The organism is Vibrio campbellii CAIM 519 = NBRC 15631 = ATCC 25920, from assembly GCF_002163755.1.
Lineage (GTDB): Bacteria > Pseudomonadota > Gammaproteobacteria > Enterobacterales > Vibrionaceae > Vibrio > Vibrio campbellii.
In genome coordinates this window covers 2881882-2997224 of sequence record NZ_CP015863.1, presented here as the reverse complement: position 1 = coordinate 2997224, position 115343 = coordinate 2881882, and the positions used below count along the sequence as shown (strand labels likewise).

The 115343-nt window shown below is 46.3% G+C and carries 93 protein-coding genes, 3 tRNA genes, 6 rRNA genes and 1 riboswitch (2 of these 103 only partly in view); of the genes, 75 read left to right on the top strand and 27 right to left on the bottom strand.

Translation table 11 applies throughout. The features are described from left to right. Positions 1–472 carry the beginning of a dihydrolipoyl dehydrogenase gene (locus A8140_RS14385; protein WP_005532721.1) on the bottom strand. The gene continues 1001 nt to the left of window position 1, outside the view, so 472 of the gene's 1473 nt are visible here — the first part of the coding sequence; the start codon lies at positions 470–472; its stop codon lies beyond the left edge, outside the window. Between the two features lie 227 nt (positions 473–699). Beyond that, on the bottom strand, positions 700–1428 hold the full coding sequence (locus A8140_RS14380; protein WP_005532719.1) for a redoxin family protein: 729 nt from the start codon (positions 1426–1428) through the stop codon (positions 700–702). Between the two features lie 174 nt (positions 1429–1602). On the opposite strand from A8140_RS14380, the gene oxyR reads away from it, so the two are divergent. Beyond that, on the top strand, positions 1603–2511 hold the full coding sequence (gene oxyR, locus A8140_RS14375; protein ID WP_005432705.1) for a DNA-binding transcriptional regulator OxyR: 909 nt from the start codon (positions 1603–1605) through the stop codon (positions 2509–2511). Positions 2512–2589: 78 nt separating this feature from the next. Here oxyR and A8140_RS14370 read toward each other — a convergent pair whose 3' ends face one another. After that, positions 2590–5157, bottom strand: a complete 2568-nt coding sequence (locus A8140_RS14370) for a penicillin-binding protein 1A (RefSeq protein ID WP_005532716.1) — start codon at positions 5155–5157, stop codon at positions 2590–2592. Between the two features lie 178 nt (positions 5158–5335). Here A8140_RS14370 and pilM point away from each other — a divergent pair, with 178 nt between their 5' ends. The 14 genes from pilM to rplI all read left to right on the top strand — a co-directional run bounded on the left by pilM (position 5336) and on the right by rplI (position 16539). Beyond that, on the top strand, positions 5336–6352 hold the full coding sequence (gene pilM / locus A8140_RS14365) for a type IV pilus assembly protein PilM (RefSeq protein WP_005532714.1): 1017 nt from the start codon (positions 5336–5338) through the stop codon (positions 6350–6352). Then, positions 6336–6911 carry a PilN domain-containing protein gene (locus tag A8140_RS14360; RefSeq protein ID WP_005532712.1) on the top strand — a complete coding sequence of 192 codons (576 nt, stop codon included), beginning with the start codon at positions 6336–6338 and terminating at the stop codon, positions 6909–6911. The genes pilM and A8140_RS14360 overlap by 17 nt, the downstream gene beginning before the upstream one ends. Further along, the gene (locus A8140_RS14355) at positions 6904–7497 is read left to right on the top strand and encodes a type IV pilus inner membrane component PilO (protein ID WP_005532711.1); all 594 of its coding nucleotides are present in this window, start codon (positions 6904–6906) and stop codon (positions 7495–7497) included. Before A8140_RS14360 ends, A8140_RS14355 begins: the two co-directional genes overlap by 8 nt. Beyond that, positions 7487–8002, top strand: a complete 516-nt coding sequence (locus A8140_RS14350) for a pilus assembly protein PilP (RefSeq protein ID WP_005532708.1) — start codon at positions 7487–7489, stop codon at positions 8000–8002. The genes A8140_RS14355 and A8140_RS14350 overlap by 11 nt, the downstream gene beginning before the upstream one ends. Positions 8003–8036: 34 nt before the next feature. Beyond that, positions 8037–9785: a type IV pilus secretin PilQ gene (locus A8140_RS14345; protein WP_038863028.1), complete on the top strand. Its 1749-nt coding sequence runs from the start codon at positions 8037–8039 to the stop codon at positions 9783–9785. A gap of 188 nt (positions 9786–9973) precedes the next feature. Next, positions 9974–10492 carry a shikimate kinase AroK gene (gene aroK / locus A8140_RS14340; RefSeq protein WP_010443904.1) on the top strand — a complete coding sequence of 173 codons (519 nt, stop codon included), beginning with the start codon at positions 9974–9976 and terminating at the stop codon, positions 10490–10492. 31 nt (positions 10493–10523) lie between these two features. Continuing rightward, positions 10524–11624 carry a 3-dehydroquinate synthase gene (aroB, locus tag A8140_RS14335; RefSeq protein WP_005532705.1) on the top strand — a complete coding sequence of 367 codons (1101 nt, stop codon included), beginning with the start codon at positions 10524–10526 and terminating at the stop codon, positions 11622–11624. 53 nt (positions 11625–11677) lie between these two features. Further along, on the top strand, positions 11678–13171 hold the full coding sequence (locus A8140_RS14330; protein WP_005532703.1) for an SPOR domain-containing protein: 1494 nt from the start codon (positions 11678–11680) through the stop codon (positions 13169–13171). A 69-nt stretch (positions 13172–13240) separates the two neighbouring features. Continuing rightward, a complete protein-coding gene (locus A8140_RS14325) occupies positions 13241–14080 on the top strand; it encodes a Dam family site-specific DNA-(adenine-N6)-methyltransferase (RefSeq protein ID WP_005532700.1) in 840 nt (279 codons plus the stop codon). Between the two features lie 102 nt (positions 14081–14182). After that, complete coding sequence (rpe, locus tag A8140_RS14320) at positions 14183–14854, top strand: ribulose-phosphate 3-epimerase (protein ID WP_005532698.1); 672 nt, start codon at positions 14183–14185, stop codon at positions 14852–14854. Positions 14855–15109: 255 nt separating this feature from the next. Further along, positions 15110–15499, top strand: coding sequence for a 30S ribosomal protein S6 (gene rpsF, locus A8140_RS14315; protein WP_005438446.1), 390 nt, complete (start codon positions 15110–15112; stop codon positions 15497–15499). Positions 15500–15507: 8 nt separating this feature from the next. After that, on the top strand, positions 15508–15810 hold the full coding sequence (priB, locus tag A8140_RS14310) for a primosomal replication protein N (RefSeq protein ID WP_005532696.1): 303 nt from the start codon (positions 15508–15510) through the stop codon (positions 15808–15810). A 16-nt stretch (positions 15811–15826) separates the two neighbouring features. Next, a complete protein-coding gene (gene rpsR, locus A8140_RS14305) occupies positions 15827–16054 on the top strand; it encodes a 30S ribosomal protein S18 (protein ID WP_000090472.1) in 228 nt (75 codons plus the stop codon). A 32-nt stretch (positions 16055–16086) separates the two neighbouring features. Continuing rightward, positions 16087–16539, top strand: a complete 453-nt coding sequence (rplI, locus tag A8140_RS14300) for a 50S ribosomal protein L9 (RefSeq protein WP_005451518.1) — start codon at positions 16087–16089, stop codon at positions 16537–16539. Between the two features lie 85 nt (positions 16540–16624). Here the strand turns inward: rplI and A8140_RS14295 are convergent, their stop codons facing one another. Then, the gene (locus A8140_RS14295; protein WP_005532693.1) at positions 16625–17389 is read right to left on the bottom strand and encodes a DUF481 domain-containing protein; all 765 of its coding nucleotides are present in this window, start codon (positions 17387–17389) and stop codon (positions 16625–16627) included. Between the two features lie 320 nt (positions 17390–17709). Here A8140_RS14295 and A8140_RS14290 point away from each other — a divergent pair, with 320 nt between their 5' ends. From A8140_RS14290 to A8140_RS14280, 3 genes are read left to right on the top strand one after another with little or no spacing between them, the layout of a single operon-like run. After that, on the top strand, positions 17710–19110 hold the full coding sequence (locus A8140_RS14290; RefSeq protein ID WP_005532691.1) for a replicative DNA helicase: 1401 nt from the start codon (positions 17710–17712) through the stop codon (positions 19108–19110). A 13-nt stretch (positions 19111–19123) separates the two neighbouring features. Beyond that, complete coding sequence (alr, locus tag A8140_RS14285; RefSeq protein ID WP_005532689.1) at positions 19124–20200, top strand: alanine racemase; 1077 nt, start codon at positions 19124–19126, stop codon at positions 20198–20200. Between the two features lie 3 nt (positions 20201–20203). Further along, positions 20204–21400, top strand: coding sequence for a BamA/TamA family outer membrane protein (locus A8140_RS14280; protein WP_005532686.1), 1197 nt, complete (start codon positions 20204–20206; stop codon positions 21398–21400). A gap of 45 nt (positions 21401–21445) precedes the next feature. On the opposite strand, the gene A8140_RS14275 is transcribed toward A8140_RS14280, so the two are convergent. Continuing rightward, on the bottom strand, positions 21446–21865 hold the full coding sequence (locus A8140_RS14275) for a secondary thiamine-phosphate synthase enzyme YjbQ (RefSeq protein WP_005438458.1): 420 nt from the start codon (positions 21863–21865) through the stop codon (positions 21446–21448). 306 nt (positions 21866–22171) lie between these two features. On the opposite strand from A8140_RS14275, the gene pgi reads away from it, so the two are divergent. Then, complete coding sequence (pgi, locus tag A8140_RS14270; protein WP_038863033.1) at positions 22172–23824, top strand: glucose-6-phosphate isomerase; 1653 nt, start codon at positions 22172–22174, stop codon at positions 23822–23824. A gap of 101 nt (positions 23825–23925) precedes the next feature. Here pgi and A8140_RS14265 read toward each other — a convergent pair whose 3' ends face one another. Together A8140_RS14265 and zur are read right to left on the bottom strand one after the other, a co-directional pair. Then, positions 23926–24387, bottom strand: coding sequence for a chemotaxis protein CheX (locus A8140_RS14265; RefSeq protein WP_005381269.1), 462 nt, complete (start codon positions 24385–24387; stop codon positions 23926–23928). Between the two features lie 18 nt (positions 24388–24405). Beyond that, the gene (gene zur, locus A8140_RS14260; RefSeq protein WP_005536446.1) at positions 24406–24861 is read right to left on the bottom strand and encodes a zinc uptake transcriptional repressor Zur; all 456 of its coding nucleotides are present in this window, start codon (positions 24859–24861) and stop codon (positions 24406–24408) included. A 285-nt stretch (positions 24862–25146) separates the two neighbouring features. Here zur and dusA point away from each other — a divergent pair, with 285 nt between their 5' ends. The 16 genes from dusA (at position 25147) to A8140_RS14170 (ending at position 43339) form a co-directional block, all read left to right on the top strand. Next, positions 25147–26127: a tRNA dihydrouridine(20/20a) synthase DusA gene (dusA, locus tag A8140_RS14255; RefSeq protein ID WP_005536445.1), complete on the top strand. Its 981-nt coding sequence runs from the start codon at positions 25147–25149 to the stop codon at positions 26125–26127. Positions 26128–26291: 164 nt separating this feature from the next. Then, positions 26292–26507 carry an envelope stress response protein PspG gene (gene pspG / locus A8140_RS14250; RefSeq protein WP_005451528.1) on the top strand — a complete coding sequence of 72 codons (216 nt, stop codon included), beginning with the start codon at positions 26292–26294 and terminating at the stop codon, positions 26505–26507. A gap of 100 nt (positions 26508–26607) precedes the next feature. Further along, positions 26608–27273, top strand: a complete 666-nt coding sequence (locus tag A8140_RS14245) for a TIGR04219 family outer membrane beta-barrel protein (protein WP_005536440.1) — start codon at positions 26608–26610, stop codon at positions 27271–27273. A 149-nt stretch (positions 27274–27422) separates the two neighbouring features. Continuing rightward, the gene (locus tag A8140_RS14240) at positions 27423–27653 is read left to right on the top strand and encodes a hypothetical protein (RefSeq protein WP_005536439.1); all 231 of its coding nucleotides are present in this window, start codon (positions 27423–27425) and stop codon (positions 27651–27653) included. 117 nt (positions 27654–27770) lie between these two features. Next, positions 27771–29645: an assimilatory sulfite reductase (NADPH) flavoprotein subunit gene (locus A8140_RS14235; RefSeq protein ID WP_005536437.1), complete on the top strand. Its 1875-nt coding sequence runs from the start codon at positions 27771–27773 to the stop codon at positions 29643–29645. Further along, on the top strand, positions 29645–31381 hold the full coding sequence (gene cysI, locus A8140_RS14230; protein ID WP_005536433.1) for an assimilatory sulfite reductase (NADPH) hemoprotein subunit: 1737 nt from the start codon (positions 29645–29647) through the stop codon (positions 31379–31381). The genes A8140_RS14235 and cysI overlap by 1 nt, the downstream gene beginning before the upstream one ends. Then, the gene (locus A8140_RS14225; RefSeq protein ID WP_005536432.1) at positions 31374–32153 is read left to right on the top strand and encodes a phosphoadenylyl-sulfate reductase; all 780 of its coding nucleotides are present in this window, start codon (positions 31374–31376) and stop codon (positions 32151–32153) included. Before cysI ends, A8140_RS14225 begins: the two co-directional genes overlap by 8 nt. Before the next feature lie 611 nt (positions 32154–32764). Next, positions 32765–34317 (top strand): 16S ribosomal RNA (locus A8140_RS14210). A 273-nt stretch (positions 34318–34590) separates the two neighbouring features. Then, positions 34591–37480: ribosomal RNA gene (locus A8140_RS14205) — 23S ribosomal RNA — on the top strand. Between the two features lie 94 nt (positions 37481–37574). Beyond that, positions 37575–37691 (top strand): 5S ribosomal RNA (rrf, locus tag A8140_RS14200). A 316-nt stretch (positions 37692–38007) separates the two neighbouring features. Then, positions 38008–39560, top strand: a 16S ribosomal RNA gene (locus A8140_RS14195). Positions 39561–39625: 65 nt separating this feature from the next. Continuing rightward, a tRNA-Ile gene (locus tag A8140_RS14190) sits at positions 39626–39702 on the top strand. A 43-nt stretch (positions 39703–39745) separates the two neighbouring features. Continuing rightward, a tRNA-Ala gene (locus tag A8140_RS14185) sits at positions 39746–39821 on the top strand. A 279-nt stretch (positions 39822–40100) separates the two neighbouring features. Further along, positions 40101–42989, top strand: a 23S ribosomal RNA gene (locus A8140_RS14180). Between the two features lie 125 nt (positions 42990–43114). Continuing rightward, positions 43115–43231: ribosomal RNA gene (gene rrf, locus A8140_RS14175) — 5S ribosomal RNA — on the top strand. Together the 16S, 23S and 5S rRNA genes with 3 tRNA genes alongside form the textbook arrangement of a ribosomal RNA operon. A gap of 31 nt (positions 43232–43262) precedes the next feature. Next, positions 43263–43339 (top strand) — tRNA-Asp (locus A8140_RS14170). Positions 43340–44199: 860 nt separating this feature from the next. Here the strand turns inward: A8140_RS14170 and A8140_RS14165 are convergent. Next, complete coding sequence (locus A8140_RS14165; RefSeq protein ID WP_005535934.1) at positions 44200–45525, bottom strand: cation:proton antiporter; 1326 nt, start codon at positions 45523–45525, stop codon at positions 44200–44202. Between the two features lie 189 nt (positions 45526–45714). Between A8140_RS14165 and metH the strand changes: the two genes are divergently transcribed. Then, positions 45715–49395 carry a methionine synthase gene (metH, locus tag A8140_RS14160; protein WP_005535932.1) on the top strand — a complete coding sequence of 1227 codons (3681 nt, stop codon included), beginning with the start codon at positions 45715–45717 and terminating at the stop codon, positions 49393–49395. Between the two features lie 67 nt (positions 49396–49462). Here the strand turns inward: metH and lysC are convergent, their stop codons facing one another. After that, positions 49463–50815 carry a lysine-sensitive aspartokinase 3 gene (lysC, locus tag A8140_RS14155; protein ID WP_005535930.1) on the bottom strand — a complete coding sequence of 451 codons (1353 nt, stop codon included), beginning with the start codon at positions 50813–50815 and terminating at the stop codon, positions 49463–49465. Positions 50816–50939: 124 nt separating this feature from the next. Further along, positions 50940–51118: riboswitch (Lysine riboswitch) on the bottom strand. Positions 51119–51341: 223 nt separating this feature from the next. Here lysC and A8140_RS14145 point away from each other — a divergent pair. Continuing rightward, positions 51342–52463, top strand: coding sequence for a pyridoxal-phosphate-dependent aminotransferase family protein (locus tag A8140_RS14145; protein ID WP_005535927.1), 1122 nt, complete (start codon positions 51342–51344; stop codon positions 52461–52463). A gap of 56 nt (positions 52464–52519) precedes the next feature. Here A8140_RS14145 and A8140_RS14140 read toward each other — a convergent pair whose 3' ends face one another. The 4 genes from A8140_RS14140 to A8140_RS14125 form a co-directional block, all read right to left on the bottom strand. Next, positions 52520–54304: a PglL family O-oligosaccharyltransferase gene (locus tag A8140_RS14140; RefSeq protein ID WP_005535925.1), complete on the bottom strand. Its 1785-nt coding sequence runs from the start codon at positions 54302–54304 to the stop codon at positions 52520–52522. Between the two features lie 67 nt (positions 54305–54371). Continuing rightward, a complete protein-coding gene (gene uvrA / locus A8140_RS14135; protein ID WP_038862597.1) occupies positions 54372–57194 on the bottom strand; it encodes an excinuclease ABC subunit UvrA in 2823 nt (940 codons plus the stop codon). Between the two features lie 138 nt (positions 57195–57332). Continuing rightward, positions 57333–58205, bottom strand: coding sequence for a UTP--glucose-1-phosphate uridylyltransferase GalU (gene galU / locus A8140_RS14130; RefSeq protein WP_005432802.1), 873 nt, complete (start codon positions 58203–58205; stop codon positions 57333–57335). A 163-nt stretch (positions 58206–58368) separates the two neighbouring features. Continuing rightward, a complete protein-coding gene (locus A8140_RS14125; protein WP_005533788.1) occupies positions 58369–59013 on the bottom strand; it encodes a LuxR C-terminal-related transcriptional regulator in 645 nt (214 codons plus the stop codon). A 293-nt stretch (positions 59014–59306) separates the two neighbouring features. Here A8140_RS14125 and A8140_RS14120 point away from each other — a divergent pair, with 293 nt between their 5' ends. The 26 genes from A8140_RS14120 to tldD all read left to right on the top strand — a co-directional run bounded on the left by A8140_RS14120 (position 59307) and on the right by tldD (position 90470). Beyond that, on the top strand, positions 59307–59840 hold the full coding sequence (locus A8140_RS14120) for a single-stranded DNA-binding protein (protein WP_005533786.1): 534 nt from the start codon (positions 59307–59309) through the stop codon (positions 59838–59840). A gap of 247 nt (positions 59841–60087) precedes the next feature. Further along, on the top strand, positions 60088–62097 hold the full coding sequence (gene csrD / locus A8140_RS14115; RefSeq protein ID WP_005533785.1) for an RNase E specificity factor CsrD: 2010 nt from the start codon (positions 60088–60090) through the stop codon (positions 62095–62097). 11 nt (positions 62098–62108) lie between these two features. Further along, positions 62109–63557, top strand: coding sequence for a hypothetical protein (locus A8140_RS14110; RefSeq protein WP_005533783.1), 1449 nt, complete (start codon positions 62109–62111; stop codon positions 63555–63557). Next, positions 63554–64204 carry a type II secretion system protein GspM gene (gene gspM / locus A8140_RS14105; RefSeq protein WP_005533782.1) on the top strand — a complete coding sequence of 217 codons (651 nt, stop codon included), beginning with the start codon at positions 63554–63556 and terminating at the stop codon, positions 64202–64204. Before A8140_RS14110 ends, gspM begins: the two co-directional genes overlap by 4 nt. Beyond that, on the top strand, positions 64197–64526 hold the full coding sequence (locus tag A8140_RS14100; protein ID WP_005533781.1) for a hypothetical protein: 330 nt from the start codon (positions 64197–64199) through the stop codon (positions 64524–64526). The genes gspM and A8140_RS14100 overlap by 8 nt, the downstream gene beginning before the upstream one ends. A 20-nt stretch (positions 64527–64546) precedes the next feature. Then, positions 64547–66181 (top strand): pilus (MSHA type) biogenesis protein MshL, encoded by a 1635-nt coding sequence (gene mshL / locus A8140_RS14095; RefSeq protein ID WP_005533780.1) that lies wholly within the window; start codon positions 64547–64549, stop codon positions 66179–66181. A gap of 42 nt (positions 66182–66223) precedes the next feature. After that, on the top strand, positions 66224–67069 hold the full coding sequence (locus A8140_RS14090; protein WP_005533779.1) for an ExeA family protein: 846 nt from the start codon (positions 66224–66226) through the stop codon (positions 67067–67069). Continuing rightward, the gene (locus tag A8140_RS14085; RefSeq protein WP_033000368.1) at positions 67054–68151 is read left to right on the top strand and encodes a tetratricopeptide repeat protein; all 1098 of its coding nucleotides are present in this window, start codon (positions 67054–67056) and stop codon (positions 68149–68151) included. Before A8140_RS14090 ends, A8140_RS14085 begins: the two co-directional genes overlap by 16 nt. Next, positions 68148–69872: a GspE/PulE family protein gene (locus tag A8140_RS14080; protein WP_005533777.1), complete on the top strand. Its 1725-nt coding sequence runs from the start codon at positions 68148–68150 to the stop codon at positions 69870–69872. Before A8140_RS14085 ends, A8140_RS14080 begins: the two co-directional genes overlap by 4 nt. An 8-nt stretch (positions 69873–69880) precedes the next feature. After that, positions 69881–71104 carry a type II secretion system F family protein gene (locus tag A8140_RS14075; protein ID WP_005533776.1) on the top strand — a complete coding sequence of 408 codons (1224 nt, stop codon included), beginning with the start codon at positions 69881–69883 and terminating at the stop codon, positions 71102–71104. Between the two features lie 4 nt (positions 71105–71108). Continuing rightward, on the top strand, positions 71109–71570 hold the full coding sequence (locus A8140_RS14070; protein ID WP_005533773.1) for a hypothetical protein: 462 nt from the start codon (positions 71109–71111) through the stop codon (positions 71568–71570). Positions 71571–71859: 289 nt separating this feature from the next. Beyond that, entirely contained in the window at positions 71860–72318 is a 459-nt protein-coding gene (locus A8140_RS14065; protein WP_005533770.1) for a prepilin-type N-terminal cleavage/methylation domain-containing protein, read from the top strand. Positions 72319–72390: 72 nt separating this feature from the next. Next, on the top strand, positions 72391–72621 hold the full coding sequence (locus A8140_RS14060) for a type II secretion system protein (protein WP_005533767.1): 231 nt from the start codon (positions 72391–72393) through the stop codon (positions 72619–72621). A gap of 118 nt (positions 72622–72739) precedes the next feature. After that, positions 72740–73288 (top strand): type II secretion system protein, encoded by a 549-nt coding sequence (locus tag A8140_RS14055; RefSeq protein WP_005533765.1) that lies wholly within the window; start codon positions 72740–72742, stop codon positions 73286–73288. Then, positions 73285–73884 (top strand): type IV pilus modification PilV family protein, encoded by a 600-nt coding sequence (locus tag A8140_RS14050; RefSeq protein WP_005533764.1) that lies wholly within the window; start codon positions 73285–73287, stop codon positions 73882–73884. The genes A8140_RS14055 and A8140_RS14050 overlap by 4 nt, the downstream gene beginning before the upstream one ends. Then, positions 73884–74597, top strand: a complete 714-nt coding sequence (locus A8140_RS14045; protein WP_005533763.1) for a PilW family protein — start codon at positions 73884–73886, stop codon at positions 74595–74597. The genes A8140_RS14050 and A8140_RS14045 overlap by 1 nt, the downstream gene beginning before the upstream one ends. After that, entirely contained in the window at positions 74587–75030 is a 444-nt protein-coding gene (locus A8140_RS14040; protein WP_005533762.1) for a hypothetical protein, read from the top strand. The genes A8140_RS14045 and A8140_RS14040 overlap by 11 nt, the downstream gene beginning before the upstream one ends. Before the next feature lie 8 nt (positions 75031–75038). After that, a complete protein-coding gene (locus A8140_RS14035) occupies positions 75039–79487 on the top strand; it encodes a DUF6701 domain-containing protein (protein WP_005533761.1) in 4449 nt (1482 codons plus the stop codon). Positions 79488–79639: 152 nt separating this feature from the next. Further along, positions 79640–80683, top strand: a complete 1044-nt coding sequence (locus tag A8140_RS14030; RefSeq protein ID WP_005381144.1) for a rod shape-determining protein — start codon at positions 79640–79642, stop codon at positions 80681–80683. Positions 80684–80831: 148 nt separating this feature from the next. After that, the gene (gene mreC / locus A8140_RS14025; RefSeq protein ID WP_005432808.1) at positions 80832–81722 is read left to right on the top strand and encodes a rod shape-determining protein MreC; all 891 of its coding nucleotides are present in this window, start codon (positions 80832–80834) and stop codon (positions 81720–81722) included. Continuing rightward, positions 81712–82200, top strand: a complete 489-nt coding sequence (gene mreD, locus A8140_RS14020; protein WP_005432825.1) for a rod shape-determining protein MreD — start codon at positions 81712–81714, stop codon at positions 82198–82200. The genes mreC and mreD overlap by 11 nt, the downstream gene beginning before the upstream one ends. A gap of 4 nt (positions 82201–82204) precedes the next feature. Beyond that, complete coding sequence (locus A8140_RS14015; RefSeq protein ID WP_005432810.1) at positions 82205–82774, top strand: Maf family protein; 570 nt, start codon at positions 82205–82207, stop codon at positions 82772–82774. Positions 82775–82792: 18 nt separating this feature from the next. Beyond that, positions 82793–84262: a ribonuclease G gene (gene rng, locus A8140_RS14010; protein ID WP_005533760.1), complete on the top strand. Its 1470-nt coding sequence runs from the start codon at positions 82793–82795 to the stop codon at positions 84260–84262. Positions 84263–84273: 11 nt separating this feature from the next. Further along, positions 84274–88152 carry a YhdP family protein gene (locus A8140_RS14005; RefSeq protein WP_038862595.1) on the top strand — a complete coding sequence of 1293 codons (3879 nt, stop codon included), beginning with the start codon at positions 84274–84276 and terminating at the stop codon, positions 88150–88152. Positions 88153–88191: 39 nt separating this feature from the next. Then, complete coding sequence (locus tag A8140_RS14000; protein WP_005536800.1) at positions 88192–89013, top strand: carbon-nitrogen hydrolase family protein; 822 nt, start codon at positions 88192–88194, stop codon at positions 89011–89013. A gap of 11 nt (positions 89014–89024) precedes the next feature. Next, on the top strand, positions 89025–90470 hold the full coding sequence (gene tldD, locus A8140_RS13995) for a metalloprotease TldD (protein ID WP_005536803.1): 1446 nt from the start codon (positions 89025–89027) through the stop codon (positions 90468–90470). Positions 90471–90540: 70 nt separating this feature from the next. Here the strand turns inward: tldD and A8140_RS13990 are convergent, their stop codons facing one another. Continuing rightward, positions 90541–91917 carry a PhoH family protein gene (locus A8140_RS13990; RefSeq protein ID WP_005536807.1) on the bottom strand — a complete coding sequence of 459 codons (1377 nt, stop codon included), beginning with the start codon at positions 91915–91917 and terminating at the stop codon, positions 90541–90543. Positions 91918–92454: 537 nt separating this feature from the next. Here A8140_RS13990 and rapA point away from each other — a divergent pair. Next, on the top strand, positions 92455–95364 hold the full coding sequence (rapA, locus tag A8140_RS13985; RefSeq protein ID WP_038862592.1) for an RNA polymerase-associated protein RapA: 2910 nt from the start codon (positions 92455–92457) through the stop codon (positions 95362–95364). Between the two features lie 98 nt (positions 95365–95462). Here the strand turns inward: rapA and A8140_RS13980 are convergent, their stop codons facing one another. Next, positions 95463–96728, bottom strand: a complete 1266-nt coding sequence (locus A8140_RS13980; RefSeq protein ID WP_005536984.1) for an NRAMP family divalent metal transporter — start codon at positions 96726–96728, stop codon at positions 95463–95465. Positions 96729–96966: 238 nt separating this feature from the next. On the opposite strand from A8140_RS13980, the gene rluA reads away from it, so the two are divergent. Both rluA and A8140_RS13970 read left to right on the top strand, forming a co-directional pair. Beyond that, positions 96967–97719: a bifunctional tRNA pseudouridine(32) synthase/23S rRNA pseudouridine(746) synthase RluA gene (gene rluA / locus A8140_RS13975; RefSeq protein ID WP_038862589.1), complete on the top strand. Its 753-nt coding sequence runs from the start codon at positions 96967–96969 to the stop codon at positions 97717–97719. A gap of 32 nt (positions 97720–97751) precedes the next feature. Continuing rightward, positions 97752–98714 (top strand): D-2-hydroxyacid dehydrogenase, encoded by a 963-nt coding sequence (locus A8140_RS13970; protein WP_005535435.1) that lies wholly within the window; start codon positions 97752–97754, stop codon positions 98712–98714. A gap of 65 nt (positions 98715–98779) precedes the next feature. Here the strand turns inward: A8140_RS13970 and yjgA are convergent, their stop codons facing one another. Next, complete coding sequence (gene yjgA, locus A8140_RS13965; RefSeq protein WP_005535432.1) at positions 98780–99304, bottom strand: ribosome biogenesis factor YjgA; 525 nt, start codon at positions 99302–99304, stop codon at positions 98780–98782. Between the two features lie 110 nt (positions 99305–99414). On the opposite strand from yjgA, the gene pmbA reads away from it, so the two are divergent. Then, positions 99415–100758 carry a metalloprotease PmbA gene (gene pmbA, locus A8140_RS13960; RefSeq protein WP_005535430.1) on the top strand — a complete coding sequence of 448 codons (1344 nt, stop codon included), beginning with the start codon at positions 99415–99417 and terminating at the stop codon, positions 100756–100758. An 83-nt stretch (positions 100759–100841) separates the two neighbouring features. Here pmbA and mgtE read toward each other — a convergent pair whose 3' ends face one another. From mgtE to A8140_RS13905, 11 genes are all read right to left on the bottom strand, one after another. After that, the gene (gene mgtE / locus A8140_RS13955) at positions 100842–102197 is read right to left on the bottom strand and encodes a magnesium transporter (protein WP_005535428.1); all 1356 of its coding nucleotides are present in this window, start codon (positions 102195–102197) and stop codon (positions 100842–100844) included. A gap of 166 nt (positions 102198–102363) precedes the next feature. After that, complete coding sequence (locus tag A8140_RS13950; RefSeq protein ID WP_005432843.1) at positions 102364–102639, bottom strand: HPr family phosphocarrier protein; 276 nt, start codon at positions 102637–102639, stop codon at positions 102364–102366. Positions 102640–102641: 2 nt separating this feature from the next. Further along, complete coding sequence (gene rapZ / locus A8140_RS13945) at positions 102642–103505, bottom strand: RNase adapter RapZ (RefSeq protein ID WP_005432858.1); 864 nt, start codon at positions 103503–103505, stop codon at positions 102642–102644. Between the two features lie 14 nt (positions 103506–103519). Continuing rightward, entirely contained in the window at positions 103520–103966 is a 447-nt protein-coding gene (gene ptsN, locus A8140_RS13940; RefSeq protein WP_005535425.1) for a PTS IIA-like nitrogen regulatory protein PtsN, read from the bottom strand. 2 nt (positions 103967–103968) lie between these two features. Continuing rightward, entirely contained in the window at positions 103969–104256 is a 288-nt protein-coding gene (gene hpf / locus A8140_RS13935) for a ribosome hibernation promoting factor (protein ID WP_005432838.1), read from the bottom strand. Between the two features lie 23 nt (positions 104257–104279). Further along, the gene (locus A8140_RS13930; protein WP_005535422.1) at positions 104280–105755 is read right to left on the bottom strand and encodes an RNA polymerase factor sigma-54; all 1476 of its coding nucleotides are present in this window, start codon (positions 105753–105755) and stop codon (positions 104280–104282) included. Between the two features lie 50 nt (positions 105756–105805). Next, positions 105806–106531, bottom strand: a complete 726-nt coding sequence (gene lptB / locus A8140_RS13925; protein ID WP_005535420.1) for an LPS export ABC transporter ATP-binding protein — start codon at positions 106529–106531, stop codon at positions 105806–105808. A 1-nt stretch (position 106532) separates the two neighbouring features. Further along, positions 106533–107027: a lipopolysaccharide transport periplasmic protein LptA gene (lptA, locus tag A8140_RS13920; RefSeq protein WP_005535418.1), complete on the bottom strand. Its 495-nt coding sequence runs from the start codon at positions 107025–107027 to the stop codon at positions 106533–106535. Next, on the bottom strand, positions 107008–107571 hold the full coding sequence (gene lptC, locus A8140_RS13915; RefSeq protein WP_005535416.1) for an LPS export ABC transporter periplasmic protein LptC: 564 nt from the start codon (positions 107569–107571) through the stop codon (positions 107008–107010). Before lptC ends, lptA begins: the two co-directional genes overlap by 20 nt. A 90-nt stretch (positions 107572–107661) precedes the next feature. Beyond that, entirely contained in the window at positions 107662–108633 is a 972-nt protein-coding gene (gene kdsD, locus A8140_RS13910; protein ID WP_005535415.1) for an arabinose-5-phosphate isomerase KdsD, read from the bottom strand. A gap of 35 nt (positions 108634–108668) precedes the next feature. Next, positions 108669–109634, bottom strand: coding sequence for a calcium/sodium antiporter (locus tag A8140_RS13905; RefSeq protein WP_005535413.1), 966 nt, complete (start codon positions 109632–109634; stop codon positions 108669–108671). Between the two features lie 400 nt (positions 109635–110034). Here A8140_RS13905 and mlaF point away from each other — a divergent pair, with 400 nt between their 5' ends. The 8 genes from mlaF to A8140_RS13865 all read left to right on the top strand — a co-directional run. Further along, positions 110035–110838, top strand: coding sequence for a phospholipid ABC transporter ATP-binding protein MlaF (mlaF, locus tag A8140_RS13900; protein WP_005535411.1), 804 nt, complete (start codon positions 110035–110037; stop codon positions 110836–110838). Then, complete coding sequence (gene mlaE / locus A8140_RS13895; RefSeq protein WP_005535409.1) at positions 110828–111619, top strand: lipid asymmetry maintenance ABC transporter permease subunit MlaE; 792 nt, start codon at positions 110828–110830, stop codon at positions 111617–111619. The genes mlaF and mlaE overlap by 11 nt, the downstream gene beginning before the upstream one ends. A gap of 2 nt (positions 111620–111621) precedes the next feature. Beyond that, a complete protein-coding gene (gene mlaD, locus A8140_RS13890; RefSeq protein WP_005432853.1) occupies positions 111622–112119 on the top strand; it encodes an outer membrane lipid asymmetry maintenance protein MlaD in 498 nt (165 codons plus the stop codon). Between the two features lie 3 nt (positions 112120–112122). Then, positions 112123–112761: a phospholipid-binding protein MlaC gene (gene mlaC / locus A8140_RS13885; protein ID WP_005535407.1), complete on the top strand. Its 639-nt coding sequence runs from the start codon at positions 112123–112125 to the stop codon at positions 112759–112761. After that, complete coding sequence (locus A8140_RS13880) at positions 112761–113081, top strand: STAS domain-containing protein (RefSeq protein ID WP_005535405.1); 321 nt, start codon at positions 112761–112763, stop codon at positions 113079–113081. Before mlaC ends, A8140_RS13880 begins: the two co-directional genes overlap by 1 nt. Before the next feature lie 3 nt (positions 113082–113084). Continuing rightward, positions 113085–113339, top strand: a complete 255-nt coding sequence (gene ibaG, locus A8140_RS13875; protein WP_005432865.1) for a BolA family iron metabolism protein IbaG — start codon at positions 113085–113087, stop codon at positions 113337–113339. 9 nt (positions 113340–113348) lie between these two features. Beyond that, positions 113349–114614, top strand: a complete 1266-nt coding sequence (murA, locus tag A8140_RS13870) for a UDP-N-acetylglucosamine 1-carboxyvinyltransferase (protein ID WP_005432829.1) — start codon at positions 113349–113351, stop codon at positions 114612–114614. Positions 114615–114761: 147 nt separating this feature from the next. After that, on the top strand, positions 114762–115343 hold the 5' portion of the coding sequence (locus A8140_RS13865; protein WP_005535403.1) for a 1-acylglycerol-3-phosphate O-acyltransferase. Its footprint extends 144 nt past the window's final position; 582 of the gene's 726 nt are visible here — the first part of the coding sequence; it begins with the start codon at positions 114762–114764; the stop codon falls past the right edge of the window.

Genomic DNA, 115343 nt, shown 5'->3' with positions numbered 1-115343 from the left:
GGTCGCCGAGTTCATTCCATACAGCAGGGTATGCTGGACGCGAGCCTGTTGCGATCACAATACGCTTAGCTGTGATTTGAGTGTGGTCATCAACGATTAACGTGTTGTCTGTGGCAAACTTAGCATAACCCGACACTTTATCTTCAGCAGGGATCTCATCGACGCCTTCCAACACAAAGCCAACAAAGCGGTCACGTTCACGCTTTACTCGATCCATGACTTCACGGCCGTTAATGTAAATCTCGCCTTGTGGATGTACACCAAAGCCCGGTGCTTTCTCGATCTGGTGTACGCTTTCTGCTGCGGCGATTAATAGCTTCGATGGCATGCATCCGACACGAGCACATGTTGTGCCGTAAGGACCACCTTCAATCATCACAACACTGTCGGTGTGTGCTTTTGCTGCGCGGTAGGCGCCAAGACCTGCAGTACCACCACCAATAATTGCTACGTCGACATTTAACCGTTTCATAATGGATTCTCGTTTTTCCCAAACGCAGTTGAAGTGACTAAGTTTGGATGAGTGAATTTGAGTTCATTAATCTTGATAACCGGTTGAACGGTGAAGACAACCAGTTATCAAGACTAAGCATAGGAAGTAATTGAGAGGGATGGTCTCCCGGGCGAGGGATGCTCCGGGAGACCTAGGGCTGAATTCTGGACAGCGAGATTGCCAACCCAAGCCCATTAGGCAAACTATTAACCTAGGTAAGCTTCTAGCTCTTCGCTACCGCCGATGTGTTTACCACCGATGAAGACTTGAGGAACCGTTGTGCGACCAGATATTGCACGTAGACTTACTGTTGTTGCGTCTTTACCCAGAATCACTTCTTCATATTGAAGACCGTGGTCAATCAGATTTTGTTTCGCCCTCATGCAGAAAGGACAACCTGGTTTAGTGAACACCGTGATAGATTCTTGAGTTTTGTACTCAGGTGCTACGTAGTTCATCATTGTGTCTGCGTCAGAAACTTTGAACGGGTCGCCTGGCTCGTTTGGTTCGATGAACATTTTCTCAACCACGCCGTTTTTCACTAGCATGCTGTAACGCCATGAACGCTTGCCGAAGCCGATGTCGTTTTTGTCCACTAGCATACCCATGCCGTCTGTGAACTCACCGTTACCATCTGGAATGAAAGTGATGTTTTCTGCTTCTTGGTCAGCTTTCCATGCGTTCATTACAAACGTATCGTTCACTGACACACATAGAATTTCATCCACGCCGTGTTCTTTAAATACTGAGAACAACTCGTTGTAACGAGGTAGGTGGCTCGACGAACACGTCGGAGTAAACGCACCTGGCAAGCTGAATACGATAACCGTTCTGTCTTTAAACAGCTCATCCGTGGTTACGTTCACCCATGCGTCACCTTTACGAGTCGGAAAAGTAACTTGTGGTACAGCTTGACCTTCTTTTGATGCAAACATGATGATTTCCTTTTTAAATTTATGAAATAATTCGTTTTCGAGCTTAGCGTTATTTGTCGCTCAGTTTCGTTTTGTTGAGCTCATTATTGAAAAAAAACTTTGATAGTTCTAATCGTTTAATGCTATGGTTTTGATAGATTATTTCTATCGCTAAACAAGAAGCGAATCGTACGTATGAATATCCGAGATTTTGAGTACTTGGTGGCGCTTGCGGAGCACAAGCATTTTCGAAAAGCAGCGGAAGCCTGTTTTGTTAGCCAACCAACTTTGAGTGGCCAGATTCGTAAACTAGAAGATGAACTGGGCACGGCATTACTAGAAAGAAGCAGCCGTCGAGTGCTGTTTACCGATTCTGGTTTGCAGTTGGTGGAGCAAGCAAAACGCATCTTAAGTGAAGTAAAAACCTTCAAAGATATGGCGAGTGGCCAAAGTGGTGCCATGACGGGACCAATGCATATTGGCTTTATCCCGACCGTTGGGCCTTACTTGCTACCTAAGATCGTTCCTCGATTAAAAGAAGAGTTTCCTGAATTGGAACTGTTTCTGCATGAGGCTCAAACCCACCAATTGGTTCGTCAGTTAGAAGAGGGCAAACTAGATTGCCTAGTATTGGCCTCTGTTGACGAGACAGCGCCTTTCAAAGAGATTGAAGTCTACAATGAGCCGTTGAGCGTTGCTGTACCTTGTGACCATGAATGGGCAGGCTTAGATCATATCGACATGCTGGATCTTAATGGTCGAACCGTATTGGCGTTAGGTGATGGCCATTGTTTGCGTGACCAAGCTCTGGGGTTCTGCTTTGCTGCTGGAGCCAAAGACGACGAGCGTTTCAAAGCGACCAGTCTAGAGACGCTGCGTAACATGGTAGCTGCTGGCGCTGGTATTACGTTGCTTCCAGAGTTATCTGTGCCGCATGAGAAGAAAAAAGATGGCGTATGTTACGTTCCAGCTGTGAACCCTACGCCTTCTCGCAGTATTGTTTTGGTTTACCGTCCAGGTTCACCACTGCGTGCTCGCTTCGAAGCGCTGGCTTCGACAATTAAAAGTATTCTGGAAGCGAAACAAAACTCTATTGCAGCTTAAGTCTCTGCTTAAATCAGATAATCCAGATAAACAAAAAGGGAGCTTAATGGCTCCCTTTTTCATATCGTTAGTTCGGTACTAGAACAGCTCTTCTGAGCCACCGCCACCAGAGTAGATACTGTCTTCTAGACTGTTACCGACGTACTCAGTTGGCTCTGTACCTTTCTCGAAGTATTCGAACATCGATGAGCCATCGACTTTGTGCGTCAATAGGCCGCTATCACGGTCGATACGTACACGAACGATATCATCTGGAATATTCTTGCTCTGCTGTGGTTTACCTTCTAAAGCAGCATGCATGAAGTCAATCCAAGCTGGCTCAGCCGTCTTAGCACCTGATTCTGCACCAGAGATCTGGCCTTTACCAAGGTTACTGTTCACGGTTGTGCGGCCAAGCGTACGAGAGTGGTCATCGAAACCAACCCATGCGATCGCCACAATGCCAGGGCCGTAACCATTATACCAAGTATCTTTTGAGTCGTTGGTTGTACCGGTTTTACCGCCGATATCGCGACGTTCAAGTTTCTGTGCACGCCAGCCAGTACCGTTCCAACCTGTGCCATCACGCCAGCTACCGCCACCCCAGATGTTGCTGTACATCATTTCACGCATTAGGAACGCGTTTTGCGCTGAGATAACTTGTTTCGCGTATTGCGGAGTATCGTTTTCTAGAGCGTTGTCTGGAGCGATGTTTTCCGGCGTTACGTCTTGTTCACCAAACTCTGCAGCAAACTTATCTTCAGCTGGAACGTGCTGTTCCATTTGAGGGCAATCGTGCTGACAGATCACTTTCGGGTTTGCTTTAAACAGCACTTCACCGAATGAGTCTTCTACATGGTCAATGTAGAAAGGTTCTACATAGTAACCGCCATTGGCAAATACAGAGTAACCCTGTGCCACTTTCATTGGCGTTAAGCTACCTGCACCAAGCGCGATGGTCTCTGAACGTGGCACTTCGTCAATATCAAAGCCAAAACGCGTTAGATATTCACGAGTCTCGTCCAAACCAACTTCACGAAGAGTACGCACTGCCATTACGTTTTTAGACTGTGCTAGACCGATACGCAGACGAGTAGGGCCCACGTATGTTGGTGGTGAGTTCTTTGGACGCCATGCAGAACCAGAACCTGCATCCCATTTGTTGATTGGCGCATCGTTCACTAGAGAAGCAAGAGTGAGACCTTTGTTTATTGCCGCTGAGTAGATGAAAGGTTTGATACTTGAACCTACTTGGCGCACTGACATAGTCGCACGGTTAAACTTGCTGTGAACAAAGTTAAAGCCACCAACCAGAGAAAGCACAGCACCGTTTTCCGGATTCATTGCCACAAATGCCGTGTTTGCACTTGGTACTTGGCTTAGCTTCCAGCTGTTGATGGTGTTGCCGTCTTTATCGGTTGTGCTGATTTCACGAACCCAAATTTGTTGGCCTGATTCCAAAATCTGTTTAGCTGACTTTGGTACGGCGCCTTGGCGTTCATCCGTCAGGTACTTACGAGCCCAGTTCATACCAGTCCAAGCGATGGTTTGTTCATCGTTGTTCTTGACCCAAACTTGCGCTGTTTTGTCATCGACTTTAGTCACGACCGCTGGGTAAAGTTGTCCGTAAGTCGGTTGCTTCTTCAGATGTTTTTCAATCTGCTCTGTATCCCAAGCGGTTTCACCTTGTTTCCACAATACTTTCTCAGCACCGCGGTAGCCATGACGCTCGTCGTAAGCAAGGATGTTATTGATCGCCGCTTTGTTTGCTGCGTCTTGCAGTTTTGAATCTACTGTCATGTAGATGTTTAAGCCAGAGGTATAGGCTTTTTCTGCACCGTACTCTTTCACTGCCCATGAGCGTGCAAGCTCTGCAACATATGGGGCAGAAAGCTCAATCTCAGCACTGTGGTAGCGAGCGACAATTGGCTCAGCACGTGCTTCATCGTATTGCTCCTGAGTGATGTATTTCTCATCGAGCATACGCATCAGAACGACATTACGACGGTTTGTTGCACGTTCGAGTGAATAGAGTGGGTTCAAGGTTGATGGTGCTTTTGGCATACCACCAAGCGTTGCGATTTCACTTAGCGTGAGTTCATTTAGGCTTTTACCAAAATAAACCTGAGCTGCGGCACCGAAACCGTATGAGCGGTAACCAAGGAAGATCTTGTTAACGTACAGTTCCATGATCTCTTGCTTCGTCAAAAGCTGCTCAATGTGAATCGCAATGAAGATCTCTTTCACTTTACGCATGATCTTCTTCTCGTTGGATAGGAAGAAGTTACGCGCTAGCTGCTGAGTAATGGTACTCGCACCTTGCTTTGCAGAACCAGATAATGCAACGACGACTGCCGCACGTGTAATACCGATTGGGTCGATACCTGGGTGCTCGTAAAATCGGCTATCTTCGGTCGCGATCAGCGCATGAATTAAATCTTGCGGAATTTCGTCGTAAGTAACAGGAATTCGGCGTTTCTCACCAAACTGTGCGATCAGTTTCCCGTCTTGACTAAAAACCTGCATAGGTGTTTGTAATTCAACATCTTTTAAGGTTGCAACATCTGGCAATTCAGGCTTCACGTATTGATAGAAGCCAAAAATTGTGGTGACTCCAAGAATTATGCAAATCAATGTTAAAAATAATAAACGCTTTATGAACTTCACCGGAGAATCCCTGATTGGTTGAGGCTGTGTAACGGCAAACCCTTGTACTCTTAGGTCAAAAATTTAGCACATATGAGATATTAACTCTTATTTGGATGCTAATAACAACCTTTGCACGAAGAAAATTCTCTGGGTGCTAACAACATCGGCACGCAAGAATTTCGGAGCGAGAGTAGAGATGGATAAGCTATTAGTTACGGGCATAGATATTGGCCATAACAGCCTCAAAGCCGTGGTACTTAAACCCAATGGCAACAGTTACGCACTACTGGGTTACAAAGAAATAATACTTAAGGAAGGTATTGTCGCTGAAAATAACACCATAAATCATCAAGAAATTGTAAAGACCCTTAAAGAGATGAAAAAAGAGCTACCTTTTCGTGCTCGAAAGGTCGCAATTTCAGTTCCAGATAATGCTGTGATCAGTAAAAAGCTGCAGATAGAGCAGAACTTAGAAGAGAGTGAAAAGGAGTTTGCTGTTGTGCAAGCCTTCTCACATCAGTCTCCATTCCCCGTGGAAGAGCTGAGTCTTGACTTCATCAAGGTTGATACGGATGAGCAGATGCGAGGCAATGACAGTTATCAGGTCTTCGCGACTCGTAAAGGCGTGGTAGAAACCCGAGTTGAGGCATTGCAGAAATCAGGCTTGAAACCAGTACTGGTGGACGTGCACTCACAAAGTCTTGGTCATATGTGGAAATTGGTAGCGGAACGTTTTCCTGAAAAGAACAAGTATTGTTTACTGGACATTGGTTCTTTGAATAGTTCTTTCACGATGTTCACCGAACAAGGCGAATTGTTTCATAAAGAATTTCCCTGCGGTACTCGCACTACGGGCAGTTTGTTTCAACAAGATCCATTAGCAGACGATGCACAAGTGGCAACGGATCAATTTAATCGACAAATCGTCGAGCGTGTTAAACGTCAGATGCAGCTCTATACCTCAATTAATGGAAGCCAAGATATAAAAGGCGTTTGGCTTTCGGGAGAGGGCGTTGCAACACCTATGTTGGCCGAGGAGCTGTCTAGCCAGTTGGCACTAGAGTGTGAACTGCTTAATCCGCTTGGTTTGTTTGAAATGAAGGTGTCTAAGCGCAAACGTCGTGCCGCGGATTGGCAACACTTCACTGCTGCAGCCGGACTGGCTGTACGTGGTATTCAGTGGCTAGGAGGTGACAATGCTGTATCACATTAATCTTCTTGCTTGGCGTGAAAACCAACGTGAAGAGCATCGTCGTCGTTTTATTGGCTTGATTTTACTCGGGGCGATCGCTGCTCTGGGCGTGCAATGGGGGATCGGTAAGTACTACCAATACCAACAAGATCAGCAGCAACAGCGCTTCGATTATCTTGCTCACTATATCTCTCAACTCGATAAACGTATTGAAGCCATGAAGATAGCAGAGCAAGAGCACAGCAAAATTCTAGAGCGCTTAAAGACCGTTGAGGGGCTGCAAAATGGGCGCAATAAAACCACTGAGTTTATGAACCTGATGCCCTCAGTGATCCCTGAAGGCGTCTATGTCGATAAGATCAAAATGAACGACTACGAGATTGAGATCTCGGGTATTTCTGATAGCACCTCTCGTCTTGCCACCATGCTCGATAATATGGAGCGTTCTGCCAAGCTTCTGGATGTTGATATGCACTCCATTGTCCATGGTAAAGCGCTCTTTGGTAAAGAGTTCCAGACGTTCAAAGTCTCCTTTATGTTTAAAGATGCCTCTATAAAAGGAGGTAAGCAGCATGGTTAATTGGCAAGACCTAGAAATGGATGAAATCGCTGAATGGCCGCTGGTACCTCAGTTGGTGGCGATTCTTCTTATGGTGGTGTTGATCCAAGGTTTTGGTTACTGGTTTTATTTGAAGCCAGAGGAAGCTCGCCTTAATACCTTGATCCAAGAAGAGCAGACTATAAAAGTCGCGCTGAGGATCAAAGCCAATAAAGTCGCTGCACTGCCGCAGCTTCAGTCACAACTTGATGAACTGACCACCCGCTATGAACTGCTTTTGCAACAACTGCCGGCACAGAAAGAATTGGCGACCATGCTAGCGTCGGTTAATGAACTCGGCATCGATAACAAGCTGACATTTACGCGTATTGATTGGGGAGATAAAGAGTCAGAGCACTTCCTTTACCGTTTGCCGCTCAATATTGAGCTAACGGGTGACTTCCATGACATCGGTCGTTTTTCACAGGCCATCGCCACCTTACCACGCATCATCACATTTCAAGATGTAACTTGGCAGCGAGTCAGTCAAGAGAGTGAAACCTTGCACTTCCGTGTAAGAGCAAACACTTACCAATTCAAACCAGAGGAAAAGAAAGATGCGAAATAAATCTTTGCTGATGGTTTGTATGGTGAGTCTGCTGAGTGGTTGCCAAGCCAATGATGAGTCACTAACCGACTTTATTCGCGGTGTAGAAAACCAAGCACGCCGTGATGTCGCCAAACTCCAGCCGACTGAAGAATATGTAGTGGTGAGTTACGAGCCTGAAATTTTGCGTGCCCCTTTTGAACTGCCAAAAGAGGCCACCATCTCAACTCAACCTGTTGCGAGGCAAGACTGTTGGCAACCGCCGTCAAGAAAGCGCACAGACAAACTGGAACGTTTCCCACTCAACCAACTTCGCCTTAAGGGTGTGATGGGAATGGGCAGCAGCGTCTCGGGTTTGGTTCAAGCTCCGAATGGCATAGTTTACAAAGTGAAGCCAGGTCAATACCTCGGACGTAACAATGGCAAGGTAACCCACGTATCCCACAGCTATTTATTGATTAATGAAACCTTGCCAGACGGTTTAGGTTGTTGGCAAAAGCGCAAAGTGAAGTTGGCGTTGAGATAGGCATAGCGGCATTTATTTTTGATATTGAGTAATGATGAAAATGAGACACGGATTAACACTGACACCAAGGAAGCTAACAGGGCTCTTCTATTTATGGTTCTCTCTACTTTTAGCCCCTTTTGTCGCAGCAGAAGAAGTACAGTCTAACTCGCTTAAGAGCATCGACTTCCGTACGAACAAAGACAAAGACGCCGTGATTGTGGTTGAGCTCGCATCACCCGCTGCAATTGTTGATATTAAACGCGTACAAGAAGGCTTGAGTATCGACTTACTCAACACCTCCGTTAAAGATGACCAGCTTTACCTACTTGATGTGAAAGATTTCTCGACGGTTGTCGAGAGCGTTGAGGTATTCCGCGATACTTCTACAACACGTCTGGTGGCTTATATCGATGAGGACTATTCTCACGACTACCGTCTTACTGGTCGTTATTTAGAGGTAAAGGTTGGCAAGCTTAAAGCCAACGAAAAAGCGCTGGATAAAAGCATTTTGGAAAAAGAAGGCAAGCTAATTTCGATTAACTTCCAAGACATTCCTGTGCGAAACGTGTTGCAACTTATCGCCGACTACAATCAATTTAACTTGGTCGTCTCTGACTCGGTCGAGGGTAACTTGACCTTGCGTTTTGATGGTGTGCCTTGGCAGCAAGTACTCGACATTATCCTGCAAGTGAAAGGGTTAGATAAGCGTGTTGATGGCAATGTCATTCTCGTCGCACCAAAAGATGAATTGGATCTGCGCGAGAAGCAGCAACTCGAAAAGCAAAAGCTAGAGAAAGAGATCGGTGAGCTTTCATCAGAGATCATCAAGGTGAACTTCGCTAAAGCGTCAGACATTGCTGAGATGATCAATGGAGAGGGCAACATCAGTATGCTTTCAGATCGAGGCAGCATGACCATTGATGAGCGTACCAACTCGTTATTGATTCGTGAGTTACCTGAGAATATTGAAGTGATTCGCGAGATCATAGAATCATTGGATATTCCTGTAAAACAGGTTCAGATTGAAGCACGTATTGTGACTATTAATGAAGGTAACATGGACGAACTTGGCGTTCGTTGGGGCTTCACTTCCATTAATGGCAGTCATACTGTGGGTGGTTCAATTGAGAATAACCTTGCGACAATCGGCCTGTACGATGGCGGCGGTGACGGTGAAGGTGATGACGGTGGCAGCAGTGTGGGTATTGATGACTTTCTCAACGTTAACCTTGCCGCGACCAGTCCAAATGCGACCAGTATAGCCTTCCAAGTTGCTAAGTTAGGTTCGGACACCTTACTAGATTTGGAACTTTCGGCGCTGCAACAAGAATCGAAAGCAGAAATTATTTCTAGCCCACGTTTGATAACCACGAATAAGAAGCCAGCTTACATTGAGCAGGGTACCGAGATCCCTTACCTTGAATCTTCTTCCAGTGGTGCGACTTCTGTGACGTTCAAAAAAGCGGTATTGAGCTTGAAAGTGACGCCACAGATTACGCCTGACAACCGTTTGGTGTTGGATTTGAGTGTTACGCAAGACAGACCGGGCCAAGTGGTAAAAACAGGCACTGGTGAGGCGGTGGCGATAGATACGCAACGTATTGGTACACAGGTTTTAGTTAATAATGGCGAGACAGTCGTGTTGGGCGGTATTTTTCAACACAGCATTACAAACTCCGTCGATAAGGTGCCTTTATTAGGTGATTTGCCGCTGTTAGGTGCGCTTTTCCATCGAAGTTACGAAAATGTCGGTAAAAGTGAACTACTGATTTTTGTTACACCTAAAGTTGTGATTCAGTAAGAATCGGTAGGCAAAAAAACGATTAGATCAAAAATAAAGTTGCATTAGTGGCATCATGCTTGGATAATTTCGGGTCTTATCACGAATTATCTGTGAGGAATTGGTGCCACAAGCCTTGTGAAACAGCAGTTTGGCTGTGTTTTCTTGTGGCGATCTTATTGAATTAACGTTGTAAATTACCGCTAAATATGGCTGAGAAACGTAATATTTTCCTTGTTGGCCCAATGGGCGCCGGCAAAAGTACAATTGGTAGACACCTAGCACAGCAACTGCATATGGAGTTCGTGGACTCTGATACAGTGATCGAAGAACGCACTGGTGCAGATATCGCTTGGGTTTTTGATGTTGAAGGTGAAGAAGGCTTCCGCAAACGCGAAGAAGCTGTACTCGAAGACCTAACTCAAGAGCAAGGCATCGTGCTAGCAACGGGCGGTGGCTCTGTTAAGAGCAAAGAAAACCGCAACCGTCTTTCAGCACGTGGTGTTGTTGTTTACCTAGAAACAACTATTGAAAAGCAACTTGCTCGCACAAACCGCGACAAGAAGCGTCCTCTACTTCAAACTGACAACCCTCGTGAAGTATTGGAAAGTTTGGCAGGCGAACGTAACCCTCTATACGAAGAAGTAGCGGATTACACAGTTCGTACTGACGATCAGAGTGCAAAAGTGGTAGCCAACCAGATCGTAAAAATGCTAGAAGAGAGATAAGCATTTATCTTTTTCAAATTGGAGCACACCGATGGAACGGATTACGGTCAATCTAGCAGAGCGTAGCTACCCAATCTCAATTGGCGCCGGGTTATTTGAAGACCCGGCGTACCTTTCTCAAATTCTTTCAAACAAAAACGCAAATCAGAAAGTTGTCGTGATCAGTAATGTCACGGTTGCTCCACTGTATGCGGAAAAAATTCTTGGTCAGCTTGAACAGCTCTGTTGTGATGCCTCATTACTTGAATTGCCTGATGGTGAGCAATACAAAAGCCTAGACACGTTTAATCAAGTCATGAACTTCCTGCTAGAGGGAAGCTACGCACGCGATGTAGTGATTATTGCATTGGGTGGCGGTGTTATTGGCGATCTCGTTGGGTTCGCGTCTGCATGTTACCAACGTGGTGTGGATTTCATCCAGATTCCAACCACATTGTTGTCTCAAGTGGATTCATCTGTAGGTGGTAAAACCGCAGTTAACCACCCGCTAGGCAAAAACATGATTGGTGCTTTTTATCAACCTAAAGCGGTTATCATCGATACCAACTGTCTATCGACGCTCCCAGAGCGTGAGTTTGCAGCAGGTATTGCTGAGGTGATCAAGTACGGCATTATTTACGATGGTGCTTTCTTCGATTGGTTAGAAGAGAATCTTGATCGTCTATATGCATTGGATGAAGAGGCACTGACTTACGCGATTGCACGTTGTTGTGAAATCAAAGCGGAAGTTGTAGCACAAGATGAGAAAGAGTCAGGCATTCGAGCACTGCTGAACTTGGGCCATACCTTTGGTCATGCGATTGAAGCTGAACTTGGTTATGGCAACTGGCTACACGGTGAAGCGGTATCTTCCGGTACAGTGATGGCGGCGAAAACCTCTCACTTGCGTGGATTGATTTCGCAAGAGCAACTGGACCGCATCATCAATATTATGCGCCGCGCTAAACTGCCTGTGCATACGCCAGATACAATGAGCTTTGATGATTTCATGACGCACATGATGCGTGATAAGAAAGTCTTATCCGGTCAGCTGCGTTTAGTTCTGCCAACGGGCATCGGCAGTGCCGAAGTCATTGCAGACACACCGCAAGATATCATCAAACAAGCTATCGACTTCGGTCGTGACATTTAACCTTGTAATGGCGCCTATCGGCGTCATTCTTGTAGTTTATTAAGGTTATTTAGATGAGTTTCGCTCACGTTCTTGAATTGGATTCGCAAACCGAGCTTTTAGACAGATTAAGCTTGTTGACCAATTTTGGTTCTAACTTGATCGCAGTAAATGGCCAAACTGGGTACGGAAAGTCTTGGTTGGCACAGCGATATCTTGAACTCGGTGCAAGTAACAAAAACCAATGTTTGTTACTTTGTCATTCAAATCAAGATGATGTGCAGCGTCGTATGCTCATCTTGAGCCAGATTGTTTCTGATGCACTGTTCAATCAGCAAGATACGTTGCTTGATAGTTTGGAGCGTATCTTAGGTAATGAAGCGTGTGATATCGCGATTGTGGTTGATGATGCGCACTTGTTGAGTGAAACACTGGTCTCAGAATTATGGATGTTGGTGCTAGCAGCACAAGCGAATCCAAAATGGAAAATCAACATCTTACTGTTTACTCAAAGTGGGCGTTTGGAATCGGTATTGTTGCGTATCAGCTACGGGCAAGAACTTAAGCCAGTTGAACTCGATATTGAGATGTTGTCAGAAGTTGAAGCGCGTTGCTTTTTTGAATCTTTGGTAATTCGATATGTCGACGATGAATCAGAAAAGCGCGTTCGAGATGCATTTAAGAAAGTCGACCCGGTTCCGGGGGACATCATGGCGTTAGGAGAGATGAAAGTGGAAAAAAGGATCATTATCCGCTCAATTGTAGGCTCACCCCTTAATATCGCATTGGTTGTATTGGTGCTGCTATTGTTAGCTGCTGGTGGCTATTGGTGGATGTACAATCAGCCGAGCCCTGATGATAAAGCACAGCAAATCACTGGCGCTATTGAGCAAACGGCGATTCCAACCCTAAGCGAATCTCGAGCTACCAGTGGCGCAGATTCGACGATGAGCAACGAAGCTGAAGATAGCACGGTGCTTACTGATGCGACGGATGACTCTGATTCATTACCACCAACCGTAACGGATGAAGTGGCGAGTGTTGGCATGGAAGACAAGCAACAACGTGTTGTGATTGAGTCTGATGTGGTGGATGCATTGCTCGAGGGTAAGCCAGAAGAAGCGGATACTGATGAAATCAAACAACTGGTTGAAGAATCGGTTCCTCAAGCGCAAAGCAGCTCGAGTTCTTCGCTCATCAATGTTGTTCAGACAGGTGAACAGTCTGCAGAAGCTCAAGTTATGCCAACTAAACCAGTGGTGAAGTTCTCTTTTGCTCGTGAAGAGCTTAAGGCCTTATCGCCACGCGGCTATACGCTACAGCTCGGTGCGATGACCGCAATGGAAGATGTGCAAGCGTTTCTCGATAAATACGACTTAAACGGTAAGGTAAGAATTTACCCAACGGTGCGCAGTGGAACGGAATGGTACATCATCACTTACCAAGATTACCCAACCATTCAATTGGCTCGTGACGCAGTCGAAAGCTTACCGGATGCGCTTAAATCGCTGAGTCCTTGGGCAAAATCCTTGGGTCAGGTGCATCGTGAAATTGATCGCGTGAAATAATCCTGAGCTTCGTTGAAAAATATGTTACATTCCGCAGCCTTAATTTTTGGTCGATAGATAGAGCAGTAGATGAAAAAGCAACGAGCCTTTCTTAAATGGGCAGGAGGAAAATACGGTCTGGTTGAAGATATCCAACGTCATTTGCCACCGGCTCGAAAGCTAGTTGAACCTTTTGTTGGTGCTGGCTCGGTTTTTCTTAATACCGACTACGACCACTATCTGCTAGCGGACATCAACCCCGACCTGATCAATCTCTACAACCTACTGAAAGAGCGTCCTGAAGAGTATATCTCTGAAGCAAAACGTTGGTTTGTTGCTGAGAACAATCGTAAAGAAGCGTACCTAGATATTCGCGCCGAGTTTAATAAAACTGATGACGTGATGTATCGCTCTTTAGCGTTCTTGTACATGAACCGTTTTGGCTTTAATGGCTTGTGTCGTTACAACAAAAAGGGCGGTTTTAATGTTCCTTTCGGTTCTTACAAAAAGCCTTACTTCCCTGAAGCTGAGCTAGAGTTCTTTGCTGAAAAAGCGAAGAAGGCAACATTTGTCTGTGAAGGTTACCCAGAGACGTTCAGCCGAGCACGCAAAGGCAGCGTAGTTTACTGCGATCCACCTTACGCACCGTTGTCGAATACGGCGAACTTTACTTCTTATGCTGGTAACGGCTTCACGCTTGATGACCAAGCGGCATTGGCTGATATCGCAGAGAGAGCTGCAACTGAACGTGGCATTCCTGTTCTGATTTCAAACCACGACACCACACTAACGCGTCGCCTTTATCATGGCGCTGAACTGAATGTGGTGAAAGTGAAGCGAACCATCAGTCGCAATGGCAGTGGTCGTAATAAAGTTGATGAGCTTCTTGCTCTGTTCCGAGCACCTGATACGGACAAATCTGGCTCCTAGCTCTCACACTATTGTATCTAAATAGTGGATCTCCCCACTGGCTTCGGTAGAATTGCGCGCAACAAATTGTTTGCTGTTTGCTCGCCACTACTGAGGTCAGGTATGAAAGATTTTCTAATTGCTCCATCCATTTTATCAGCTGATTTTGCTCGTCTCGGTGAAGACGTAGAAAAAGTACTCGCAGCGGGTGCGGATGTGGTGCACTTCGACGTTATGGACAACCACTATGTACCAAACCTGACTTTTGGTGCGCCTGTGTGTAAAGCGCTACGTGATTACGGCATCACAGCGCCAATCGATGTTCACCTGATGGTGAAGCCTGTTGATCGCATCATCCCTGATTTCGCCAAAGCTGGCGCATCGATGATTACTTTCCACATTGAAGCATCTGAGCACGTTGACCGTACTCTTCAACTGATCAAAGAGCACGGCTGTAAAGCGGGTGTGGTTCTCAACCCAGCAACACCACTTGCACACCTTGAATTCATCATGGACAAAGTTGACCTGATTCTACTGATGTCTGTAAACCCTGGTTTCGGTGGTCAATCATTCATTCCTCACACGTTAGATAAGCTACGTGCAGTACGTAAGATGATCGACGAGTCTGGTCGCGATATCCGTCTAGAAATTGATGGTGGCGTGAAGGTAGATAACATCCGTGAAATCGCCGAAGCGGGTGCAGATATGTTTGTAGCGGGCTCTGCGATTTTCAGTGAACCAGATTACAAGCAAGTGATCGACAAAATGCGAGCTGAACTTGCAGAAGTAAAATAAGCGCGACAAACCGCCCTGAAACCAGCGCGATAACGCTATGACTTAAAAGGCTGCCACTTTGCTGGCAGCCTTTGTTGTTTCTGGCCCGAGGCTAGAAAAAATATCCAACGTGGTGTGCAAATAATCACTTGCCTATTTTGCGTCCTTTCTGTACTATTCGTGCTCCTTAAAACTCAGTCAATTTTCTTTAGTTCCTTGCTTCCTCTGGACGACTGAGCCATTTGTGGAAGCTGAATAATCCGTAAGGAGCAACCAATGCGTCATTACGAAATCGTATTCATGGTGCACCCAGATCAAAGCGAGCAAGTTGCTGGCATGATCGAGCGTTACACTGGTTCAATCACTGAAGCTGGCGGTAAAATCCACCGTCTAGAAGACTGGGGCCGTCGTCAACTGGCTTACCCAATCAACAAGCTTCACAAAGCTCACTACGTTCTAATGAACGTTGAAGCTGGTCAAGAAGTGATCGACGAACTAGAAACTGCTTTCCGTTTCAACGATGCAGTTCTACGTAACATGATCATGCGTACTAAAGCGGCTATCACTGAGCAATCTATCATGCTTAAGCAGAAAGAAGAGCGTGCTGAGCGTGCTCCTCGTCGTGAAGAGCGTGCTGAAGCTAAGCCAGAAGCAGCTGCTGAGTAATATTTCTTATGACCAATCGAATGGAGCTGAGTGGCACCATTGCCAAGCCGCCCATTCGTAGTAAAAGCCCTGGTGGCATTGAACACTGTCGGTTTTGGTTAGAGCATCGCTCTACTGTTATCGAAGCTGACCTACCTCGACAAGTTTATTGTCGAATGCCGGTAGTCGTCAGTGGGCTTGGGTCACAAGCATTTACTCAGAATTTAGTACAAGGCAGTAACATTAAGGTAGGTGGATTCGTCGCCTATCAGACCGGCCGAAATGGCGTTGGGAAATTAGTGTTACATGCCGACAACATTACTCAAATTTAAGATCAGGAGATAGCCCATGGCTCGTTTCTTCCGTCGTCGTAAATTCTGCCGTTTCACTGCAGAAGGCGTACAAGAGATTGATTACAAAGACGTAGCAACTCTTAAAAACTACATCACTGAAGCTGGTAAAATCGTCCCTAGCCGTATCACTGGTACAAGCGCTAAATACCAACGTCAACTAGCTCGCGCTATCAAGCGTTCACGCTACCTAGCTCTACTACCGTACACTGATAAGCATCAGTAATCGGTCGTTTTATTAAGAAAGAGGATTAAGCAATGCAAGTTATTCTACTTGATAAAATCGGTAACCTAGGTGGTCTTGGCGACACAGTAAACGTTAAATCTGGCTACGCTCGTAACTTCCTTATCCCTCAAGGTAAAGCAGTTATGGCGACTAAAGGCAACGTTGAAATGTTCGAAGCTCGTCGCGCTGAACTAGAAGCTAAAGTTGCTGAGCAACTAGCTGCTGCTGAAGCACGTGCTGAGAAAGTTAACGCTCTAGAAGCAGTTGTTCTTGCTTCTAAAGCTGGTGACGAAGGCAAACTATTCGGTTCTATCGGTACTCGTGACATCGCTGAAGCTATCACAGCTGCAGGCGTTGAAGTTGCTAAGAGCGAAGTTCGCCTTCCTGAAGGTGCTCTACGTAACACTGGTGAGTTCGAAATCAGCGTTCAACTTCACTCTGAAGTTTTCGCTACAATCAACCTACAAGTTGTTGCTGCTGAGTAATTCAGTACCAAGCGAAATAGTAAAAAGCACCTCCTCGGAGGTGCTTTTTTTATGTCACTACGCTAGAAAATAAAGTGCAGCTCAGTTAGAAAAGAAATAGTAAATTAACCGCGAATACGCTGTCTGCCTTGTTTAAATTATTTGGTACTTTATTGTGGTACTGGCGCGAATGAGTGAGTTTTAACGCTATACCCTCAGTGATGTTATTCGTTACGCTCAGGTCGCTATCAACAAGAGTATTGCTTTTGCCGGCTACTAAAGTGATATTGGCAGAGAGACTTAAGTTATCCAAAGGATTCCATGTGGTATTGATGTTACCACGGACGATTCCCTCCCGAACGATGTCTGGAAAGATGATGTCGTCTTCGTCAATTTCGTCTAAGTTTGGTTCTTGGTAACGAAAACCAGGGCCTAGTTCCACTTCTAGAGTAAACTCCTCTGTATACGCGAACTGGTAACCAAGACCGCCAGAAAGGGTGTAATCTTTAAAGTATGCACTGTAGCGTGAATCAACCCCTTTAAAGCTGCCGTACAAGTAGGTTTTTGGTCCTAACTTATAGTCGCTTTGCACGCTGTAGGTTGAAGAGCGTTTGTCTTCCTCTCCATCTTCATAAAGGTTATAGAATTTCCATTCGCCGTTAGAGCGGTGTCGGCCAGAAGTGTATTCAGCACTTAGGCGAGCATTCAGGGAACGAGAGTCCGTGTTACCTGTGTGAGCTTGATAGCCGAACTCGACCTCAGTTTGCAGAGGATTGGGCACTTCAATTTCTTGCTCTGGCTGTACTGCCTCCTCAGCGTACGATGCTCCCGTGCAAAGTAAGCTAAAGCCAAGTAACCAGTATCGGGACACAAATACCTCGAACGTAATAAGAAAGGAGGGGCATGATACTGATACAGATGTTTTATTCGGTCAATGATAGGTTAATTTTTATTAGACCTAAGCTGAAGAACCTTATCATCAGGCCCGCTTTGCGCATTGAACTTTTCTCACTGTCTGTTTCAGCGCGATTGGGAGAGATTCTACCGCAATTGCGTAATTTCGCACCATAAAAAGCGCTTTCACAGTCATTCACTTGTTGAATTCTTAACAAGTAATTGTCGCTTCAGGGAAGCATATTGGCTAGGTTTAAGGTTATAATCTTGGGTCATTAGTAGTTATCGAGCAAAGTCATGGCGGAAAACAGAAATCGCAAACCTTCAGACAGTCAGGTCGACGCAATCAAAGTGCCACCTCACTCGCTAGAAGCCGAGCAATCAGTAATTGGTGGTCTCTTACTGGACAATGAACGTTGGGACACGGTCGCCGAGCGTGTTGTGAGCAGTGATTTCTATAGCCGTCCTCACCGTCTAATCTTCGAAGGCGTAAAAACCATTCTTGAAGATGGTAAGCCTCTCGACTTGATTACCCTGTCGGAGCACCTAGAGCGTCACGAACAATTGGAAGACGTGGGTGGCTTTGCGTACCTTGCGGATCTTGCGAAAAACACACCAAGTGCAGCGAACATCAACGCTTACGCGGACATCGTAGCGGAGCGTGCAATCGTGCGCGGCTTGATCGGTGTTGCAAATGAAATTGCGGACGCTGGTTATGATCCACAAGGTCGAAGCTCAGAAGACTTAATTGATATGGCGGAGAGTAAAGTTTTCGCCATTGCAGAATCTCGTACTAGCGAAAACGAAGGCCCACAAAACGTCGACAACATCCTCGAAAAAACGCTAGAGCGTATCGAGATGCTATACAAAACACCTCAAGATGGTGTGACAGGTGTGAACACTGGCTTCAACGACCTCAACAAAAAAACGGCGGGTCTACAAGGCTCTGATTTGGTTATCGTGGCGGCACGTCCATCGATGGGTAAAACCACTTTTGCGATGAACTTGTGTGAAAATGCAGCGATGGACCAAGACAAACCGGTACTTATCTTCTCGCTAGAGATGCCTGCCGAACAGTTGATGATGCGTATGCTTGCGTCCCTATCTCGCGTTGACCAAACCAAGATCCGTACAGGTCAGCTTGATGATGAAGATTGGGCTCGTATTTCTTCTACCATGGGTATCCTAATGCAGAAGAAAAACATGTACATCGATGACAGCTCTGGCCTGACACCAACAGAAGTACGTTCCCGTGCTCGTCGTGTGGCGCGTGAACACGGTGGTCTTTCGATGATCATGGTCGACTACCTTCAGCTAATGCGTGTGCCTGCTCTTTCGGATAACCGTACCTTGGAAATCGCGGAAATCTCGCGCTCACTTAAAGCGTTGGCGAAAGAGTTGAACGTTCCTGTGGTAGCACTGTCGCAGCTAAACCGTTCCCTAGAGCAACGTGCCGATAAACGCCCAGTTAACTCAGACTTGCGTGAATCGGGCTCTATCGAGCAGGATGCCGACTTGATCATGTTTATTTACCGTGACGAGGTTTACAACCCAGATAGCCCATACAAAGGCACGGCAGAAATTATTCTTGGTAAGCAACGTAACGGCCCTATCGGTTCGGTTCGCTTAACCTTCCAAGGTCAACACTCGCGTTTCGATAACTACGCGGGCCCTGCATTTGATATCGATGATGAGTAATGCAATGAGCTACATGAAAGCTGCGATGGCATGTATTGACTTGTCAGCACTGCAGCACAATTTACAACGCGTAAAAGAACAGGCGCCAGAAAGCAAAGTGATGGCGGTGGTGAAGGCAAATGGCTACGGTCATGGTCTGCGTCATGTGGCTAAACACGCTACGCATGCTGATGCCTTTGGCGTTGCTCGCATTGAAGAAGCGCTTCAGCTACGCGCGTGTGGTGTGGTGAAGCCGATTTTATTACTAGAAGGTTTTTATTCACCTGGCGACTTACCCGTGTTGGTGACTAATAACATTCAAACGGTTGTCCATTGTGAAGAGCAGTTGGCGGCATTAGAGCAAGCTGAGCTCGAAACGCCCGTTGTGGTTTGGCTCAAAATCGACAGTGGTATGCATCGTCTTGGTGTACGTCCAGAGCAATACAATGAATTCATCACACGCCTGAAAGAGTGTCCAAATGTAGCGAAACCGCTGCGTTACATGAGCCACTTCGGTTGCGCTGATGAACTGGATAACAGCATCACGACAGAGCAAATCGACTTGTTTATGTCGCTTACCGCTGGCTGTCAGGGCGAGCGTTCTTTGGCGGCGTCAGCAGGCTTGCTTGCTTGGCCACAAAGTCAGTTAGATTGGGTTCGTCCGGGTATCATTATGTACGGCGTGTCTCCATTCAACGATAAAACCGCGCAAGATATGGGTTACAAACCTGTTATGACACTGAAGTCGCACTTGATCGCAGTACGTGAAGTGAAAAAAGGCGAAAGTGTCGGCTACGGTGGCATGTGGACCAGCGAGCGTGATACCAAAGTCGGCGTGATTGCGGTGGGTTACGGTGATGGTTACCCACGTACAGCACCAAATGGTACGCCTGTTCTGGTTAATGGACGTAAAGTGCCGATTGCTGGGCGTGTTTCTATGGACATGTTGACGGTCGATTTAGGGCCAGATGCGACTGATAAAGTGAGTGATGAAGCGATTCTATGGGGCAAGGACTTACCGGTAGAAGAGGTAGCAAGCCACATAGGCACCATAGCTTATGAGTTGGTGACTAAATTGACTTCTCGTGTCGAAATGGAATATTCGAAGTAACCCATGAAGAAAAGATTATTCTCAGTGCTGGCATTTTCTGTCAGCCTTTTTTTATCTCCACAGATAGTCGCGAAAGAGAAAGACTCAGCATTTGTTCCGTTCTATTTCAGTACTGAAACGCTCGGAAGTACAGTAGGCCTTGCTGGCGTTGCAAAAGGAGTAGGGCAACCGCAAGCAGCCTTGTTTGGTATGGGCCTGTATTCAGAGAAAGATAGCTACGTCGGTTTTCTTTCGGCCTTCAACTACGCTTTGTCTTCAAACCTTTTGTTTAGCACGCAGATGTATAAAGCGCGTTTTAACGACAACCCTTATTACTTAGGTGACCAAGGTTCGAATAACTCTTCAACGGAAGATAAAACCGTAACCAATGGCGACGAAGAGAACTACAAACTGGAGTTCAAGTACCTGCTTCCTTGGGGTAATGTTCGTGAACACGGACTGCTTGGTGCATTCCAACCAGTAAGAGATGTGAGCTTTGCTTCTCCGGTCGATTCTGGTGTGAGCTCAATTATCTTCACGCCGTTTTATTCTTCTCGTGAGTTAGACATCTACAACGATAAGAGAGAAGAAGCGACAGGGTTCAGCCTGACATTTGACTGGGACAACCGCGACAGTGTGCGTAACGCGACACGAGGCTCTCATACGTCGTTTGATTTAACCACGGGTGCAGAAAGCTTACAGTCGGAAGACTTATGGTTGAAGTGGGAATTCCAAAACAGTCAGTACTACTCGTTAGGTCCACTCGGTGATTGGTTCGATCAGCAAGTGCTGGCGTTTGACTTCTATACTGCAGATACGCCGACATGGAATAAATGCGATGGTGCAGTATGTGCTCGTCCACCAGAGCAAGAGCAAGTTCGCTTGGGTGGCTTGTATCGTCTGCGTGGTTACACGGCGGGTCGTTATCATGGACGCAGCGCGATTCACTACTCTGCGGAGTACCGCGTATTACCAGACTGGCAGCCGCTCGATGATATCCCTCTCATCAACTACTACGATCTGCCTTGGTGGCAATGGGTCGCGTTTGCTGAAGTGGGGCGAGTCGCGGACGATTATGATTTAAAAATACTGCATGAAGACATGAAGTGGAACGTCGGCGGTGCGGTGCGCTTCCAAGTCGAAGGGATTGTGGTTCGTGCTGAAATGGCCAAAGGTGCCGATGAAGGCACTTTCCGAGTTATGATAAACCAACCGTTCTAAACCCAAAAAGGCTAACTTAGTGAGTTAGCCTTTGTTTTATCTGAACTATTCACCGTTGATGGTGGCAATAATACGACGACTGCCACCGTAATCTCGGTGTTCACCTAAGTAAATACCCTGCCATGTTCCTAAAGCTAACTGACCGTTTTGGATAGGAATTGTCACACTGCTGCCAAGTAGAGAGGCTTTAATATGTGCGGGCATATCATCATCGCCTTCATAAGTGTGTTGGTAGTAAGGCGCTCGTTCAGGCACAAACTTATTGAAGTGGGCTTCCATGTCCATACGCACCGTTGGGTCTGCGTTTTCATTTAAGGTCAAACTGGCAGAGGTATGCTGAATGAATAAATGTAACAAACCTACTGAAAGCGATTGGATTTGTGGTAATTGTTGTTCAATTTCATCAGTGACCAGATGGAAACCACGCTGACGCGCTTTTAATTGCAGTGTTTTTTGTGCCCACATATGCGTTCCTTTGGAAAAATTTGGTTTGGCGTCTATCCTAATCAAATTAGAGCCTGTCATTACGAAATGATATGATTCCCAGCATCATAAATGAATTGTTTACATTCGAAACAGGGAACGTGACCTAACTCAATGCGAGTGAAAGGGCACTCAGTCATAATTGGCGACTGAAAAAAAATTACAAAGACTTGTTTTGTGGCAATTTGCCCAAACATCTCATTTATATTCTATTTGCTTAATCGGGGATTCCGCAGTTTTCGCTAGACTGTCAGGAATGGAACCTACTGTAACATCGGGATAAAGACCATGTTGAAAAATATCAATCCAACGCAAACACAAGCTTGGAAAGCGCTAACTGCGCATTTCGAATCTGCACAAGATATGGATCTGACAGAGCTATTTGCTCAAGACGCAGCGCGTTTCGACAAATACTCTGCGCGCTTCGGCTCAGACATCCTAGTCGATTACTCAAAGAACCTAATCAACGAGGAAACTCTGAAGCACCTTTTTGCTCTTGCGAACGAGACTGAGCTTAAGTCAGCTATTGAAGCGATGTTCAGTGGTGATGCGATCAACAAAACAGAAGATCGCGCTGTTCTTCACACTGCACTACGTAACCGTTCGAACAAGCCTGTAATGGTTGGCGGCGAAGACGTAATGCCTGCGGTAAACGCGGTTCTTGAGAAAATCAAATCATTCACTGAGCGCGTAATCGGCGGTGAGTGGAAAGGTTACACAGGTAAAGCAATCACAGACATCGTAAACATCGGTATCGGCGGTTCTGACCTTGGTCCTTACATGGTGACTGAAGCACTAGCACCATACAAAAACCACCTAAACCTACACTTCGTTTCTAACGTTGATGGTACTCACATCGTTGAAACTTTGAAGAAAGTAGACCCAGAGACAACGCTATTCTTGATCGCGTCTAAGACGTTCACGACTCAAGAAACTATGACAAACGCGCACTCTGCACGTGATTGGTTCCTAGCAACTGCTGGCGATCAAGCACACGTTGCTAAGCACTTCGCAGCGCTTTCTACTAACGCTCCTGCGGTATCTGAGTTTGGTATCGACACAGACAACATGTTTGAGTTCTGGGACTGGGTTGGTGGTCGTTACTCACTATGGTCTGCAATCGGTCTTTCAATTGCACTGGCTGTAGGTTACGACAACTTCATTGAGCTTCTAGACGGTGCTCACGAGATGGATAACCACTTCGTGTCGACAGATCTAGAAAGCAACATCCCGGTGATTCTTGCTCTGATCGGTATTTGGTACAACAACTTCCACGGCGCTGAGTCTGAAGCAATCCTACCTTACGATCAGTACATGCACCGCTTCGCGGCGTACTTCCAGCAAGGTAACATGGAATCTAACGGTAAGTACGTAGACCGTGAAGGTAACGCAGTGACTTACCAAACGGGTCCTATCATCTGGGGTGAGCCAGGTACTAACGGTCAGCACGCGTTCTACCAGCTGATCCACCAAGGCACTAAGCTGATCCCATGTGACTTCATTGCACCAGCAATCAGCCACAACCCAGCAAGCGACCACCACCAAAAACTGATGTCTAACTTCTTTGCACAAACAGAAGCACTGGCATTTGGTAAGTCTGCAGAAACTGTGAAAGCAGAATTTGCGAAAGCAGGTAAGAGCGAAGAAGAAATGGCGTCTCTAGTACCATTCAAAGTGTTTGAAGGTAACCGCCCAACGAACTCGATCCTAGTTAAGCAAATCACACCTCGCACACTAGGTAACCTGATCGCAATGTACGAGCACAAAATCTTCGTTCAAGGCGTTATCTGGAACATCTTCAGCTTCGACCAATGGGGCGTTGAGCTAGGTAAACAGCTAGCAAACCAAATCCTACCTGAGCTAGCGGATGAGTCAGAAATCAACTCACATGACAGCTCGACAAATGGTCTAATCAATGCATTTAAAGCGTTCAAAGCTTAATGTTTGATTAGAAAAAGAAAAGGTCAGCAAACGCTGACCTTTTTTATTGCCTGAGGCAGAAACAAAAATAGGTTGGCACTGACCAACCTATTTCTTCTCGATTATTCGAAGCAAATCTCGATGAAGGCATTTCCCCACTGTGAAGAGAAAGGCATGATGATGATTGAGCCTTCACACTTATGGCGAATGGTATGACCTCGACCTGATACCACAACTGGTGTTGCCATATCAAAATCAAACCCACTTTCCGCTAGAATGCGCTTCGCTCCGCCTGTCACCATATTCGTGATTTCGCCTACCATATCAGTCACTTCTTCGTTCAGTCCATTTGGACGTTCACCAAGCATGTTCTGCATGATTTCAAGTGCTAACGCTTCGTCAAAGGTAATCGACATAGAGCCACGAGTTTGCGGGCCAACCATGCCAATAAGGCCAGAAACGTCACCTCGTGCGATCTCATCTTTCTTGATTCGCGGTTTTTGTGGCTTCAATTCAAGCGAAGCCATGGTTTTTAGCACATTCATTAAAGAAGCCAAAAACGGGTTTACAAATTCAGCGCGCATAACGTTCTTCTATCTTTCTTATTTCGTCTCCGAGGAACATGCCTGGCACTCGCCATGGGTTTCGATAACGTGATTCGTCAGTTTGAATCCATGTTTCTCGGCGTTATTGGCCAACAAGGATATCAGCGTCTCGTCTTCAAGTTCAACGACATCGCCACATTTATCGCAAATTAGCAGTTGGAAAAAGTGCTGTTGAGTGTTGAACGAACAGCAAGTGATAAAGCTGTTGTTTGATTCCACTCGATGAATAAAGCCTTGTTCTAGAAGAAAATCTAATGCTCGGTATACCGTCGGTGGTTTAGCCTGTGGCTCACTCTCTTTCAGTTGCTCCAATAGCTCATACGCACTAGAGGCGCGGCGATTAGAACAAATGAGCTCAAAAACGCGTCGGCGTTGCGGCGTCAATCTTACTCCGCGCTCTGCGCAGATATGTTCAATTTGTTCAAGGATTGTTGGGTCCAAATCTTTCACCATAACTATCGGACGTGCTTTATGATAAACCATTTCTATACGAACTTCGTTTAGAAAGACTTCATTTTACCCACTATCAGACCGAAAATCATGAATTAAAGCAAGTAGGTGTATATCAGAGAGAGTAACCGATATCACAGAACGAGATCCCAATGCCGAAATACACCAGTTGGGAAGTAAGCTCACAACACTCGCATCCACTGCACAGTGGGTATACAATACTCGACTTCATTTTTTGAGCGCACCGTCGCGCTCTATCTTGGCAACGTAAAAACGGGTGTTTATATCATGACTCATTCTTGCAGGCTCTCTGTAGCACCAATGTTGGATTGGACGGATCGTCATTGTCGCTACTTCCATCGCTTAATGACCAAAGAAACCCTGTTGTACACCGAAATGGTGACTACAGGCGCGATCATTCATGGAAAAGGGGATTTCCTTGCTTATAACGAAGAAGAGCATCCGTTAGCCCTTCAGCTTGGCGGTTCAAATGCAGCCGATTTGGCTACGTGTGCCAAACTCGCTCAAGAGCGTGGTTATGATGAAATCAACCTAAACGTAGGTTGTCCGTCGGATCGTGTTCAAAATGGTCGCTTCGGTGCATGTTTAATGGCAGAGCCTCAGTTGGTTGCGGACTGCGTTGCAGCGATGAAAGATGTGGTTGATATTCCTGTTACGGTAAAAACTCGTATCGGTATTGATGACCAAGATTCTTACGAGTTCTTAACGGACTTTGTATCTATAGTCTCTGAGAAAGGCGGTTGTGAGCAATTCACTATCCATGCACGTAAAGCATGGCTAAGTGGTCTAAGCCCGAAAGAGAACCGTGAGATCCCACCATTGGATTACCCACGCGCTTACCAACTGAAGAAAGATTTCTCACACTTAACGATTGCGATTAACGGTGGTGTGAAATCATTAGAAGAAGCGAAAGAGCATCTACAATACCTAGATGGTGTGATGATCGGTCGAGAAGCGTACCAAAGCCCTTATTTGTTGGCATCTGTTGACCAAGAACTATTTGGTTCAAACACGCCAGTGAAAAAGCGCAGCGAAATTGTTGAAGAGATGTACCCGTACATTGAAGCGCAATTGGCAAAAGGGGCTTACCTAGGTCACATCACACGCCACATGCTGGGTCTGTTCCAAAGCATGCCGGGTGCTCGTCAATGGCGTCGTCACATCAGTGAAAACGCGCACAAACCGGGTTCTGGCCTAGAAGTGCTGCAAGACGCACTAGCGAAGATCCCAAAAGAATTGAATGTGTAAATTTCACCAGTGGTTGGTGAAAATGACCAACTGACAAATGATAAAGCCAGAGTGTGGAAATGCCTCTGGCTTTATTTTTTATCTAAATATCATTGGCTTATGCTGTTTTTTGTAAGTTGGTATGGAACCTGCTCTAGTAAAACTAAAACAAAGGAGAAGTGATTATGTTGGAGCTGATCTTTATTTTAGTTTTCACAGCAACCCTGTTGGTAACCGGTATTACCATGGTGACCGTATTTGCCGCGACAGGTATCGCATTGGTTGTGATGTTCTTGTTGGGGATGGTGGGCGCAGTATTAAAACTATTGCCTTGGTTGATAGTCATTGCATTAGGTATATGGTTTTTTAAAAACTTCGTCGCTCAGCCTCGTTATAAGTAACGGATTATAGAGATTTAGTTGATAGCGGGCTGTGAGAGTATGTTAGTATTTCTCACATGCCCCTTAATGTTGAAATCAGCTATCTCGGAGTAAAAATTACATGACATATAAAGCGACCATCGCTTTAGCGACACTATCGTTGGCAGCGTCTAACCCTTGTTTTGCAGAGCAAGAGTCTTCTTTCACTACCAAGGTCGGTGCGGAAGTTTGGGTAGCGGATACCAAAGTGAATGAAGTAAGAAGAGATAGCGACACAACGGGTTCTTATTATGCTGCGATAGAGCATGACGTAAAGTACGTTCCCAATGCGCGCCTTCGTTACTCAAGTGTTGATGCGGATTACATGGGTTTCGACAAACTTGATCTCACTCTTTACTACCAAATTCTTGAACACGACTTGATGCATTTTGATGCGGGTCTGACCTTTAGTAATTTGAGCGATACAAAATACGTAGACGCAGGCACTAATGCTCGCACTGAAGACTTTGATGAGCTGATTTGGGCTTGGTACGGCTATGCAGAAATCACAGTGCCAAACACAAACTTTGATGTGATTGGTGAGATGAACTTCGGCGATAACAAAGGTATTAAGAGTACCGATCTAATGGCTGGTGTTCAGTACCGAATTCCTTTCCAAGAGTCTGAGTTAACATTCCGTGGTGGCTACCGTGTGATTGATTTAGAGTCTGAAGAATTCTTGTCGAACCTAGGTAAAGAGTTCATTTTTGCAGACGGCTTCTTTGTTGGTGCTCAGTTTTCTTTCTAAGTACGCTGCATTCATTCCTTTAAAACGTCGCTTTATAAGCGGCGTTTTTTTATATCACTTCATTATATTAAATCGAATTTCTCGCCCAAGTTTCAGTCTTCGACCATGCTTATTGAGAGCAATGTAGAAAAGTTGGAGCAGGGATTGCGATGACAATAAATGAATTACGACATCTATTTCGTGACAACCAGCTAGTAGAAGCCATCATCGAGCCTTCAATTCAAGAGGGAGGTTGGGTTGTTGAGTTTCGTCATGCCCGTGGAGGGTTTGTTTGTCTCACAGACAGTCATGGAGAAGAGTGCCAGTATGATGACCTCGATACGGCTTCAAAATCCGCGTTGGCGGTTGGCTTTCAACAGGTTCGTATTGAGGATCGCTGAGCACTAGGTTCAGCGTTCTTACTTCCAAAAAGTTATAAAACATTCTCTTCTATTCTTTCTTGTTATTAGAGAGAGTGGTTAATCTATCGTCACGCAATGAATAGGGATGTCGTGACAATGTCTTTTCAACAGAATGAATATTCTCACAAGAAAGTGTCGGAAGATAATAATGGGCAGGGTGGTAATCCACCAATTGCAAGCCCACTAAATGACCAGCAATTTAACTCACTCCAGCAAACTGTCTCAGAGTTGTCTTCACAGCAACTTGCATGGGTCAGCGGTTACTTCTGGGGACTCGCTCAAAACCAACCAAGCGCGGCGGCTGCAACACCAATCGCACAAGCGGCGGCTGCAGTAGCTGCAAAGCCAGCAGGCAAACTGAGCATCATTTTTGCTTCTCAAACCGGTAACGCGAAAGGTGTTGCTGAGGCACTAGAGCAAGAAGCTAAAGCTGAAGGTATTGCTGTAGAGCTGTTTGATGCCAGCGATTACAAAGGCAAGAACTTAGCAAAAGAGACTCACGTGATTATCGTGGCGTCGACCAATGGTGAAGGCGAAGCACCAGATAATGCCATTGAACTGCATGAGTTCCTTCAATCTAAAAAAGCACCCAAGTTACCAAATCTACAATACGCCGTGATTGCACTGGGCGATTCTAGTTATGAGTTCTTCTGCCAAACGGGCAAAGACTTTGATAGTTACTTGTCTAAGTTAGGCGCAACAGCCTTCATCGATCGCATTGATTGTGATGTGGATTATGAAGCGCCGGCTGCTGAATGGCGTAAGCAAGCGCTTGAACAAGTAAAAGAAGCCCTTTCTTCAGGTAATGAAGCAGAAGTCGTTCAACTACCTGTTGGTCATGCCGCTCCAGGACATTATGCTTATAACAAGCAAAACCCATATACCGCAACATTACTTACTAGCCAGAAAATCACGGGCCGTGATTCAGGTAAAGACGTTCGCCATGTAGAGATTGATCTTGAAGAGTCGGGTTTGACCTATCAGCCAGGTGATGCGCTAGGTGTTTGGTTCGACAATAGTTCAGAATTAGCCAACGCTATCTTAGCTAAGGCTGGTCTATCCGGTGTAGAAAGTGTTGAAGTGGATGGCGAAAGCCTTTCTATTCACAGTGCATTGGTTAGCAAGTACGAAATCACCGCATCAAACCCTCAGTTTGTCACTAAATTCGCAGAGCTATCTGGTAGCAAGAAACTACAAAAGCTAGTGGAAGATAAAGACAAGCTTCGTGAGTACGCTGCAAATACCCAAGTTGTAGATGTACTTGCAGAGAAGAAGACCAAGCTAAGTGCAGAAGAATTGGTTGGTTTGCTTCGTCGATTGACACCTCGTCTATATTCTATCGCTTCGAGTCAAACGGAAGTCGATGAAGAAGTTCATTTAACCGTAGGCTTGGTTGAATACGACAAAGGTGATGAAAAGCGCTATGGCGGAGCATCGAGTTTCCTCGCTCAACGTCTAGAAGAAGGTGGTGAAGTGAAAGTGTTTGTTGAGCACAACAATAACTTCAAACTGCCACAAGATGACAACACTCCAATCATCATGGTTGGTCCTGGTACCGGTATTGCGCCTTTCCGTAGCTTTATTCAAGAGCGTGATAACCGTGGCGCGGAAGGCAAGAACTGGTTGTTCTTTGGTGACCGTACCTTTACTCAAGATTTCCTTTACCAAGTGGAATGGCAGAAGTACCTCAAGTCAGGTTTGCTGACTCGCCTTGATGTTGCGTTTAGCCGTGACCAAGCAGAGAAGGTTTATGTTCAACATCGCATCCTAGAAAACGCTGAACAAGTTTGGCAATGGATTCAAGATGGTGCCTACATCTATGTATGTGGTGATGCCACTCGTATGGCAAAAGATGTTCACGATGCGCTGGTATTTGTAGCCGAGCAACAAGGCAAGCTATCTCGTGAAGAAGCCGAAGCATTTATCAACGATCTACGTAAAGCGAAACGTTACCAAAGGGATGTGTACTAATGAGCGCGAATCAACAATCAAACAGCCAAGAAGTATTAGGTGAGGTGCTTGGTCCACTCTCGGATAACGAGCGCCTTAAAAGAGAAAGTAATTTACTGCGTGGAACGATTGAACAAGATCTGCAAGACCGCATTACTGGTGGCTTTACTGCAGACAACTTCCAATTGATTCGTTTTCACGGAATGTACCAGCAAGATGACCGCGATATCCGTAACGAGCGTGCTAAACAAAAGTTGGAGCCGCTGCACAATGTCATGCTTCGTGCGCGTATGCCGGGTGGCATCATTACACCAAAGCAATGGCTAGCGATCGACAAGTTTGCAACCGAGCACTCTCTATATGGAAGTATTCGTCTTACTACTCGTCAAACGTTCCAGTTCCATGGCGTGCTAAAACCAAATATCAAGTTAATGCACCAAACGCTCAACAGCATTGGTATTGATTCGATTGCAACTGCGGGTGATGTTAACCGTAACGTGTTGTGTACCACTAACCCAGTGGAGTCGGAGCTACACCAAGAAGCTTACGAATGGGCGAAGAAGATCAGTGAGCATCTATTACCGAAGACGCGCGCTTATGCAGAGATTTGGTTAGACGGTGAAAAAGTAGAAAGCACGGAAGAAGACGAACCGATTCTAGGTAAGAACTACTTACCACGTAAGTTTAAAACCACAGTGGTTATCCCACCGCAAAATGACGTAGACGTACACGCTAACGATCTTAACTTCGTAGCGATTGCAGATAACGGACAGTTGGTTGGTTTTAACGTGCTTGTTGGTGGTGGTCTAGCGATGACGCATGGTGATACGTCAACCTATCCACGTAGAGCGGATGACTTTGGTTTTATTCCATTGGAGAAAACACTTGATGTTGCTGCTGCTGTAGTAACAACTCAACGTGATTGGGGTAACCGTTCTAATCGTAAGAATGCAAAAACCAAATACACATTAGATCGTGTTGGTAGTGATGTGTTTAAAGCGGAAGTAGAAAAACGTGCCGGTGTTAAGTTTGAACAAAGCCGTCCTTACGAATTCACGGAACGTGGTGACCGTATCGGTTGGGTTGAGGGGATCGATGGTAAGCATCACCTAGCTCTTTTCATTGAAAACGGTCGTCTATTAGATTTCCCAGGTAAGCCACTTAAGACAGGTGTTGCTGAAATTGCCAAAATCCACAAAGGCGATTTCCGTATGACAGCAAACCAAAACCTGATTGTTGCTGGTGTACCAAAAAGCCAAAAAGCGAAGATCGAAAAGATTGCTCGTGAACATGGCTTAATGGATGACGGCGTAAGTGAACAGCGTAAGAACTCGATGGCGTGTGTGGCGTTCCCAACATGTCCATTAGCAATGGCAGAAGCAGAGCGCTTCCTTCCTCAGTTCGTAACCGATGTAGAAGGTATTCTAGAAAAGCATGGTATCCCTGAAGAAGACAATATCATTCTGCGAGTAACAGGATGTCCAAATGGTTGTGGTCGAGCAATGCTGGCAGAAATCGGCTTAGTTGGTAAAGCACCAGGTCGATACAACTTACACCTAGGTGGTAACCGCGGTGGTACACGAGTACCGAAGATGTATAAAGAGAACATTACGGATAAGCAAGTCTTAGAAGAGATTGATCAGCTGGTGGCTCGTTGGGCTGCTGAACGTGAAGAAGGCGAAGCATTTGGTGACTTCACAATTCGAGCTGGCATTATTCAAGAAGTATTCGTATCAAAGAGGGACTTCCATGCTTGATTCTGTAGCGTCCAAACCGGAGCTAGCAGAGTTACTGACATTAACAAAGACGGAGCAAATCCTCCGTCTTGCTCAAATCAATGTCGAGCTCGAACAGCTTTCGGCACAAGAGAGAGTAAAGTGGGCATTGGAGAACTTGGAAGGGGAGTTCGCAGTCTCTTCCAGTTTCGGTATCCAAGCCGCAGTGATGCTCCATCTTGTGACACAACAAAAGCCGGACATTCCAATTATCCTAACGGACACTGGTTATCTATTTGCAGAGACTTATCAATTTATCGACCAGCTGAAAGCGCAACTGAACCTCAACCTTAAAGTGTACCGAGCAAAAGAAAGTGCCAATTGGCAAGAAGCACGTTATGGAAAACTTTGGGAACAAGGTATAGAGGGAATTGAAAAGTACAACAAGATAAACAAAGTCGAGCCAATGCGACGAGCTCTACGTGAGCAAAACGTCGGTACTTGGTTTTCAGGTTTGCGTAGAGAGCAAAGTCAATCTCGTGCAGGTCTACCAATTTTGTCGATTCAAAATGGCGTATTTAAATTCTTACCAGTGATCGACTGGACTAATAAGGATGTGCACTACTACCTAGAAGAGCATGGTTTGAGTTATCACCCTCTTTGGGAGCAAGGTTACTTATCAGTAGGAGATACCCATACCAGTAGAAAGTGGGAGCCGGGTATGTCAGAAGAAGAAACCCGTTTCTTTGGCTTAAAGCGTGAGTGTGGATTACATGAAGACGACGGTAGTGAGCAGGATGGCTCAGGCATTTAGATGCTAATCTGGCGAAAGCCGTGTTCAGGGTAAATAAAGAAAGCTGCTGTAAAGCAGCTTTCTTTATTTATAGAGGAAGAAAAAGAGGGTGAAAAAGGATAACTCTGTGGATAAGTTGTTTGCTTTCTTGGGGTAAAGTTGGATAAATAAAGGTTTGATCGAAAACTCATCGTTTAATCATTGTTTTTTGCAATTTTTGCAAAATAACGCTTGCCAATGTGAGCGCGATCTCTATAATGCCTCCTTGTCGACAGGGCAGAGCTCACAAGGCTTCAAGGCAAAGTCGACAAGGTCAGAAAGAAAAACGAAATAGTTAATTGCTTTTACTTTTAAAAAGTAAAATAAATGTCAAAAAGTGTTTGACACAGAAAATTATCTCGCTAGAATGGCCGCCTCTTCCGAAGTGATGTGAATCGCAAAGAAGAGTAGCTCTTTAAAAATAAGAACCTATCAATCTGTGTGGGCACTCGTTGATGATAATCCAATTAGATACCTCGGTATCAAATTAGGTTTCAATGAAACGAAGTGACCATTGAATCTAAAGATTCAGCACAGTCAATTCAAACATTACTTTATGTAATGTTCAGTATTCATTGAGCCGACAAAATCTTAAATTGAAGAGTTTGATCATGGCTCAGATTGAACGCTGGCGGCAGGCCTAACACATGCAAGTCGAGCGGAAACGAGTTATCTGAACCTTCGGGGAACGATAACGGCGTCGAGCGGCGGACGGGTGAGTAATGCCTAGGAAATTGCCCTGATGTGGGGGATAACCATTGGAAACGATGGCTAATACCGCATAACGCCTACGGGCCAAAGAGGGGGACCTTCGGGCCTCTCGCGTCAGGATATGCCTAGGTGGGATTAGCTAGTTGGTGAGGTAAGGGCTCACCAAGGCGACGATCCCTAGCTGGTCTGAGAGGATGATCAGCCACACTGGAACTGAGACACGGTCCAGACTCCTACGGGAGGCAGCAGTGGGGAATATTGCACAATGGGCGCAAGCCTGATGCAGCCATGCCGCGTGTGTGAAGAAGGCCTTCGGGTTGTAAAGCACTTTCAGTCGTGAGGAAGGTAGTGCAGTTAATAGCTGCATTATTTGACGTTAGCGACAGAAGAAGCACCGGCTAACTCCGTGCCAGCAGCCGCGGTAATACGGAGGGTGCGAGCGTTAATCGGAATTACTGGGCGTAAAGCGCATGCAGGTGGTTTGTTAAGTCAGATGTGAAAGCCCGGGGCTCAACCTCGGAATTGCATTTGAAACTGGCAGACTAGAGTACTGTAGAGGGGGGTAGAATTTCAGGTGTAGCGGTGAAATGCGTAGAGATCTGAAGGAATACCGGTGGCGAAGGCGGCCCCCTGGACAGATACTGACACTCAGATGCGAAAGCGTGGGGAGCAAACAGGATTAGATACCCTGGTAGTCCACGCCGTAAACGATGTCTACTTGGAGGTTGTGGCCTTGAGCCGTGGCTTTCGGAGCTAACGCGTTAAGTAGACCGCCTGGGGAGTACGGTCGCAAGATTAAAACTCAAATGAATTGACGGGGGCCCGCACAAGCGGTGGAGCATGTGGTTTAATTCGATGCAACGCGAAGAACCTTACCTACTCTTGACATCCAGAGAACTTTCCAGAGATGGATTGGTGCCTTCGGGAACTCTGAGACAGGTGCTGCATGGCTGTCGTCAGCTCGTGTTGTGAAATGTTGGGTTAAGTCCCGCAACGAGCGCAACCCTTATCCTTGTTTGCCAGCGAGTAATGTCGGGAACTCCAGGGAGACTGCCGGTGATAAACCGGAGGAAGGTGGGGACGACGTCAAGTCATCATGGCCCTTACGAGTAGGGCTACACACGTGCTACAATGGCGCATACAGAGGGCAGCCAACTTGCGAGAGTGAGCGAATCCCAAAAAGTGCGTCGTAGTCCGGATCGGAGTCTGCAACTCGACTCCGTGAAGTCGGAATCGCTAGTAATCGTGGATCAGAATGCCACGGTGAATACGTTCCCGGGCCTTGTACACACCGCCCGTCACACCATGGGAGTGGGCTGCAAAAGAAGTAGGTAGTTTAACCTTCGGGAGGACGCTTACCACTTTGTGGTTCATGACTGGGGTGAAGTCGTAACAAGGTAGCGCTAGGGGAACCTGGCGCTGGATCACCTCCTTATACGATGATTACTCACGATGAGTGTCCACACAGATTGATAGTTCACAAGCGAAAGCTTGTAGCTAACATAGCTCTTTAACAATTTGGAAAGCTGACAAAACAATCTTTAAGATTGTTTGTAAAGTTCTCAAAGTATTCTTAATTGAATACTCCAAACAACACATTCAAGTGTTCTTGGAATTTGAGTCCGGCAAAATCGAGTCTGCATCATGTATAAAAATTGCAGACAACTTTGGTGATTTGACTTCAACTCGAAACTCCTTCGGGTTGTATGGTTAAGTGACTAAGCGTACACGGTGGATGCCTTGGCAGTCAGAGGCGATGAAGGACGTATTAACTTGCGATAAGCCCAGATTAGGTAGTAAAAACCATTTGAGTCTGGGATTTCCGAATGGGGAAACCCACTAGCATAAGCTAGTATCGCTGCGTGAATACATAGCGCAGCGAGGCGAACCGGGGGAACTGAAACATCTAAGTACCCCGAGGAAAAGAAATCAACCGAGATTCCGAAAGTAGCGGCGAGCGAAATTGGACTAGCCCTTAAGCTTTTTATGCGTCAGGTGAAACTTCTGGAAAGTTGTGCGATACAGGGTGATAGCCCCGTAACCGGCAACGCATTTAAAGTGAAATCGAGTAGGGCGGGACACGTGATATCCTGTCTGAATATGGGGGGACCATCCTCCAAGGCTAAATACTACTGACTGACCGATAGTGAACCAGTACCGTGAGGGAAAGGCGAAAAGAACCCCTGTGAGGGGAGTGAAATAGAACCTGAAACCGTGTACGTACAAGCAGTAGGAGCACCTTCGTGGTGTGACTGCGTACCTTTTGTATAATGGGTCAGCGACTTATATTCAGTGGCAAGGTTAACCATCTAGGGGAGCCGTAGGGAAACCGAGTCTTAACTGGGCGTTCAGTCTCTGGATATAGACCCGAAACCAGGTGATCTAGCCATGGGCAGGTTGAAGGTTGAGTAACATCAACTGGAGGACCGAACCGACTAATGTTGAAAAATTAGCGGATGACTTGTGGCTAGGGGTGAAAGGCCAATCAAACCTGGAGATAGCTGGTTCTCCCCGAAAGCTATTTAGGTAGCGCCTCGGACGAATACTACTGGGGGTAGAGCACTGTTAAGGCTAGGGGGTCATCCCGACTTACCAACCCTTTGCAAACTCCGAATACCAGTAAGTACTATCCGGGAGACACACGGCGGGTGCTAACGTCCGTCGTGGAGAGGGAAACAACCCAGACCGCCAGCTAAGGTCCCAAATTACTACTAAGTGGGAAACGATGTGGGAAGGCTCAGACAGCCAGGATGTTGGCTTAGAAGCAGCCATCATTTAAAGAAAGCGTAATAGCTCACTGGTCGAGTCGGCCTGCGCGGAAGATGTAACGGGGCTAAGTAGTAAACCGAAGCTGCGGCAATGCACTTTAGTGCATTGGGTAGGGGAGCGTTCTGTAAGCGGTTGAAGGTGTGTGGTAACGCATGCTGGACGTATCAGAAGTGCGAATGCTGACATGAGTAACGATAAAGGGGGTGAAAAACCTCCTCGCCGGAAGACCAAGGGTTCCTGTCCAACGTTAATCGGGGCAGGGTAAGTCGACCCCTAAGGCGAGGCCGAAAGGCGTAGTCGATGGGAAACGGGTTAATATTCCCGTACTTCTTACAATTGCGATGGGGGGACGGAGAAGGCTAGGTGGGCCTGGCGACGGTTGTCCAGGTTCAAGTGCGTAGGCTGAGAGATTAGGTAAATCCGGTTTCTCTTAAGGCTGAGACACGACGTCGAGCTACTACGGTAGTGAAGTCATTGATGCCATGCTTCCAGGAAAAGCCTCTAAGCTTCAGATTGTAAGGAATCGTACCCCAAACCGACACAGGTGGTCGGGTAGAGAATACCAAGGCGCTTGAGAGAACTCGGGTGAAGGAACTAGGCAAAATGGTACCGTAACTTCGGGAGAAGGTACGCTCTCGACGGTGAAGTCCCTTGCGGATGGAGCTATTGAGAGTCGCAGATACCAGGTGGCTGCAACTGTTTATTAAAAACACAGCACTGTGCAAAATCGTAAGATGACGTATACGGTGTGACGCCTGCCCGGTGCCGGAAGGTTAATTGATGGGGTTAGACTTCGGTCGAAGCTCTTGATCGAAGCCCCGGTAAACGGCGGCCGTAACTATAACGGTCCTAAGGTAGCGAAATTCCTTGTCGGGTAAGTTCCGACCTGCACGAATGGCGTAATGATGGCCACGCTGTCTCCACCCGAGACTCAGTGAAATTGAAATCGCTGTGAAGATGCAGTGTACCCGCGGCTAGACGGAAAGACCCCGTGAACCTTTACTACAGCTTGGCACTGAACATTGACCCTACATGTGTAGGATAGGTGGGAGGCTTTGAAACTAGTACGCCAGTATTAGTGGAGCCGTCCTTGAAATACCACCCTTGTAGTGTTGATGTTCTAACGTCGACCCCTTATCGGGGTTGCGGACAGTGCCTGGTGGGTAGTTTGACTGGGGCGGTCTCCTCCCAAAGCGTAACGGAGGAGCACGAAGGTGGGCTAATCACGGTTGGACATCGTGAGGTTAGTGCAATGGCATAAGCCCGCTTGACTGCGAGAATGACAATTCGAGCAGGTGCGAAAGCAGGTCATAGTGATCCGGTGGTTCTGAATGGAAGGGCCATCGCTCAACGGATAAAAGGTACTCCGGGGATAACAGGCTGATACCGCCCAAGAGTTCATATCGACGGCGGTGTTTGGCACCTCGATGTCGGCTCATCACATCCTGGGGCTGAAGTCGGTCCCAAGGGTATGGCTGTTCGCCATTTAAAGTGGTACGCGAGCTGGGTTTAGAACGTCGTGAGACAGTTCGGTCCCTATCTGCCGTGGGCGTTGGAAGATTGAAGGGGGCTGCTCCTAGTACGAGAGGACCGGAGTGGACGAACCTCTGGTGTTCGGGTTGTGTCGCCAGACGCATTGCCCGGTAGCTAAGTTCGGAATCGATAACCGCTGAAAGCATCTAAGCGGGAAGCGAGCCCTGAGATGAGTCTTCCCTGATACTTTAAGTATCCTAAAGGGTTGTTCGAGACTAGAACGTTGATAGGCAGGGTGTGTAAGCGTTGTGAGGCGTTGAGCTAACCTGTACTAATTGCCCGTGAGGCTTAACCATACAACACCCAAGGGGTTTTGATGGACTCAAAGCAAGAACGAATTGAATGTGTATAAATAGAACTTAAAATCAGCTTTCCGAATTAAAGAATTTGCTTGGCGACCATAGCGATTTGGACCCACCTGACTTCCATTCCGAACTCAGAAGTGAAACGAATTAGCGCCGATGGTAGTGTGGGGCTTCCCCATGTGAGAGTAGGACATCGCCAGGCTTTATTTCCCACTTGCTTATTTAATAAGCAAGTCACCATAAAGTTCTAAATTATTTTAGAGTTTTATGTTGACTTTCAAAGTGGAAAGCGTATTATACGCACCTCGCTTAAGTGCTAAGGCACTGAAAGCCAAGCTCTTTAACAATATAGACCTATCAATCTGTGTGGGCACTCGTTGATGATAATCCAATTAGATACTTCGGTATCAAATTAGGTTTCAATGAAACGAAGTGACCATTGAATCAAAAGATTCAGCACAGTCAATTCAAACATTACTTTATGTAATGTTCAGTATTCATTGAGCCGACAAAATCTTAAATTGAAGAGTTTGATCATGGCTCAGATTGAACGCTGGCGGCAGGCCTAACACATGCAAGTCGAGCGGAAACGAGTTATCTGAACCTTCGGGGAACGATAACGGCGTCGAGCGGCGGACGGGTGAGTAATGCCTAGGAAATTGCCCTGATGTGGGGGATAACCATTGGAAACGATGGCTAATACCGCATAACGCCTACGGGCCAAAGAGGGGGACCTTCGGGCCTCTCGCGTCGGGATATGCCTAGGTGGGATTAGCTAGTTGGTGAGGTAAGGGCTCACCAAGGCGACGATCCCTAGCTGGTCTGAGAGGATGATCAGCCACACTGGAACTGAGACACGGTCCAGACTCCTACGGGAGGCAGCAGTGGGGAATATTGCACAATGGGCGCAAGCCTGATGCAGCCATGCCGCGTGTGTGAAGAAGGCCTTCGGGTTGTAAAGCACTTTCAGTCGTGAGGAAGGTAGTGAAGTTAATAGCTGCATTATTTGACGTTAGCGACAGAAGAAGCACCGGCTAACTCCGTGCCAGCAGCCGCGGTAATACGGAGGGTGCGAGCGTTAATCGGAATTACTGGGCGTAAAGCGCATGCAGGTGGTTTGTTAAGTCAGATGTGAAAGCCCGGGGCTCAACCTCGGAATTGCATTTGAAACTGGCAGACTAGAGTACTGTAGAGGGGGGTAGAATTTCAGGTGTAGCGGTGAAATGCGTAGAGATCTGAAGGAATACCGGTGGCGAAGGCGGCCCCCTGGACAGATACTGACACTCAGATGCGAAAGCGTGGGGAGCAAACAGGATTAGATACCCTGGTAGTCCACGCCGTAAACGATGTCTACTTGGAGGTTGTGGCCTTGAGCCGTGGCTTTCGGAGCTAACGCGTTAAGTAGACCGCCTGGGGAGTACGGTCGCAAGATTAAAACTCAAATGAATTGACGGGGGCCCGCACAAGCGGTGGAGCATGTGGTTTAATTCGATGCAACGCGAAGAACCTTACCTACTCTTGACATCCAGAGAACTTTCCAGAGATGGATTGGTGCCTTCGGGAACTCTGAGACAGGTGCTGCATGGCTGTCGTCAGCTCGTGTTGTGAAATGTTGGGTTAAGTCCCGCAACGAGCGCAACCCTTATCCTTGTTTGCCAGCGAGTAATGTCGGGAACTCCAGGGAGACTGCCGGTGATAAACCGGAGGAAGGTGGGGACGACGTCAAGTCATCATGGCCCTTACGAGTAGGGCTACACACGTGCTACAATGGCGCATACAGAGGGCAGCCAACTTGCGAGAGTGAGCGAATCCCAAAAAGTGCGTCGTAGTCCGGATTGGAGTCTGCAACTCGACTCCATGAAGTCGGAATCGCTAGTAATCGTGGATCAGAATGCCACGGTGAATACGTTCCCGGGCCTTGTACACACCGCCCGTCACACCATGGGAGTGGGCTGCAAAAGAAGTAGGTAGTTTAACCTTCGGGAGGACGCTTACCACTTTGTGGTTCATGACTGGGGTGAAGTCGTAACAAGGTAGCGCTAGGGGAACCTGGCGCTGGATCACCTCCTTATACGATGATTACTCACGATGAGTGTCCACACAGATTGATACGGTTTATACGAAAGAGACGATACTGGGTCTGTAGCTCAGGTGGTTAGAGCGTTCGCCTGATAAGCGAGAGGTCGGTGGTTCGAGTCCACTCAGACCCACCAATTCCCTTCCCAAGGAATTGGCATACAGTATCGACACCTTGATGGGGCTATAGCTCAGCTGGGAGAGCGCCTGCCTTGCACGCAGGAGGTCAGCAGTTCGATCCTGCTTAGCTCCACCATCTTTAAGCGCACTTTCTTTGCTATAGAAAGTAGAGTGCTTTTAAAAATGGTTTCATTAAGAAATCTAGCTCTTTAACAATTTGGAAAGCTGACAAATCAACAATTTATTGTTGATTGTAAAGTTCTCAATGTTTGTCTTTATGACAAACACCAATACAACACATTCAAGTGTTCTTGGAATTTGAGTCCGGCAAAATCGAAAGCTATCTCGCTCATTCAAATAATGAGATAGCAACTTTGGTTGTTTAACTTCAATTCGAAACTCCTTCGGGTTGTATGGTTAAGTGACTAAGCGTACACGGTGGATGCCTTGGCAGTCAGAGGCGATGAAGGACGTATTAACTTGCGATAAGCCCAGATTAGGTAGTAAAAACCATTTGAGTCTGGGATTTCCGAATGGGGAAACCCACTAGCATAAGCTAGTATCGCTGCGTGAATACATAGCGCAGCGAGGCGAACCGGGGGAACTGAAACATCTAAGTACCCCGAGGAAAAGAAATCAACCGAGATTCCGAAAGTAGCGGCGAGCGAAATTGGACTAGCCCTTAAGCTTTTTATGCGTCAGGTGAAACTTCTGGAAAGTTGTGCGATACAGGGTGATAGCCCCGTAACCGGCAACGCATTTAAAGTGAAATCGAGTAGGGCGGGACACGTGATATCCTGTCTGAATATGGGGGGACCATCCTCCAAGGCTAAATACTACTGACTGACCGATAGTGAACCAGTACCGTGAGGGAAAGGCGAAAAGAACCCCTGTGAGGGGAGTGAAATAGAACCTGAAACCGTGTACGTACAAGCAGTAGGAGCACCTTCGTGGTGTGACTGCGTACCTTTTGTATAATGGGTCAGCGACTTATATTCAGTGGCAAGGTTAACCATCTAGGGGAGCCGTAGGGAAACCGAGTCTTAACTGGGCGTTCAGTCTCTGGATATAGACCCGAAACCAGGTGATCTAGCCATGGGCAGGTTGAAGGTTGAGTAACATCAACTGGAGGACCGAACCGACTAATGTTGAAAAATTAGCGGATGACTTGTGGCTAGGGGTGAAAGGCCAATCAAACCTGGAGATAGCTGGTTCTCCCCGAAAGCTATTTAGGTAGCGCCTCGGACGAATACTACTGGGGGTAGAGCACTGTTAAGGCTAGGGGGTCATCCCGACTTACCAACCCTTTGCAAACTCCGAATACCAGTAAGTACTATCCGGGAGACACACGGCGGGTGCTAACGTCCGTCGTGGAGAGGGAAACAACCCAGACCGCCAGCTAAGGTCCCAAATTACTACTAAGTGGGAAACGATGTGGGAAGGCTCAGACAGCCAGGATGTTGGCTTAGAAGCAGCCATCATTTAAAGAAAGCGTAATAGCTCACTGGTCGAGTCGGCCTGCGCGGAAGATGTAACGGGGCTAAGTAGTAAACCGAAGCTGCGGCAATGCACTTTGTGCATTGGGTAGGGGAGCGTTCTGTAAGCGGTTGAAGGTGTGTGGTAACGCATGCTGGACGTATCAGAAGTGCGAATGCTGACATGAGTAACGATAAAGGGGGTGAAAAACCTCCTCGCCGGAAGACCAAGGGTTCCTGTCCAACGTTAATCGGGGCAGGGTAAGTCGACCCCTAAGGCGAGGCCGAAAGGCGTAGTCGATGGGAAACGGGTTAATATTCCCGTACTTCTTACAATTGCGATGGGGGGACGGAGAAGGCTAGGTGGGCCTGGCGACGGTTGTCCAGGTTCAAGTGTGTAGGCTGAAGAGTTAGGTAAATCCGGCTCTTCTTAAGGCTGAGACACGACGTCGAGCTACTACGGTAGTGAAGTCATTGATGCCATGCTTCCAGGAAAAGCCTCTAAGCTTCAGATTGTAAGGAATCGTACCCCAAACCGACACAGGTGGTCGGGTAGAGAATACCAAGGCGCTTGAGAGAACTCGGGTGAAGGAACTAGGCAAAATGGTACCGTAACTTCGGGAGAAGGTACGCTCTCGACGGTGAAGTCCCTCGCGGATGGAGCTATTGAGAGTCGCAGATACCAGGTGGCTGCAACTGTTTATTAAAAACACAGCACTGTGCAAAATCGTAAGATGACGTATACGGTGTGACGCCTGCCCGGTGCCGGAAGGTTAATTGATGGGGTTAGACTTCGGTCGAAGCTCTTGATCGAAGCCCCGGTAAACGGCGGCCGTAACTATAACGGTCCTAAGGTAGCGAAATTCCTTGTCGGGTAAGTTCCGACCTGCACGAATGGCGTAATGATGGCCACGCTGTCTCCACCCGAGACTCAGTGAAATTGAAATCGCTGTGAAGATGCAGTGTACCCGCGGCTAGACGGAAAGACCCCGTGAACCTTTACTACAGCTTGGCACTGAACATTGACCCTACATGTGTAGGATAGGTGGGAGGCTTTGAAACTAGTACGCCAGTATTAGTGGAGCCGTCCTTGAAATACCACCCTTGTAGTGTTGATGTTCTAACGTCGACCCCTTATCGGGGTTGCGGACAGTGCCTGGTGGGTAGTTTGACTGGGGCGGTCTCCTCCCAAAGCGTAACGGAGGAGCACGAAGGTGGGCTAATCACGGTTGGACATCGTGAGGTTAGTGCAATGGCATAAGCCCGCTTGACTGCGAGAATGACAATTCGAGCAGGTGCGAAAGCAGGTCATAGTGATCCGGTGGTTCTGAATGGAAGGGCCATCGCTCAACGGATAAAAGGTACTCCGGGGATAACAGGCTGATACCGCCCAAGAGTTCATATCGACGGCGGTGTTTGGCACCTCGATGTCGGCTCATCACATCCTGGGGCTGAAGTCGGTCCCAAGGGTATGGCTGTTCGCCATTTAAAGTGGTACGCGAGCTGGGTTTAGAACGTCGTGAGACAGTTCGGTCCCTATCTGCCGTGGGCGTTGGAAGATTGAAGGGGGCTGCTCCTAGTACGAGAGGACCGGAGTGGACGAACCTCTGGTGTTCGGGTTGTGTCGCCAGACGCATTGCCCGGTAGCTAAGTTCGGAATCGATAACCGCTGAAAGCATCTAAGCGGGAAGCGAGCCCTGAGATGAGTCTTCCCTGATACTTTAAGTATCCTAAAGGGTTGTTCGAGACTAGAACGTTGATAGGCAGGGTGTGTAAGCGTTGTGAGGCGTTGAGCTAACCTGTACTAATTGCCCGTGAGGCTTAACCATACAACACCCAAGGGGTTTTGATGGACTCAAAGCAAGAACGAATTGAATGTGTAAGAACTGAAACAGCTTTCCAAATTTTTTGCCTTCAGTTTTTAGAAAAAGCTGAAAGTAAAAGCAAGAATTTGCTTGGCGACCATAGCGATTTGGACCCACCTGATTTCCATTCCGAACTCAGAAGTGAAACGAATTAGCGCCGATGGTAGTGTGGGGCTTCCCCATGTGAGAGTAGGACATCGCCAGGCTTTAAATTTAGACTTTATGTCTAACCAGTGCGGAGCGGTAGTTCAGTTGGTTAGAATACCGGCCTGTCACGCCGGGGGTCGCGGGTTCGAGTCCCGTCCGCTCCGCCAATTATTCAGACAAAGCCCTAGCAGAAATGCTAGGGCTTTTTCGTTTGCGCTATTATTTTGGTCTACGACCAACGAGTCCCGGTTGCCCGCAACCCCGGCCGTCAGCCACTTATTACAGACCTCAGCATTTCTGCTGAGGTCTTTTCGTATTTGCGATTGGTCTATGACCAATGAGTCCCGCTCGTGTACGAGTCCAATTGAGTGTAAGCCCAGCCGCTCCGCCTCTTATTTAGAACCCCAGTCTTCGAACTGTTTTCATCGTTTCTAGAGCAGAATGAGCTCCCTTTTAGGGAGTAGATCTCCAAAGAGTTTCCTCTTAGTCAATCGTTTCTTCAGGCGTTCCCGATTTAGACTCTCTTACTTAGGAAAATACTAAGAGACGATGTTTTGTATCTATGGGCTTGTTAATTCTCTAATAAAGTTTAGCTAGCATGTAATCGAAGTGGATATTGATGCTCAGACTTATCAGCTAATTTAGAACGTCTTATCTTTATCTAGTAAAGATTTTGATGTTTGAGTAGATGAACTCTATAGCTCTCGCCTAGTCGTCTTCACTTATTTCTGCTGAGTTGGCTTTAGCCTGAAGACTCCTATCTTCCGTAATTCATTCTCAGCTCAGTCTCCGAGTTGTTTTTATTATATGGAGAGGAGGTACTTCTTCTTTTCAATTTGGTAAGTTACTAGCGACTCTGCTCTTAGTGTTACATTGGTCTATGTGCATGAGTATGGATTAAGAACCGCTGCGTGAAGTTACTTAAGGTAGGTTGGCATCTGTGTATTGTTTTTGTTGTAGGCACCTTAGACTTTAGGCACAAAAAAGGCAGCCAAATGGCTGCCTAGTTTGATCATTATAAAAGTACTTATTCTTGAGAAGCTTTTGCTTCTTGTGGCTCAACTGAGCCTTCTGCTTCCATTTCTTTCTCTGCTTGTTTTGCCTTCTCAATCATTGGTGTAATAGTTGAGCCTTGAATAAGGATTGAGAACACTACCACAGAGTAAGTCATGACCATAATGATCTCTTTTACATCAATCAGTTTCTCTGGGATAACCAAGATGCCGGAAGGGATTGATAGTGCCATTGCTAATGCAAGACCACCACGCAGACCACCCCAAGTAAGGATCTTCACTGACCATGGGTTGTACTTTCTGTAGCGCTTAAAGCCAATATAAGAGATGAATACACTGAGATAGCGAGCAGTGAGCACCAGTGGTACTGAAATAGCCATCATAATCCAGTCTTCTTTGTGGAATTCGAACAGTAGCATCGACATACCGATCAGTAGGAACAAGACGCCATTTAGGAATTCATCAACTAGCTCCCAGAAGTGGTCCAGATGATCTTCACTCTCTTTCGAGAAGCCAATAAAGCGCGTCCAGTTACCAATCATGATACCCGACACCACCATTGCTAGCGGTCCCGATACGTGAAGATATTCTGCCAATGCGTAACCAGCGGTAGGAACACCAATAGTAAGCAGTAGTTCCATTGAGTGGTCATCAGTTGCGCTGATTAGGTAGTGGAAAATCAAACCCAATACGAAGCCGTAAACAATGCCTCCGATAGCTTCTTGAATAAACAGATGTGTAACGCTGCCTACTGTTGGTGCTTCGGTACCGAACGCGATGGTGAAGAGTGTCACGAAGATCACGAGGCCAAATCCGTCGTTAAACAGAGATTCACCTTCTATCTGTGTCGAGATACGTCTTGGGGCATTAAGCTTTTTGACAATGGCGAGAACTGCAATCGGGTCGGTAGGAGAGATAAGCGCACCGAAGAGTAAGCAGTAAACAAGATCGAATTGAATACCGATAACTTGGCAGAAGCCGTAAAGCACAAAACCAATGAAGAAGGTTGAGAAGAGGGTTGCGCCTAAAGCGAGTACAGTGATTTCCCACTTTTGGTCTTTGAGGTTAGGAAGCTTGATCCCCAAGCCACCGGCAAAAAGTAGGAATCCAAGGATGCCTTTGAGAAGAAAGTCTTCAAAATTAATGCTGGTCACAGTTTCGGTTGCTATCTCGGTGAGATGAAACCAATCATTTTGGCCTGCGATTAGAATGAGGAGTGAAAGAATCATCGAACCGGCAGTGATTGCGATGGTGGTTTGCATCTTTCCTATCTTACTGTTTACAAAGGCAATAACCATTGCGGCTGCAGATAGAAAACATAAAGTATGATAGACCGACATAGAGCTCTCTATTTGTAACATTTTATGAATCGAATTCTCGGACGATGTTGACTAAATAGCAAACATTTTTTCGAGATTATTTTGTCACTCGACGGAAGCAAAATAATCAGTAATTCGCATTTTAGACGTCTAGACTCCTTTAATTTGTGTGATAGGATGGAGAGATAACTAAAGGAATGAGGCTGTACTGTGGGAAGTAATGTAAGACAACAGATTGAAGCTCAACTAAAGCAACGTATCTTGCTGATTGATGGTGGTATGGGCACCATGATTCAGGGATACAAACTTGAAGAGCAAGACTATCGAGGAGAGCGCTTTGCGGATTGGCATTGTGATCTAAAAGGCAACAACGATTTGTTGGTGCTCACTCAGCCTCAATTGATTAAGGAAATTCACAGCGCTTACTTAGAAGCTGGCGCTGATATTCTTGAGACCAACACCTTTAACGCGACGACGATCGCGATGGCTGACTATGAGATGGAAAGCCTGAGTGAGGAAATCAACTATGCCGCTGCAAAGCTTGCTCGTGAAGCCGCTGATGAGTGGACGGCAAAAACGCCAGAGCGCCCACGTTATGTCGCGGGTGTGCTTGGTCCAACAAACCGTACTTGTTCTATCTCCCCTGATGTAAACGATCCGGGCTATCGTAATGTCAGCTTCGATGAGCTTGTTGAAGCTTATTCAGAATCCACTCGAGCGCTGATAAAAGGTGGTTCTGATCTTATTCTGATCGAGACCATCTTCGATACGCTTAACGCTAAAGCTTGTGCCTTCGCGGTTGATAGTGTTTTCGAAGAACTAAGTATCGAGTTACCGGTGATGATCTCCGGTACCATTACCGATGCTTCTGGACGTACGCTTTCTGGTCAAACAACGGAAGCTTTCTATAACTCTCTTCGTCATGTTAACCCGATTTCATTTGGTTTGAACTGTGCACTTGGCCCTGACGAACTACGCCCATACGTAGAAGAGCTTTCTCGTATTTCGGAATCTTTTGTTTCTACTCACCCAAATGCGGGTCTACCGAATGCGTTTGGTGAGTATGACCTTTCACCTGAAGATATGGCGGAACACGTTAAAGAGTGGGCGGAGAGTGGTTTCCTCAACCTAATTGGTGGTTGTTGTGGTACCACGCCAGAGCATATTCGCCATATGGCAATGGCAGTTGAAGGTGTAAAACCTCGTGATCTGCCTGAGCTTACGGTTGCGTGTCGTTTATCCGGTCTTGAGCCTCTTACGATTGAAAAAGAGACGTTGTTTATCAACGTGGGTGAGCGCACTAACGTAACTGGTTCTGCTCGATTTAAGCGTCTGATCAAAGAAGAGCTTTACGATGAAGCGCTGGAAGTTGCTCGTCAGCAAGTTGAGAACGGCGCTCAGATCATCGACATCAACATGGATGAAGGCATGTTGGATGCAGAAGCCTGTATGGTTCGTTTCCTAAACCTATGTGCCTCTGAGCCTGAGATCTCCAAAGTGCCTATCATGGTCGATTCTTCTAAATGGGAGGTTATCGAGGCGGGTCTGAAGTGTATTCAGGGCAAGGGCATCGTGAACTCCATCTCTTTGAAAGAAGGTAAAGAGAAGTTTGTTGAGCAAGCAAAACTGATTCGTCGCTATGGTGCTGCAGTTATCGTTATGGCGTTTGATGAAGTTGGTCAGGCAGAAACACGTGAGCGTAAGTTAGAAATCTGTACTAACGCTTATCGTATCTTGGTTGATGAAGTCGGCTTCCCACCAGAAGATATCATCTTTGACCCGAACATCTTCGCGGTTGCGACGGGCATCGAAGAGCACAACAACTACGCCGTGGATTTCATCGAAGCGGTTGCCGACATTAAGCGCGACTTGCCTCACGCGATGATCTCCGGTGGCGTTTCTAACGTTTCCTTCTCATTCCGTGGTAATAACTACGTCCGTGAAGCGATTCACGCGGTATTCCTATACCACTGTTTTAAAAATGGTATGGACATGGGCATTGTGAACGCGGGTCAGTTAGAAATTTACGATAACGTTCCTGATAAGCTGCGTGAGGCGGTAGAAGACGTGGTTCTTAACCGTCGTCATGATTCGACCGAGCGACTACTTGATATCGCGGCAGAATACGCCGGAAAGGGTGTCGGCAAAGAAGAAGATGCTTCTGCATTAGAGTGGCGTACTTGGTCGGTAGAAAAACGTCTAGAGCATGCGCTGGTTAAAGGCATTACGGAGTTCATCGTTGAAGATACCGAAGAAGCTCGCCTTAATGCCTCTAAGCCACTTGAAGTCATTGAAGGTCCATTGATGGACGGCATGAACGTGGTGGGTGACTTATTTGGTGAAGGTAAGATGTTCCTTCCTCAGGTAGTGAAATCTGCGCGTGTTATGAAGCAAGCTGTGGCGCACTTAGAGCCTTTTATTAATCAAGAGAAGCAAGCGGGTTCTTCCAACGGTAAGATCTTACTGGCTACGGTTAAAGGTGACGTACACGATATCGGTAAGAACATTGTTGGTGTGGTACTGCAATGTAATAACTATGAGATCATCGATCTTGGCGTAATGGTGCCATGTGAGAAGATCCTCAAGGTAGCCAAAGAGGAAAACGTCGACATCATTGGTCTTTCTGGCTTGATCACACCGTCCCTCGATGAAATGGTTCATGTCGCGAAAGAAATGGAACGTCTTGATTTCGATCTTCCACTTCTGATTGGTGGTGCAACAACATCCAAAGCGCATACGGCGGTGAAGATTGAGCAGAACTACAAGAATCCAGTGGTATACGTCAATAACGCTTCTCGTGCGGTTGGTGTATGCACATCATTACTTTCAGACGAACTTCGTCCTGGCTTTGTTGAGAAGCTGGACGTGGACTATGAACGCGTGCGTGATCAGCATAACCGCAAGAAGCCGCGCACCAAGCCTGTTACTTTAGAAGAAGCACGAGCGAACAAAGTCGCGATTGATTGGGATAAGTATACGCCTCCTGCTCCTGTGAAGCCGGGTATCCATATTTTTTATGACTTTGAAGTGTCTACTTTGCGTAAGTACATCGACTGGACGCCTTTCTTTATGACTTGGTCGTTAGTCGGCAAGTATCCAACAATCTTTGACCATGAAGAAGTGGGTGAAGAGGCTCAACGCCTGTACAAAGATGCTAACGAACTACTAGATCGTGTTGAGCGTGAAGGGTTACTCAAAGCGCGCGGCATGTGTGGCCTGTTCCCTGCAGCAAGCGTGGGTGATGATATCGAAGTCTACACCGACGAATCGCGTACAGAAGTGGCGAAAGTGCTGCATAACTTGCGCCAGCAGACGGAGAAACCAAAAGGCTTCAACTACTGCCTGTCGGATTATGTTGCCCCGAAAGAGTCTGGTAAGCTCGATTGGGTTGGTGCTTTTGCTGTAACCGGCGGTATCGGTGAACGCGAACTTGCTGACGAATACAAAGCGCAAGGTGATGATTACAATGCCATCATGATCCAAGCGGTAGCGGACCGTCTGGCGGAAGCATTTGCTGAGTATCTACATGAGCGTGTGCGTAAAGATATTTGGGGTTACGCTACAGATGAAGCTCTGTCGAATGAAGAACTGATTCGTGAGAAATACCAAGGCATTCGTCCAGCTCCGGGCTATCCTGCCTGTCCAGAGCATACTGAAAAAGGACCACTTTGGGACCTGATGAATGTTGAAGAAAATATCGGTATGTCACTGACATCGAGCTATGCGATGTTCCCAGGTGCTTCCGTATCGGGCTGGTACTTCTCGCATCCTGACTCTCGTTACTTTGCGATCGCTCAGATCCAAGAGGATCAGTTGCAAAGTTATGCTGATCGTAAAGGCTGGGATAGGATCGAAGCGGAGAAATGGTTAGGTCCCAACATTAACGGTTAATCAAACCATATAGAAACTAAAAGGGCTGCCATGTGCAGCCCTTGTTTATTAGTGAATGAAAGAGTTTTTATTGCTCGAACAATTCAGTATGCAGTTTTTGGATCGCTTGGCGAGATACGGACTCGTGAACAAGGAAGCACAGGTTATGTGGGCTTGCTCCGTAACAGATCATACGTAGGTTGAAGTCTTCTAATGTGCCAAATACTTGCTTCGCATAGCCTTTGCTTTCACTCATGTTGTTACCAATCAGAGCGACGAGACATAGGTCGTGTTCCACTTCTACTTTACACAGCTCTTCAAGCTCTTCACGCGCGGCTTGTGGTAACTGAGGAGCACCACCAGATGTGTCTGTTTGATCAAGAGTGAGTGACACACTGATTTCAGATGTGGTGATCAGATCTACAGAGATTTTGTGCTTCGCTAGGATCTCAAACACTTTCGCTAAGAAGCCGTATGCGTGGAACATGTTAGCACTGCGTAATGTCACCATGGTTTGGTTACAGCGCAGAGCAAGTGCTCGGAATAAAGGCGAGCTCTCTACTTGGTGGCGAATCCATGTACCGCCTTTTTCTGGCTCTTTAGATGACCCAACAAATACCGGAATATCGTGACGAAGAGCTGGAACCAATGTTGAAGGGTGCAGGATCTTTGCGCCAAAGTTTGCCATCTCTGATGCTTCGCTAAAGCTGATCTCTGGGATTGGCGCTGCTTTTGAGGCGATACGTGGATCAGTGGTGTAGATGCCCGGAACGTCAGTCCAAATCTCTAGACCTGCTGCTTTCACACCTTCTGCAATGAGTGCTGCACTGTAGTCACTGCCGCCACGGCCAAGCGTGGTGGTATTACCTTCTTCATCTGAGCCAATGAAACCTTGGGTGATAACCACGTATTCTTGGCAAAGGGGTACCAATCTTTCTTGTGCTAGCTGTGAAATGGTCTCGACATTAGGTTCAGCTCGACCAAAATTGCCATCGGTTTTTAGCACGTCGCGAATATCAAAACGAACTGCATTCACACCACGCTCACGCATTAGTTGCGAAAGGATATGAGTCGACATTAATTCACCACAAGCGACTAAATGATCGGTCAGTTTCGTGCTTGCTTGGATTGAAGCGGCCTCTGCCAAGCTAGTGACAGTATCAAGAATTGAATAAACCTCTGCCGCAGCTTCGGTTGCCTCCTCAAGTTGCGACAGAATCGATTCGTGGATGCCTGCTAGTTTCTGAAGTACTTCCGCACGATGTTCTTGGTCTTGAACACCATTTGCCAGTTCAACCAATAGGTTAGTGACACCTGAGCAAGCACTGCTAACCACAAGGCGAGTATTTGGGTTGTTTTCTATGATAGTGGAGCAACGACTCATTGCCTCAAAGTTGGCAACACTGGTTCCACCGAATTTTGCTACGTTAAATGCGCTCACTGCGTTCTCCCACGACTTCCTGAAAAAAATAACAACAATTAATTGGTTGCCTAATACATCCGATGTTTGGTGAGGAAAGGAACAGAGCAAATAGAGAGGTAGTTAGAATGTAATTTGAAAATTTACCCTCAGAAGCTCTTCATCATACGGCGCTGATGACAGTTGATGGGACTCAACCCAAGTCAACCGACAAGCCAAATCCTGCAACTTTGACTTACCTCGGCACTACTCCCCCTGAGTGATTGGTATTGGAATTGCGGTTCCACAAATCACCTGCCTGGGCAGTGCTCCTCTTCTGCATAAAGCTTAAACATTGAACGGTTTTGCTGTCACATTGTCAACCAATATCTCAACCATTATGAAAGTTTTTATTAACGAATTTGTGACAGTGGTTTGACCTCTATACTCAGGGCTAATTGCCGATAGAGGAAAAATCTATTAGGGTGAAAACTTCGATACCTGAGCCAACCCTTTGAATAGAACTTTTATAACGCTCAGGATGAATGACTGCAATCAAGGAGCTGACATGCCGATCCAAAGCTTTATCCCCCCCCACCGCATTTTGATGGGACCTGGTCCCTCTGATATTTCCCCTCAAGTTTTACAAGCGCTTAGCCGACCAACAGTTGGCCATTTAGACCCACTTTTCATCGCCATGATGGATGAGCTAAAACAACTGCTTAAATATGCTTTCCAAACAGAAAATGAATTTACTATCGCAGTTTCTGCGCCGGGCAGCGCGGGCATGGAAACGTGCTTTGTTAACCTGATTGAAAAGGGCGACAAGGTCATCGTCTGCCGCAATGGTGTTTTCGGTGAGCGTATGCGCGAAAACGTAGTTCGTGCTGGTGGGAAAGCGGTTGTCGTCGATGATGAGTGGGGAACGCCTGTATCGGTCGATAAAGTTGAAGAAGCGTTAAAACAGCACCCTGATGCTAAGATTCTTGCTTTTGTTCATGCAGAAACATCGACGGGCGCGGTAAGTGACGCTCAAGCTCTGAGCAAGCTTGCGAAGCAATACGGTTTGTTATCGATTATCGATGCTGTGACCTCGCTTGGTGGTGTGCCCCTTAAAGTTGACGAGTGGCAGTTAGATGCGGTGTATTCCGGTAGCCAAAAATGTCTCTCGTGTGTTCCAGGTTTATCACCTGTGACACTTTCTCCGGCAGCTATTGAGAAGATTCAATCCAGAACGACACCGGTTCAAAGCTGGTTCTTGGATCAAAGCTTAGTATTGGGTTACTGGAGCGGAGAAGGAAAGCGCAGCTATCACCACACTGCACCAGTGAACAGTTTGTATGCCCTGCATGAAGCTCTACTTATCCTTAAGAATGAAGGTTTAGAAAATGCGTGGGCGCGTCACCAGTTAATGCATGAGAAGCTTAAAGCAGGTTTGCAAAAACTAGGCTTTGAATTTGTGGTAGAAGAAGAGTATCGACTACCGCAATTGAATGCGATTTATGTCCCTGAAGGAATTGATGAAGCAAAAGTGCGGAATCACTTACTTGAAACTTATAACCTAGAAATCGGTGCAGGTCTTGGTGCGCTGGCTGGTAAAGCATGGCGAATTGGACTGATGGGCTATGGTGCTCGACCTGAAAATGTAGCTTTGTGTTTGCGAGCTTTAGAAGAGTCTCTGACTGAATAAACTGCCTCGGTAATGAGGTAAAGAAAAGCGAAGGAATAACCTTCGCTTTTTTGTATTTATTGCTCAGCACCTGAAGTCGGTGCTGGTGAAGCAGAGATTGCTTTGGAAGGCGGCTGATAGTTGACGCCACTGAAATCAATTTTAGGGAACAAGAACTGTGCCTCTGCACGAATTTGTTCCGCCTTGCTTGTGTCATCCAACCCTTGATATGCCAGTATCAAGTTGTTGTAAAACGCTGGGCGTGGCTTGTCTTTAATGATTTCCAAAGACCAATCAATGTAAGGCTGAATCAAGGTAGGGTCTTGCTTGTATAAACCGATGTTTAAGAAAGTACTGTATACATCCCAATCGAAACGATCTTTCCAAACCACAGGGTTTGTCACCTGATTTAAGATGTCCGGGTTAGTCGGGCGCGTTGTTTCAAACTTGGTTAAGACATAGTTGGTGTGCAATGCGCTAACCATGTAGAAGGTAAATACTGCCGGAACGACTAGGCTACATACTCGCAATAAACTTTTGGTTACTTTGCTAAATGGTGCTTGTCGGTAGCGAGACACTCGCTGATCGACCCAATAAAGTAGAATCACAAAGATCAGCCAATGCACCAATGAATGATAGAAAGGGTATTCTAATTGCGAGTGCAGCACGATTGGAATAAACAGTGCCAGCAGTGCTAAACGAGTGCCGCGTTTAGCTTGGTAGATGCGATACAACACCAATGCCATTGCTAAAAAGATCCCCAGAATTGGCAACAATCCGCCTTCTACCGCCCAGTACAACAATTCATTGTGCGGGTGGTCCATCGATGGCAAGCCCGCAGGATAGCTTTCATTAAGTGCATGCTGACGTGCTGTGTATAGCATGTACTCTGACTCAAACTTGCCGTAACCGTACCCAGTGAATGGCTTCTCAATCACCATATCCAAGGTTTGTGGGAAGGTGTAAGCACGCGGTGACTCCATGTTCACTTTTTCGCTGGCTAGGCCGCTTCCATCTGGAAAGGCAATATTTATTACCACAACCGACAGAGCTAGACCTGCTGCCATAGCCATTACCCAACGAGCAAAGCGCGCACGTGTTGCAAAGCGATACATGTATGGAATCACTAGCAAAATGGCAATGATGGATGCTAGCCAACCAGTTCGAGAGGCAAGGGCAACAATCAAAGGCAGTGTCAGTACAGGTACGGCGTACAACAGGTAAACATCGCTGAGTTTACGAGAGTATTTGTAAGGTTGTCGGGCGAGTAGATAGCTGGCAATCACTAAACCAGTCGCAAGGAAACTCGCCATGACATTGGGTTGCTGGAAGATGCCATAAGGGCGGTTAGCTACCGTGTCGTATCCAAATACGTTTCCTGGTTTAAGATAAAGATATTGCGTTAAGCCGAAAATCGCTTCGATAACAACAGCAAGGACAATAAACCACAACAAGCGTTGGCGATGCTTATTACTGAAATGGAATTGTTGCAGTACGACGAAGAACAACATACCGCACCACAGGCCAATCAGCTTATTTACGGCGAGCATACTATCCGCGTTGGGGTAGAAAATGGACAGCGTCATGATGATACAACTGATCAACAGACCGATTGTTAATTTGGAATAACGTAACACACGGTTGGTCGCAAGTTGGTAGCAGCCAATACCGAGTACAAAGCTGAACGCAATCCATGTGGTCGCATTGAAAGACAGAGCTAGTCCAGAGCCACCCGGATTTGGCATGAAGAAATGCATCGCGAGCAGAAATAGTGCTGCTAACGCGATGAGAAACTTGCGGTTAAGAGGAACTTGCACTTTACCTGGGGAAAGCTTAGTTCCACTGACGTGTATAGTTGCCATAGTTATTGTGTTGTTTTGAATGAAAAAAGACCAGCATTGGCTGGTCTTTGTACTTTACCTGTTTTTTCTACTTCAACATAGGCTTAAGGAAGCGAGCTGTGTGCGAACCTTCGATCTGATACACATCTTCAGGCGTTCCTTGTGCGATGATCTCACCGCCGCCTTGTCCACCTTCAGGACCTAAGTCAATAATCCAGTCTGCCGTCTTAATGACATCGAGGTTGTGCTCAATGACGACAACGGTATTTCCGTGGTCGCGCAGACGGTGCAGTACAGTTAGTAGCTGCTGGATATCGTGGAAGTGCAGACCTGTTGTCGGTTCATCCAAAATGTATAAGGTTTTGCCTGTATCACGCTTAGACAGCTCTCTAGCCAGTTTTACACGCTGAGCTTCGCCACCTGACAGCGTAGTTGCTGCTTGACCTAAGCGAATGTAAGACAAGCCTACATCCATCAGAGTTTGCAGCTTGCGAGCAATTGCTGGAACTGGATCGAAGAAAGTACGTGCATCTTCTACCGTCATTTCCAATACTTCATCAATGGTCTTGCCTTTGTAACGTACTTCAAGTGTTTCGCGGTTGTAGCGTTTACCTTTACATACATCACAAGGAACGTAAACGTCAGGTAAGAAGTGCATTTCTACCTTGATTACACCATCACCCTGACACGCTTCACAGCGACCTCCGCGTACGTTAAAGCTAAAGCGCCCCGGTTTGTAACCGCGAGAGCGCGACTCTTGCGTGCCAGCAAACAGTTCACGAATCGGAGTAAAGATTCCCGTATAAGTGGCTGGGTTTGAACGTGGTGTACGACCGATAGGGCTTTGGTCAATGTCGATAACTTTATCGAAATGCTCTAAACCTTTGATCGCTTTGTATGGTGAAGGGTGCGCCGTTGTTGCGCCGTTCAACTGGGTATGAGCAATCTTAAAGAAGGTATCGTTGATCAGAGTCGACTTACCTGAGCCGGATACACCGGTAATACAGCTGAATAATCCAACAGGAACGGAAAGGTCGACATTCTTTAAGTTGTTACCTGTCGCGCCAACTAATTCAACGGTTTTCTTTGGATCGCGTGGTGTACGCTCTTTTGGTACCGCAATCTCTTTCGCACCACTGAGGTACTGACCAGTCAGCGAGTTCGGATTGGCAATGATCTCGTCCATAGTACCTTCAGCGACCACGTTACCGCCGTGTACACCGGCACCTGGACCGATATCGATCACGTGATCAGCACAACGAATCGCATCTTCATCGTGCTCAACCACTAATACCGTGTTACCTAAATCTCTTAGGTGGGTCAGAGTTTTCAATAGACGTTCGTTATCACGCTGGTGGAGACCAATTGATGGCTCATCCAGTACGTACATAACACCTACTAGACCCGCACCAATTTGGCTTGCTAAACGAATACGTTGAGCCTCACCGCCTGATAAGGTTTCCGCGCTGCGTGATAAGTTGAGGTAGTTCAAACCAACGTTAACCAAGAATTGCAGGCGGTCGTTGATTTCCTTCATCACTTTTTCAGCGATTTGGGCGCGTTGGCCTTCGAGCTTCAAACTGTGGAAGAATTCCAATGCGTCGGCGATGCTGAGTTCAACAATCTCCGGTAGTGTCGTATCGGCGATAAAGACGTTACGAGCTTCAAGGCGTAGACGAGTACCATCACAGCTTGAGCAAGACTTAGTAGAGATGTATTTCGCAAGCTCTTCACGTACCGAGTTAGATTCAGTATCGCGGTAACGGCGTTCAAGTGTGTTCAGGATCCCTTCAAAAGGATGGCGCTTAACGCGAATGTCACCACGATCGTTAATGTACTTGAACTCTACTTCAGTACGCCCCGATCCTTTAAGAATGATGTCTTGGGTTTTCTTTGGTAGAGAGTTAAATGGTGCGTGAAGATCGAAGTCGTAATGATCTGCCAGCGCAGTCAGCATCTGGAAATAATAGTAGTTCTTTTGATCCCAACCTCGAATCGCACCTTGTGCCAAACTCAGAGTTTCATCTTGAATAACTCGGCTTGGGTCGAAATATTGCTGCACACCTAAACCATCACAAGTGCCACACGCACCTGCTGGGTTGTTGAATGAGAACAAACGAGGCTCAAGTTCTTGCATGCTGTAGCCACAAATAGGGCAAGCAAAGTTAGCTGAGAAGATCACCTCTTCGCCATCGCCGTCCATTGGAGCAACAACAGCGATACCTCCAGATAGCTCTAGTGTGGTTTCGAATGATTCAGCCAAACGTTGCTGCAAATCCGGGCGGACTTTAAAGCGGTCCACAACCACTTCAATAGTGTGTTTCTTGTGCAGTTCTAACGGCGGTGGATCAGAAAGATCGCAAGTTTCACCATCGATGCGTGCGCGGATGAAACCTTGAGCAGCAAGGTTCTCTAAAGTCTTAACGTGCTCACCTTTACGCTCTTTCACGATAGGAGCAAGTAGCATCATTTTGCTGCCTTCTGGCAACTCTAAGACTTTATCGACCATCTGGCTGATGGTTTGAGCGGCTAGAGGCGTATGGTGCGTCGGACAACGAGGCTCACCAACGCGAGCATAAAGTAGACGCAGGTAATCGTATACCTCGGTAATGGTACCGACGGTAGAACGTGGGTTGTGTGATGTTGATTTCTGCTCAATCGAGATCGCAGGAGACAAACCTTCGATGTGGTCAACATCTGGCTTTTCCATAAGAGACAAAAATTGGCGCGCGTAAGCTGATAGTGACTCTACGTAACGTCTTTGTCCTTCAGCGTACAAAGTATCGAATGCGAGAGAGGATTTACCAGAACCACTCAAACCAGTAATGACAATCAGTTTATCGCGGGGGATAGTGAGGTTGATGTCTTTGAGGTTATGGGTGCGGGCACCACGAACTTCTATTTTATCCATCGTTTTTGCTCTATGTATAACCAAGTGACGCAAGTATTACATAGTGTGAGAAATGTGCAAAGAAAATACTGGACAAAAAAACAGTAAACAAAAAGCCCAGCATTAAGCTGGGCTTTCTAATCAATAAGTTCGAGTTGGTTACGCTTCTTTCTTCGTAGCGTGTTTGCCTAGCTCAGACTTCTTTTCATCTTTTAGGTATAGGTTTTCGAAGCAGTAGTTTGTTGCTTCGATGTAGCCTTCTACGCTACCACAGTCGAAACGTTGGCCTTTGAATTTGTATGCTAACACACAGCCTGCTTTTGCTTGCTTAAGTAGTGCGTCAGTGATTTGGATTTCGCCACCTTTACCTGGTTCCGTGTTTTCGATCAGCTCGAAAATATCTGGAGTCAGGATGTAGCGACCAATGATTGCTAGGTTGCTTGGCGCGGTACCTTTCTCTGGCTTCTCAACCATGTCATCTACGCGGTAGATGTCATCTTTGATCATCTCGCCAGAGATAACGCCGTATTTGTGAGTTTCTTCTTCTGGTACTTCTTGAACTGCAACGATTGAGCAACGGAACTGTTTGAATAGCGCTACCATTTGAGCCAGTACGCCTTCTTGTTCGTTCACACAAAGGTCATCAGCTAGTACCACAGCAAATGGTTCATCACCTACAAGCTCACGACCAGTTAGGATCGCATGGCCTAGACCTTTCATCTCACGCTGGCGAATGTAGGTAAAGTTTGCAGAGTCAATGATTTCACGGATATCAACCAACAGTTCTTCTTTGTTTGTACCGCTGATTTGGTGTTCCAATTCGTAGTTTTTATCGAAGTGGTCCATGATTGAGTGTTTACCACGGCCAGTAACAATACACATGCCATTCATGCCTGCTTGGATCGCTTCTTCAACACCGTATTCAATCAGAGGCTTGTTCACTACAGGCATCATTTCTTTAGGCATAGACTTGGTCGCAGGGAGGAAGCGCGTACCGTAGCCCGCTGCAGGGAACAGACATTTTTTAATCATTGGGGGAATATCCTTTCTCATTATTTAATCAAGAATCTGAGCATCACTTTAACACGAGAGGTGCATATGAATCATGAATTAAGTAGGAAAAAATATGAGAATCGGAGTCTAAAGAAGATGAGCAATCACCACTTTTACAAAATTTGTGTTGCTCATCATTGTTTTATGACATCAGGTTTTGGTCAGCCCAAGCAATCGCTTGTACACGGTTTTTGACCGAAAGCTTCTTAAAAATCTGATACAGGTGAGACTTTATAGTGAATTCGCTCACGAATAACTCTTCGGCCATTTGATTGTTTGATGCGCCAGCTTGCAGGCAGCGAAGTACTTGCAGTTCACGAATGGTCAAATCGACGGTGGCAGGAGCGGTGTGGGTACTAATGACGTTACGATAATAATGGAGAAGTTGACTGGTGACATTACGAGGCAGCCAGTTTTGACCATTAATGATTTCCTTTAACCCTTCGCCAATCTGCTCAAGAGAACTCTTTTCGTAGAAGATGCCTTTCAATTGACCAAACGCCAATAGCTCATCTGTCGTCAAACGTTTAGGAACGTTGAACACGACTGTTTCGAAATTCTTCCAAATCAGAGGAAGGTTTTTTATCGATAGAACCAACTCTTTGTGTTCACTGAAGTCGATAAGCAAGATTTTATTGCGGTACTTCGGGTTTGCTTCCATCAGTGCTTGGGTCGAAATGACGGGGATGTCGATATCTGTATACTTCTCCAGAGCTTCGACCTTTTTCCCTGCATCCTCTTCCATGCTGATTAGAAAAAGTTTTCTCGCATAAGCCGATTTTTTCACGCGCCTTAATCTCCTTGAGTAAAGTTTCTTGAGTTCGAAAACGCAGATATGTTGGCATCAATCATCACTCAGAGCTATTGGAAGGGAGGAGAAATGCGTTGAGATTCAAAGGTTCACGAAACGATGTCTGCAAAACGAATCAAAAATGCTACACCTTGAACTTGAAGTGAGATTTCGATTCCACAATACGTTGCCTCAGAACACAATGGGGATTAGGCTTTAATCAAAACATCAAAGCGTGTATTCTTATGCGCTAAAATTTTATATAGATCCAGAGTGAAACGGAGCACATCATGGCCAGCCGTGGAATTAACAAAGTTATTTTGGTGGGGAATCTAGGTAACGACCCTGAAATTCGTTACATGCCTAATGGCGGTGCAGTAGCAAACATCACGATTGCAACTTCTGAGTCATGGCGTGATAAAGCGACTGGCGAACAGCGCGAAAAAACAGAATGGCACCGTGTTGTGCTGTTTGGCAAACTTGCTGAAGTAGCAGGTGAGTACCTACGTAAAGGTTCTCAAGTTTACGTTGAAGGTCAACTTCAAACTCGTAAATGGCAAGACCAAAGTGGCCAAGACCGCTACTCAACAGAAGTGGTTGTTCAAGGCTTCAATGGCGTAATGCAAATGCTTGGTGGCCGTGCTCAAGGTGGCGCACCAATGGGTGGTGGTCAGCCTCAACAGCAGCAGCAACAAGGTGGTTGGGGTCAACCTCAACAACCAGCTCAGCAGCAATATAATGCTCCTCAGCAACAGGCTCCGCAGCAACCTCAGCAGCAATACAACGAGCCACCAATGGATTTCGACGACGATATTCCGTTCTAAGTCGACTGGGTATTGAATTTAAAAGGCCGCGAATTTCGCGGCTTTTTTATTATCTTCGTGCTTGTATCACGGGCTCAATCATTTCAAATTGTAATTAAAAGACAGTAACTCTCAAATCACGAATGATGTCTTGTTTCTTTCCGCCTCAGCTTCTCACATTCACGCGAATGCGATTGTCTAGTGAAGGCTTATCAAGTATAAATATTTCAATAAGGTATATGATGAATAGAAAAGGAATTTGGTATTCATGAGGTATACCCCAACTCTTAAGCTAAGCACGCGACTGGTGGCCTTTGTCACTATGATCGTTATATGCGCAATGTTTATCTTGTTTGTCGGTGGCACCCTCTCTTTCAAACGACTAGGACAAGAGTATCTCAACCATTATTTGGAAGGGATCGTTGAAGTAGTTGACAAAGAGATGGAAGACCCAGACGCAGCCTATTCGATGCAGCGCTGGATGCCGAAGATGCTGCAGGCGAGTAACATTGTCGAAATGACGTTGTCGACGAATAACGCCGTTGTTTACCGTTTCAAAGATACTTCTCATAAGTTGGATAGCTCGGTGTTGTTTGAGCATGAGTACCAACTCACTCACAACCAAGACTACGTCATCTATTTTAAAGCGATCCCTCCTTATTTAGGCTACGGCTACTCGATGCAGGCATTGTGGTCAATCACGCTTGCCGTCGTTCTGATCATTTTCTGTTTGATGCGCGGTGTTAAGTGGCTCAAAGAACAGCTCGCAGGATCGGAAATGCTCGAAGAGCGTGGACGAATGATTTTAGCGGGCCGAGTCGAGCAATACGCAAAAGGTGATGAGCGAGAATGGCCTTATACGGCCAGTGAGGCATTAGATGTATTGATCGAAGAACTTCAAGATGCTCGCCAAGAACGCAGTCGCTTCGATACCTTTATCCGTACGCAAACTTTCCTCGATAAATTGACTGGCACGGCCAACCGAGTGTTGTTTGACAGCAAGCTTGAATCTGCTTTGTTGGAAAGTGGTGCACGTGGCTCAGTGATGCTGATCCGCATTCAAGATTGGAAATCCGTTGAAGAAGAGCAAGATAAGCAAACTTGCGACGAGTTTATTGTCGAAGTGGGTAGTTTGCTTTCAAACTTAGTTCAGCGTTATCCCGATGTCGTGTTCTCACGCTACTACAATGCAGACTTTGCATTGTTTTTGCCTCATCAATCGGGCAAGGACGTGGCGAATTTAGCTTCTCAATGTATTCGCCAGCTAGAAAAACTCCATCCTCCTTATCCGTTGGATGCTGACAATTGGTGCCATATCGGTATCACTATGTACAAAGAGGGGGAGCGTCATAGTCAAATCATTGATGAAGCAGAGACTGCATTACGCAGTGCCCAGTTGCAAAATAACAACAACTGGAGCCGCTTTAAGAAGTGGAATCACGACGAGGAAGCACGAGGCAGTGTGAGATGGCGTACGCTATTTGATTCAGCACTCACAGCTGAAAATGTGATACTCTACGCACAATTTGCCTATCTAATAAGTGATGTGTTGCATAAAAAACCTTTGCACGAAGAGTTAACATGTCGGATTCGTGATCCGGAAAATGGCATTGTTAAAGCTTCCCGCTTTATTTCTGCCGTTCGACAAGTCGGCTATGAAGCGCAGATGGACCGCGCAGTGGTTAATAAATTCTTAAAAGACTTTAAATATAGTTTTGATAGCTCTAAATGCTATGTACTTAACTTACATGTTGTGCCTTTTGGACAACGAGAATATTTCAAATGGTTCCGTGATGAACTCTTACAGTTGTCACGAGAGCAAAGAAAGTGTCTCACTTTTGAGTTTGTCGAAGCACAATTTGTAAGACACTTAGACTTTATGCGACCAGTCGCTAAAATGCTGGCCGGTTTAGAGTGTCACGTCATGATTGGGCAAGCTGGACGCACGATCGTCAGTACCCATTATCTAAAAGAAGTTGACATTCGTTACCTTAAGCTCCATCGCAGTTTGGTAACTAAAATCGATCAGAGACATGAGAACCAGTTGTTTGTCCGCAGTATGTTGGGTGCGGCCGCAAACAGCAAAACAAAAATAATAGCAGTGGGAATTGAGAATAAGCACGAATTGAATACCCTGAACGAATTAGGTGTTCATGGCGGGCAGGGACGTTATTTCTCTCCAGAAGAGCAGTATCTACCTAGATCCAAGCCAACCATTATTTCTCAAGCGGACTCTCAAGTGAAACTGGGACGACGAAATCGCTGGCGAAAAAAATAAAGATAATAATCATGGATTTTAAAGCAGTACTCGATAAGTTCAAGCGGTCATCGGTTGGTGGTCGTACGTGCTTTTTGGTCATTCAGCCAGACACAGTTTATTTATCATCACCAACGAAAAGCAGTCGACCGTCCAAATTTGAAATCACAGAATCAAATTGGGAGCGCGCTTGTGAGCAAGCACTCAGTGTTGCTGCCAGCTCTTACGACTCGTTGGCGGTTGTGCTTTCTCACAACTATTACCAGATGTACCAAATCGACAAGCCAGCAATGCCACGAAACGAGTGGCCTTCGGCGTTGCCGTTCTTGTTAAAAGAGCTTATTTCTGAGCGTGCTATCGACATTATTGCTGATGCCGCAGAACTGCCTAACTCAAATAAAGTTCAAACATATGTGTTGTCGCGCAAAATCCTCGATAAGATTGTGCTGCTTGCCAACCGAGTACAACTTACACTTGAATCTATCATTCCTGAAGATGACATCTGGGGTGACACTTCGGGTGAATTAGGCAACTTCCTACTTCTACAACGCAGTGCGCGCGGTCACTTCCGTATTAGCGCATTCGTTGAGCACACCATTGCATTTCATCGTTCCATTCGCAGTGTGACGCCACCATTAACAGGCGTACCTTCAAGTGACTTACAAATGGACACTTTGTCACTGGAACTGCAACGATCGATAGATTACCTCTCTTCTCAACTGCGTCATGTCCAGTTACATCAATTGAAAGTGTGTTGTGATGATGAAGACGAGAAAGAGCTGGTTGAATCACTCAATTACCGTCTAAGCACCAAGGTGTCTCCTCTGCTTGCAGAAGAGCATGAGCTATCAGGTCATGTATTGGCGGACACCGCGGCGGCCACAGCGAGTGCTCGACGTGTCAACCTTTATCCAGACTTCCTTAAACCGAAGAAGAACCTGTTAACACTTAAAAATGTTACTATCTCTTGGGGTGTTGCTGCTTCATTTATCTTTATCTCTTATGGCTATGTGACTTGGCAAAGCCGAGGCGTCGAAGATGAAATTAAGATCGTGAAAAGTCGTGGTGACATTATGAAGTCTGAGTTGCAACATCAACAGGCTAAGCTTCGCAAGCACCAACCAGATACCAACAAACTGGCGGCGAAAGCACGTTTGGAGCGCGAAGTGAAAGCGAAGCGTGACTCACTCAAAGCTGTCGGCAAATACGATGACTCGCAGCGCACAGGATACTCTGGTGTGATGCAGTCTCTTGCTAAGTTGGGCAGCAACAACATTTCTCTTTCTACCATTCGTATCGACGATACCACTTTAGATCTCAAAGGCTTGGCAAGATCGCCAAGTGCGGTGCCTAACTGGGTGAGCCAATTTAAGAATGAAATTAGTCTTGTTGGACGTACTTTTGATGATGTGAAGATTGGTCGCAACGAAGACAACATTGTGACCTTTGAATTGAAGACGCGTGGAGACAAAGAGAAATGAACGAATTCTGGTCCTCGTTAGAAGAGCGTTTTGATGAGATGAGCGCACGCGAAAAGGTATTGATTGCCTTGTGTGGTCTTGTCACGGTCGTCATGCTGCTGTTTACCTTGGTGCTAGAGCCAAAACTGAATGAAGTGAATAGCAACGATAAACAGCTACGTAATTCGAAACTGACTAATCAGCAGACGGAAATTGAGATATTGCGTATTCAAGCTCAGCTCAAGAAAGATCCGAATGCCGAAATTGATCAATCCATCTCTCAGCTATTGACCGAAAGCCAGCATCTATCAATGCAGCTTTCGGAAATCATTGAACACTTGATTACGCCTTCACAAATGGCGAGCTTGCTCGAAAGTGTGTTAGAGCAGCAAAGCGGGATTCACTTAGTATCGCTACAGACTTTGCCAGCTGAGCCGATAACAGAAGATAAAGAAGCATCGCAATACTCGGGCTATTACGTACACCCTGTGCGCATGGAGCTGACGGGCGATTACTTTTCGATTGCGAATTACCTGATGAAATTAGAAGGCTTACCAGCAAGTTACTACTGGCGTAGCTTCAGTTACAACGTAGAAGATTACCCTAAAGCAAAACTTGTACTGGAAGTGTATACCCTAGGTTCACGAGAGGAGTTTATTGGTGGTTAAGAAACTCATTATCTCTTTAGCATTTGCGACAGTCGCGAGTAGCAGTTTAGCGAGCCAGGACCCAACGGCACCTTTGGGGTGGACCAAGCCCGCGGCGGAGCAAGCGAAGCCAAAAGCGAAACAGCATCGCTTGCCAACATTAAACAGCATCGTGTGCAAACCAAGCACATCATGTGTGGCAATTTTAAATAACCGAATTGTTGAGCCTGGGGCAAAACTCAATGGCTACCGAGTAGCGAGCATCAACAGTGAATTTGTAACTTTAAAGCGTGGTGACCGTCAGTGGAAACTAGAGCTTTTTGGTTTAAACGTAAAAAAATAATAACCAGAGCCTGATCAGATATGCGCAAATTAGTTATAGGAATCGTGATTGCTTCCTTAATGGGTTGTTCTATGGGGCACCGTGACCCGGTAGAAGTGAAGCAAGTACTTAATGAATCTATCAATGAAGCAAACAGTCGTGCACTAGAAGATATCCCGTCTTCTGTGCAAGCCGATCTTATGCCGAATCTAGACTCAAACGTGTCTTCAAAAGAAGGGACTTTGAAGCGTTTTCGAGTTCAAGCTAACGCGGTTGAGGCGCGTGGCTTCTTTGCTTCTTTAGTGAAAGGTACAGAATACAGTGTGGCAATCCATCCTGCGGTGCAAGGTAACATCACCGTTGACCTTTCTGATGTCACATTGGACGAAGTGCTGAATGTTGTGCAGAACATGTACGGCTATGACGTAGTGAAGTCAGGTAAAGTGATTCAAGTTTACCCTGCTGGTATGCGAACCGTGACGATTCCTGTGGATTACCTTCAGTTCAAGCGTTCTGGTCGTTCATTGACAAGTATCGTCACAGGCTCTGTAACGTCGGCTGGTACCTCTAATTCTGGTGGCGGTTCTGATGATTCTGACTCATCAGACTCAAGCAACAATAATGGTGATGGCTCTACGACATCAACCGGCGGTACTCGTATTGAGACCATTACTGAAAGTGATTTCTGGCCAATGCTGCAGCAGGCGGTTGCTAACCTGATTGGTTCAGGCAAAGGTCAAAGCGTTGTTGTTACACCGCAAGCTGGTGTGATTACTGTACGTGCTTTCCCTGATGAGATCCGCGAAGTTCGTGAGTTCCTTGGTGTGTCGCAAGAGCGCATGCAGCGCCAAGTCATTCTTGAAGCGAAGATCTTAGAAGTAACATTGAGCGACGGCTATCAACAAGGTATCGATTGGTCAAATATGTCTGCCTCCATCGGTAACTCGGGCAGTATTTTGGTTGATCGTAATCCAGCTAAGCTGCCTCTGGACGCTATTGGTACTCTTCTAGGTGGACAAACGAACGTCACCTTCTCCGATGGTAACTTTGAAGCTGTGATGAGCTTTATGGCGACACAAGGTGATCTAAATGTACTTTCTAGTCCTCGTATTACCGCCGCGAACAACCAGAAGTCCGTCATCAAGGTGGGTACTGATGAGTACTTCGTGACCGAGCTTTCGAGCAATGCAGGTAACGGTGAGAACTCAAATGCCGTTCCTGAAGTTGAACTGACGCCTTTCTTCTCTGGTATTTCTCTGGATGTAACGCCGCAAATCGATAACAAAGGCAACGTGTTCCTACACGTTCACCCTGCGGTTATTGAAGTAGAAGAAGAGATTAAACAGCTAAACCTTGGTGGTGATTTCCAAAACATTCAGTTACCGCTGGCGAAAAGCTCCATTCGTGAGTCTGACTCGGTGATCCGTGCCAAAGATGGCGATGTGGTCGTGATTGGTGGTTTGATGAAGCAGCAAAACCTAGAGCAAGTATCGAAAGTGCCTTTCCTAGGTGATGTACCTGCGCTGGGTAATTTGTTCCGTAACATCAATAATGTGACGCAAAAAACAGAGCTGGTTATTTTGCTTAAACCAACCGTTGTTGGCGTGAACACATGGCAGAAAGAGCTAGAGCGTTCACGTGATTTGCTACAAGAGTGGTTCCCTGACGCTGAGTAATCAGCGTTGGGAGTGTCGTAAACGTGGTTCTGTGATTCGATTATGTACTTGTCGCATTTTGGATTTAGAGTTCAACCTTTCTCACTGACCCCAAATACAGAAATGTTTCTCGGGTTAGTACCTCACTACGAGGCTATTCAAACCATAATGGCTGCGGTCAAAATGGGTGAGGGGGTGATTAAAGTGACTGGCGAGGTCGGCACGGGCAAAACCATGGTTTGTCGTAAGCTGATTGAGCAAGTCGAATCTGAAGTTGAACTCGTTTACTTACCTAACCCTGTACTAAATGGTGAGCAGTTACAGTTTGCGGTTGCGCGAGAGTTAGGTATTGAAGATACCGACCCACTCAAAGTCGTCTCACTGATTCAGGAGCGTTTGATCCAAATTCATAGTTTGGGAAAAAAGACGGTACTGATTGTCGACGAGGCACAAGCTTTGTCATCCGAAGCTTTAGAAACGCTGCGCCTATTTGGCAACTTGGAGACCGAGCAAGACAAGTTGATTCAACTGGTGTTGTTTGGTCAGCCGGAACTGGGTGAGCGACTTGAAACCCACGAGCTACGTCAGTTCCGTCAGCGAATTACGTTTAGTTGTCAGCTTCGGCCTCTCTCGATTGAAGAGGGCGTCGCCTACATCAATAACCGTTTAGACAAAGCGGGAAATGGTGCGCATATCTTCTCGATTGAGCAGAAAAAAGCCATTTGGCGTTCGGCGATGGGCATCCCGAGGTTGATCAACCAAATCAGTCACAAAGCCCTGCTCACTGCGTTCAATGACCGTTGCACGTTATTAAAGAATCAACACGTTTACGTTGCAATGCATGACACCTTTGATGCGCGTAAACCTAAGTTTAAAACTCCCAGATTTTGGGGATGGAGCCAACCTTGAGTGCCATCAATAAAGCATTATCAGAACTTGCTGAAAAAGAGTCGCCTTCAGAGTTAACTCGGGCGGAAATTCCAAGTATTACTCGAAGCAAGCCATGGCTGTGGCTGGTGGGAGGCTTTTCTTTAAGCTTAGCCGTCGGAGGTTGGGCGGTTTCTCAAGGCCCTACGTCGATAGAAGAAATACCTTTAACTTCAGACGCTTCGGTAAATCACATTGCTGCAGAAGCATCACCAGTGGTTGCAGTAAGTCACTCTCCGACGAATAAGGTGACGCCTCAATTAGATAATGTGGTTTACACGCAAAGAATAGAGAAGCCTAAAGTCACTGTGCAATTACCTGTCGTGGAACCCGCACCAGAAGTGGATGATTTTGCTCCGCGAAGAGAACTAAGCACTGCTCCAGAGCAGCCTATTTTACTGGCGAGTCTAAATAACGGCGTCAGCCGAACTGCGAACGTTTCTCATGAAAGTTCAATGCGTATTGAGCAGGTTGAACTCACGCATCAACAGCTTGCCGAAAAGGCATTGGCCCGTGCAGATAAAGCGATGGATGCCAATGACATGAAAACCGCATTATCTGCATTTGGTGAAGCGCTTCGCTATCAACCAACTAACCTTGAAGCTCGCCAAAAGCTTGCGGCGTTGTATTTCGGTAAAGGCGATACACGAAAAGCCTATGAGATCCTACAAACAGGCATTTCTCTGGAACCGAACAATCAGCCTTTACGTCTAGCGCTATCAAAACTACTGGTAAAAGCAGATCAGCCAGAAGCCGCATTGAGCCCATTAGTGCATTTGCCGCCAACACCAAGCCGCGACTATTTAGCGATGCGAGCCGCACTTGCTCAAAAGCAGAAACAAAATGATATTGCTCTAGAAAGTTATCAATTACTGACTCAGCGTGAGCCAGAAAACGCCCGCTGGTGGCTTGGTTTAGCCATTCAACAAGAGCGAGCACTTGCCTTTACTCCGGCTATTGCGTCTTACCAAAAGGCGTTGGGCAAAGTCGGTATTTCGAATCAGTCTCAGGCATTTATTCGTGACCGCTTGAATATTTTAAAACAACTGGAGAACGCACGATGAAAATTCAGTTGAGAAAACGCTTAGGCGACCTGTTGGTTGAAGAGGGTATTGTCTCTGAAGATCAGGTCCAGCAAGCCCTGAGTGCTCAGCATAGCACCGGACAAAAGTTGGGCGACGCTCTTATCGATCTTGGCTTTATCAGTGAAAAGCAGATGTTAGACTTTTTGTCTCAGCAACTTGGCTTACCATTAATTGATTTAAGCCGTGCGCCTGTTGATGCTGATGCTGTGCAGATCTTGCCAGAGGTGCATGCGCGCCGCTTACGTGCCATGGTTGTTGCTCGCAATGGTGGCACGCTGCGCGTTGCTATGAGCGATCCTGCTGACCTGTTTACGCAAGAATCATTGATGAACTTGCTCGGTGAGCACGATTTAGAATTTATCATTGCACCTGAACGCCAGTTAGTCGAAAGCTTTGACCGCTATTATCGCCGAACCAAAGAAATCGCGTCGTTTGCTGAACAGCTGCAAGCTGAGCACCAAGATGTTGAAGGCTTTGATTACGGCATTGATGAAGGCGACAGCGAAGAAGTTACCGTTGTAAAACTGGTTAACTCGATGTTTGAAGATGCTGTTCAAGTTGGTGCATCGGATATTCATATTGAGCCAGACGACAAGGTGCTGCGTTTACGTCAGCGTGTTGATGGTGTGTTGCATGAAACCCTTCTAAACGAAGTCAACATTGCTTCTGCATTGGTACTACGCCTGAAATTAATGGCGCATCTCGATATCTCTGAAAAGCGCTTACCTCAAGATGGTCGATTCAATATCAAAGTTCGTGGTCAATCGATCGATATTCGTATGTCGACTTTGCCAACGCAATACGGTGAATCAGTGGTAATGCGTTTGCTAAACCAATCTTCTGGTTTGCGTAAGCTTGAAGATTCCGGTTTACCACCTGAGTTACTTGCTCGTCTTCGTCGTCAGCTTTCTCGTCCACACGGAATGATCTTAGTTACTGGTCCAACAGGCTCCGGTAAAACCACCACACTTTATGGTGCGTTGAGTGAATTAAACGAACCGGGCAAGAAGATCATCACCGCAGAAGATCCGGTGGAATACCGCTTACCGCGCATTACTCAGGTGCAGATCAACAGTAAAATTGATCTGACTTTCTCGCGAGTGCTGCGAACCTTCCTACGTCAAGACCCAGACATTATCCTTATTGGTGAGATGCGTGACCAAGAAACGGTTGAAATAGGCCTCCGTGCTGCACTAACTGGTCACTTAGTACTAAGTACTTTGCACACTAACGATGCGGTGGACAGTGCGTTGCGTATGATTGATATGGGCGCGCCTGGTTACTTGGTCGCGAGTGCGGTGCGTGCTGTCGTAGCTCAACGACTTGTTCGTCGTGTCTGCCCTGACTGTAAAACAGCGGATGTGCTTGATGAGTCTCGTCAGCAGTGGCTTGCGGGTCGCTTCCCTAATCAAGTAGGGCAAACCTTCCACAAAGGCGCGGGTTGCCAAAACTGTAACCTGACCGGTTATCGCGGCCGAGTTGGTGTGTTTGAGATGCTTGAGCTAGAAAATGAAATGATGGACAAGCTACGAGCCAGTGATGCTGTAGGCTTTGCTCAAGTGGCGCGCCGCTCAGAAAACTATAAGCCTCTGTTGGCTTCTGCTATGGAGCTTGCACTGCAAGGTACCGTGAGTTTGGATGAAGTTATGGCTCTTGGTGAGGGCGATGCTTCTGGTAAAACCGACCCAATTTTCATGTAGGTAAGTGAATGCCAACTTTTCGTTATCAAGGCCGCACCTTAGACGGCTCATCAACCAGTGGCAAAGTCGATGCGGTGAATTCCGAAGCGGCAGCGGAAGCATTGATGAATAAGGGGATCATTCCTCTAAACCTACGATTAGAAAAAGAAGCGGTTAAAAGCAAAGTCAGCTTATCCAAGTTACTTGTGCCTGCGATTCCGCTTGAAGTGATTATCCTGTTTTCACGTCAGCTATTTAGTTTGACTAAAGCGGGCGTGCCATTATTGCGATCCATGCGTGGCCTGCTGCAAAACTGTGAGAATAAACAGCTCAAAGAGGCCTTAGAAGATGTGGTATCTGAGTTGAGTAACGGTCGCGGCCTTTCTTCCGCGATGCAACCGCACACTAAAGTGTTTAGCCCGCTGTTTGTGTCGATGATTAACGTGGGTGAAAACACCGGTCGTCTAGACCAAGCCTTACTACAGCTAGCAAACTACTACGAACAAGAACTGGAAACGCGAAAGCGTATCAAAGCCGCCATGCGCTATCCAACGTTTGTGATTGTGTTTATTACCATCGCGATGTTTATTTTGAACATTCTGGTTATCCCAGAGTTCGCGTCCATGTTTACCCGCTTTGGAGTGGATCTTCCCTTGCCGACTAGGATCCTGATTGCAACCTCTAACTTCTTTGTGAATTTTTGGGGGCTGCTCATTGCGGCAATCGTTGGGGCACTCCTTTTATTTAGAGCTTGGGTTGCAACCGCAGATGGTCGAGAGAAGTTCGATAAGTTCCGTCTACGATTGCCAATCGTGGGCGATATCGTAAACCGGGCACAGCTATCTCGTTTCGCACGCACGTTTTCATTGATGCTGAAATCCGGTGTACCGCTAAACCAGTCATTGGCACTGGCTGGTGAAGCGCTAGGTAACAAGTTCTTAGAGAACCGAATTTTTGAAATGAAATCGGCGATTGAAGCGGGCAGTACCATTTCAGTTACGGCAATCAACAGTAAGATTTTTACGCCTCTGGTTATTCAGATGATTGCGGTCGGTGAAGAAACCGGTCGTATTGATGAACTGCTATTGGAAGTCTCAGACTTCTATGACCGTGAAGTGGATTACGACTTAAAAACCCTAACTGCACGAATAGAACCGTTACTTTTGGTCATTGTGGCAGGTATGGTTATGGTGTTGGCACTCGGTATCTTCCTGCCAATGTGGGGGATGCTGGACATCATCAAAGGCGGCTAACGGCGTGGTCGAAAATCAAAGCCGAGCAACGTTGATTCTTGCAGGAATCGTCGGGGTTATTGTTCTGGGCGCATTGATACAAAAGTTGAAACCGATAGAGCAAGAAGCGCAAGAAACAGGAGCGAGACTTGCCAAGGTTTGGATGCAAGATAGCGTGCAACGATACCACCAAGCATGGCTTGTTCATGGAGAGCCTAAGTTGCTGTTAATGGAGGGTTTTGAGCTTAATATGACGGAAGGGGGCTTAGTATCACCTTTCAGAACAAGCGGTGTGCTGGATTGTGACTATTGGCTGACGGTCCATTACCCACAACGTAAAATTATGGCGAGCGAGTTGTTAGAAATTCGTGGAGCAATTAAAAGTAATAGTTATGCATGTCACTACACTTATGAAAATGGACAGAGAGTTGTTGTTATATCAGACGCTAATTACCTGAAAATAGATGTCGAAATGTCGACGGAGTGAATTTTTTGACACTTAAGTACTATAAATGGGAATGAAAGTCGGTATAATGCAAACATTACCATAAGCAAAAGGTTGTAATAAAAAGTAAACCAAACTTGGGATATCTTTTTTGCACGGCTTTAACTTAATAATGGCGAATCGTCATTCTGCTAAAGCGGTAGATATAGGGCTCAATGGATAAACATTGTTTTATCGTTGAGATGCCACACCGTTTTGACATTATCCAAAATGGTCGCATGACCGATAAACTTTGCAGTCACTCTGCATGCTTACATAGAGAGAGTAAACAATGAAAAGACAAGGTGGTTTCACCCTTATCGAATTGGTAGTGGTAATTGTAATCCTGGGTATTCTAGCGGTGACGGCTGCACCACGTTTTCTAAATATTCAAGATGATGCACGTAATGCGACTCTTGAAGGGTTATCTGGTGCTATTCAAGGTGCATCTGGTATTGTTTATGGAAAGGCAGCAATTAAAGGTATTGAGTCAACCAGCGGTGCAGTAAGCACTGGAGTCGGTACAAATTCAATCAATACTATTTTTGGTTACCCAGAAGCTACAAGTGGTGCTATTGCTGCTATTGTTGACGGTATTGGTACTGATGGAGACTTCGTTTATAAAGGTAAAGAGACAGATATAGTTTACTTTGGTATTGATAGCTATAACAAAAAATGTGTTAGATACAAACAAGCTGCAAGTGCAAATACATCTGCAAAGTCTGAAGTAACTGATTGTCCAACTAAATAAACAGAAAATTTTCTAAGGGCCAGACAGTCTGGCCTTTATCTCTATATTTTGATTAATCTCGGAATAGTACATATGCGTAAATCATCGGGGCTTAGCGCAATAGAATTTGTGGTTGTGCTGATTATCTTGGGTGTAATCGGTTATGTGGTATTACCAAGATTTATCAGCTTTGAACCAGAAATTTATGAAGCCAAGTGGGAGCAAACCAAGCAAACCGCTGAGCACGTTTCTGAGACGCTAAGCAACAAAGAAACTTACGATCGAATTGAAGAAGAATTGGAGCGCTCAAAAGGAAAGAAATGACCTTTGGCGGTTATTTGTACACTTGCTCACAGTTCGAATTTAAAACTTATAAACCTATCATTATTCTCATAATTTCATCGTATACTCATTTCGCTTGTCCTAAGCCTAAGGTTGGGTTATGAAAATTCGCAGCTCTGCATTAGGGTTTACCTTGATGGAATTGATCTTAGTGATCGTTCTCTTATCTATTCTCTCTCTGTTTGCTGCCAGCCGTTTTATAGGCAAAGGCAGTGTGTCTGCATTTGCGCTTCAAGAGCAGGCTATTTCAGTGATTCGCCAAGTACAGGTGAATCGCATGCAGTCGAATATCAATATCCCAAACAAGTCTTATCCTGAAAGGTGTCTACCCAGTAGCTACAAAGCTGGAGAGGACTCTAGCTACACTAACTTTTGTCTATCGATTACGAATACTTGTATAGGATCTAGTGCGGCGTGCAATTTGGTTAGTAAGAAACGAGATGCTCGAAGCGATGTTGTTATCGATAACTCAGCTCAGTTTTCTATTATTAATGGTGCCTCTAGTCCTATCGAATTTGATCTATTGGGCAACCCTCTCAATGCTTCATCTGCTGGTGTTTCTATTCTTATTCAAGATAAAAACGGTCAAAGCCGGTGCCGAGTATTGATTAACCCTCAGGGTTATGTTTCGGAGGGAACATGCTCATGAGAAAGCACATTGGTATGACGCTTATTGAGATGATCATTGCCATCGTTCTTATGGGGATTGCGATGGTAGCGTTTACGTCTTTTCTGGTTCCTCAAATTCGCGATTCAGCAATGCCTCATTATCAAATGCGTGCAGCAGCCTTAGGGCAGGGTTTTATGTCGCAAATATTGGCGCGCGGCTTTGACCAGTGGAGTGATTTTGATGGTGGGGTTGTTCGTTGTGGGGAGTCTAGTCTTAACCCTCATCCAGATAACCCGTCTAACGGTTGTTCGGCGACATTGGGTGTTGATACAAAGTATGGCGAAATTTCTAATAACCCAAGTACTTTTAATGATGTCGATGATTACATCGGTTGTTGGAGTACACCAACGACGGTTGCTCAATGCCAAGAGACGAGCCGAGGTAATATTTCAGATATCTTGGGCGCAAGTAGCGAAGATGAGTACCGTAACTTCCGAGTTGAAGTTAGTGTGGCATATGATGATCTGAGCGCCACGCCACCTACAGGCATAACAAACTATAAAAAAGTCACAGTGAGAATCTTTGCGAGTAATGCTCAGCCGCTCACACTTACCGCTATACGAGGTAACTACTGATGAAAGTTCGTGGTTTCACCTTAATGGAAATGATAGTCACCATCGTAATTGGTAGCTTCATCATGCTTGGTATTGCGGGTTACGTGCAGTTAGGCATGAAGGGGTACGCAAACACGATTGATCGCCAACGAATGCAAACGCAAGCGCAGTTTGTATTAGAAAAAATGTCGCGTGAAATTCGCCATGCCGTGCCAAATAGTTTTCATGAGCCTGATGACACGACGAAGTGTTTAGAGTTTGTACCTATTGAGTATTCAGGGTTCTACACACTGACAAATAACGACTTGGAGTTCTTATTGGGCAATGACGCCACGTTAAACCCAATGCCCGCTAACGCTTGGATGGTTATTAATCCGAGTCGTTATAAAGATCTGCAACCTTCTTCTTCACAAAGTTTAAATGTTGGTGGTCTAGCCAAAACTGGTGATGTCTTTGTTATTAGTGGGGCTGCCAGTACGATTGGGGGCTCTTCTATTTCGAGCCGTCATTACGTCTATCAAGATAAGTCTGAAGTACGTTACTGCTTCGAAAATAATCAAATAACGCGCAATGGAATTACAGTCGCGGATAGTGTCGATACTTCTGTAAGTGATATGCACTATCTAGAGCCAACGCTGCAGCGTGGTGGTCTTGTACACATCAATTTAGAGTTCAATCAAAACGGGGAGCGTAGTGTTTACCAACAAGACGTGCAGGTGCTCAATGTTCCGTAGAAATGTCCAACAAGGTAGTGTTCTGATCGTCGTGTTGTTTGTCATCATAGTGATGGGGTACTTAGCTGCTTCTTTGATGAGAGTAAGTTGGTCAAACCAAAGTACATTAACGAAAGAATTCTTGGGCACCAAAGCTTGGTTTATTGCTCAATCTGCCAATGAGTGGGCACTAACTCAGCTTTATCCATTAAACACAGATGGCTCCGTCATCGCTGATGTTTGCTCTAAGATTGAAAACGGTAATACATCTCCTCCTACACAGATTACACAAGGCTCGGGTTGCCGAATCAATACTATGACATGTTCAAATATCGGTACCTTTAACGCAGGTACCTCTGAAGCTGAATCTCTTTTCAGAGTGCAAGCCACAGCAATTTGTGGTTCTGGGGTTGCACAAGTACAGCGCCAACAAGAGATTTGGGTTAGGGAGTAAATAAAATAATGAAAAAAATAATGATGTTTGGGGCTCTCACATATAGCTTGCTGTCTGCTCAATCTCTTGCTGGAGTTATGTATGACCTTACTCCTCGTTGGTCTTGGAGCGATAATGAATATGTGGCTTGGAATAGTCCTTGCCCCAATAATGGCTACTATACAAGCAACTACTCCACTTACGTATGTACAGTAGGCGTTAATCTAAATTATGGCGATAGTATTGTTGCCGGTCCTTATGTATCACAACTGTATTTGGATCGATATTCTTCTTTCGGTGGTAATAATACGATTGGTAGTAGTAATCGGAATCTTTCCCTTAACCTAGACCGAAATTCTTTTAGTGCTCGTAACTTATATATTTACGGTAGTATCGATAATGGTGGTTACATCAATTTAACAGACGCTACTGTATCTAGGTTTATAAGGAGCTCTAACAATGATGTTGTATTTGATAATGTCAATGTTGGAGAAAGTGTCATAGCTCAAAAACACATTAATGGTGCCAACAGTGATGTTGGTGGCTATGTTGATAGCTATGCCGGTGGGGTGACACTGAATAATGTTGATGTAGGCTCGTATATCGAGGCGAGAGATCAGATAAAAACAACGAATGGTGATGTGGGCGGACACATTTCCTCTTCCCACGGTGGTATTCAGACTGTATCAAACAGCACGCATCTCATTTCTGGGTATGTTAGTGCTCAAGAGTCCATAAAAGTGACTAACTACAGAGTCAATCAATACATACTTTCTGAAGACTATGTGCAACTCAATAATACGAATGTGAATGGAGATGTTACCTCTCGTAGCAGTGGTAACCCTGCGGTTGAAGTATTAAGTAACTCGTCTGTTTCTGGTGATATCAACGCCAAAGGTTTTATTCGTGTATCTGACTCTAGTGTGTCTGGCGATATTGATAATACTCAAGGGCGCAATCAGAGTATGGCAATTAATAGCAGCCAAATTGGCGGAGATATTGCTGCTAAGGGTTACGTTGATGTGCAATCTTCACAAGTGTCAGGCACTGTTTCTAGTACAAATGAAGGTGGGCGAATTGAGCACTCTAAAGTTAAAGGTGATGTAAATGTTAAAGAGTACCTTCACGTAATTGATAACTCCTATATTTGTGGAGAAGCGTCAAGCTCTGGTGATGGTGCAAATATTAACAACTCATTTGTTGGTGATGATGTATCAACTAACAAGTATCTGCATGTCACAAATGCCTCTGTATTTGGCACTGTAAGTACCAAAAATACAGGGATGGCTCTTTCTGGAGCGAAAATTCTGGCTGACATGAAAGCAGTAGGTTTTTCCAATAACAAGTATGTCAGTATTTCTAACAACTCTACGTTGTGTGGGCAGTTGAACTCTTCATATTATTACAACGGAAATTTGGTTGCGTTTTGTGGGTTAAATGACCCAAGTTGTAACAGCTCCCAATCAAAAGGCGAATGTCCAGTTAATGTAAGTTCAGGATCCGGTTACGATGACTTCTATGAGTTTTGTGGTACTACTCCCCCTGACCCTGACCCAACACAATGTAATTTACTTCCAATGGAAACGTTTAGTTCATCTAATGTTGATAACTGGTCTGTTATTGGTTACGGCAGCAGCGTTAAGCCACATGTAGTTAATGGACGCTTCCGACTCAATGATAATAGAACTCGTCAAGCGACAGCTTCTGCTTACAACTACTTGTTTCCGTCCGATGAGAACTACTTAGAAATTGAGTTCGATCACTTTGCTTATGGTGGTGGCTATAATGGTGCAGATGGCGTTGCGTTGGTTATCTCTGATGCTAATGTGCCTCCGCAAACAGGGGCTTTCGGCGGGCCATTAGGCTATGGTATGAAACTACACAAAAACCACTCTGGTGAGGTGTCTCATGATGTAGAGGGCTTTGCTGGTGGATGGTTAGGTATAGGTATCGATGAATACGGCAACTTTTACCGAGAAGGTGGGGAAAACCTTGCTAGTCATGGCTCTGCAAACAGTGTTGGCGTGCGTGGCGCAGGCATTAAAGACAACAACGGTAAATGGCTAAAAGGTTACAAGTACATCAAAGGAAAGCAGTTTAACCAATCGTTAGATAATCGTTCGAGCACTCCTCATCGCTACAAGGTTATTTTGAACTCTCGCAATTCGGGAGCGATTACTCTATCCGTACAGCGAAAGGTTGGAGTTAATGGTCAATGGCATACAGTAATTAGTAATTTTGATGTATTAACTGAAGGGAACTTCAATTACACACCTGAAAACTTCCGTATTTCAGTTACTGCTTCCACGGGGGCGCTAACAAACACACACGAAATGGATAACTTCCAAGTTTGTGCCGATAAATACCAGAAAATAACGGAAGGCATTCACCACTTCGAATTTGATTACGCTGGTACTGGCAGTATTTGTCAGGCGTCCGAGGTTACACTACGAGCATGTATGGATCCTTCTTGTTCGAAAACGTACCCATCTTCAGTATTGAGCTCGAACCCAGGAGCAACGGTTGACCCTGTGACGGTGTCCTTATTGCCGCAATCGGATTCTCTTGTCGCATGGGAAGGGGGAGATCGTGTTACGTTTTCTGACTCTGTTTCGTTGAAGCTACAAGCATTCCAATCAGGTTCAGCAAAACTTGGAATTGCAAGTAGCTCGGTTCCACAGTTTGGCTTTGACGGAGCGAAGTGTCGTATCGCTGGTGGTCCGCTATCTGAGCAAAACTGTAATATCGTATTTAACTCTGCGGCGTTGGGTGTAACGGTTCCAGATAAGGTCGCTGGTAAGCCATTCTTCAATACCAAAGGACAGGCACAATATAGCAATCAACGTTCGCCTTATTTGGAGTTTTGTAGCTCACCAAGCCAACAGGGCGGTGACGGCGAAAATCGAGATGTTCAGTTATCCATTGAAAGAATCGAACCGACAAGCAATGCAGTATCAGTCCCCGCTTATGTCTCTTTCAAAAAGAGAGATGGTTCTTTCAGTAACGAGGTTACCGTTGGGACAAATACTGTTGAGGTTGCTGATGTCTACTTTAATAAGCAAGGTAAAGCTTACTTCAACTTAAAGTATCCAGAAGCAGGCAAAGTCGCGCTGAAGGCGAAAATAAAAGATGAAAAGGATTCGTTAGGACAGAATAGCTTTGTGAGTTTTCCAGCATATCTCAAATTAACGGTTGATGGTGGTCTGTGCGGTTCAGGCTCTTGTAGCCAGAAACTTGTTGCTGCTGGAGAAGAGTTCACAATGAAAGTGACGGCTTATCAATTTGGTGATGACAAGAAGCCAGCACAAAACTATCAACAATCAGGTTTAACGATTAGTCATAAAGTATCTTACCCGCAGTTTGATAGTGCGATTCCTGGCACTTTAGGGACGACCACATACGATCATATCAATCTAACTAATGGTACCGGGTCAGTGATGCAAACTGTGTCCGAAGTTGGTGCTTTTGACTTCACGATTACACCACCTGAAACGTATCTCGGCAGTAAAGCTTTCACCATTACGCCAGCAGAAGAAAATATTGGTCGTATCTACCCTAAGTATTTCCGAGTTGATGAAGCGAAAGGAAATCAATGGGCTTACCCGCATCAAGGAAACTTTGCTTATATGAAACAAGGCTTTGGCGTCGAGGAGTTTTATGTTGAGGCATTAAATGCGGATAAAGGCGCTTTAACAAACTACGCCTTCTTCTCTAGTGGCTTACAAGCAAAGTTTGGTTTGAAAGATACTAGCTCTTATCAGCCTCGTTTTATTTTGAACAAAACCTATACGGGGACTTGGGTGAATAATGGTGCTGCTTATGTCACTTCAAGAAGTCTAGGTAAGTTTACTGGTTCAACGACGGATGGGTTAGAGCTATTAAAAGGTTCTGGCTCAAGTTACCCAGATGGTCCGCTCAACTTTAATGAGAACGCGAAAGATACGGCGATATCAATCAAATCCGCGGATGATAATAAGGATCCAGTATCTATCGATGGTAGTGAGGGGTTATTGCCTACCCAACCTGATATCCGCTTTGGCCGTGTAGACCTAGATGATGTCGGTGGCAACCAAGGCTCGACGCTGAGAGTGCCATTACGAGTTGAATACTGGAATGGTAGCCGCTTTATCGCCAACCCTGATGACAGCCAAACCGATGTGAAAGGTGTCACTGCTGCTGAAACGCATATTTGGCCAACAGGTACTGATGCGGCCCCTAAAACGGTCACATTAGGAGCTGGTGGTAAAGTTTCTGAAGGTTACTCTCGAACGGTAACGGCTAAAGAAGCAGAGCCGTATCGCCAGCAAACTCGCGTATGGCTTAATCTTGAAGGTGGTGGCAATTCGCTCCCTTGGCTCAAATACGACTGGGATAAAGATGGCTCCGAAGAAAACCCATCATCGGTAGTCACGTTTGGTATTCATCGTGGCAATGACCGAGTGATTTATCGTGGTGAACCGGGGTTAACCGGACAGTAATAAACTTCGGTTTTTTGCGTTAAGTAAGGAAACTGCAAGAAATTGAGGTTTTCTGCTCATGTTTGTGTACCAATGCCTTGCTGTGACAGCGAGGCATTGGTACATTTAGGACAATTTTTGTCTTCTAAATTTTTGCAGGATGAGCGAAGAATATGTTTAAAAAACTTCGTGGCATGTTTTCTAACGACCTATCTATCGATTTAGGTACTGCCAACACTCTAATTTACGTAAAAGGACAGGGCATCGTCCTTGATGAACCTTCTGTAGTTGCTATTCGTCAAGATCGTGTAGGTTCTGCAAAAAGCGTTGCTGCTGTAGGCCATGCGGCAAAACAGATGCTTGGTCGTACGCCGGGCAACATCTCAGCAATCCGCCCAATGAAAGACGGCGTTATTGCTGACTTCTATGTAACAGAAAAAATGCTTCAGCACTTCATTAAGCAAGTGCATGACAACAGCATCCTTAAACCAAGCCCTCGTGTACTGGTTTGTGTTCCTTGTGGTTCTACTCAAGTTGAGCGCCGTGCGATTCGTGAATCTGCACTAGGTGCTGGCGCACGTGAAGTTTACCTAATTGACGAGCCAATGGCGGCGGCAATCGGTGCTGGCCTTCGCGTATCTGAGCCAACAGGTTCAATGGTGGTCGATATCGGTGGTGGTACGACCGAAGTTGCGGTTATCTCACTAAACGGTGTGGTTTACTCGTCTTCTGTTCGTATCGGTGGTGACCGCTTTGATGAAGCCGTGATCAACTATGTACGTCGTAACTACGGCAGCTTGATCGGTGAAGCAACAGCTGAAAAGATCAAACACGAAATCGGTTCTGCTTACCCTGGTGATGAAGTTCAAGAGATCGAAGTTCGCGGTCGTAACCTTGCAGAAGGTGTGCCACGTAGCTTTAGCCTGAACTCAAACGAAATCCTAGAAGCACTGCAAGAGCCGCTATCAGGCATCGTATCTGCAGTGATGGTTGCGCTTGAGCAATGTCCACCAGAGCTAGCGTCTGATATCTCTGAAAACGGTATGGTACTAACAGGTGGTGGTGCACTACTGAAAGACCTAGACCGTCTACTAATGGAAGAAACAGGTATTCCTGTGGTTATCGCTGAAGACCCACTTACATGTGTGGCTCGTGGTGGTGGTAAGGCACTAGAAATGATCGACATGCACGGTGGCGATCTATTCTCTGAAGAATAAAGTGTTAGGTGAAGTCCACTCGGGCTTCACCTTCATTTTCCGCACTCTGTAATTTCAATCTGCTCCATACCTAGAATCACACTATGTCGTATTCTTAGGTTGCCAAGTAAGGCTCAATAATCATGGTAGCAATCAGGTTAAAAACAAGATGAAACCGATTTTTGGCAGAGGCCCATCTCTGCAATTGCGTCTGTTTTTTGCTGTCATCGTGTCGGCGAGCTTAATGCTGGCTGATAACCGTCTAGATACGTTTTCCAACGTCCGATACCTATTGAACAGTATGGTTGCTCCTATTCAGTATGCAGCCAATATGCCTCGTAGCATGTTTGATGGAATGTTCGAGCGTTTAAACACTCGTCAGGCATTGATTGAAGGCAATCGCAATTTGAAGCGCGAAGTGCTTCGCCTGAAGAGCGAGCTGATCTTGCTCGACCAATATAAAGAAGAAAACCAGCGCCTGCGCAAACTTCTCGGCTCTTCCTTCGTCCGTGACGAGAAGAAAGTCGTGACAGAAGTGATGGCCGTTGATACATCACCATATCGTCACCAAGTGGTGATTGATAAAGGCCGTATTGATGGTGTGTACGTTGGCCAACCTGTTATCAACGAGAAAGGTATCGTTGGTCAGGTGACGTTTGTTGCGGCGCATAACGCACGCGTATTGCTGCTAACAGATGCGAAAAACGCGATTCCAGTTCAGGTAATTCGTAACGATATTCGCGTGATCGCTTCCGGTAACGGTGAAGTGGATGAAATCCAATTGGAACATATCCCAACCAGTACAGATATCCAAGTGGGTGATTTGCTGGTGACATCGGGTCTTGGTGGTATCTACCCAGAAGGCTACCCGGTTGCGACAGTCACGAATGTCGATCACGACACTCGCCAAGAGTTTGCATCGATCAAAGCGGAGCCAGTGGTTGAGTTTGATCGTCTGCGCTACTTGTTGTTGATTTGGCCGAATGAAGACCGTCAACATAAAGTACTGCAATCCAATGTAGAAGAAGGTTCAGAACAAGAGGTAACCGATGGCCAATAGTGTATTAAGAAGTCGAATGGTCATCGGCGTCAGCTTCTTCGTTGCGCTAGTCCTACAAACCATTCCATGGCCGGGCGTACTCGATTTGTTGCGCCCATCATGGCTGTTCCTAGTGACCTGTTACTGGGTGTTGGCATTGCCGCACCGTGTTAATGTTGGTACCGCTCTGATCTTAGGTTTGTTGTGGGACATTTTGATTGGCTCGACGCTCGGGATCCGAGGGATGATGATGTCGATCATTATCTACTTGGTGGCATTAAACTTCTTGGTTATCCGTAACATGGCATTATGGCAACAATCTATTTTGATTGCCTTTTTTACCGTGCTACTAGAGCTTCTCATATTCTGTGGGGAATATTTGAACCAGGACGTAGTATTTAATCCATTATCCCTGTGGACTGCAGCAATAAACTGTATACTTTGGCCATGGATGTTTTTATTAATGCGACGCGTCCGTCGCGCATGGCACGTAAGGTAGCGTTGTGAAAAAGGGCTTATCCCTCGTACTCGCATCGGGTTCTCCGAGAAGAAAAGAGCTGCTTGCTCAGTTAGATTATGACTTTGATATTGTGCTTCCTGATATAGAGGAAGCCAAACAAGACCACGAGCAAGCAAAAGACTATGTGTTGCGTCTCTCTTTGGAAAAAGCTCAAGCAGGCTTAGCGATGGCTAAGCCTGATTCCGTTGTATTGGGCTCCGATACCGTAGTGGTATGCGATAACCACGTGCTAGAAAAGCCAAAAAGTTTCGAAGATTCAAAACGCATGCTCAGTAATTTATCCGGCCGTCAGCACCAAGTGATGACCGCGGTGAGCATCGTATCAAAAGAACAACAACACTCAGTGGTCGTTATCACTGACGTGTGGTTCAAAACACTGACTGAAGAAGAAATAGAACGATACTGGCAGTCAGGCGAACCATGCGACAAAGCTGGAAGTTATGGTATTCAAGGACTCGGTGGGCGTTTCGTCACCCGAATCGAAGGCAGTTATCACGCCGTAGTAGGCTTACCTTTGTTCGAAACCGATCAGCTAATTCAAGAATTTTTATAATTGTTTTGAGGTGTGCACATGAGTGCAGAATTGCTGCTTAACGTGACCCCGAGTGAGACTCGTGTGGCCATGATTGAAGGTGGAGTACTACAAGAAGTTCATATAGAACGTGAATCGCGCCGCGGCATTGTTGGCAATATTTACAAAGGCAAAGTGAGCCGAGTATTGCCGGGCATGCAAGCGGCGTTTGTCGATATTGGTCTAGATAAAGCGGCATTCTTACACGCGTCAGACATCGTTCCGCACACCGAATGTGTGGCAGAGAACGAAAAGCAACAGTTCCAAGTGCGTGATATTTCTGAATTGGTTCGCCAAGGACAGGATATTGTTGTACAGGTGGTTAAAGACCCGCTAGGTACCAAGGGCGCTCGTCTGACGACGGATATCACTCTTCCTTCGCGTTATCTTGTTTTTATGCCGGGAGCGAGCCATGTTGGTGTTTCTCAGCGTATTGAAAGCGAAAGTGAGCGTGAGCGTCTGAAGAAAGTCGTCAATCACTACTGTGATGAGCACGGTGGCTTTATCATTCGTACTGCGGCAGAAGGTGCTGATGAGAAAGAGCTTTCTCAAGATGCGGCATTTTTGAAGCGTTTATGGCAGAAGGTGATGGAGCGTCGTGCGAAGTATAAAACTCGCTCGACCTTGTACGGTGAGCTAGGCTTAGCCCAGCGCATTCTACGTGATTTTGTTGGCACTGAATTGGACAAAATCATGGTCGACTCTCGCCTAGAGTATGAGAACCTAAAAGAGTTTACCTCTGAGTACGTGCCTGAGCTAACAGACAAGCTTGAGCTATACGAAGGTGACAAGCCGATCTTCGACATGTACGACACAGAGAACGAAATCCAACGTTCTTTGGAGCGTAAGGTTGAGCTTAAATCTGGTGGCTACCTAATCATCGATCAAACTGAAGCGATGACAACGGTCGACATCAATACCGGTGCGTTTGTTGGTCGTCGTAACCTTGAAGAAACCATCTTCAACACCAACGTCGAAGCGACTCAAGCGATTGCCCGTCAGCTGCGCCTACGTAACTTAGGCGGTATCATTATTATCGACTTTATCGATATGTTATCGGACGAGCATCGTAAGCGTGTACTAACTTCGCTTGAGGCCGCCTTGTCAAAAGACCGCGTAAAAACCAACATTAACGGCTTTACTCAGCTAGGCTTAGTTGAGATGACTCGTAAGCGTACGCGCGAAAGTATTGAACATATCTTATGTTCTAGCTGTCCTACTTGTGAAGGTCGCGGCAGCGTGAAGACTGTTGAGACCGTGTGCTACGAGATCCTACGTGAAATCACTCGAGTGAATCGTGCGTATGATGCAGACAACTTCGTTGTGTACGCATCGCCATACGTAGCTGAAACACTATTGGGTGATGAATCCCATGCACTAGCTGAACTCGAAGTATTTATTGGTAAGCAAGTTCGTATTCAAGCTGAACCCCTGTACATTCAGGAGCAGTTTGACGTCGTCATGATGTAATTGGAAAATTTGTGAATTCTGGTTTTAACCGTTTCGGGCGTTTCTGCGCGTGGACGTTGGTCACTCTGTTGGTGCTTTTGTCCATTTTAGTGACCACACTGCGCGTAGCATTGCCACAACTTAACCACTTCCAAGATGAGATCAAAACCTGGGTCAAGCAAGGCACAGGTTTTGACTTTTCTATCACCAGCGTTGCTGGTTCTTGGCGTAACAGCCATCCCTCTATCGCACTGCAAGGTTTAGAAGCGAATCTGCCGAACAATCAAGATGCTCGTTTTGCAGTGGATGAAATCTATATTGAATTCGATCTCATTCAATCTCTTTTGCAGTTTAAGCCCGTGGTTGCGGACTTAACGATTGATGATTTAGCGTTAGATATTCGCACTGTCGACCTGTTGTCGAAATCTGAAGGTAAAGAGCCACCTGCGAATGTCAGCAAAAATGAAACCAAGCTGATTGACCAACTCGACTCTCTATTGTTACGCCAGTTTAAAGACTTCACTATCACTGATTCTCGCATCTGGTATAAATCGGTTTCCGGTGAAACACGCCGCTTGGATATCGAACAGTTACGCTGGAGTAACCAAGGTAAACACCATTTAGCAGAGGGTACGGTAAGTATTGCTGACGCCAGTCTTAACTCGTTATTGGTGCGTGCCAACTTTAAAGATTACGGCTCGTTGCGTGATGTATCGGGCGAATTTTATATAAGTGCCAAAGACGTGTCTGTGACGCCTTGGCTAACCACTCACATGCAAGAACAATCGGGTATTGAGTCAGGGAAAGTGAGCCTCAATACTTGGCTTACATTGAGGCATAGTAAACCAATTGATGCTTATATTGACTTACAACCTTCAGAGCTAGTGTGGGAAGAAAATGGCCATCATGACCTTCTGATCGAATCTGGTATTTTCAAGTTATTACCCGATAGAAATGGTTGGAAAGTAAATGGTCACTCACTTCAAATTCGCACTGATGATAGGCTATGGCCAGAGCTGGATGTTGCTTTTGATTGGCAACCAGATGGCTGGCTACTCAACCTTTCGCAATTGGATATTGAAGCGCTCACTCCGTTAATTAAGTTAGTACCGAAGTCAGAATCTACCACGGATTTACTCGACAAGCTTGTGCCAAAAGGGCGTTTAGAAGATATCCGTTTGTCGATGAATGGCAGTTTAGACACGCTACGTTACTCAGCCGAACTGGATGAATTGGGTTTAAGGCAATGGGAGCTGCTGCCTGGCTTTAGTCATGTGCAAGGCAAAGTATCGGGTAACCTAGAACAAGCAAAAGCGAAAGTGACGGTTATTGATGATGTGTTTCCGTATGGAGATGTATTTCAAGCGCCGTTGAACATTAAGCAAGGTGAGGTCGACATCATCTGGCAGCAAGATGAAGCAGGCTGGCGTTTATGGTCCGATAAAGTGACGGCGGCTACACCGGATCTGCAAGTGCTGGGTGCGTTCCGTCTCGACTTTCCGAAAGAACAAAGCCCATTCCTGTCGTTTTATGCCGAAGCCGACCTCTACAACGCGGGTGAAACTTGGCGTTATCTGCCGACGTTAGCGCTTGGGCAAGATCTGACAGACTACCTCTCTACTGCGATTCAAGGTGGTAAGGTTAATACAGCTAAGCTGCTTTGGTATGGCGAGTTAGGTGACTTCCCGTATAAAGCGCATAACGGTATGTTCCAAGCATGGGTTGGTTTGAAGAACGCGAAGTTCAGCTTTGATACTGCTTGGCCGACCATCACAGATTTACAGCTCGACTTGTTGTTTGAAAATGACGCCATGTATTTGGATTCGAAGTCTGCCACGTTAAATGGCGTGAAAGCGAAGCGAATTACAGGTCGTATTCCTGAGCTTGCAGAAGGTGGCCACATTGAGATTGAAGCCAAAGCAAGCGCTCCGGGTAATGAAGTTCGTGACTACATGATGGCGACGCCATTGGTTGACTCCGTGGGAGCTGCATTGACCGCGCTGCAAGTCAGTGGGCCGGTCTATTCTGAGTTCCAACTTAATATCCCATTTGATACCGAGAAAGACGCTCGCGCTTGGGGCTATGCGGATCTTAAGAATAACCGCGTAGACATAGATGCGCCGCCGATGACGTTAGAAAACGCAACCGGTCGTATCAAGTTCGATAATGACGTTGTGACCACTTCGGGTCTCTCTGCTGAACTATTGAAGCAGCCAATCTCACTGGACTTCCGCGGTGAGAATGCGGAACAAGGCTATAACGTAACCATTAATACCCTTGGTGATTGGGAGGTAAACCCGCTTAAACCTTACCTTGGTGAGCGTTGGTTGAGTCTGGTGTCTGGTCATGCACCTTGGCAAATGGATATCGACCTACAACTGAATGATGTTGGCTTTACCTACCAAGTGGATGTGCTTGCTCAACTTAGCCAGTTAACCAGTGAATATCCTTATCCGCTGGCGAAAAAACGTGGCGAGAAAGGGCAAGCGAAGCTGCAAGCTTCTGGTAACCAAGAAAGCATTTCTGCGCGATTACAAATTCCGAATGCGAAGTACCAGACTGAAATCGATATTTCTGGCGACGTACCTCAGTTAACGGCGACTAATCTTGTGGTTGGCAATGGTGGCTTCAAGATCAGCCCAGTCGTCGGGCACGATGCCTCGATTCGTCTAGATGATTTGAGCCTTGATAAGTGGTCAGACTTAATGCACGTTCCTCAAAGCACGACGCAGTCAGTGCTGTCGAGTATGAAAACGTCGACGATTCCTGTACCTACGCGCGTGAGTATGGACGTACAAAACTTAGAACTTGGTGGGATTGAGTTCCATGACGTGAACTTAAATGCGCGTAAGAAGAACTTAAGCTGGCAGCTTGATGTAGATAGTCAGGAAGTAAAAGGTAAAGCGAACTACCTCAAGCCGTCTGAGCTGTCTGTTTCACTGGATCATCTACATTTGTACATTCCGGGCTTCGATGAGATGACTAAAGAGCGAGGTTCCTTGTTTGCCAGCGAAGATCAAGCGGCACCGCTTATCTCAAACTTTGACCGCAAGTTCCATGCAGAGATGCCAAACTTAACCTTGAGCATCGATGACTTTTGGTTGCAGGGCTATAAAGTCGGCAAAGTGAATGTGGATGTGGCACGCGCTAACAACCGCCTTGAATGGAAGAATGTAAACTTTAGCAGTGGTCAAAACCGTGTGGATATGAGCGGATGGTGGGAACTGACGAAAGAACGTAGTCATTCAAATCTAACCATGAAGGTGAAAGGTGAGAACAACAGTGATTTGATGGAGCGTTTTGGTATTACCTCAGGCATTCAGCAGGCACCGTTTGAAATCAATGCCAAGTTGGGTTGGGATGGTGCACCTTGGTCGATGAAGACGCAAAGTTTACAAGGTGACGTGTCTACCGAATTCGGAAAAGGCGTGATCACTGAAGTCAGCGGCGCTGCTCGACTGCTTGGCCTATTCAGCCTCGACTCTATCATTCGTAAGATGCAGCTCGACTTTACCGACGTATTCGACAAGGGCATGGCCTTTAACTCGATTACGGGGACAGGCAAAATCCAAGATGGTGTGTTTATCACTAATGATATCGAGATGGATGCCCTTGCTGGTGAGATGAAAATCCGCGGTATCGCTGATATGAACACCCGTTTGGTGGATGCGGAAGTGAACTTTACCCCAGACATTACTTCAGGTATCCCAATGCTGACCGCCTTCGCAGTAGCGCCTCAAACGGCATTGTATGTACTGGCGATTTCGACGGTTATCTCTCCAGTGGTGGAAGTTTTCACACAAGTAAATTACGAAGTGAAAGGTCCGCTTGATTCGCCGACTGTAAAAGAGGTTTCGCGAAGCAAGGGCGAATACAAGTTGCCAGAAAAACTGCGTGAGCAAGCGAAGTGATTGCACAGTTGACCTTCTGACGAACAAGGAATAGAAAACATGGAACGTGTTGGCATCATTCAAATGACATCGGGTCCAGATATCGAGCAGAATCTGGACTTCATTGCTAAGCAATGTGCCTTGGCTGCTGAGCAAGGTGTGAAGCTGGTTGTGACACCAGAAAACACCACACAATTTGCCAACCGAGCGGCGTATCACCAGAACGCAGAAACTTTGGGTGACGGTCCAATTCAGCAGCGTTTATCTGATATCGCACAGCACCACCAACTGACTTTAATTGTGGGCAGCATACCGATCCGCGCTGAGCAAGGTGTTACCACGACGACATTGGTCTTCTCACCGCAAGGCGAGTGCATTGCTCACTACGATAAGCTGCATATGTTTGACGTCGATGTCGCCGATGGGCATGGCAGTTATCGTGAATCGGATACCTTTGCCGCGGGCAATCGCATCGTGACGGCAGAGACCAATATTGGTACGGTAGGCTTAAGTATTTGCTACGACGTACGCTTTCCTGAATTGTTTAAAGCGTTACGCTTAGCAGGGGCTCAAATTATAGTTGTACCCGCTGCCTTTACCGCGGTAACGGGAGAAGCACATTGGGAAGTGTTACTTCGAGCGCGTGCCATTGAAACCCAATGCTGGATTCTTGCCTGCGGGCAAACGGGAACGCACCCATGTGGCCGTCAAACTTGGGGGCATTCCATGGTGATTGACCCTTGGGGAAGCGTTCACCAACAATTGAATGACCAAGTAGGCTTGCTGGTGGCTGAGATAGATTTGTCACACAACCAGCAAGTAAGGCAGAATATGCCGCTGACTCAACACAGTCGCTTTCAAAATGAATTGAAACGGAAATAAAAGAGCTAACTATGAGCATAAACCAAATAGAACAGGCACTCCTTGCCCCAAACGGTCTGACAGAGCAAGACATCGCTGACACACTAGCGAGCATTGCGACGCGCCAGATCGATTATGCGGACATTTATTTTCAGTCCAGCTGGCACGAGTCTCTGGTTCTAGAAGACAGCATCATTAAAGATGGCTCTTTCAATATTGACTGTGGTGTCGGTGTACGAGCAGTCATAGGCGAAAAAACCGGTTTCGCCTATTCAGACCAAATTCAATTAGACGGTTTGAAGCAAAGTGCTATTGCCGCGCGTGGTATTGCGCAGCAAGGCCAAAATGGCAAAGTGCATGCATTCAAACGTTCTGATAACCAAGCTTACTACGATGCGGTAAACCCATTAGCAAGCTGGGAAAAGCAACAAAAAACCGAACTGTTGTTGTCTCTGGACGCGTATATCCGTACCAAAGAGCCACTCATCAAAGAAGTATCGATCAGCATCAGCGGTGTGCATGAGCAAATGTTGGTTGCTGCAACCGACGGTACTTACGCTGGTGACATTCGTCCGCTTGTCCGTCTATCAATCAGTGTTCTTGCTGAAAAAGGCGATCGCCGTGAACGCGGTAGCGCTGGTGGCGGTGGTCGTTTCGGTTACGACTTCTTCCTGTCTGAAACGAACGGTGTGAAACAAGCCTTCCAATTCGCTGATGAAGCGATTCGTATGGCGCTAGTGAACCTAGAAGCAGAAGCTGCACCTGCAGGCATGATGCCTGTGGTACTTGGCTCTGGCTGGCCGGGCGTATTGCTGCACGAAGCGGTAGGTCACGGTTTAGAGGGTGACTTCAACCGTAAAGAGTCGTCAGTATTCTCTGGCAAGATGGGCGAGCAAGTGACGTCTCCGCTTTGTACTATCGTGGATGATTGCACGCTAAAAGACCTACGCGGATCATTGAACGTCGATGATGAAGGTGTGAACGGTCAATACAACACGCTTATCGAAAATGGTGTGCTTAAGGGCTACATGCAAGACAAGTTGAACGCACGCCTAATGGGTGTAAACCCAACAGGTAACGGTCGCCGCGAGTCTTACGCGCACCTACCAATGCCACGTATGACTAACACTTACATGCTACCGGGTGAGCACACGCCAGAAGAGATCATCTCTACGGTGAAGAAAGGTCTGTACGCACCAAACTTCGGTGGCGGTCAGGTGGACATCACTTCTGGTAAGTTCGTATTCTCAGCATCAGAAGCGTACTTGATTGAAGATGGCAAAATCACTCGGCCAGTGAAAGGCGCAACGCTGATTGGCTCTGGCATTGAAGCGATGCAGCAAGTTTCTATGGTGGGTAACGACCTAAGCATTGACAGAGGTGTTGGCGTGTGTGGTAAGGCGGGTCAAAGCGTACCAGTTGGCGTTGGTCAGCCAACATTGAAGCTCGATTCCATCACCGTGGGTGGTACTGAATAAACTTCATCTGAAGCAGAATTAAAAAGAGCGCTCATTGAGCGCTCTTTTGTTTTTAGGGGGAGAGTATTCGTTATAGGTTCTCTTCCGCAAATTCAGCCAAGCGACTGCGCACCACACCATTGAGGTGAATATTGGCGCTGCCTTCAAAGTTCTTGAAGCGTTCAACCATATACGTCAAACCAGACGTCACTGGCGTGAGGTAGTGAGAATCAATCTGTGCCAAGTTACCCGAACACACAATCTTGGTGCCTTCACCACAACGGGTGATGATGGTTTTGATTTGTGAAGCGGTTAAGTTCTGACACTCATCGAGTAGGACAAATGCATTCTGGATCGAGCGGCCACGCATAAAGTTGATCGATTTAAACTGAATGTTGGCTTTATCGCAGATGTACTTCATCGAGCCTTCGGTGCAATGGTCGTTCTTGTGCAGCGCTTCCAAGGTATCGGTCACCGCTGCTAACCAAGGCATCATTTTCTCTTCTTCCGAGCCCGGCAAGAAACCAATCGACTCACCAATGTCTGGCGTGTTACGCGTTACGATGATCTTATCGAACATGCCTTTTTCAATGGTTTGTTCCAGTGCCGCAGCCATGGCGAGCAGTGTCTTACCACTACCTGCAGCACCGGTCAGAATCACCAAATCAATATCAGGGTCGAGTAGGGCATCCATCGCCATGCCTTGGTAGATATTTTTCGGTGTAATGTCCCAAGCGCGACGATGCATCATGCGCTCACGACTCAGATCGAGCAGCGTAACCTTATCCTCATTGATGGTTTCTACTCGTCCTACAAAATCACTCTCTTCATCAATCACGTATTGGTTGATAAAGGTCGGCTCGAACGGTTCGCGGCTGAGTTTATGGAACGTTTTTCCACCCAGCGCGTAACTATCAACTTCGTCCACACCACTCCAAAAGTCGCCTTCACGCTGTTGGAAGCCTTTGGTGAGGTATTGGACATCATCAATCAGTTGATCCGTACGATAGTCTTCAACGAAGCGTACACCAGCACCTTTGGCTCTTAAACGCATGTTGATGTCTTTGGTTACGAGCACAACTTCTCGTGGTGCACGTTTGTTTTGCAGATAAAGCACCGCATTGAGTATGCGGTTGTCACCGGCTTTGTCGGCGAAAGCTTTGACGGTTTCCTGCAACTCGAAGTCCGCCAAAATAGAGATGGTGCCTTGGCTTGGGTTATCTTTAGAAACCGGAATACCTTCTGAGATTTCATCCGGTGTTGCGTCTCTAAACAGATCTTCCAAAGCGCGAATCGCAACGCGTGCATCCCTTGCTACATCACGTTTACTGTCTTTGATTCGGTCGAGTTCTTCCAACACAGTCATTGGGATGACGACATCGTGTTCTTGGAAAGAGAAGATGGCGAAGGGTTCATGAAGAAGAATGTTGGTATCAAGTACAAACAGTTTCCGATCGGTATCGCCCATAGCGTCTCCTTGCCGCAGCGCGGCTTTGCTGGCTAGTAGCTAAGAAGGAACATTCTTCCTAACTCTGATTGCTTGCAATAGAGGTTGTCGGGCAATGTCGGTTAGTGCGCAACCGAGTAGCAAGACAACTTACTGCAAACCCGTGTTGATCCTAATCGTGTACTAAATGCGCTCAAATCATGTTTGATGACTCTAAGCGCCCCTCAATAGAAGTATACGTAAAATTTACTTCTTACAACTTAATAATTGTCATGAGTTTTTTACAATTTGATTGCATTCCTAATTCAGGAAAAAAAGTTGCCCCTCTGGGCGGTTTCGGCGTGACCTAAATCACAGCTTCAAGTAAGATTAGCGACCTTTTTCTGCGTATAGGCTACGCCCGATTTATCATGTTCAGCTGGCTTAAAAATGCACAGCGCAAAGTGGCATGACAAGCACGATTGGCATAGCAGAAGCCAGAATCAGATCTAAACTTATTATCCATGCCCAGCGGGATGGGTAGAGACCAACAAGAAACAACAACGAGGTAGTCAATTCATGACATTTGCTTTGGGGCAGCGCTGGATTAGCGATACGGAAAGCGATTTAGGTTTAGGTACCGTAGTAGCAATGGATGCTCGTACTGTGACATTGATGTTTGCAGCATCAGAGGAAAACCGAGTTTACGCACGTAACGATGCACCAGTTACCCGAGTAACGTTCAACGTCGGTGATGTCATCGATTGCCAAGAAGGTTGGTCATTAAAAGTTGAAGAAGTACTGGAAGATGAAGGTCTATACACCTATTTCGGTACTCGTGAAGACACGCAAGAAACGGCGATCGTGTTGCGTGAAATCTTCCTAAGCAACCACATTCGTTTTAACAAGCCGCAAGACAAGTTGTACGCAGGTCAAATCGACCGCATGGACAACTTTGTACTTCGCTACCGTGCGCTACAAAACCAATTTGAGCAACACAAGAGCCCAATGCGTGGTCTGTGTGGCATGCGTGCAGGCTTGATCCCTCATCAGCTTTATATCGCACATGAAGTGGGTCGTCGTCACGCGCCTCGCGTATTGCTAGCGGATGAAGTTGGTCTGGGTAAAACCATCGAAGCGGGCATGATCATCCACCAGCAAGTGCTGTCCGGTCGTGCTGAACGTATTCTGATCGTGGTGCCCGAGACACTGCAACACCAGTGGCTTGTTGAGATGATGCGTCGTTTCAACCTGCACTTCTCTATCTTCGATGAAGAGCGTTGTATTGAGGCGTTCGCAGAAGCTGAAAACCCATTTGATACGCAGCAATATGTGCTGTGCTCACTGGATTTCCTACGTAAGAGCCGCAAGCGTTTCGAGCAAGCGCTAGAAGGCGAGTGGGATCTATTGGTTGTCGATGAAGCGCACCACTTAGAATGGAGCCAAGACAAACCAAGCCGCGAATACCAAGTGGTAGAAGGCTTGGCAGAACGCACTGCGGGTGTGCTACTGCTGACGGCAACACCAGAGCAGCTAGGTCGTGAGAGCCACTTCGCTCGTCTACGTCTGCTAGATCCAGATCGTTTCTACGATTACGATGCATTCGTTGAAGAAGAAGAGCAATACGCACCAGTGGCGGATGCTATCACTTCGCTGTTCTCTGGTGAGAAACTGCCTGACGAAGCGAAAAATCAAATTACGGAACTGCTTTCTGAGCAAGACGTTGAGCCGCTATTTCGCATTATCGAAAGCGACAGTGATGAAGAAGCGAAAGCGTCAGCGCGCCAAGAACTGATCGATAACCTAATGGACCGTCACGGTACTGGTCGCGTTCTGTTCCGTAACACGCGTGCTGCAATCAAAGGCTTCCCGAAGCGTAACGTACATCTAATGCCAATGGACATTCCACAGCAGTACACCACGTCAATGCGTGTATCAGGCATGATCGGCGGCAAGATGACGCCGGAAGCACGCGCAGTGAAGAACCTTTACCCAGAAGAAATCTTCCAAGAATTTGAAGGCGAAGATTCAAGCTGGTGGCAATTTGACTCACGTGTGAACTGGCTACTTGAGAAAGTAAAAGAGAAACGCAGCGACAAAGTGCTGGTTATCGCTTCTCGTGCAAGCACCGCGCTGCAACTTGAGCAAGCATTACGTGAGCGTGAAGGTATTCGTGCAACTGTATTCCACGAAGGCATGTCGATTCTTGAGCGTGACAAAGCGGCTGCTTACTTTGCACAAGAAGAGGGCGGCGCACAGGTTCTTATCTGTAGCGAAATTGGCTCAGAAGGTCGTAACTTCCAGTTTGCTAACCAACTTGTGATGTTCGATTTGCCGTTCAACCCAGACTTGCTAGAGCAACGTATTGGTCGTCTGGATCGTATCGGTCAGAAGCGTGATATCGATATCCACGTGCCTTACCTAAAAGACACGTCACAAGCGATTCTTGCTCGTTGGTTTGATGAAGGTCTAAACGCGTTTGCTGAAACCTGTCCAACAGGTCGCGCGGTTTACGATAAGTACTCTGATGCTCTGATCGAAATGCTGGCGTCTGGTGATGTTTCAAACCTTGATGAAGTGATTGAAGAATCAGCGAAGATGAACAAAGAGCTGAAATCACAACTTGAGCAAGGCCGTGACCGTCTACTAGAGATGCATTCAAACGGTGGCGAGAAAGCGCAGCAGATCGTTGAGAAAATCTCATCGACAGACGGTGACACAAACCTAGTTACGTTCGCATTGTCTCTGTTCGACACCATTGGCTTGAACCAAGACGACAAAGGCGAGAACGCACTTGTGGTAACGCCATCTGAGCACATGATGGTGCCAAGCTACCCAGGCTTGCCATACGAAGGTGCGACTATCACATTTGACCGTGATACAGCGCTATCTCGTGAAGACATGCACTTCATCAGTTGGGAACACCCAATGATTCAAGGCGGTATTGATCTTCTGATGAGCGAAGGTGTGGGTACCTCTGCGGTTTCTCTGCTGAAGAACAAAGCGCTACCAGTGGGTACTATCCTACTTGAGTTGGTTTACGCGGTGGATGCACAAGCACCAAAACGCAGCGGCATTACTCGTTTCCTACCGAAGACGCCAATTCGCATGATGATGGATGCTCGTGGTAACGATCTGTCTTCTCAGGTTGAGTTTGAAGGCTTCAACCGTCAGCTTAGCCCGGTAAACCGTCACCTAGGCAGCAAGCTAGTGACATCAGTACAGAAAGACATTCACAGCCTAATCGAAGCGGGTGACGCATTGGTTGAGCAGAAAGTGGAAGAAGTTCGCAAGCAAGCGCATCAAGACATGCAACAAAGCTTGAATGCCGAGCTTGAGCGTCTACAAGCACTGAAAGCGGTTAACCCGAATATCCGTGATGAAGAAATTGAATCGATTGAAGAACAAATTAAAGAGCTAACAGGTTACATCAACCAAGCTCAGGTTCAGTTAGATTCGCTACGTTTGATTGTGGTCAGCCATAACTAATCAGCGTTCAAATACACGAAAAAGGTCTTCAATTGAAGACCTTTTTCTTTATCTGAGCTTTGTTTACCTCAGTGGTTCTGTTAATTGCTTGTAGCTAATTACATTACCCACTTCCACCAAATAAACAGCGCTAAAAAGCCGAATAAGTAAATCAAGCCAGCAATCGACAGCCACTTCAATTTACGACCCAGCGCTAATGGCTTAGGTAAGTCGGTTTTGCTCACCAGAATGTAGTTCAGTATCGCGAAGAACGGTGTCGTCATAAACGCCAGTACCATAGCAAAGTTCAGCATTGGTAGTAGTGCTGACGCCCAGAACACCACAATACCTAATGCCAAGACCGATACCGTAAGCATGATCGCTGACGTGGCTTTTGGGTTAGTCTCTGGTTGTGAACGCAGTAGACGTTGAGAGTCTGAAATCACACGAGAGTAGCCATCAATTACCGTAATTGTACTGCCGAAGATGCAGAAGAACGCAATCACCGCAATTAGGTAGCGCGACCATTCACCAATAGTTGCAGCGTACAAGCCGACTAGTTGGTGGGAGAAGCCCACGCCAGAGCTTTTAAGCTCGATACCTGAGCCGTGTAGCATCAACGCACCTAGCGATACAAACACCAATGCCAATACTGCCGTACCAATGTAGCCGACGTTAAAATCAAACAACGCAGATTTGGCGGTGACTTCTTGTTGGCTGGTTTGGCGCTTTAGCCACGCAGAGGTTAAACAAGAGATCTCGATTGGAGCAGGCATCCAGCCCATGGTCACGACGATAAAGCCGATTGCTGCAATTGACCACGGAGAAGGAGATTCAAAGTTCGCAACGGGTTCTACCGGATTACCAAACGCAATCGCCACTGCTAGTAATGTCGCAATGGTCAGTACGGTCATGATGACTTTCGAGAGCGTATCCAGCGCTTTGTAATGACCAGCAAATAGGATCACCAAGCACGTGACCAATACAATGATACTGAGTGACGCCATCGACAATGAAAATGGAATGAAGTAACCCAACAAGCTCGCACTGAACATCAGAAGGGCTGCTGTATTGATCACCGCAGATACGGAGCTGAGAAACAAGAACAGCCATAAGTATGGGCGACCTAGCTTAGCGTAGCCTTCAACCAAGGTTTTGCCTGTACCCATGGTGTACTGCACGCCTGCTCGGAAAAATGGGTATTTAAAAAGGTTTACCAGCAGGATAAGTACGGCGAGTTGCCAACCATAAATGGCACCAGCTTTTGTTGAAGCAACGAGGTGAGAACCACCTACTGCGGCAGAAGCCATGAGAATGCCGGGACCCAACGAGCGTACAAATTGGGAGATTTTGGATTGGGGTTGATCTGGTACTGCCGATTCCATTTGTTATTGTCCTTGTTCACCAACGATAAACTATAAGTAACATGCTCAGCATGGTTGTCAATTTAATTTTACAACTTGTTTTATTTTTATTTTTATTAGTAATTTGACTTGTTAACTTTCGTTATTTCAAAAAGTTATATCGACCCTTATTGGTGAAAAAATTAAACGTGTTTTGTGCATGCATCTTGAGGGCTCTTGGGTATAATCAGCGCGTTTTTATTCTGTAGAGATCCTGCCCATGGCAATGCTTGAGTACAATCCACCAACCGATCCTTGGATTGATGTCGTTTTTGAAGATGAGCAAATTTTGGCGGTAAACAAGCCATCGGGTTTGCTCTCTGTACCGGGGCGTCTCGCTGAGCACTATGACAGTATGTGGAGTCGACTCACTGAGCAGTATCCAGATATTCAAGTCGTGCATCGCTTAGATATGTGCACTTCCGGTTTGATGGTACTGGCGAAGAACAAACGTGCAGAAAGCGCGTTAAAGAAACAGTTTCAATACCGATTGACGCATAAGATTTACTACGCGCGCGTTTGGGGTCATATAGAGCAAGAAGAGGGTGAGATTGACCTGCCGCTGATTTGTGATTGGCCTAATCGTCCGTTGCAGAAAGTGTGTTTTGAAGATGGCAAACCTTCTAAGACGCTTTTCCAAGTAGCGAAGCGAGAAGAGCATCCTGATGGTTCAAAGACGACGATTGTACGTTTGTTGCCGATCACTGGTCGTTCACACCAATTGCGAGTTCACATGCAAGCATTAGGTCACCCGATTGTAGGCGATGAGTTTTACGCAACTGAAGAAGCGAAAGCCTTCTCTGAGCGCCTAGAACTGCACGCCGCTGAGTTGAGCTTTTACCATCCGAAATGCCATTTGCTGCGCAGCATTTTTGTTCCTTGTGACTTTTACCCGGAAGCGGAAGCGATGATCTTTGACTATTTCGACCCAGAGCGTAAATTACCAGATTACAAAACACTGCCACGTCCATAAATTCATCTTTAGGCAGTGAACAAGGAGTTGTTATGTCACTGCCTAAAGTGGTCTTCCTCGACCGCGCGACCATCACCGCTCAAATTCAGGTGCCCCGCCCGAGCTTTGCCCATGATTGGGTGGAATACGATCTGACTTCTCCAGAGCAAGTGATTGAGCGTCTCACTGATGCGGATATCGTTATCAGTAACAAAGTGGTGCTCGACCAAGCTGCTCTATCTCAGCTTCCTAATCTCAAGATGATTGCTGTGGCGGCCACGGGGTTCAACAACGTCGATATCAACTATTGCGCTCAGCACAATGTTGCTGTCGCGAACGTGCGTGGCTATGCGACTCGCTCTGTGCCAGAACACGTTATCGCTATGCTGTTTGCTTTGCGCCGTAACTTGTTTGGTTATCACCAAGATATCGCAGCGGGCGAGTGGCAACGCAATAAACAGTTCTGTTTCTTTACGTATCCGATTGGAGACGTTGCAGGTAGCACTTTGGGTGTGGTTGGCAGCGGCGCATTAGGTCAAGCAACTGCAAAACTGGCACAAGCGTTAGGGATGAACGTGGTGTTTGCGGAGCGCAAAGGCGTAACGGAGTGCCGAGAAGGTTATGTTTCTTTTGCTGAGGTTCTTGAGCAAGCTGACGCCATCACACTACATTGTCCACTGAATGATGAAACACGTAATTTGATTGGTGAGGCAGAACTCAAGTTGATGAAGCCTACATCGATTTTGATTAATACCGGACGTGGTGGCTTGGTGGATGAACAAGCTTTAGTGGACGGCTTAAAGCAAGGTGAGATTGCTGGTGCTGGGGTTGATGTCTTTACCCAAGAGCCCGCCAATGAGAGTAATCCGCTGATTGCCAATATGCACTTGCCGAACCTATTGCTGACGCCACACGTTGCCTGGGGTAGTGATTCATCGATACAGCGTTTGGCTGAAATCTTGATTGAGAATATTAACGCCTTTGAGCGCGGTGAAAGTCTTAATCGCTTAGCGTAACAGCAGAAAATAGGCATGAAAAAAGCAGACACAAAGGTCTGCTTTTTACGTTCTTAAGCGTTGAATTACATTTCTTCTTCAAACGCTTTAAGAATTTGGAAGATTTCACGGTAAGATTTTGCTGGTTTACCGGCTTTCTTCTCTTTCACTGCTTGGCGAGCAAGTTGACGTAGACGTTGACGATCCGCTTCTGGGTACAGTTCCATTACGTCATCAATCGCTTTATCGCCTTCTTCCACAACGCGATCACGCAGCGCTTCTAGCTTGTGCAGAGCAGCAGTCGCTTGTGAGTGCTTGTTGCGGATTTTATCCAGTGCCGCTTGGATTGGTTCTGGATCTTCGTAACGCATTAGCTTACCAATACGTTGTAGCTGACGACGACGCGCTTCGTTTTTAAAGCGTTGTGCATCAGCAACCGCTTGTCGTAGGTCTTCGCTCAATGGAAACTTATCTAGAACAGCTGGCTTTAGGCCTACAAGCTCTTCACCTAGCTTTTGCAGCTCTTCCATGTCTCGCTTCATCTCGGATTTACTTACCCAGATGATCTCTTCTTCTGGTTCCCATGGCGCTTTTTGATTCTTACGTGCCATTTCAGTTGCCTGTGTTTTGATTAATATTATGACTATTTTAACAAGAATCGTGGGGAGAAAGCGAAATTCTTGTTATTCTATTGTGCATCGAATACATGATGTGAAAGACAATGGATATTAAACAGCAGGTTGCTGAGCAACGTACCGAGCTAGAACAAGCCGTTTCACGTGCACTAGAAATCGCTGCGGCGAAGTCTGATGCCGCTGAAGTCGCAATCACCAAGAGCACAGGTTTGAGTGTTTCCACTCGCATGGGTGACGTGGAAAACGTTGAATTCAATAGCGATGGCGCACTGGGTATCACCGTCTACCGTGGTCAACGCAAAGGCAGTGCTTCCACATCTGACTTGAGTGAAGCTGCTATCGAGCAAACGGTCTTAGCAGCACTAGACATTGCTCAATACACATCAGAAGACCCATTCGCAGGTCCTGCTCCAAAAGAATACATGGTGAAAGAGGTACCAGACTTAGACCTTTTCCACCCAGACGCACCCGATCCAGATTACGCAGCGCAAGTCGCGATTGCCGCTGAAAAAGAAGCGTTGAACTACAGCGATGCGATTAAGCAAAGCGATGGTGCAAGCTACGATAGCCACTACGGCGTAAAAGTGTATGGTAATAGCCACGGCTTGTTAGCCAGCTATGCATCCAGCCGTCATAGCACCAGCTGTTGTGTGATTGGTGTGGGTCAAAACGGTGAGATGGAACGTGATTACAGCTACACCGTTGCGCGTCATCGTGATGATCTTTGGACACCAGAAACTGTTGGTCGCAACGCTGCAGAGAAAACCATCAGCCGCCTTGATGCGCAAAAGCTTAAGACAGGCAAATACCCGGTGATGTTTGCTGCGGATGTAGCAACAGGCTTGATTGGTCACCTAGTGATGGCAATCAGCGGTGGCAACTTATACCGTAAGTCTTCTTTCCTATTGGATCATCTTGGTAAGCAAGTATTGCCTGAGTGGTTCAACATTTCTGAGCGTCCACACGTACTACGTGGATTGGCTTCCAGCCCGTTTGATAGCGAAGGTGTATACACGCAAGATCGTGAAATCATCACCGATGGTGTTTTAGCAACTTACTTGCTAACCAGCTATGCCGCTCGCAAGATGAAGATGGACCCAACGGGTCACGCTGGTGGTATCCATAACTGGTACGTGAAGTCGACAGGTCAAAACTTCGAGCAAATGCTGAAAGAGCTGGGCACCGGTCTACTGGTAACAGAGACCATGGGTCAAGGCGTGAACGTTGTGACGGGCGATTACTCTCGTGGTGCTGCAGGTTTCTGGGTAGAAAACGGTGAAATCCAATACCCAGTGTCTGAAATTACTATCGCGGGTAACTTGAAAGACATGTTCAATCAGATTGTGGCTGTGGGTAGCGATTTAGAAACACGCTCACAAATCCAAACGGGTTCGATCTTGTTGGATACCATGAAGGTTGCTGGTGAGTAAACTCACTAACCGCTAGATACGAAAAAGCCTGATGTGTTCATCAGGCTTTTTTATTGTTCGTAATCGACAGGTCATTACAGAGGCTAAATCATCAAGGTTGCTAGACCGAGGAAAACTGAAAGACCAATTACATCGGTCACTGTCGTTAGCGCCATACCACCAGCGAGTGCTGGGTCGATGTTCATCTTCTTCAATAGTATTGGGATAGTTACACCCGCAACACCTGCTACAAGTAGGTTGGTCAGCATGGCTGCCGAGATAATCCCACCAAGCATCCAGTTGCCTTTCCAAGCTACTACGATACCACCGATGATCAGCGCCCACATGATGCCGTTTAGCAAGCCGATAGCCGCCTCTTTCATCAACAGTTCGCGTTTGTTCGAATCACCGATATGACCGAGTGCTAAGCCACGGATTACAAGTGCAACGGTTTGGTTACCTGCTACACCACCCATTGAAGGCACGATCGTCATTAGGACAGCAATCGCAGCCATTTGGTCTAGAGTCGCTTCAAACATGTTGGAGACAGAAGCAGCTGCCAGTGCAGCAAGTACGTTGGCACCAAGCCAAATACTACGTTTACGAGCAGACTTTACTACAGGCGCGAAGGTATCTTCGTCGTCATCCATACCCGCCATACTCATCATTGAGTGTTCGGCATCTTCACGGATAACGTCGACCACGTCATCGATGGTGATACGACCAACGAGGTGCTGATTTTCATCGACAACCGGAGCAGATACCCAGTTACGACGTTCAAACAGGCTAGCGACATCAGAGTCACTGATATCCACTGTAATTGCATCGTCGGCGTCTTCCATCACTTCACTGACTTTGACATCAGGTTGCGTGGTGATCAGAGTCGTGATCGGTAGTTCACCAATCAGTTTGCTCTCATCATCAATGACGTACAGAGCATCAGTTGCTTCAGGCAGTTCGCCTTTCATACGTAGATAACGCAGGACTACATCTACATCAACGTCACCACGAATGGTGATTACGTCGGTGTTCATCAGTCCACCCGCGGTATCCTCAGGGTAGGATAGGGCGGTTTCCACGCGCAGACGATCTGCACTATCCATCTGGGACAGAACTTCACGTGAGACGTCGTCAGGCAAGCTACGCAGTACGTAAGCCACGTCATCGGTGTCCATGCCTTCTGTCGCTTCTGCAAGCGCTTCAGGAGCCATTTTGGACACAAGACTGTCTTTAACGTCTTCGTTTAGCTCGTCAAGAATCTCACCGTAATCTTCTGGGTCGGTGAGTTGCCAAAGAACTTCACGACTTTTACGTGGGGAGGCTTCTAAAAGGTGGGCAATATCCTCAGGCTCCATGTCCTGAAGTTGTCGACGAACATGGACGAAGCGGCCGTTTTCCAGCGCTTCAGTGACTTCTTGGAGGGCTTGGTGAGCTTGGTCGAATTCTATTTGCTCTGCCATTCATTCCTCCCAATTCCTGATATTTACAATGCTTTGAATAATAACTTAATTCTAGGCACCTTTTAATAACAACTTATGAAAGTCGACAAAATTATTTGTCGGAATTTAAGCAGGAGGTGAAACTTATGTGGGATACCCGGCTAGAGATAATAAAAAAGCGAGTGAATCACTCGCCTTCGTCAAACTTATCTTCAATCAAATGGCAAACCGCATCAAGAGCTTGCTCAGATTGATCGCCAGTGGCGTGGATGGTCACGTATTGTCCTTGGGCTGATTCCAGCATCAGCAATCCCATGACGCTGTCTGCGGTCGCGGTTTTGTCTTCTTCGTTGTCGATGGTAATCACCGCGTCGAAGCTTTGTGCTAGTTCTACCAGTTTAACTGCCGCACGAGCGTGCAAGCCTAGGCGGTTTTGGATCAGTACTTTACGACTTAATTCCACCGTTATTCCTTAACGTTCTTTTCCAATGAGGTGTGGCGAATTTGTACTTGGTGTCCTTTATCAGCAAAGTACTCACCGATTTTTTGAGTGAGGTAAACCGAGCGGTGTTTACCACCAGTACAACCGATCGCAACGGTCAGGTAGCTACGGTTGTTTTTCTCTAATAGTGGTAACCAAGTCTCTATAAAGCTTTCAATTTGGTATTTCAGATCAAGTACCGACTGGTGTTGCTCTAAGAAGGCGCCGATCGGGCCATCTAAACCAGTGAGAGGGCGCAGTGCTGGCTCCCAGTGTGGGTTTGGCAAGAAACGCACATCAAACACGTAATCGGCATCTGATGGTAAACCGTATTTGAAACCAAACGACTCAAACACCATGACTAAGTCTTTGCGTTCTCGGCCTTCCACACGCATACGTACGGTTTCACTGAGATCATGCAGAGATTGACCGCTACTGTTCAGAACTAAGTCTGCGTGTGCTTTCAGAGGCATTAAGATCTCTTGTTCAAGCTCAATCGCCTGATCAAGTGATAATGATTGACTGCCAAGTGATAGCGGATGAATCCGACGTGTTTCGCTGTAGCGGGTGAGAAGCGTTTCTTTATTCGCGTCTAAGAACAGTACTGTCACATCCAGTTCAGCCTTTAGCTTCTCTAGCGTGGTATTCAGTTCTTTGAGCTTCTTAGGGATATTTCGAATATCGATGCTTACTGCGACGTTTTGTTTGCTCTCAGAGACTGACTGAACAAACGCGTCAAGTAAGTTTACCGGTAGGTTGTCTACGCAGTAGTAACCTAAGTCCTCAAGTACTCGCAGGGCAACACTTTTCCCGGCACCAGAGTGCCCGCTAACAACGATTAATCGCATGGTGATCGTCCTGATTACTTATGAATCATAATGTCGTAGAGCTCTTCATCGCTCTGAGCGTTACGTAAGCTTTTAAGTACTTGCTTGTCACTTAGACGCTCTGCCATAGAGGATAGTGTTTTGAGGTGCTCTTTGCACTGTTCTTCAGGTACAAGGAGAGCAAAAAGAAGGTCGACAGGTCTGTTGTCGATGGCGTCAAATTCAATTGCTTCGTCACACTGAAGTAACACCGCGATGGCTTTGTCGCTTGATTGCATTCTTGCGTGAGGGATAGCAATACCGTTGCCGATACCAGTACTACCCATTTTTTCTCTGCTGAGCATACACTCAAACAGTTTTGTAGAATCTTGGCCCGTGTTTTCAGCGACAATTTGGCTGATCATTTCTAGGGCACGTTTCTTACTTGTACAATGGACTGCACTTTTGGTGCAGTCCAGTGACAGTATTTCGCTCAGTTGCATGATTAATGACTGTTTAGTTTTTCTTTGTGCTTATTAAGTTGACGAACTAATTTATCCACCAGCGAATCAATTGCTGCATACATACTTTCGTCGTTCGATGACGCGTGGATTTCGCCTTGATTGATGTGGAGCGTAGCTTCCGCTATTTGGTTGAGTTTTTCAACTTTTAGTACGACTTGGACTTGGTTAATGTGGTCGAAGAACCTTTCGAGCTTCTGAAACTTAGATTGAACATAGTCTTGCATTGAATCGGTAAGATCAACGTGATGGCCTTGAATATTGATTTGCATAGACTTTCCTTTTCAGTTGGTGCCTAAAGTAGGCGTTTGCGCTGACTCGAAGGGGCGATACCCAAGGATTCACGATATTTCGCTATCGTACGTCTCGCGACTTGAATCCCCTGGTCAGCCAGAAGAGCAGCAATTTTGCTATCACTCAGTGGCTTAGCGGTATTCTCCGCTGCGACCAACTTTTTGATGAGTGCGCGAATTGCTGTGGAAGAACACTCTCCACCATTGTCTGTACTAACATGGCTAGAGAAGAAGTACTTCAATTCAAAAATGCCACGTGGGGTATGCATAAACTTCTGTGTTGTTACACGAGAAATTGTCGATTCATGCATGTCCACATCCAATGCTACGTCGTTTAGCACCATTGGTTTCATGGCTTCTTCACCATACTCGAAGAAATCTTGTTGATGTTCAACAATACATCTTGCAACTTTGAGAAGCGTCTCGTTTCTGCTTTCTAGGCTCTTAATCAGCCATTTTGCCTCTTGCAAATTGCTGCGAATGTACTGGCTATCCGCACTGTTTCCTTTGCCTAGTTGCGCATATTGTTGATTTACTTTTAGTTTCGGAATGCTGTCAGGGTTTATGGAGACGGTCCACTTACCATGATCTTTAAATACGGACACATCCGGAATGACGTATTCAGTGTCATCGGGTGTGATACGACTACCTGGGCGAGGGTCAAGTTGTTGAATCAACCTCAATACTTCACGCAAGTCCGCTTCTTTAAGCTTAGTCTCTTTGATGACCAGCTTGTAGTCACGATTGCCAAGGTGGTCGATGTGATCGCTCAACACCATTTTCGCCTCAGCAAGCCACGGCGTGTCTTCAGGGAAAGTTGCCAGTTGTAGCAGTAGGCATTCTTGCAGATTGCGAGAGGCTACACCGAGCGGGTCAAATTGCTGAATACGCTTACGTACCGCTTCTACTTCATCCAATTCCACTTCTTCGTTGTCGAAGCTCTCGTGAATTTCTTCAGGGGATAGGGTTAAGTAGCCGTAGTCGTCGACCGCATCGATAATCGCGAGGGCGATGGTGCGGTCGGTTTCACTGAAAGGCGTTAAGTCTAACTGCCACATAAGGTAATCATGCAAAGATTCAGTGGTCTCACCTTGGTAGACGGGCATGTCATCATCCAGCGCTAGGCCTGTGCTACCCGTGTTTGCGCTATATACGTCATCCCAAGTGGTATCAATTTCTAGCTCAGAGCTGATTTCAGATTTTTCAATCACGTCTGAGCTATCTGGAAGGTCGGGTTCTGAGGCATCGTTAGCTTCGTTCGCACTGTTATCAGCAGATTCAGACGCTGATTTGTCTTCACCATTTGCTTGAGGCTCATCGTGGCCTTCTTCAACTTCCAGTAGCGGGTTGGAGTCCAACGCTTCTTGGATTTCTTGTTGAAGATCGAGCGTCGACAATTGCAACAAACGAATCGCTTGCTGCAGCTGTGGCGTCATGGCTAACTGTTGACCTAGCTTGAGTTGTAATGAAGGTTTCATTCAGTGTTACTTACCTTGTAATGCTCAGAATCTTACCGTTCCTAATGTAATCATAGACGGAATTGTTCGCCGAGATAAACTTGTTTCACTTGCTCGTTATTGAGAACTTCATCCGGAGTTCCCGATGCGATGAGGTGTCCTTGGCTTACGATATAGGCTTTTTCACAAACGTCCAAGGTTTCGCGTACGTTATGGTCTGTGATTAACACGCCAAGGCCGCGATCGCGCAAGTGTTCGATGATTTTTTTGATGTCGTTAACCGAAATTGGGTCAACACCCGCGAATGGTTCATCCAACAAAATGAACTGAGGGTTTGCTGCCAATGCACGAGCAATTTCTACACGGCGGCGTTCACCACCTGATAGTGCCATACCCGCACTGGTGCGTATGTGCTGTATGTGGAATTCTTCCAACAAATCTTCCAGTTTGTCTTGGCGTTCTTCGCGAGTCAGTTCTTGGCGAGTCTCGAGAACGGCCATGATGTTGTCTTCAACAGATAGCTTACGGAAGATCGACGCTTCTTGCGGCAGGTAGCCGATACCCAAGCGAGAACGATTGTGCATCGGTAAAATACTGATGTCTTGGTTGTCGATGGTGATGGTACCTTCATCACGCGGAACCAAACCTACGATCATGTAAAACGAAGTAGTTTTACCCGCACCATTTGGGCCCAGTAGACCAACGATTTGGCCAGATTCTACTTCGAGACTTACATCGGTAACGACCTTGCGCTTTTTGTAGCTTTTCGCAAGGTTCTTTGCACTCAGTACTGCCATATTAGTTCTCGATTTGATTCGGTTGCAGAATGGTGGTTACGCGCTCATTGTCTGAGCTGTCAGCTACCAACTTCTGTTGGCCAATTTGGTAACGTATAGAAGAGCTTTGGATAGTATTGCCATCCTGCTTCAACTGAGCTTGGCCCTTCATGGTCAATTCATCAGTAGAGATGCGGTAGTCTAGTTCGTTTGCTTGGCCGCTTAGCGTTTTACCATCGTCCATCAACTGAGAAAACGTAGCAGGCTTGCCAAATGCTTGGATCTGTTTAATCGACTCGGTTTTAGGATCGCGAGTCACAACAACTCTATCAGCATCGATATTGATGCTGCCTTGCTTCAGGGAGACATTACCTTTGAAGGTGACCTGGTTGCTCTGCATATCAACCTGTTGGGTGTCTGAATTGATGTAAACCGGCTGCTGAGTATCCGACTTAAGGGCTAACGCTTGCGGCGCTGCTAAAACCAATGCCAATAGGCTAAGGTGTAACGGTTTCATATCGACCTTGAACTTCATCTGTCAGAGTCGCAGTGTGGGCTTTCAAGTTGCCCTGCATTGCGCCTCCGGTAGTTTCAAATTGCGGTCCAACCAACATTACTTGTTGATCGGCTTTAAAATCACGATTAGTGAGATTGATGACCAATTTATCTGTCGCCATGGTATCGAAACTCGCGCCGGGCAATAGATTCTGCATCAGTACTTTATCGTACAAGGTCAGAATCTGGTCTTCATCAAGTACTGCTTTTGTCGCAGTGACTTTCCACTCCACGACGCTACCTTCACGGTAAACCATCAGTGTTGGGCTCTTAAAAATCGTGTCTCCACTCTTGGCATAGTGATCCAAGTTAGTGGAACGGATGATGTAACTGCGGACACCATCTTCACCATAAGTGATGTTTTCTAGTCCAGTACCACTGAACATAGGCAGTTCTAAATTTGGTGCTACTTGAATATCTTCATTGCCTTTTGGTGTCATGAGGTAATAACCGCACCACGCGACAACGAAGATCAAGAGCAAATAAATAAGGCGAGTAAAACTCATAAAATAAAGGCCTTTATCTTAGCTCAGTACTTCCCTGACCATTGCCTTAATCTGTTAAATCAATCGTTAAGTCTTTTGGGTGATGCAATACTACATCACGCCAGCTTTCAATAAATCATGCATATTCAGTGCGCCAACAATCTTATTGTTATCGCACAAGATCAGAGCATTGATGTTCTTGTCTTGCATTAGATTCAACCCCTCTACCGCTAACATCTCCGGATGTGCTGTAGTTGGGTTTTGCGTCATCACTTCACCAATTGCTGTGGTGTGGATATCAATGCGCTTATCCAAAGTACGACGTAAATCGCCATCAGTGAATATACCAAGCATAGCATCGTGCTCATCGACGATGGCTGTCATGCCCAAGCCTTTTTCAGAAATCTCGAGCAAGGCGTCACGAATAAGCGCATCAGGTGATACTTTTGGTAGTGCATTACCGAAGTGCATTATATCAGACAGCTTAAGCAGCAATTTTCTTCCCAGCGCACCACCAGGGTGTGATAACGCAAAGTCTTCCGCTGAGAAGCCACGAGCTTGCAGAAGCGCAACAGCCAGAGCATCACCCATAACCAAAGTCGCCGTTGTACTGCTGGTTGGCGCGAGACCAAGTGGGCAAGCTTCTTTTGGCACAGTGATTTGCAAATGCAGATCAGACAACTTCGCCATGTTCGACTCTGGCTTGCCAGTCATGCTGATGATTTTGATGCTAAGGCGTTTCAAAACTGGGAATAGAGACAGAATCTCATGAGACTCACCCGAGTTTGAAATCGCGATAACGATGTCACCCGCACTGATCATGCCAAGGTCACCATGTGCTGCTTCACCTGGGTGAACAAAAAACGCAGAGGTACCTGTGCTGGCAAGCGTTGCGGCAATCTTGTTGCCAATATGGCCTGATTTGCCCATGCCCATCACGACAACTTTGCCGTTGTTGGAAAGAATCAATTCGCACGCTTGCTCAAACTGATCATCAAAGTATTGGTCTAGCTGTTGTAAAGCTGAGACCTCAATATCAAGAACTTGTTTAGCTGCAGCGCGAAAATCAAATTGAGTGGACATATCAGTGCTCCAATTTGTCTTTACTTATTATGTTATTAAGCGGCCATGTTTGCGAATAGGTACACTTGGTAACCTAAGAAACACACAAACAGGATGCCACCTTCAAGGCGGTTGATACTGCGTGACTTACCAAGACACATTGCCACAAGAATGAGAGAAACCCCTAGCGTCACCCAGAAATCACGACCCATAGCGTATTCGCTCAGCATCGATGGATTGATGATGCCAGGTAGACCCATAACCGCGAGAATGTTGAATACGTTTGAGCCGATGATGTTACCTACGGCCATGTCGTCTTCGCCTTTTAGAACGCCAGCAAGAGATGCAGCGAGTTCTGGAAGGCTAGTGCCGATAGCAATAATAGTAAGGCCAATTACTAGGTCACTCATACCAAAGTGTTTCGCAATAATGACGGCATTATCTACCAGCATGCTTGCTGCCAAAGGAAGCAGTATCAAGCCAATCACAACCCACATGATTGCTTTCGGGTTAGTTACGCCTTCTGGGACTTCAGATTCTTGCTCATCAACAAACGCATCACCAGCTTTCTGTTCTTTACGGCTAATTTGCAGCATGGCAAATAGGAATCCACCGAACAAAATAAACAGCAAGATACCTTCATAGAAGCCTAAGTAGCTATCCCACAGTAAAATACCAGCAAGTACAGTAACTGCTACCATCAAAGGCAGTTCGCGGCGAATCACGGCAGAGCTGATAGAAAGTGGTTTGATGATCGCAGTAATACCTAGGATCAAAGCAATATTGGCAATGTTGGAACCGAGCACGTTGCCAACCGCGGTATCGGTTTTGCCATCCCATGCAGCGGTTGCTGAAACCATCATCTCTGGTGCAGATGAGCCCATTGCAAGAATAGTCATACCGATCACTAGAGGCGAAATACCGACGTTGCGGGCCAGAGCAGCAGAGCCAAAAACAAGTTTATCTGCACTCCAAACAAGTAAGACAAGACCGACGATAAGCAATGCTACGGCTTCGAGCATGATGATTCCTAAGTAATAAAATAAGTGAAATGAGTAACCGCTAATTTTGACCTTTTGCGACCAAAAATGGAAGATAAACAACAAATAAATTAAAGGTTAGTAACGAAATTGTGTTTAATTATTGCTCATTCAATAATCGTTCTTAATGCGGTTAATCTGGAGTGAGATGTAAACACCTTCCTTTCATTTCGTCATATTTTATGAAGATTTGCTTGAATTTCGTCGGCTCTATTTAATTGAACAGTGCTTTTAATTAACGTTCAATGTGCTTATGATTGCAGCCTAATAAGTGTACCGAAGTCACTTTAGGATATTCTCGACGTAATATCTTGAAAACAATCGGGGTTGAGTTGGATTACAACTCTGTGAGAACCGCTCACAAAATAGTAGAAGAGATAGTATGTCGAACAACGATTTAGTTACCGTTAACAATCTCACCTTTTCACGCGGCGAGCGCAAGATCTTTGATGGTATTGACTTGCACGTACCAAAAGGGAAGGTGACGGCCATTATGGGACCGTCGGGTATCGGTAAAACGACACTGCTGCGCCTGATTGGCGGTCAGATATACCCTGAACAGGGTGAGATTTGGTTTGATGGTGACAACATTCCTGCGTTGTCACGCAAAAAACTGTATCACGCACGTAAAAAAATGAGCATGTTGTTCCAGTCAGGGGCGCTATTTACCGACCTGAATGTGTTCGATAATGTGGCGTTTCCTTTACGTGAACACACCGAGCTTTCCGAAGAACTCATCCGCACCATGGTGCTGCTAAAGCTTGAAGCGGTAGGCCTTCGTGGTGCGGCAGAGCTGATGCCAAGTGAATTGTCAGGTGGTATGGCGCGTCGTGCTGCACTGGCTCGAGCGATTGCGCTTGATCCAGACCTTATCATGTACGATGAGCCGTTTGTTGGGCAAGACCCAATCACCATGGGTGTGTTGGTTGAGTTGATCAGTAACCTTAACCGAGCATTAGGCGTGACCTCTATCGTCGTTTCCCATGATGTGCCAGAAGTGATGAGTATTGCGGATTGGGTTTACTTGATGGCTGATGGCAAAGTGATTGCCTTTGGTACCCCTCAAGAACTGAGGGACAACCAAGATCCTCGCGTTCAGCAATTCTTACAAGGCGAAGCGGATGGGCCAGTACCGTTCCGTTTCCCAGCTCAAAGTATCGAAAAGGATTTATTTGATGGTCGATAGCTTTATTCAATTTGTCGCTTCACTAGGCAGACGCACATTGGCTATTTGTGAGGCGTTCGGTCGCGCAACATTGATGCTTGTTGGTGCGTTAGTGACTCGACCACAGCCAATCAAAAACCTTCCTTTACTGATTAAGCAGCTGTATTCCGTAGGCGTACAATCGCTAGCGATCATTGTCGTTTCTGGTTTGTTCATCGGTATGGTGCTTAGCTTGCAAGGTTATGTCGTGCTGGTGGATTACGGAGCAGAAGGCAGCCTTGGTCAAATGGTCGCTCTTTCGCTACTACGTGAGCTAGGGCCAGTAGTAACTGCGTTATTGTTTGCTGGTCGTGCTGGTTCTGCGCTGACAGCAGAAATCGGATTGATGAAAGCCACAGAGCAGCTTTCAAGCTTAGAAATGATGGCTGTGGATCCGCTAAAACGCGTTATTGCACCACGTTTTTGGGCGGGTGCTATTTCAATGCCGCTACTCGCGATGATCTTCATGGCTGTGGGTATTTGGGGCGCACAGCTTGTTGGTGTGGATTGGAAAGGCGTAGACCACGGCAGCTTCTGGGCTGCAATGCAATCTTCGGTTGAATTAGGCCAAGACATCGGTAACAGCATGATCAAATGTATCGTGTTTGCGATTACCGTTACTTGGATCGCTCTATTTAATGGCTATGACGCTATCCCTACTTCGGAAGGGATCAGCCGAGCAACGACGCGCACTGTTGTGCATTCTTCTTTAGCAGTACTGGGACTAGACTTTGTACTGACCGCATTGATGTTTGGGAATTAATCATGCAACAAACACGTAAAACAGAATTATGGGTTGGCAGCTTTGTATTAGCAGGAATTTGCGCGATTCTTGTGATGATTTTTCAGGTTGCTGACGTAAAAAGCATTGGCTCTGGCAATACTTACACCTTGAAAGCCGAGTTCGACAATATTGGTAGTTTGAAAGTTCGCTCTCCAGTGAAAGTTGGCGGCGTTGTTATCGGTCGTGTAAGTAGCATTACACTTAACCCTGATAGCCTATTACCAGTAGTTAGCTTGTCGATTAACAGCCAATACAACCAGTTCCCAGAAACCTCTAGTGTGCAAATTTTGACATCGGGATTGATTGGTGAACAGTACATTGGCTTGGTACCGGGCTTTGTTTTTGACGATGAAGAAATGCTTGTTGATGGTGACACCATCGAAGACACCAAATCTGCATTAGTACTGGAAGACCTTATCGGCCAAGTACTATACAGCATTGGTGGTTCAGGCGATTCTGGTGATACAAGTAAGGAATAACCCATGCTTTCGAGACTATTACTTTCATTCGTAGCAGCGTTTACTGCTTTTGGTGCAGTGGCTGCAGAAGTGGATAAAACTCAGCCTTATCAAATGATGAGACAAGTTGCGGAAGTGACATTTGATCGTTTGAAAGCTGAACAGCCACAAATTAAGCAAGATCCAAATTTGCTTAAGACCATCGTTGAAGAAGAGTTGATGCCTTACGTTAACGATCGCTATGCGGCATTGAAACTGCTTGGTCCAAACTTAAAAGGTGCGAAGCGTGAAGATGTGGGTGAGTTCATCACAGCATTCCGTGCTTATCTGGTGACCTCATATGCGCAAGTGTTAACGCAATACTCGGATCAACAAATTGAATTTGGCCCTGAGCCAAAGCTGGATCCTTCTAAACGCATTACGAGCATCAAGGTTGATATCATCGACGCACCGCGTCCAAACATCAAACTTGAGTTTAAGCTGCGTAAAGATAAGAAAACAGGTGAATGGTTAGCATTCGACATGGTTGCAGAAGGCATCAGCCTACTATCAAGCAAGCAATCAGAGTGGAATACTCAGATTCGCCAAGAAGGCATTCTAGCGGTCGCGAAAGATTTAGAGAAACTGGCAGCACAGCCAATTCGTTTCGAGGCGGCAAAGTAATGGCGCAGTCTCATTCTCAGTGGCAATTACAAGCAGACATTCTTAAGCTTACAGGGGCGCTGGATCGTGATTCAGTGCCAGCATTGTGGGCGGTGGCACAGCAATGGCTACCTTCTCAAACCGAGCTAGAATGCTCGTTAGAAGAGATTGAACGCATTGACTCTGCGGGAATGGTGATGTTAATCCACTTATTAGAGCATGCAAAAAAACAAAACTGTCATATAATGCTCAGTTTCGTGCCGGCGCAATTGCGCACTTTGTTTCAATTGAGCAATGTTGAATCTTTAGTGGCCAAACATATACAGAATTATCAGGGGTAAATTGTGGATAGCGCAAAAGTACAACAGTTACTAGAAGAAGCACTAAACCTTCAAGAAGTGCATGTAAAAGGTGAAGGTAGCCACTATGAGGTGGTTGCTGTTGATGCTTGTTTCGATGGAATGAGCCGCGTTAAGAAGCAGCAGTTAATTTACGGTCCTCTGATGGATTACATCCAGCGTAACGACATTCACGCGTTATCGATCAAAGCGTTCACTCCAGAAGAGTGGGCTCGTGATAAGAAGCTAATGTCGCTTTAAGGTTTATTGATGGAAAAGTTTCGAGTTATTGGGTCAGATAAACCACTGGTTGGTGAAGTGACCATTTCAGGTGCAAAAAACGCAGCACTACCGATTTTATTTGCGTCTATCTTGGCGGAAGAGCCTGTAGAAGTGGCGAACGTGCCACACCTTCGTGATATCGACACCACCATGGAACTGCTTAAGCGTCTTGGCGCAAAGGTAAGCCGTAATGGTTCCGTTCATGTCGATCCAAGCAGTATCAACGAATACTGTGCTCCTTACGATTTAGTAAAAACCATGCGTGCATCTATTTGGGCGCTTGGTCCTCTTGTAGCGCGTTTTGGCCAAGGTCAGGTTTCTCTACCTGGTGGCTGTGCTATCGGCGCTCGCCCTGTTGATTTACACATTACTGGTCTAGAACAGCTTGGCGCAACCATCACACTAGAAGATGGTTACGTGAAAGCAGAAGTTGATGGTCGCCTAAAAGGCGCGCACATTGTGATGGACAAAGTGAGTGTTGGTGCAACGATCACTATCATGTGTGCAGCAGCGCTTGCTGAAGGCACAACAACGCTAGACAACGCAGCGCGCGAGCCTGAAATCGTTGATACGGCGGACTTCCTAAACACACTTGGCGCGAAAATCTCTGGTGCAGGTACTGATACCATCACTATCGAGGGTGTTGAGCGTCTAGGTGGCGGTAAGCACAATGTTGTGGCTGACCGTATCGAAACAGGAACCTTCCTAGTTGCAGCAGCGGTTTCTGGTGGCAAAGTAGTATGTCGCAACACCAATGCACACCTTCTAGAAGCGGTATTGGCGAAGCTAGAAGAGGCAGGCGCATTAGTAGAAACTGGTGAAGACTGGATTTCTGTTGATATGACTGACCGTGAGCTGAAAGCGGTAAGCATCCGCACTGCTCCGCACCCTGGCTTCCCTACTGACATGCAGGCGCAATTCACGCTCTTGAACATGATGGCAAAAGGCGGCGGCGTGATCACGGAAACGATCTTCGAAAACCGTTTCATGCACGTACCAGAATTGATGCGCATGGGCGCGAAAGCGGAAATCGAAGGTAACACGGTTATCTGTGGTGACGTAGATTCTCTAAGTGGCGCACAAGTGATGGCAACCGACCTACGAGCTTCGGCAAGTTTGGTGATTGCAGGTTGTATCGCAAAAGGCGAAACCATCGTTGATCGTATCTACCATATCGACCGTGGTTACGACAAAATCGAAAATAAACTATCTGCACTTGGCGCAAATATTGAGCGTGTGAGTGAGGCAGGTTAAACTGTACCGCAGTTGACCTAGATATGAAGAGAGCCGAAACTCAGGTTTCGGCTTTTTTATATCGCGCTTTCTGTCATAGTCCATGACTATGTTGAAAGAGACAATAATAGCTGTAGCTGGCGCAAAGCCGGTTCCTGGAGAACAACAATGATTGCACTGTTACGTGTATTTGCTGTCGCAATTTTCGCAATTGTGATGTTTATTGGTGGTTGCGGTTACTGCCTACTAAGCCCTCGAAACCCTAAGCACGTTTTCACCTTCGGTCGTCTATTCGGCAGAATGTCGCGTGTGTTTGGTATCAAGCTAGAGCTGCGTATTCCGGAAGATGCGTACTCTCGTGGTCAGCATATTTACATTGCTAACCACCAGAACAACTGGGACCTTTTCACTGTCTCTTCAGCGGTTACACCTAAGGTAGTAACAGTCGGTAAGAAGAGCCTAGCGTGGATGCCGTTGTTTGGTCAGCTTTACTGGCTAACAGGTAACATTTTGATTGACCGTGCAAACCGCTCTAAAGCAAAAGGCACTATCGACCAAGTTGTGGACAGCATCAAAAATAGCGATGTTTCAGTGTGGATGTTCCCAGAAGGTACGCGTTCACGTGGCCGTGGCTTAATGCCATTCAAGACTGGTGCATTCCATGCCGCTATCGGTGCACAAGTGCCAGTCATTCCAATCGTGTGTAGCTCTACCGATCACATCAAATTCAACCGTTGGAACAATGGTCAT

Excerpts from the sequence above, each read along its gene's own strand:
- rpe (WP_005532698.1), top strand. The coding sequence starts at position 14,183 with ATGAAAGATTTTCTAATTGCTCCATCCATTTTATCAGCTGATTTTGCT.
- rpsF (WP_005438446.1), top strand. The coding sequence starts at position 15,110 with ATGCGTCATTACGAAATCGTATTCATGGTGCACCCAGATCAAAGCGAG.
- mshL (WP_005533780.1), top strand. The coding sequence starts at position 64,547 with ATGCGCAAATTAGTTATAGGAATCGTGATTGCTTCCTTAATGGGTTGT.
- A8140_RS14075 (WP_005533776.1), top strand. The coding sequence starts at position 69,881 with ATGCCAACTTTTCGTTATCAAGGCCGCACCTTAGACGGCTCATCAACC.
- A8140_RS13880 (WP_005535405.1), top strand. The coding sequence starts at position 112,761 with ATGGCGCAGTCTCATTCTCAGTGGCAATTACAAGCAGACATTCTTAAG.
- pgi (WP_038863033.1), top strand. The coding sequence starts at position 22,172 with ATGTTGAAAAATATCAATCCAACGCAAACACAAGCTTGGAAAGCGCTA.
- A8140_RS14280 (WP_005532686.1), top strand. The coding sequence starts at position 20,204 with ATGAAGAAAAGATTATTCTCAGTGCTGGCATTTTCTGTCAGCCTTTTT.
- A8140_RS14345 (WP_038863028.1), top strand. The coding sequence starts at position 8,037 with ATGAAAATGAGACACGGATTAACACTGACACCAAGGAAGCTAACAGGG.
- dusA (WP_005536445.1), top strand. The coding sequence starts at position 25,147 with ATGACTCATTCTTGCAGGCTCTCTGTAGCACCAATGTTGGATTGGACG.
- ptsN (WP_005535425.1), bottom strand. The coding sequence starts at position 103,966 with ATGCAACTGAGCGAAATACTGTCACTGGACTGCACCAAAAGTGCAGTC.
- alr (WP_005532689.1), top strand. The coding sequence starts at position 19,124 with ATGAAAGCTGCGATGGCATGTATTGACTTGTCAGCACTGCAGCACAAT.
- mreD (WP_005432825.1), top strand. The coding sequence starts at position 81,712 with ATGGCCAATAGTGTATTAAGAAGTCGAATGGTCATCGGCGTCAGCTTC.
- rplI (WP_005451518.1), top strand. The coding sequence starts at position 16,087 with ATGCAAGTTATTCTACTTGATAAAATCGGTAACCTAGGTGGTCTTGGC.
- A8140_RS14350 (WP_005532708.1), top strand. The coding sequence starts at position 7,487 with ATGCGAAATAAATCTTTGCTGATGGTTTGTATGGTGAGTCTGCTGAGT.
- A8140_RS14290 (WP_005532691.1), top strand. The coding sequence starts at position 17,710 with ATGGCGGAAAACAGAAATCGCAAACCTTCAGACAGTCAGGTCGACGCA.
- A8140_RS14040 (WP_005533762.1), top strand. The coding sequence starts at position 74,587 with ATGTTCCGTAGAAATGTCCAACAAGGTAGTGTTCTGATCGTCGTGTTG.
- A8140_RS14145 (WP_005535927.1), top strand. The coding sequence starts at position 51,342 with ATGCCGATCCAAAGCTTTATCCCCCCCCACCGCATTTTGATGGGACCT.
- A8140_RS14275 (WP_005438458.1), bottom strand. The coding sequence starts at position 21,865 with ATGTGGGCACAAAAAACACTGCAATTAAAAGCGCGTCAGCGTGGTTTC.
- uvrA (WP_038862597.1), bottom strand. The coding sequence starts at position 57,194 with ATGGATAAAATAGAAGTTCGTGGTGCCCGCACCCATAACCTCAAAGAC.
- lptC (WP_005535416.1), bottom strand. The coding sequence starts at position 107,571 with ATGAGTTTTACTCGCCTTATTTATTTGCTCTTGATCTTCGTTGTCGCG.
- rapZ (WP_005432858.1), bottom strand. The coding sequence starts at position 103,505 with ATGCGATTAATCGTTGTTAGCGGGCACTCTGGTGCCGGGAAAAGTGTT.
- lptA (WP_005535418.1), bottom strand. The coding sequence starts at position 107,027 with ATGAAACCGTTACACCTTAGCCTATTGGCATTGGTTTTAGCAGCGCCG.
- mlaD (WP_005432853.1), top strand. The coding sequence starts at position 111,622 with ATGCAACAAACACGTAAAACAGAATTATGGGTTGGCAGCTTTGTATTA.
- A8140_RS13905 (WP_005535413.1), bottom strand. The coding sequence starts at position 109,634 with ATGCTCGAAGCCGTAGCATTGCTTATCGTCGGTCTTGTCTTACTTGTT.
- aroB (WP_005532705.1), top strand. The coding sequence starts at position 10,524 with ATGGAACGGATTACGGTCAATCTAGCAGAGCGTAGCTACCCAATCTCA.
- mgtE (WP_005535428.1), bottom strand. The coding sequence starts at position 102,197 with ATGGCAGAGCAAATAGAATTCGACCAAGCTCACCAAGCCCTCCAAGAA.
- yjgA (WP_005535432.1), bottom strand. The coding sequence starts at position 99,304 with ATGGCACGTAAGAATCAAAAAGCGCCATGGGAACCAGAAGAAGAGATC.
- pilM (WP_005532714.1), top strand. The coding sequence starts at position 5,336 with ATGGATAAGCTATTAGTTACGGGCATAGATATTGGCCATAACAGCCTC.
- A8140_RS13990 (WP_005536807.1), bottom strand. The coding sequence starts at position 91,917 with ATGGGCGATACCGATCGGAAACTGTTTGTACTTGATACCAACATTCTT.
- rpsR (WP_000090472.1), top strand. The coding sequence starts at position 15,827 with ATGGCTCGTTTCTTCCGTCGTCGTAAATTCTGCCGTTTCACTGCAGAA.
- A8140_RS14265 (WP_005381269.1), bottom strand. The coding sequence starts at position 24,387 with ATGCGCGCTGAATTTGTAAACCCGTTTTTGGCTTCTTTAATGAATGTG.
- A8140_RS14050 (WP_005533764.1), top strand. The coding sequence starts at position 73,285 with ATGAGAAAGCACATTGGTATGACGCTTATTGAGATGATCATTGCCATC.
- A8140_RS14330 (WP_005532703.1), top strand. The coding sequence starts at position 11,678 with ATGAGTTTCGCTCACGTTCTTGAATTGGATTCGCAAACCGAGCTTTTA.
- priB (WP_005532696.1), top strand. The coding sequence starts at position 15,508 with ATGACCAATCGAATGGAGCTGAGTGGCACCATTGCCAAGCCGCCCATT.
- rng (WP_005533760.1), top strand. The coding sequence starts at position 82,793 with ATGAGTGCAGAATTGCTGCTTAACGTGACCCCGAGTGAGACTCGTGTG.
- A8140_RS14080 (WP_005533777.1), top strand. The coding sequence starts at position 68,148 with ATGAAAATTCAGTTGAGAAAACGCTTAGGCGACCTGTTGGTTGAAGAG.
- galU (WP_005432802.1), bottom strand. The coding sequence starts at position 58,205 with ATGATTAAAAAATGTCTGTTCCCTGCAGCGGGCTACGGTACGCGCTTC.
- A8140_RS14235 (WP_005536437.1), top strand. The coding sequence starts at position 27,771 with ATGTCTTTTCAACAGAATGAATATTCTCACAAGAAAGTGTCGGAAGAT.
- A8140_RS14045 (WP_005533763.1), top strand. The coding sequence starts at position 73,884 with ATGAAAGTTCGTGGTTTCACCTTAATGGAAATGATAGTCACCATCGTA.
- A8140_RS14325 (WP_005532700.1), top strand. The coding sequence starts at position 13,241 with ATGAAAAAGCAACGAGCCTTTCTTAAATGGGCAGGAGGAAAATACGGT.
- A8140_RS14000 (WP_005536800.1), top strand. The coding sequence starts at position 88,192 with ATGGAACGTGTTGGCATCATTCAAATGACATCGGGTCCAGATATCGAG.
- mreC (WP_005432808.1), top strand. The coding sequence starts at position 80,832 with ATGAAACCGATTTTTGGCAGAGGCCCATCTCTGCAATTGCGTCTGTTT.
- aroK (WP_010443904.1), top strand. The coding sequence starts at position 9,974 with ATGGCTGAGAAACGTAATATTTTCCTTGTTGGCCCAATGGGCGCCGGC.
- A8140_RS14240 (WP_005536439.1), top strand. The coding sequence starts at position 27,423 with ATGACAATAAATGAATTACGACATCTATTTCGTGACAACCAGCTAGTA.
- oxyR (WP_005432705.1), top strand. The coding sequence starts at position 1,603 with ATGAATATCCGAGATTTTGAGTACTTGGTGGCGCTTGCGGAGCACAAG.
- A8140_RS14030 (WP_005381144.1), top strand. The coding sequence starts at position 79,640 with ATGTTTAAAAAACTTCGTGGCATGTTTTCTAACGACCTATCTATCGAT.
- A8140_RS14245 (WP_005536440.1), top strand. The coding sequence starts at position 26,608 with ATGACATATAAAGCGACCATCGCTTTAGCGACACTATCGTTGGCAGCG.
- A8140_RS14090 (WP_005533779.1), top strand. The coding sequence starts at position 66,224 with ATGTACTTGTCGCATTTTGGATTTAGAGTTCAACCTTTCTCACTGACC.
- csrD (WP_005533785.1), top strand. The coding sequence starts at position 60,088 with ATGAGGTATACCCCAACTCTTAAGCTAAGCACGCGACTGGTGGCCTTT.
- cysI (WP_005536433.1), top strand. The coding sequence starts at position 29,645 with ATGAGCGCGAATCAACAATCAAACAGCCAAGAAGTATTAGGTGAGGTG.
- lptB (WP_005535420.1), bottom strand. The coding sequence starts at position 106,531 with ATGGCAGTACTGAGTGCAAAGAACCTTGCGAAAAGCTACAAAAAGCGC.
- rapA (WP_038862592.1), top strand. The coding sequence starts at position 92,455 with ATGACATTTGCTTTGGGGCAGCGCTGGATTAGCGATACGGAAAGCGAT.
- pmbA (WP_005535430.1), top strand. The coding sequence starts at position 99,415 with ATGGATATTAAACAGCAGGTTGCTGAGCAACGTACCGAGCTAGAACAA.
- A8140_RS14140 (WP_005535925.1), bottom strand. The coding sequence starts at position 54,304 with ATGGCAACTATACACGTCAGTGGAACTAAGCTTTCCCCAGGTAAAGTG.
- A8140_RS14120 (WP_005533786.1), top strand. The coding sequence starts at position 59,307 with ATGGCCAGCCGTGGAATTAACAAAGTTATTTTGGTGGGGAATCTAGGT.
- A8140_RS14165 (WP_005535934.1), bottom strand. The coding sequence starts at position 45,525 with ATGTCGGTCTATCATACTTTATGTTTTCTATCTGCAGCCGCAATGGTT.
- gspM (WP_005533782.1), top strand. The coding sequence starts at position 63,554 with ATGAACGAATTCTGGTCCTCGTTAGAAGAGCGTTTTGATGAGATGAGC.
- kdsD (WP_005535415.1), bottom strand. The coding sequence starts at position 108,633 with ATGTCCACTCAATTTGATTTTCGCGCTGCAGCTAAACAAGTTCTTGAT.
- A8140_RS14085 (WP_033000368.1), top strand. The coding sequence starts at position 67,054 with ATGGAGCCAACCTTGAGTGCCATCAATAAAGCATTATCAGAACTTGCT.
- murA (WP_005432829.1), top strand. The coding sequence starts at position 113,349 with ATGGAAAAGTTTCGAGTTATTGGGTCAGATAAACCACTGGTTGGTGAA.
- A8140_RS13970 (WP_005535435.1), top strand. The coding sequence starts at position 97,752 with ATGTCACTGCCTAAAGTGGTCTTCCTCGACCGCGCGACCATCACCGCT.
- mlaC (WP_005535407.1), top strand. The coding sequence starts at position 112,123 with ATGCTTTCGAGACTATTACTTTCATTCGTAGCAGCGTTTACTGCTTTT.
- A8140_RS14225 (WP_005536432.1), top strand. The coding sequence starts at position 31,374 with ATGCTTGATTCTGTAGCGTCCAAACCGGAGCTAGCAGAGTTACTGACA.
- hpf (WP_005432838.1), bottom strand. The coding sequence starts at position 104,256 with ATGCAAATCAATATTCAAGGCCATCACGTTGATCTTACCGATTCAATG.
- A8140_RS13980 (WP_005536984.1), bottom strand. The coding sequence starts at position 96,728 with ATGGAATCGGCAGTACCAGATCAACCCCAATCCAAAATCTCCCAATTT.
- pspG (WP_005451528.1), top strand. The coding sequence starts at position 26,292 with ATGTTGGAGCTGATCTTTATTTTAGTTTTCACAGCAACCCTGTTGGTA.
- rluA (WP_038862589.1), top strand. The coding sequence starts at position 96,967 with ATGGCAATGCTTGAGTACAATCCACCAACCGATCCTTGGATTGATGTC.
- zur (WP_005536446.1), bottom strand. The coding sequence starts at position 24,861 with ATGGTGAAAGATTTGGACCCAACAATCCTTGAACAAATTGAACATATC.
- mlaE (WP_005535409.1), top strand. The coding sequence starts at position 110,828 with ATGGTCGATAGCTTTATTCAATTTGTCGCTTCACTAGGCAGACGCACA.
- tldD (WP_005536803.1), top strand. The coding sequence starts at position 89,025 with ATGAGCATAAACCAAATAGAACAGGCACTCCTTGCCCCAAACGGTCTG.
- A8140_RS14035 (WP_005533761.1), top strand. The coding sequence starts at position 75,039 with ATGAAAAAAATAATGATGTTTGGGGCTCTCACATATAGCTTGCTGTCT.
- A8140_RS14360 (WP_005532712.1), top strand. The coding sequence starts at position 6,336 with ATGCTGTATCACATTAATCTTCTTGCTTGGCGTGAAAACCAACGTGAA.
- A8140_RS13930 (WP_005535422.1), bottom strand. The coding sequence starts at position 105,755 with ATGAAACCTTCATTACAACTCAAGCTAGGTCAACAGTTAGCCATGACG.
- A8140_RS14055 (WP_005533765.1), top strand. The coding sequence starts at position 72,740 with ATGAAAATTCGCAGCTCTGCATTAGGGTTTACCTTGATGGAATTGATC.
- A8140_RS14060 (WP_005533767.1), top strand. The coding sequence starts at position 72,391 with ATGCGTAAATCATCGGGGCTTAGCGCAATAGAATTTGTGGTTGTGCTG.
- A8140_RS14110 (WP_005533783.1), top strand. The coding sequence starts at position 62,109 with ATGGATTTTAAAGCAGTACTCGATAAGTTCAAGCGGTCATCGGTTGGT.
- A8140_RS14380 (WP_005532719.1), bottom strand. The coding sequence starts at position 1,428 with ATGTTTGCATCAAAAGAAGGTCAAGCTGTACCACAAGTTACTTTTCCG.
- A8140_RS14065 (WP_005533770.1), top strand. The coding sequence starts at position 71,860 with ATGAAAAGACAAGGTGGTTTCACCCTTATCGAATTGGTAGTGGTAATT.
- A8140_RS14355 (WP_005532711.1), top strand. The coding sequence starts at position 6,904 with ATGGTTAATTGGCAAGACCTAGAAATGGATGAAATCGCTGAATGGCCG.
- mlaF (WP_005535411.1), top strand. The coding sequence starts at position 110,035 with ATGTCGAACAACGATTTAGTTACCGTTAACAATCTCACCTTTTCACGC.